The organism is Burkholderiaceae bacterium (assembly GCA_024235995.1).
In the GTDB taxonomy this organism is placed as follows: Bacteria; Pseudomonadota; Gammaproteobacteria; order Burkholderiales; family Burkholderiaceae_C; genus Ottowia.
In genome coordinates this window covers 2807601-2920183 of the sequence record JACKLI010000001.1, presented here as the reverse complement: position 1 = coordinate 2920183, position 112583 = coordinate 2807601, and the positions used below count along the sequence as shown (strand labels likewise).

The following is a 112583-nucleotide window of genomic DNA, read 5'->3' as shown; positions in this document are numbered from 1 at the left end:
AACCCAACTCGGGACGCCATCACCCAAGATGTCGCTCGTGGGAGACGAGGCGGGGTCTCTATGATTTCGCGGCCCGGCGTTGGCGCGGCGCCGGGCCTGGGCTGGGTAGCTATCAAAAGAAGAGCTGGACGCGTTTGGCTAAAGGGCGATGGAGCTCGATTGGGCCTGGATGATGCTCGGCATGCCCGGTCCGCGCCGCCCGGCGGATCAGCGCCGGGTGGCGGCCCGCGCCTGCTGGTGCCATTCGGTGGGCGCCAGGCCGAAGCGCGCGCGAAACAGCTTGCTGAAGCCCGAGGGGTCGGCAAAGCCGCAGCGCCAGGACAGGGCGCCGACGTTCAGGCGGCTGCTTTGCTCGATGAGGGCGCGGGCGCGCTGCAGCCGGAGCTCGCGCAGGGTGCCCATCACCGTCTCGCCGCGCGCGGCGAAGGCTTCGTACAGCCGGGTGCGCGAGCAGCCGGCGCCGTGGGCGATGGTGTCGGCGTGCAGGTCGTGCCGGTGGGCGTGCTGCTGCATGAAGCGCAGCGCGGCCGCGTGGCGGCCCCGATGCTGGGGGTCGGCGGCGTCGTCGGGCCGATCCACGTTTTGCCCCTGGCGGCCCAGGTTGCGCAGCGTCAGCAGGGTCAGGGCGCGCGTGGCGTCCAGCAGGCCGGCGTATTCGTACTCGTCCAGTCGGTCGGGCTGGCGCGCCAGCAGCGCCAGGTGGCTGAGCTGGCTGGCCAGCAGCGGCGCCAGCGCGCATTGCGCCAGGGCGATGGCCATGTTGGTCGGCTCGCGCCCCAGGGCGGCGGCCACCTCGCGGCGCGTGAGGGCGACGTAGGTCTGGCGCGCGCCGGGGCCCCAGCGGTAGCAGGCGTCCTGGTAGGGCACGTACAGGCCCAGCGTGCCGGCGGTGGCGTGCTGGTGCTCGCCGGGCGCGGCGTTCAGGCGCATCTCGCCCGACTGCAGCAGCGAGATCACCACCATGTCCTCGCCCGGCGGCACGTGGCGTGCGGCGGTGCGCATCTCGTAGGCGCTGGACTGCTTGGTGCCGAAGAAGCAGTCGGCGCCGCGCAGCAGCGACCACGAGGCCTGTAGCGACTCGCCTGGCGACAGGGGCTGCACGTCGACCCAGTTGTGCGCCACGTCGTGCCAATACGCCAGCCGCTCGGCGGGAGCGAGTTCGCTGGAGTCCCAGTGCTCCAGGGCACAGGCGGGCGGCGGTGGAGGCGACATGGCCTCCGATTTTAGATACAACTCGATACTTTCGTATTGGACTGCGCGGCCCGGGGCCGAGCCGGGCCGGCCGGGCGACCGATCAGGCGGGCGCGTGGCCGGGCTGGCTGGCCCGGCCCTGCAGCCAGGCGGCCAGCGGCGCGGCCCAGGCCTGGGCCTGGGCCGGGTGCGCGTCGTCGGTGGGCAGCACGCGCCGCCCGGGCAGGCTGCGCAGCCAGGTCAGCTGCCGCTTGGCGAGCTGGCGCGTGGCGATGATGCCGCGCTCGCGCAGGGTGGCGATCGGCCAGCCTTCGTCCAGCGCCTGCCAGGCCTGGCGGTAGCCCACGCAGCGCAGGGCGGGCAGATCGGGCGTCAGGTTGCTGCGCGCGCGCAAGGCCTCGACCTCCTCCAGCAAGCCGGCCGCCAGCATGGCGTCGAAGCGTTGGGCGATGCGCTGCTGCAGCGCGGCGCGATCGGTGGGCTCCAAGGAAAAAAGAGGCATGGCGCCCGTCTGATCAGCGCCGGCAGCTCTTGTTTTTGTAGTGTGAAAGCTGGACAGCGGTCGACCCGTGAGCTGCCACACCTCCAGCGCGCGCTGGATGCGCTGGCTGTCGGTGGCGGGCAGGCGGGCGGCCGCCTGCGGGTCCACGCGCGCCAGTTCGGCGTGCAGCGCGGGCCAGCCGTGCTGGCGGGCGCGTTCGTCCAGTCGCCGGCGCACGGCCGCGTCGGCGGGCGGCAGCTCGTCCAGGCCTTCCAGCAAGGCCTTGAAGTACAGCAGGGTGCCGCCCACCAGCAGCGGCAGGCGCCCGCGCGCCCGGATCTCGGTCACCAGGCGCGTGGCGTCGCGCGCGAAATCGGCGGCGCTGTAGGTTTCGGTCGGCTCACGGATGTCGATCAGGTGGTGCGGCACGGCCGCGCGCTCGGCCGGCGTGGGCTTGGCGGTGCCGATGTCCAGGCCGCGATAGACCAGGGCCGAGTCGACGCTGATGATTTCCACCGGCACCCGCTCGGCCAGCGCCAGCGCCAGCGCGCTCTTGCCGCTGGCCGTGGGGCCGGCCAGGCACAGCGCCTGGATCGTGGGCGGGGCGATGTCAGCGGCCACGCAGGAACAGTCCATCCAGCTCGCGCAGGCTGAGCTGGCGCCACGTGGGGCGGCCGTGGTTGCACTGGTCGCTGCGCTCGGTGGCCTCCATCTGGCGCAGCAGGGCGTTCATCTCGTCCAGCGTCAGGCGGCGGTTGGCGCGCACCGCGCCGTGGCAGGCCATGGTGGCCAGCAGCTCGTGTTGGGCGCGCTGCACCACGGTGGCGGCCTCGTGCTGGCTCAGCTCGGCCAGCACGCTGCGCGCCAGCTCCACCGCGTCGCCCGCGGCCAGGCTGGTGGGCACGGCGCGCACGGCCAGGGTCTTGGGCGAGAAGGGCGTGATCTCCAGTCCGAGCTGCCGCAGCGCGGCGGCCGCGCCCTCGGCCGTGGCCACCTCGGTGGGCGTGGCGGCGAAGGTGGCCGGGATCAGCAGCGGCTGGCTGGCGATGCGGGCGCTGTCGAGCTGCTGCTTGAGCCGCTCGTAGACGATGCGCTCGTGCGCGGCGTGCATGTCCACCACGATCAGGCCGGCGCGGTTTTCGGCCAGGATGTAGATGCCGTGCAGCTGCGCCACGGCGCGGCCCAGGGGCCAGTCGGGCGCGGCCTCGGCCTCGGTCGCTGCAGGGGCTGGGGCGGAGCCGCTTGCCGAGCCAGGCTGCCACAGGGCCTGCAGCTCCCGCACCACGTGGTCCGGAAGCGCTTCGAAATGAATAGCTGATTGGGCTTGTTGCACGGGGGCTGGAGACCCAAAAGGCTTGAAATTGAAAGCCTCGGACGGCGCCGTCGCCGTGGCCAGCGCGGACTCGGCCAGCCGCGCGGCGCGCGGCGCGGCCAGGGCGTTTTCGATGGCGTGGCGCACGGCCTGGTGCACCTCGCGCCCGTCGCGAAAGCGCACCTCGATCTTGGTCGGGTGCACGTTGACGTCCACGCGCGCCGGGTCGATGGCGATGTGCAGCACGTACACCGGCTGGCGCTGGCCGTGCAGCACGTCCTCGTAGGCGGCGCGGGCGGCGTGGACGATGACCTTGTCGCGCACGAAGCGGCCGTTGACGTAGGCGAACTGCTGGTCGGCGCGCGAGCGCGCGATGTCGGGCACGCCGGCGCGGCCGGTGACGCGCACGGGGCCCAGCCGGTGGTCGATGGCCACCGAGTCGGCCAGGAAATCCTCGCCCAGCACGTCGGCCACGCGGCGCTCCAGCGCATCGTCGCCGGCCTGCACGCGCCACTGCTCGATCAGCTTGCCTTCGTGCCAGACGGCGAAGCCCACCGCGGGGCGCGCCAGCGCGTGGCGGCGCACGGCCTCGACGCAGTGCGCCAGCTCGGTGGCGTCGCTCTTCAGGAACTTGCGCCGCGCCGGCACGCTGAAGAACAGCTCCTTGACCTCGACCGTGGTGCCCCGGCTGCGGGCGGCGGGGGTGATTTCGCCGGTGCGCGCATCCAGCAGCTGCGCCTGGGCCTGCCCGGCGGTGCGGGTGAGCAGGGTGGTTTCGGCAATCGAGCCGATGGCCGCCAGCGCCTCGCCGCGAAAGCCCATGGTGCCCACCGATTCGAGCTCGGCCAGGCTGCCGATCTTGCTGGTGGCGTGGCGCTTGAGGGCCAGCGGCAGGTCGGCGGGCGCGATGCCCTGGCCGTCGTCCTCCACCGCGATCAGGCGCACGCCGCCGGCCGACAGGCGCAGGGTGATCTGCGTGGCGCCCGCGTCCAGCGCATTGTCCAGCAGCTCGCGCACGACCGAGGCGGGGCGCTCCACCACCTCGCCGGCGGCGATCTGGCTGATCAGCTCGTCGGGCAGGGGGCGGATGGGGCGGGGGAGGGGGGCGGAAAGCATCCCGGCATTCTAGAAAGCCTTGCCGGGCGGGGCGTGCCGTTTTCGGGTTCAATCGTACCCCAGTTGGCGCCGTGGCAAATCGCCCTGGACGACCGTCCAGGCGTCCTCGACCCAGTCGCACAATACGCGCCGCGTCTCGCGTGGATCGATGACATCGAGCACGCCAAATCTTTCCGCCGTGCGAAACGGTGAGGTGACGCGCAAGTAGTGCGCCTCCAGCTCGACGCGCTTGGCGGCGGGGTCGATCGCCGTTTCAATTTCCGCCCTGTGGGCAGCCATCACGCCGCCCTCTATCGGGATGGAGCCCCAGCGTGCCGATGGCCAGGCGAAGCGATGGTTGAGGCGATCGCCCCCCTTGGGCCCGTGCAGCGCTCCGGCCATGCCGAAGCAGCGTCGGATCAAGATGGACACCCAGGGTGATCGACAGGCCGCCAGCGCCTCGCCTACGCGTACGGCGCCCAGCAAGGTGCCACTCAGCTCGGCCTCCAGCCCCGTCGCGTTGCCGGGCTGGTCGACAAAGTTGACCACTGGCAGGCCGAACTGGCTGCACAGACGGGTGTGGCGCTCCATCTTCCAGGCGGCGGCCAGCGTCATGGCTCCGCCCTGGACCTTGGGGTCATTGGCCAGGATTCCGATCGGCACGCCGTTCAGGCGCCCCAGCAACGTCAGGATGGAGCCGCCTTGCCAGCGTCCGATTTCAAACAGGCTGTCGCGATCGAAGACGCCCGCCAGTAGCTTGCGTGGGTCGTAGATTTTGCGGCGATCGCGCGGGATCGCGTCCTTGAGCCAATCGTCCGCACGATTCGGGTCGTCGTCACAGGCCATGACCGGCGCCAGCTCGTGCACGCTGCGCGGCAGGTAGGAAAGAAAGCGCCGAACCTGGGCCAGCGCATCGGCCTCGTCTTCAGCCTCGTTGTGCACGAGCGCACTCTTGCGCTGGGCCTGCCAACCTCCCAGCGCGTTCTTGTCCACCTCCACGCCATAGGCTTGACGCACCACGTGCGGCCCGGCTGCCATCACCTGCGCCTGCTCGCGCACCAACACGGAAAAATGCGAGGACAAAACCTTGATGGCTCCTTGTCCAACGCAGGCCCCCAAGGCCACACCGACGACCGGCACGGTCTGCAACAGCTCCTGCGTGGGCCAGGTCGTGTATTCGGGGATCTTGGTGCCGCCGATCTGCATCAACAGCTTCACGCTGCCACCGGCCGAGTCGACCAGACGCACCAATGGCATGCGCAACTGGTAGGCCAGGCGCTCGATGTAGATCCATTTGTCGGCGATGGTGCCTTCGGAACTGCCGGCCTTGATGGTGAAATCGTCGACGTGCAGCGCCACCTTGCGTCCGTCGACGCGCGCGGTGCCGATGATGGCGTTGGTGGGGTCGGTGCGCAGATAGCGGCCGTCGGGGTCGTACTGGCCCTTGCCGGCCAGCATTCCCATCTCTTGAAAGCTGCCCGCGTCGGCGAGAGTGGCGATGCGCTCGCGTGCGTTCATGCGGCCAGTGGCCTTGAAGCGCTCCAATGCGTCGGGCCCACCCATGGCCAGTGCGCTGGCGCGGCGCTGCTGCAGTTCGGTCAACTCGCTGGCCCATTCACCGTCAGGCGCCAGGGGGCAGTCATGGCGCACGGTCATCGCGCGCCTTTCAGGCCCAGGCTGGTGGCCAGTTCGGTGGCGGACTGCCACTCGGACATCAGGTAGCGGTGCGATTCGACGTAGCCGCGAAAGATCGGCTTGTTGCCCGACTGTTCGACCATGGTTTGCCAGTTCTTGTCCTGCGAGACACGGCGTAGCGCTTCTTCCCAATAACGGATCTGTTCGGCATTCACGCCGGGCGGCAGCATTACGCCGTTGTAGCTGACGTAGTCGGCGGGCACGCCCTGCTCGCGCCAGGTCTTGATGCCGGCGAGGGCGCCGGTTCCCGGCTCGGCGGCAGCGCTGGCCAGCACCCGCAGCTTGCCCGCCACCACCTGTGGAAGGATGACCGGTGCGGTGGCCGACACCACGTCCACATGCCCGCCAATCAGCGCCGTCACGGATTCACCGGACGAGCGAAAGGGTGCGATGGTGAGCTTGTCGACGGCGACGCCCGCAACCTTCAACGGCTTGGCGACGGCCATGTGGGTGTTCTGGCCCAGGGCCGGCGCCACGGCGATGCGGATTTGGGTGGGGTCAGCCTTGAGTGCAGCGACCAGGTCGGCGCCACTCTTGATGGCTGAATCGGCGCGTACGGCCACCAAAGAGGTCTCTTCTACCATCATGGCCACGGGGGTGAAGTCGCGCGGATCGGCCTTGATCAGACCCGTGACGGCGCCCGCGATGGCGCCGGTGTGGAACGTGCCCAGATCATGCGCGTTGCCGGCGTTGCTTTTTAGCTGCTGCAAGGCCAGCGCGCCGCCAGCGCCTACCTTGTTTTCGACCACGATCACCTGGTTGTGGGTCAGCTTGAGCTGCTCCAGCGTGTTCTTGATGCCGCGGGCATACAGATCAACCGTGCCTCCGGGCGCGACGCCGACGATGTAGGTGATGCGTTCGGTGGGAGCCCACGGGGTCTGCGCCATTGCCGTGTCGGCACTCCAGAACGCCAGAGCCGTGACGGCCAGAGCGGAAAGTCTCATGGGGTCTCCTTTCGAGGGTGGGGTGCGTGGCGCAGGCGTCGGCGAACAAGATCGACGCAGCGCCCCTGGTTTTGAATATCAGATTGAATCAGGTAAAAATGATATTGTCAACAATCATAATGTCGATTAAAATTGGACAAATTGAATGAATCAAGGAGTTCACATGGCGCAAACCCTGCAATCCGAAGTCACGGGCACGGTCTGGAAACTGGAGGTCATCGAAGGCCAAGAGGTGACGGCCGAGCAAACTCTGCTCGTCATGGAAAGCATGAAGATGGAAATCCCCATGACCGCTCCCAGAGCCGGGCGGGTGTTGCGGCTGTTGGTGGGCGAAGGCGAAGTTGTGGCCGAAGGCCAGGGTGTGGTGGTGCTGGGGTGATTGCCGGGCAACTGATCTCCTGGGCGGCGCATCAGCATGGCGAGCGCCCATCTCTTGTGTTTCAAGACCGCAGCTACAGCCACATTGAGATGGAGCAGCGCAGCAACCGCTTGGCCCACGCATTGCTTGCCCTGGGACTCAAGCCAGGCGAGCGCGTGGCGGTACTGCTGGAGAACTCGGTCGAAAGTTTGGACAGCCTGTTTGGTGTCGAGAAGGCTGCGTTGACCTATGTGGCGCTGAACGCTCGCCACACGCTGGCGGAACACAGGGACATCTTGGCCGATGCCCAGGCCAGCGCGGTGATCGTGGGGCCGCAGTTTGCCGAATTGACGGCCGCTTTTGCAGCTGAGGCTGAATCGGGACTGGGAGAGCTGCGGCGCGTTCTGGGCTTCGGCGTTTCAGGCAATGGCGTGCTTGATCTGGCGCAGGCCTGTGCGCAGGCGTCCCCGATGCCGCCCTGTCTGGAAGTTCGGCCCGAACACTATGTGCGCATTGCCTATACCAGTGGCACCACCGGCCGGCCCAAGGGGGTGGCCTACTCGCACCAGCGCGTGCATGAACGCCTGGTCAATCATTTTCTGGCTATGGAGTACGGCCTGTCGGTGGACGACGCCATGCTGCATGTGGGCCCGCTCACGCATGCGGCAGGGGTGTATCTGTTCCCGTGCTTTTTGCGCGGTGCGCGCAACGTGATCCTTGAGCGCTTCGATCCGCTGTCGTTGTTGGCTGCCATAGAGCGCGAGCGCGTTACACACCTGATGCTGGTGCCCACCATGATGAGCCGCTTGGTGGAAGCCGTGGAAGGTGGCGCGCGCGCCGACTGCTCCTCGCTCAAGCGCATCCACTATGGGACGGCGCCCACGCCGGTCGCACTGATTCGGCGCGCGCAAGCCGTGTTTGGGCCGATCCTGCGTCAGCAATACGGCATGACGGAGGCGGTGCAACCCTTGACGGTGCTTTATCCGCACGAGCATGTTGGCGATAGCGTCGATGGTGACGATGATTCAATTGGCTCCTGCGGGCGGCCCACGGTCAACGTGCGCATCGTGTTGCGCGATGTCCAGGGCCAGGAGGTTGCGCATGGCGAGGTGGGTGAAGTAACCATCGCCCACGAGGGGGTGGGCAAGGTCGAGTTCTGGCGTCGACCGGACTTGCTGGCGGCCAGTGTTCGCGACGGGTGGTATTACAGCGGTGACCTGGGACGGTTCGATCGGAACGGATATCTGCACATCGTCGGACGCAACAAGGACATGATCATCAGCGGGGGTTTCAACGTATACGCCCGCGAGGTGGAGGACGCATTGCTGACGCACCCGTCCGTGTCGGAGGCTGCGGTGATCGGTTTGCCCGATCCGCAATGGGGCGAGGTGGTGGCGGCGGTGGTGGTGCCGCTCGAAGGTATGGTTGTTGATGCGTCGCAACTGCAAGCGCATTGCGCCGAGCGCATCGCGGGTTACAAGAAGCCGCGACGGCTGATCTTTTCCAAGGCCTTGCCGCGCAACCTGGCTGGCAAGGTGGTCAAGGTGAAGCTGGCGGCCTTGTTTGCCGACGGTGCGGACTGAACTTCACGCACTCTTGCTCAGCAGCCGCGCCGCCTCCTCGGCCGACTCTTCACTGCGTTGACGCGCCAGTTGCATCATGGCCTCGGTATCCCAGTGCTCCATGGCCTTGGTCGCCTGCTTCCATAGTTGCAGCGAGCGTCGTCGTCGCTCCAATGACGCCAATCCGAGTTTGCTGTAGCGCAGGCTTTGCAGCGAAAGTGCTGCGATCATGCGGCTGAGGCGCTCGTTGCCGGAAAAACGTGTGCAAATCAGAATCAGCCGGTAGGTGACTTCGGCATACGCATCGCCGCCTGACGGGTCATCGACCAGAGTTTGCAGGCGCTGCAGCCCGGCGCGCATCACGGCCAACAACTCAGGCGGACGTTCCTGCGTGACTTTGCGCACGGCGATGTCAAACAGCCCCGAACGAATTTCGAACACCTCGCGCAACTCGGTGGGCGAGAGTTGTGTGACGATGGCACCGCGCCGCGGCAACACTTGAACCAGACCCTCCCGCTCCAGAATTCGGATTGCTTCGCGCACCGGACCACGGCTGAGTTTAAATTCATCGGCCAACTCTTGCTCACCGATGCGCGAACCCGGCGCCAGCGTTCCAGCCACGATGCGGTTGCCCACTTTGGCCGCCACCTGCTCGGGAACCGACAGCGTGGGGCCCGCTGAGTCGGCGAACAGCCGCAACTCGATCGCGTTCTCCCAGCGCGCAAAGATGGCTTGGTCCGATGCGATGACTTTGGACACAGTACGTTGATGTGAAGATTGTTGACAAATAGTGTTCAGTATAGTGCTGATGCTGTACGACGGGATAGGGGCGCCTGATGACCGGCATCGATAATGACGCCCCATGGAATACGTCATGCACCTGGTCGACTTCATCCTGCACGTCGATCGCTACCTCGGCGCCTTCGTGGCGCACTATGGCGCGTGGGTCTACGCGCTGCTGTTTCTCATCGTGTTCGTCGAGACGGGCGTGGTGGTGATGCCCTTCCTGCCGGGCGACTCGCTGCTGTTCGTGGCCGGCGCGCTGGCCGGCGCGGGCCTGATGAGCGGGCCGCTGGCCTGCGCGGTGCTGCTGGCGGCGGCCATCCTGGGCGATCAGTGCAATTACAGCATCGGGCGGCGCCTGGGGCCCAAGGTGTTTCAGTGGGAGGACTCGCGCTGGTTCAACCGCCGGGCGTTCGACAAGGCGCACGCGTTCTACGAGCGCTACGGCGGCATCACGGTGATCCTGGCGCGCTTCATGCCCTTCATCCGCACCTTCGTGCCCTTCGTGGCGGGCGTGGCGGCCATGGGCCGCGCGCGCTTCACGCTGTTCAACGTGGCGGGCGGGGCCATCTGGGTGCTGGGGCTGGTGACGGCGGGCTACCTGTTCGGCAACCTGCCCTGGGTGCAGGCCAACCTCAGCAAGATCATCTGGGCGCTGATTCTGGTGCCGGGGCTGATCGCCCTGTTTGGCGCCTGGAAGGCCGGGCGGGCGGGCCACGCCGCGGTGTGAATCGGGTGACGCTCAAGCCAGGCAGATCGTCACCAGCGCCGAGGCGTCCTCCACCCCGGTCAGCTGGTGCGCCACGCCGCCGGCCAGGTGCAGGAAGTCGCCCTGGCGCATGCGCTGGCTTTGGCCCGCGATCTCGAAGTCGATCACGCCTTCCAGGCATTGCACGGTGATTTCGCCGGCGACCTGGTGGCCGGGCATGGTCCTGCCCGCCGGCAGCACCACGCGGATGACTTCGAGCTGCGGCGCCTTCAGCAGGGCGTAGGACGGGGTCTGGGCCAGCCTGCTGCCCAGGGGCGACACGCTGCCGATTTGGCCGGGGGCCAGGTGGGGTTGGGCCATGACGAACTCCTGTCGAATGGATGGCGCGCTGGCGGCACGCAACCCCTAGCCTACACCCCGCGCTACACCGCCCGGTTGCGCGCCAGCGGCGGGTTGGCGGCAAAGTATTTCTGGATGCCGCTGGCCAGCGCGTCGGCCAGCTGGTCCTGGTAGGCGGGGCTGCGCAGGCGGCGCTCCTCGTCGGGGTTGCTGATGAAGGCGGTCTCGACCAGCACGCTGGGCACGTCGGGGTTGCGCAGCACGGCGAAGTTGGCGCGCTCCACGCTATCCTTGTGCAGGCGCCCGACGGTGCCGATGCGGCGCAGCACGGCGTCGGCCAGCTTCAGGCTGTCGCGGATCTGCACGGTGGTGCTCATGTCCAGCAGCGTGCGCTGCACGTGCCAGTCCTTGTCGTCCACGTTGACGCCGCCGATGCGGTCGGCCTCGTTCTCCTTGTTGGCCAGCCAGCGCGCGGCGGTGCTGGAGGCGCCGCGCTCGGACAGCGCGAACACGCTGGCGCCGTTGGCGTCGGGGCGCATGAAGGCGTCGGCGTGGATGCTGACGAACAGGTCGGCGCGCACGCGCCGCGCCTTGCTCACGCGGGTGGCCAGCGGCACGAAGAAGTCGGCGTCGCGCGTGAGGTAGGCGCGCATGGGGTTGCCGCCCACGCTGGCGCGGTTGATGCGCTCGCGCAGCCTGAGCGCGATCTGCAGCACCACGTCCTTCTCGTGCGTGCCATTGGGGCCGGTGGCGCCGGGGTCCTCGCCGCCGTGGCCGGGGTCGATGGCGACGATGATCAGGCGCTCGGCCGGCGGCTCGGGGCCGCGCGCGGTGGCGCGCTCGGGCGCGCGCGGGCCGGTGCGCACGGCCTGGTTGGCGCGTTCGATCTGGCGCGCGATCAGCTCGCCCAGGGTGTCGGGCGCGGGCTCGGCCGCCGGGGCGGCGCTGCCCGGGCCGGGTGCGGCGGGCGTGGGGCCGCTCAGGCGCTGGGCAATCAGTTGCTCCAGCGGGTCGGGTGGGTTGGCGGGGTACAGGTCGAACACCAGGCGGTTGCGGTAGGCGGCCACCGGCGCCAGCGTGAAGACCTCGGGCCGGATGTCGTGCTTGAGGTCGATCACCAGGCGCACCACGCTGGGCGTGAACTGGCCGACGCGGATGCCGGCGATGTTGGGGTCGTCGGCGCGCACCTTGGCCACCAGCTCGCGCAGCGTGGCGTCCAGCTGCAGGCCCTCGATGTCGACCGCCAGGCGCGGCGGCGACACCACCAGGGTGTGCGTGGTCTGCAGCGGGCGGTCGGACTCGATGGTGACGCGCGAATAGTCCTCGGCCGGCCAGATGCGCACGGCCACGATGCCGGCGCCGTGGGCAATTTGGTGGGCGCCGATCAGCAGCACCAGCGAGCCGGTCTTGAGCAGGCGGCGGCGTTCGGGCGACGAGGGAGCGGGAGGCAGCGGTGAGGTCATGCACGCAATTCCTGCAGCAGTTGCTCTCCAACGCGCGTGCCGGCGACCAGGTGCACGCGGCGGCGCTCGTCGGCGTCCACGTCCAGCCGCAGCGTCAGGTCGGCCGTGGGCAGCAGCGGGGCGGCGTGCTCGGGCCATTCGGCCAGCTTCAGGCCGGGCGCGGCAAACAGGTCGCGCAGGCCGGCGTCTTCCCACTCGCGCGGGTCGGCAAAGCGGTAGAAGTCGAAGTGCGAGATGGCCAGGCCGTCCGGCGCCTGGTGCGGCTCGACCACGGCGTAGGTGGGGCTCTTGATGGGCCCCGTCACGCCCAGCGCGCGCAGCAGGTGGCGCACGAAGCTGGTCTTGCCCGCGCCCAGCTCGCCGTGCAGGGCGATGAAGGCGTTGCGCAGCAGCGGCCGCGCGGCCAGGCGGGCAGCGAAGGCGGCGGTGTCGTCCTCGGTGTGCCAGGTCAGCGCGAGGGTGGGTGGGCTTTCTACAATCGGAGCGTGATGGGACATGGGGTTCGAATCGATTCCGAGGCCTTGCTGGCCAGCATCCGCCAGTGGGCGCGCGAGCTGGGTTTTGCGCACGTGGGCGTGGCGGGCGTGGACCTGGCCAGCGCCGAAGCCGGTCTGATGCAATGGCTGGCCGCCGGGTTCCACGGCAGCATGGATTACATGGCCGCGCATGGCCTCAAGCGGGCGCGGCCGGCCGAACTGGTGCCGGGCACCGTGAGCGTGATCACGGCGCGCATGAATTATTTGCCACGAAGCGAGGCGCCCGACTGGCCGCAGCGCGAGCGCGAGCGCCTGGCGCGGCCCGCCGAGGGCGTGGTCTCGCTCTACGCCCGGGGGCGGGACTACCACAAGGTGGTGCGCGCGCGGCTGCAGAAGCTGCAGGATCGCATTGCCGCGCAGCTCGGCCCCTTCGGCCACCGCGTGTTCAGCGACTCGGCCCCGGTGCTGGAGGGCGAGCTGGCCGCGCGCAGCGGCCTGGGCTGGCGCGGCAAGCACACCCTGGTGCTGACGCGCGAGGCGGGCTCGATGTTCTTTCTGGGCGAGCTGTTCGTCGACCTGGCCCTGCCGCCCACGCCGGCGGTGGAGCCGCACTGCGGCAGCTGCACCGCCTGCATCGACGCCTGCCCCACCGGCGCCATCGTGGCGCCGGGCCGGGTGGACGCGCGCCGCTGCATCTCGTACCTGACGATCGAGCACGACGGCGCCATCGACGAGGCCCTGCGCCCGCTGATGGGCAACCATGTGTACGGATGCGACGACTGCCAGACCGTGTGCCCCTGGAACAAGTACGCCCAGCGCAGCGAGCTGCCCGACTTCGACGCCCGCGACGGCCTGCGCAGCGCGGCGCTCATCGAGCTGCTGGCCTGGACCGAGGAGGAGTTCCTGCGTCGCACCGAGGGCGGGCCGATCCGCCGCATCGGCCACGAGCGCTGGCTGCGCAACGTGGCCACCGCCATGGGCAATGCCATCGCCGCGCTGCCCGCGGACGACCCGCGGGTGGGCGCCCTGCGCGCGGCCCTGCAGGCGCGCGCCGGGCACCCCAGCGCCATGGTGCGCGAGCACGTGCGCTGGGCCCTGCAGCGGTGAGAGCCCGCGGGTTGCAAGCGTTTTGAGGCTGTTGCCGGCGTCCGGATTGCGCAACATGCTGCTGTTTTTATAGCGTTTACCGCGTCCTGTCAAGCGCGCTTCAGCGCGCGCCGGCCAGCTGAAGCGCGCCGCCCAGGCTGGCCAGGCCCAGCACCGTCGACAGTGTGACCAGCCCCGCCACGAAGGCGCCGTTGTAGCCCATGCGCGCGGCCAGCACGTAGCAGCTCGACGAGGTGGGCAGGGCCGAGAAGATCAGCAGGGCCGTGGTCTCGGCCGCGCCCAGCCCGAAGGCGCGCGCCAGCACCCAGGCCGCCAGCGGCTGCAGCGCGTGGCGGATGGCCAGCACCCCGGCGCCCAGCGCCTTGCCGCGCGCCAGGCTGGCCAGCTGCATGCCGGCGCCGGCCGTCAGCAGGCCCAGCGCGATCGACGAGCCGCCGATGCGCGCCAGCGTGGTCTGCAGCCAGCCGGGCGGCGCCAGCCCGGCCAGGTTGGCCGCCAGGCCGGCGGCGGTGGCGATGATGAGCGGGTTGCGCACCAGTTCGGCCGCGAACGAGCGCCCGCCGTGGCGCGCCATCGGCCACACCGCCGCCACGTTGGCCAGCGGCACGCTCACGCCCACCAGCACCGCCACCAGCTGCTGGCCCTGCGGGCCCAGCACGCGCTCGGCCATGGCCAGGCCGATGAAGGAGTTGAAGCGAAACGCGATCTGCGCGCTGGCAGCGTGGTCGCGCACGTCGATCACGCGCCGCAGCCCCGGCAGCCAGGGCAGGGACCAGGCCAGCGCGATGCCGCAGGCCATCAGCGCCAGGCCGGCGCCGATCAGCGTGGAGGCGGCGTGCAGGTCCAGCGGCGTGCGCACGATGGACTGCAGCAGGAACACCGGAAACAGGAAGAAGTACACCAGCCGCTCCACCGCCTGCCACACCGGCCGGTCCAGCGCCGTGAAGCGGCACAGCAGGTAGCCGACCAGGATCAGGGAGAAGTCGGGCAGCAGCAGCTGGGCGTCACGCATCGCGCGAGGATAGACGAAGGCCGGGGCTGGCCGACAATGCGCGCATGACCGAGAGCGACCCGAGCATCGACCGCTTCACCGATGCGCTGTGGCTGGAAGACGGCCTGTCGGCCAACACCCTGGCGGCCTACCGGCGCGACCTGGCGCTGTACGACCGCTGGCTGCGCGGCACGCACGGCCTGGCGCTGCCGCAGTCGCAGGAGCAGCACCTGCTGGCCTACTTCGCCGCCCGCGCCGACACCCGCGCCACCTCGGCCAACCGGCGGCTGACGGTGTTCAAGCGCTACTTTCGCTGGGCCTTGCGCGAGCATGGGGTCAGCGCCGACCCCACGCTCAAGCTGCGGCCCGCCAAGCAGCCCCCGCGCATGCCCAAGACCCTGAGCGAGGCGCAGGTCGAGGCCCTGCTGGCCGCGCCCGACACCGACACCGCCCTGGGCCTGCGCGACCGCACCATGCTGGAGCTGATGTACGCCAGCGGCCTGCGCGTGAGCGAGCTGGTCGGCCTCAAGGTCATCCACGTGGGCCTGAACGAAGGCGTGCTGCGCGTGCTGGGCAAGGGCAGCAAGGAGCGCCTGGTGCCCTTCGGCGAGCTGGCGCGCGACTGGCTGGAGCGCTGGCTGCGCCAGGGCCGCCCCGAGCTGCTGGGCGCGCGCCAGACCGAGGCGCTGTTCGTCACCAGCGCCGGGCGCACGCCGGGCACCGCCATGTCGCGCGTGATGTTCTGGAACCTGGTCAAGCGCTACGCGCGCCAGGCCGGCATCACCACGCCGCTGTCGCCGCACACGCTGCGCCACGCCTTCGCCACGCACCTGCTCAACCACGGCGCCGATTTGCGCGCGGTGCAGATGCTGCTGGGCCACGCCGACATCTCCACCACCACCATCTACACCCACATCGCACGCCAGCGGCTGAAGGATTTGCACGCGCAGCACCATCCAAGGGGGTGACATGCGGCCGCGGGTATTTACGCTTGGTATGACCTTCGATTTTGGCTAATTTTTGCCCCGCACACATGGGTTGGGCATGGGCTCAGCTCGCCAAGGAACGGAGATAAGCATGTACCTGAGCGGATCGGATCAGCAGGCGCTGCGCGGCGTGCTGGGCTTGCTGGCGCGTGATGACTGTGGCGAGCGTGAAATCCGCGAGCGCTTGGGGCATTCCTTGCTGAGTCTGCTGCGAGCCGACCAGTTCGCCTCCTTCGTGTGGAATGCCGAGCGAGGCTGCTTTGGCTCGCGGGTGGCGATCAATATGGAGCCAGCCAACCTGGACACCTATGACCAGTGGCACCAACACCACGATCCGATCACCTTTGTCTTGCAGTCGCGCCGCCGCGCCACCCGCGTGAGCGAGGTGATGTCCCAGCGCGCCTTGGTGCGCACGCCTTTTTTCAACGATTTTCTGGCGCGCGACGGCTTGTACTGGGGTTTGAATCTGCACAGTTTCGACGATGACCACGCGCTGGGCGATTTGCGCATCTGGCGCTGTCGGGCGCGGGGCGATTTTGGGCAGCGCGAAACACTGATGCTGAACCTGATCGAGCCGGCTTTTGTGGGTGCCATGCAGCGGGCGCAGCGGCGCGCCATGCCGGCTTCGTCATGGACCAGCCTCAGCGCGCGCGAGCAGCAGGTGGCGCGCGCCGTGCGCGAAGGCCTGACCGACAAGGGCATTGCTCGCCGCATGAGGGTGAGCGTGCCCACGGTGCGCACCTATCTGCGGCGCATTTTCGACAAGCTCGGCATCGAGCGCCGCTCCGCGCTCGCGCAAGCCTTGCCGATGGAGCCGCACTGACAAGGCGAGGTGTTTACTTGGCCGCAGGCAGTCGTCCCAACACCGGCTCGATGGCCAAGCCCAGCGCCAGCAGATGGCGGTCGCTGCCAGCGGGGCCATCCAGTTCCAGCCCGATGGGCAGGCCGCTGTCACGCCCCAGGCCCGAAGGCAGTTGCAGGCCCGGAATGCCGGCGTTGCTGCCCGGATCGGTGTTCTGGATCAGCGCGCCAAAGTTCTGGACGCTGCTGGCCTCGGGCGTGGCCAGCAGGGCCACTTGCGGCACGGTTGGGAACACCAGCGCATCGATCCGGTATTTCTTGAACGTGTCCCGGTACAGTTTTTGCAGCGCCGGGCGCGCCACGCGCATGGCGTGCTCATAGGCGGGTCTTGCATCGACGACCCCTTGGGCTGCTGGCAGTTTGCGCGGCAGCACCAGGCCGTCGAACGTGGCTTTCACATCGGGGCTGGCGATGCCCGCAGCCAGTTGTTGCAGGTCGATGCCGGTGTGGTATTTCGCCAGGTAGGCCGCCATGTCGTCGTGGGCTTCGTAGAGTGCGACCGGAAAACCCACGGCGCCATTGAGTTCCATGAGCCTGGGCATCTGAACGTCGACCAGCGTCACGCCGGCGGCGCGCAGCCTGGCCAGCGCGGCGTCGGTGGCTGCGCGGGTGTCGGCATCCTGATGGGCGAAAAAGGGTGCGGCCATGCCCAGTCGCACGCGCTTGAGTGGGACCGGTTTGACGGCGCCGCCGCCGGTGATGGCGCGGTCGAGCAGCACCAGGTCGGCCACCGACAGCGCCATGGGGCCGGCGGTGTCGCGGGTGTGCGAGATCGGCGCGATGCCTTGCTGCGGATAGCGTCCTACGGAAGGGCGCAGCGCGGTGCAACCATTGAAGGCGCAGGGGATGCGCACCGAGCCGCCCGTGTCGGTGCCCAGCGCGGCGGCCACCATGCGCGCGCCCAGGGCCGCGCCGTTGCCCGAGGACGAGCCGCCTGCGATACGGTGCTGATCGTAGGCATTGCGCACGCCAATGTTGGCACCTGAATGGAAGGCCGGGTTGTAGCCGGTAACGCCGAAGGCCAGTTCGTGCATATTGGTTTTACCCAGCACAATGGCGCCAGCGGCCCGCAGCCTGGCGACCACCGGCGCATCGGTAGCGGGCACGAAATTTTTCAGCGCCGGCGTGCCTGCGGTGGCAGGCAGGCCACGCACCTGGATGTTGTCCTTGATCGCGATGGGCAGGCCGTCCAGCGGCTTGCAGGCGGTGCCAGCAGGGCGCTTGGCTCGGGCGGCATCGGCGGCGCGGGCAGCGGCCAGCGCGCCAGTCTCGTCGAGCGTGATGAAGGCGTTGAGATCTGGCTTGGCCTTGGCCTGCGCGATGTAGGCACTGACCAACTGCTCGCTGCTCAAACGCCCGGCGCACAGCGCACGTGCGGCTTGGCTGGCGCTCAGCGTGGGGATGTCCAGATCGGCGGAAGGTTTTTGTGCTTGGGCGCTGAGCGCAAACCCGGCCAAGGCCAAGGCAGCAAATCGGGTGGGCGATGCGATGTTCATCGAAGGGCTCCTTGAGTGGGTGGAAAACCCATCCATCGTGCCCCGCGGCATGCCCCTTGTCTGTCGTCAAAATCGATGACAGAGCAAGGCTTTCCTGTCCATGTCATCGACCCAGCGCCTTCATCGAGTCGCTGGGCGCGCGCCAGACCGAGGCGCTGTTCGTCACCAGCGCCGGGCGCACGCCGGGCACGGCCATGTCGCGCGTGATGTTCTGGAACCTGGTCAAGCGCTATCGCGCCAGGCCGGCATCGGCACGCCGCTGTCGCCGCACACGCTGCGCCACGCCTTCGCCACCCACCTGCTCAACCACGGCGCCGATTTGCGCGCGGTGCAGATGCTGCTGGGGCATGCCGACATCTCCACCACCACCATCTACACCCACATCGCGCGCCAGCGGCTGAAGGATTTGCACGCGCAGCATCATCCGCGGGGGTGAGGCCCCGATAATCCGCCGATGCCCAGTTCACTTCGTGTTGCCGTTGTGACGCCGTATTACAAGGAGGCTGCGGCGGTACTGCGGCGGTGCCTGCAAAGCGTGCGTACCCAGACCCACCCGGATACCGTGCACTACCTGGTGGCCGATGGTTTTCCCCAGCCCGAGGTGCTGGCCGACTGGCCCGACGTGCGCCACGTCGTGCTGCCCAACGCGCACGCCAACTTCGGCTGCACGCCGCGCGGCATCGGCGCGCAGTGCGCGCTGGCCGACGGCATGGACGTGGTGTGCTTTCTCGACGCCGACAACTACCTGGAGCCCGCGCACGCGGCCTCGCTGGTGCAGCTGTACGAGCGCGCGCGTGCCGCGGGCACGCCGCTGGATGCCGTGTTTGCCTCGCGCACCCTGTTCGTGCCCGGGCACGAATACCTGCGCCTGGCGGCCGCGGGCGAGCCGGTGGGCGGCACCTTCGTCGACACCAGCTGCATCAGCCTGGCCCGCTCGGCCGGCTTTCTGTGGGGCGCGTGGTGCCAGATTCCCCGTTCCATCGCGCCCATCTGCGACCGGGTCATGTGCTGGCTGATGCAGCACCACCGCCTGAAGGTCGCCTGGACCGGGCAGCCCACGGTGCGCTACGAGTCCAACTGGGCGTTCAGCTATCGCCAGGCGGGCCTGCCGGTGCCCGCCGGCGGCCTGCATGACGACACCTTGCAGCACGTGGGGCGGGACCTTTCGCCCGAGGAGCTCTGGGCCCTGCTGCGCGTGCGCTGGGCGTTTGGCCAGCCCGGCGCGCCGGCCCCTCAACCATGAGCTCCCGCCCGGCCGCTCCCGGCAAGCGAAGCGCAGCCTGCGGCAGCGCGGGGGCTCGCACCGCAGTGCGAAGCACGGAGGTGACCCCATGACACGCACCGTGGTTGCCGGCGGCGCCGGCTTCGTGGGCAGCCACCTGTGCGAGGCGCTGCTGGCGCGCGGCGAAGCGGTGCTGTGCCTGGACGATCTGTCCACCGGCCGGCTGGACAACCTGGCGCATCTGCGCGCGCACCCGCGCTTTGCCCTGGTGCGCGGCGACGTGGCCGACGCCCAGCTCTGGCAGGCGCTGCCGGCGGCCCGGCGCGTGTACCAGCTGGCCAGCCCGGCCAGCCCGCCCGACTACCAGCGCATGCCGGTACAGACCCTCCGCGCCAACGTGGTGGGCACGCTCAACGCCCTGGACTTTGCCCAGGCGCACGGTGCGCGCGTGCTGCTCGCCTCGACCAGCGAGGTCTATGGCGACCCGCAGGTGCACCCGCAGCCCGAGGGCTATTGGGGCCACGTCAACCCCATCGGGCCGCGCAGCTGCTACGACGAGGGCAAGCGCTGCGCCGAGGCGCTGATGGTGGCCCACGCCCGGCAGCACGGCACGGCTGTGCGCGTGGCGCGCCTGTTCAACACCTACGGCCCGCGCCTGCGGCCCAGCGATGGCCGGGTGGTCAGCAGCTTCATCGCCCATGCGCTGCGCGGCGAGCCGCTGCCCCTGCATGGTGGCGGCGCGCAGACGCGCTCGTTCTGCCACGTCAGCGACACCGTGCGCGGCCTGCTGGCCCTGATGGAGCACGGCCAGGATCTGGGGCCCATCAACCTGGGCAACCCGCACGAGGTGAGCATGGCCGAGTTGGCGCGCGAGGTGCTGCGGCTGACGGGCAGTTCGGCCGGCGTGCGGGACGTGCCGGGACGCGAGGACGACCCGCGCTGCCGCCAGCCCGACATCACGCGGGCGCGGCAGTCGCTCGGCTGGCAGCCCACGGTCAGCCTGCAGGACGGCCTGGCCGACACCATCGCGTGGTTTCGCACGCAGGGCTGCGAGGCCTGAAGGCGCCTGGACCGGGGCCTTCACCCGTCCTGTGTGTCGGCTGGGTCGTCCCAGGCCGCCATTTCCTCGGCCGTGAAGCCGGCCTGCCGGCGTGCCGATGGGTTGAACGGGCCTTTCAGCCGCGGCGCCTGGTGGGTCGCCGTCAGTTGCGCGTAGTGCGCCAGCGGCTCCAGGTCCTGCTGCTCGCACAGCCAGCGGTACCAGTGGTTGCCGATGGCCACGTGGCCGATCTCGTCGCGCAGGATGATGTCCAGGATGGCACAGGCCGCCAGCGCATCGGGCGTGCCCACGGCGCGCAGCTTTTGCTGGATCGGCGGCGTGGCGTCCAGCCCGCGCGCCTCCAGCGTGCGCGGCACCAGGGCCATGCGGGCGGTGACGTCGCCCTGGGTGCGCTCGCACATGCTCCACAGGCCGTCGTGCGCGGCAAAGTCGCCGTAGCGGTGGCCCAGCGTTTGCAGGTGCGCGTGCAGCAGGCCGAAGTGCCGGGCTTCCTCGACGGCCACGCGCAGCCAGTCGCGGTAGTAGGCCTCGGGCAGGCCGGCAAAACGCCAGATGGCATCCAGCGCCAGGTTGATGGCGTTGAACTCGATGTGGCAGATGGCGTGCACCAGCGCCGCGCGGCCTTCGAGGGTGTGCACCGAGCGCCGGGGCACTTGCGTGTGGGCGATCAGCACCGGCCTGGCGGGCCTGCCGGGCAAGTGGGTGGGGGCGGCGAGCGTGCCATCGATTACTATCTTTATGGTAGCTTCTTGCGCAGACAGGGCGCCGACCAGGGCCAGTTTTTTCTCAAGATCGTCGGCCGCGAGGGCCTGCAGGGCGAGGGCGCGCAACTCCATCCCTACAATTATCGTTTTTCAGCCTGAAGGAGCTCTGCGATGGCCGTGTATGAACTCGATGGCACGGCGCCGCGCGTGCACCCCAGCGCCTGGGTCGCCGACTCGGCCGAGGTGATCGGCAACGTGACGCTGGCCGCCGACGCCAGCGTGTGGTTCGGCTGCGTGCTGCGTGGCGACACCGAGCACATGACGGTGGGCGAGGGCAGCAACATCCAGGACCTGAGCGTGCTGCACGCCGACGTGGGCCAGCCGCTGACCATCGGCCGGCACGTGACCGTGGGCCACAAGGTCATGCTGCACGGCTGCACCATCGGCGACGAGTCGCTGATCGGCATCGGCGCCGTGGTGCTCAACGGCGCGCGCATCGGCAAGAACTGCCTGGTGGGCGCTGGCGCGCTGGTGACCGAGGGCAAGGCGTTTGCCGACGGCAGCATGATCGTGGGCGCTCCCGCGCGCGTGGTGCGCCAGCTCACGCCCGAGCAGATCGAGGGCCTGCGCCGCAGCGCACAGCACTACATCGACAATGCGCGGCGCTTCAAGTCCGGCTTGAAGAAACTCGGCTGAGCCGCATCTGTGCCGGATGTCCGAGCTGCACAAATTCATCTTCGAAGGCCTGCCGGTGCGTGGCGCGCTGGTGGTGCTGACCGACGCCTGGCAGGAGGTGCTGCGCCGGCGCGCGGCCAACAGCCAGACCGGCGCCTACCCGCCGCCGGTGGCCGAGCTGCTGGGCGAAATGGCCGCCGCCGCGGTGCTGATGCAGTCCGGCATCAAGTTCGACGGCGCGCTGGTGATGCAGGTCTTTGGCGACGGCCCGGTGAAGCTGGCCGTGGCCGAGGTGCAGTCCGACCTGCGCCTGCGCGCCACCGCCTCGGTGACCGGCGCCGTGCCGCCTGGCGCCATGCTGGCCGAGCTGGTCAATGCCCATGGCCAGGGCCGCTGCGCCATCACGCTCGACCCGCGGCTGCGCCTGCCCGGCCAGCAGCCCTATCAGGGCGTGGTGCCGCTGGCGGGCCCGGGCGGCGTGGCGCTGCGGGGCGTGGCCGAGGTGATCGAGCAGTACATGCGCCAGTCGGAGCAACTGGACACCACCCTGGTGCTGGCCGCCGATGGCATGCGCGCCGCCGGCCTGCTGCTGCAGCGCCTGCCGGTGCAGGGCCAGCACAACCTGGCGCAAAGCCACGTGGCGCGCGAGGAGGGCGAGGGCGCGGATGACGACGATGCCTTTGGGCGCCTGAGCCTGCTGGCGCGCAGCCTCAAGCGCGAGGAGCTGCTGGAGCTGGACGCCGACACCGTGCTGCGCCGCCTGTTCTGGCAGGAGCCCCTGCAGCGCTTCGAGCCCCGCCAGGGCGCCAGTGGCCCGCGCTTTGCCTGCTCGTGCAGCCGTGAGCGCGTGGGCGCCATGCTCAAGGGCTTGGGCCGCGATGAGGCCGAGTCCATCCTGCGCGAGCAGGGCCAGGTGGAGGTGAGCTGCGATTTCTGCGGCCAGCAGGAGCGCTTCGACGCCGTCGACGTGGGCCGCCTGTTCACCCCCGCCGCGCAGCAGCCGCCCCAGCCCGGCTCGGTGCAGTAGCGCCAGGCAGCTTGCGCATGCGCTTCGACGTCATCACCCTGTTTCCGGAGCTGTTTGCTCCGTTTGTCGAAGCGGGCATCACGCGCCGCGCCTACGCCAGCGGCCAGATCGAGCTGAAGCTGTGGAACCCGCGCGACTGGGCCGAGGGCAACTACCGCCGCGTGGACGACCGGCCCTTCGGCGGTGGCCCCGGCATGGTGATGCTGGCTGAGCCGCTGGCGCGCTGCCTGCAGGCCGTGCGCGCCGACCGCGCCGAGGCGCCCGAGCTGCAGGCGCCGGCCGTGCTGTTCTCGCCGGTGGGCGAGCCGCTGCGGCACGCGGGCGTGCAGGCCTGGGCGCAAAGCCGGGGCGCCGTCCTGATCTGCGGGCGCTACGAAGGCATCGACCAGCGCTTCATCGACAGCTGCGTGGACGCGCAGATCAGCCTGGGCGACTTCGTGCTGTCGGGCGGCGAGATCGCGGCGCTGGCGCTGCTGGACGCCGTGGCGCGCCTGCAGCCGGGCGTGCTGGGCGACGAGGGCAGCCACCAGCAGGACAGCTTCAACCCGGCCATCGACGGCCTGCTGGACTGCCCGCACTACACCCGGCCCGAGCGATGGCGCGGCCAGGACGTGCCGGCCGAGCTGCTGAGCGGCCACCACGCGCAGATCGAGCGCTGGCGGCGCGCGCAGCGCCTGGTGCTGACCGCGCGCGAGCGCCCGGCGCTGATCGCCGCCGCGCGCGCCGCCGGGCAGCTGAGCCGCCAGGACGAGCAGGTTCTGAAAGACGCCGCGCCCGAGCTATAATCAAAAGCTTTTCGATCCTCTGCCCGCCGCGGCCACGGCCAACCCGCCAAGCCGCCCCCAGCGTAGCGTGAGCACGATCGAGACGGGAAACGTGATGAACCTGATCCAAACCCTCGAGCAAGAGGAAATCGCCCGCCTGGGCAAGAACATCCCCGACTTCGCCCCCGGCGACACGGTGATCGTCAGCGTCAACGTCGTCGAAGGCAGCCGCAAGCGCGTGCAGGCCTACGAGGGCGTGGTGATCGCCAAGCGCAACCGCGGCCTGAACAGCGGCTTCACCGTGCGCAAGATCTCCAGCGGCGAAGGCGTGGAGCGCACCTTCCAGACCTACTCGCCCCTGATCGCCAAGATCGAGGTCAAGCGCCGCGGCGACGTGCGCCGCGCCAAGCTGTACTACCTGCGCGGCCTGAGCGGCAAGAAGGCGCGCATCAAGGAAAAGCTGCCCGGCCGCGCCACGGCCCAGGCCGACAACGCGTGATGACCGGGCGCCGCCCTCGCGGGCGTCGTCTCCATCCGCCGCGAGCCGCCTGCCGCCTTGTGCGTGCAGGCGGTTTTTGCATGGGCGCCGCCGCTCGACCATGACCGCCATCCCTTCGCTGCTGCCCGCGTTCGATCCGCGCCAGGTGCCCGTCACCGGCGTGGACGCCGATCTGCCCGCGGTGCCGCCCGAGCGCCTCACCCCCCAGGCCCTGCGCCAGCGCTTTCGGGCGCCGCCGCGCTGGCAGCCCGAGGTGCGCCAGGAGCCGCGCTTCGTCGACCGCGCGCCGGTGGAGGCCGCCGTGCTGGTGCCGCTGGTGGCGCGCGCGGCGGGCCTGTCGGTGCTGCTGACCGAGCGGGCCATGGGCCTGCCCTCGCACGCGGGGCAGGTGGCGTTTCCGGGCGGCAAGGTCGAGGCGGGCGACGGCGACGTGGTGCACGCGGCCCTGCGCGAGACGCGCGAGGAAGTGGGCCTGGCGCCCGGCTTCATCGACGTGCTGGGCCAGTTGCCGGTGTATGCGACCGGCTCGCAGTTTCTGGTGACGCCGGTGGTGGCGCTGGTGCGCGAGGGCTTCGTGCTGCAGCCCAACGCGGACGAGGTGGCGCATGCCTTCGAGGTGCCGCTGGCCTTCCTGATGAACCCCGCGCACCACCGGCGCCACCGCTTCGAGTGGGCGGGCGGGGTGCGCGAGTGGTTTTCCATGCCCTATCGCGAGCCGGCGCAGGCGGCCGCGCGCAGCGATGCATCGGCAGCGCCCGTCGAGCACTACATCTGGGGCGCCACGGCGGGCATGTTGCGAAATTTCTACAGATTCCTGCTGGCCTGAACCGCCCGGGCGGGCCCGGCGCGGTGCAGCGGGGCGGCGCCTCACTATCATCACGGCATGATCCTGCTGGCCATCGTGACCACCCTGCTGCTGGAGCAGGTGTGGCCGCTGGCGCCGCGCAACCCGGTGCTGGAGGCCCTGCGGCGCTGGGCGCGGGGCGTGGCGCGCAACGTGGATGCCGGCGCCCCCCAGCATGCCTGGCTGGCCTGGACGCTGGCCGCGCTCGGGCCGACCCTGGGCGTGGCGCTGGTGCACGCCGCCCTGCTGTGGCTGGGCGGCTGGCCGCTGGCGCTGCTGTGGACCATCGCGGTGCTGTACGGCTGCCTGGGGTTTCGCCAGTTCAGCCATCATTTCGTCGCCATTCGCGACGCCCTGGAGCTGGGCGACGAGGAGCGCGCGCGGCAGCTGCTGGCACGCTGGCAGCAGGTGGACGAGTCCGCCATCCCGCGCAGCGAGCTGGTGCGCCTGGTGCTGGAGCACTCGGTGCTGGCCGCGCATCGCCACGTGTTCGGCGTCATGCTGTGGTTCTGCCTGCTGGAGGTGGTGGGCCTGGGTCCGGCGGGGGCGGTGCTGTACCGCCAGGCGGGCGCCCTGGCGCATGACTGGCGCGCCGCCGGGCCGACGCCCGACGCATCGGTCAGCACCGCGCTGGCCGGCGCCACCCAGGCAGCCTGGGCCTGGATCGACTGGCTGCCGGCCCGCTGCACGGCGCTGGCGCTGGCCATCGTCGGCAGTTTCGAGGACGCCATCGACGCCTGGCGGCGCCATGCCGACCGCTTTGGCAACGCCAACGACGGCGTGATCCTGGCGGCGGCCGCCGGCGCCGTGGGCGTGCGCCTGGGCAACATGCCGGTCCGCGCGGCGCCGGGGCAGCCGCCGGGCGACGTCGCGCTGGGCGGTGGTCCGAACGGCGAGTTGCCCGGCGAGGCGCCCAGCGTGACGCACTTTGCCCGCGTGGTGGGCCTGGTCTGGCGCATGGTGGCGCTGTGGCTGCTGCTGCTGGCCTTGCTGACGGTGGCCCACGTGCTGGGCTGACCTGGCTAAATTGACTTAGGGAAATTCCCAGCCTCGCGGCAAGGCTTGGCGCGGGGTGGGCCGATACAATCATTAACCGACCGCGCGGTCACCTTATGGTGTGGGTCGGCTTTCCGACCGGCGCCGCGCGGCTTTTTCTTATTCCGATGGAGCCAAACCCATGAAGATCAAACACATCGCCCTGGCGTGCCTTGCGGCAACCGGCTTTTCCCTGTCCGCCTGGGCCGACATCAACGTGGGCGTCACGCTCTCGGCCACCGGGCCGGCGGCGTCGCTGGGCATTCCCGAGAAAAACACCGTGGCCCTGCTGCCCAAGACCATGGGCGGGCAAAAGGTCAACTACATCGTGCTGGACGACGCGTCCGACACGACCGGCGCCGTCACCAACGCGCGCAAGCTGATGTCCGAGAAGGTGGACATCATCTTCGGCTCGTCCACCACGCCGGCCTCGCTGGCCATGATCGACGCCGTGGCCGAGGGCAAGACGCCGATGATCTCGCTGGGCGCCTCGGCGGCCATCATCGAGCCGCAGGACGCCAAGAAGCGCTGGGTGTTCAAGACGCCGCAAAACGACATCATGATGGCGCTGGCCATCGCCGGCCACATGGCCGACCACGGCATCAAGACGGTGGGCTTCATCGGCTTTTCCGACGCCTACGGCGAGGGCTGGTACAAGGAGACCGTCAAGGCGCTGGACCTCAAGAAGATCAAGCTGGTGGCCAACGAGCGCTACGGCCGCACCGACACCGCGGTGACCGGCCAGGTGCTCAAGCTGATGGCCGCCAAGCCGGACGCGATCCTCATCGCCGGCTCGGGCACGCCGGCGGCGCTGCCCGAGAAGACGCTCAAGGAGCGTGGCTACACCGGCAAGATCTACCAGACCCACGGCGTGGCCAACAACGACTTCCTGCGCGTCGGTGGCAAGGACGTGGACGGCACGCTGCTGCCCGCCGGCCCGGTGCTGGTGGCCGAGCAGCTGCCGGCCAGCAACCCCGTGCGCAAGTCGTCGCTCGAATACATCCACACCTACGAGGGCGCCTACGGCAAGGGCAGCGTGTCCACCTTCGGCGGCCACGTGTGGGACGCTGGCAAGGTGCTGGCCGCGGCCGTGCCGGCGGCGCTCAAGGGCGGCGCGCAGCCGGGCACCGAGGCCTTCCGCTCGGCCCTGCGCGACGCCCTGGAGCAGGTCAAGGACGTGGCTGGCGCGCACGGCATCTTCAACATGTCGGCGCAAGACCACCTGGGGCTGGACCAGCGCGGCGTGGTGATGGTCAAGATCGAGAACGGCAAGTGGGTCTATCAGCCGAGCAAGTGATCGGCCGCCGGCGACCGTAAGGGCTTGCCGGCGGATTCAGGAACAGGGCGACGTGCCGGCGGCGGTCGCCCTGTTCGCGCAAATGGGCCCGGTGCGTGGTGGTGACACGGGCTGGCACTCATGGTTTTCCATGATTAATCATGAATTTTGTTGACGCTTAAATGATTGCCGTTTAAATTTCATGCCGGCCGTGCAAGACCTCGGGGGGAAAATCCGGCGCTGGCATGTTGCGGCACCGTTGCGCCATCCCCGGTCCGCATCCGTTCGGCGACCCAAGCAGGGCCGAAGAGTCCGGGGGGGTTCTCTGTCAAGCTCTGCCATGAACAGGTTTTTTGATCTATGGACGCACAAATCGCCCTGATGCTCGCGCAAGACGGCTTCGTCACCGGCGCCATCTACGCGCTGATGGCGCTGGCGCTGGTGCTGGTGTTTTCCGTCACGCGCGTCATCTTCATTCCGCAGGGCGAGTTCGTCACCTATGCGGCGCTGTCGATGGCGGCCATCCAGGCCGGCGGCGTGCCTTCGGCCATCTGGTTGCTGCTGGGCCTGGCCGTGATCACGCTGCTGGTCGAGGGCTGGCGCCACTGGCGCGGCATGCATGTGGACTGGCGCTCCACGGCGGTGTGGGCCATTGTGCTGCCGGCCGTGGCCGCGGTGCTGGCGCTGGCGGTCAAGCCGGCCGCGGTCTGGGCGCAGACCGTGCTGGCGCTGCTGCTGATCGTGCCCATGGGGCCCTTGCTGTATCGGCTGGTGTTCCGCCCGCTGGCGCACGCCAGCGTGCTGATGCTGCTGATCGTGTCGGTGGCGCTGCACTGGGTCATGGTGGGCCTGGGGCTGTACTTCTTCGGCGCCGAGGGCGCGCGCACAAGCTCGATGTGGGACGCGCGCTGGGACGTGGGCGGCCTGCCGGTCAGCGGCCAGTCGTTGGTGGTGATCGGCGCGGCGGTGGTGCTGCTGGCGGCCATGTACGTGTTCTTCGAACGCTCCATCATCGGCAAGGCCCTGCGCGCCACCGCCATCAACCGGGTGGGCGCGCGCCTGATGGGCATCCCGACCGACCTCTCGGGCGACATCTGCTTTGCGCTGGCCGCCCTCATCGGCGCCGTCTGCGGGCTGCTGATCGCGCCGATCACGACCATCTATTACGACACCGGGTTCCTGATCGGCCTGAAGGGCTTCGTCGCCGCCATCGTCGGCGGGCTGCTCAGCTATCCAATGTCGGTGGTGGGCGCGTTGCTGGTGGGCCAGCTTGAATCCTTTTCCTCGTTCTGGGCCAGCGCCTTCAAGGAAGTCATTGTGTTCACCCTCATCATCCCGGTGCTCTGGTGGCGCTCCCTCAACACCCGCCACGTGGAGGACGAGGAATGACCCGCCGCCATCTCACCTGGCTGGCCATTGCCCTGTTGGCGCTGTCCTGGCCGCTGTTCGGGGCCTTCACCATCACGCTGGTGAACTACATCGGCCTGTATTCGCTGGTGGCCGTGGGGCTGGTCATGCTCACCGGCGTGGGCGGCATCACCTCGTTCGGGCAGGCGGCCTTCGTCGGCCTGGGCGCCTACGCCACGGCCTGGATCTGCACTTCGCCCACCGCCACGCACGCGCTGTCGGCGCTGCCAGCCGGCGCCTTGCCCTGGCTGGGCCTGCTGCTGGGCCTGGCGGTCACGGCGCTGATCGCCTGGTTCCTGGGCGCCGTCACGCTGCCACTGGCGGGGCACTTCCTGCCGCTGGGCACGCTGGCCTGGGGCCTGAGCCTGTATTACATCTTCGGCAACCTCGAGGGCCTGGGCGGCTTCACCGGCATCACCGGCGTGCCGCCGCTGTCCATCGCCGGCTACGAGCTGAGCTCGCCGCGCGTGCTGGGCGTGCTGATCTGGGCGGTGCTGCTGCTGGCCATCTGGGGCCTGCACAACCTGCTGGACTCACGCGAGGGCCGCGCCATCCGGGCGCTCAAGAGCGGGCGGGTGATGGCCGAGTCGATGGGCGTGGACACCGCCCGCCAGCGCATGAAGCTGTTCGTGCTGGCGGCGCTGCTGTCGGCCGTCTCGGGCTGGCTGTACGCGCACCTGCAGCGCTTCGTCAACCCCACGCCGTTCGACCTGAACATCGGCATCGAATACCTGTTCATGGCCGTGGTGGGGGGCTCGGGCTACCTGTGGGGCGCGGTGCTGGGCGCCACCCTGATCACCCTGCTCAAGGAGCAGTTGCAGGACTGGCTGCCGCGCCTGCTGGGCGCCAGCGGCAACTTCGAGGTCATCGTGTTCGGCCTGCTGATGCTGCTGGTGCTGCAGCGCGCCGCCGACGGCCTGTGGCCGCTAATCGCGGCCTGGGTGAACAGGTTTCTGAAGCCGGCCAAGCCGCGCGCGCAGGCCGTGGCCGCGGTCCCGCTGGCGCGCCACACCCTGCCGCCGGCTGGTCAGGTGGTGCTGCAGGCCAAGGACGTCACCAAGCGTTTCAGCGGCCTGGTGGCCAACAACGCCGTCAACCTGGACGTCAGGTCTGGCGAAGTGCATGCCCTGATCGGCCCCAACGGCGCCGGCAAGAGCACCTTCTTCAACATGATCTCGGGCGTGGACGACCCGACCTCGGGCACCGTCACCCTGCTGGGCCAGGCCATGGCCGGCAAGCCCTCGCGCGCCTTTGCCGCGCTGGGGCTGGGACGCACCTTCCAGCACGTGCGGTTGCTGGGCCAGCGCAGCGTGCTCGAGAACGTGGCCGTGGGCGCGCACCTGCGGGCGCGGCGTGGCTGGCTGGCGGCCATGCTGCGCGCCGATCGCGGCGAGGAGGCAGCCCTGCTGGCCGAGGCCCGCCGCCAGATCGAGCGCTGCGGCCTGGCCCAGTACATCGACACCCCCGCGGCCTCGCTGCCCCTGGGCCAGCAGCGCATCGTCGAGATCGCGCGGGCGCTGGCGGGCCAGCCCTCCATCCTGCTGCTGGACGAGCCGGCCGCCGGCCTGCGCCACCTCGAGAAGCAGGCCCTGGCCCAATTGCTGACCCAGCTGCGGGCCGAAGGCCTGGCCGTGCTGGTGGTGGAACACGACATGGAATTCGTCATGAACCTGGCCGATCGCATCACGGTGCTCGAGTTCGGCACCGTCATCGCCCTGGGCACGCCGGCCCAGGTGCAGGCCAATCCCCGCGTCATGGAAGCCTACCTGGGCAGCGACTTTGCCGGAGCCACTTCATGAACGCCCCGCTGCTCAACATCCAGGACTTCAGCGTCTGCTACGGCCCGGTGGAGGCGCTGCATCAGGTGGCGCTGACGGTGGGCGAGGGCGAGATCGTCACCGTCATCGGCCCCAACGGCGCTGGCAAGAGCACGCTGCTGAACGCGGTGATGGGGCTGCTGCCGTCGACCGGCGGCGTGCAACTGGCCGGCGACAAGATCGCCCGCCCCACGGTGGAGGCCATGGTGGCGCGCGGCGTGGGTCTGGTGCCCGAAAAGCGCGAGCTGTTCGGCGAGATGTCGGTCGAGGACAACCTGCTGCTGGGCGGCTTTGCCCGCTGGCGGCGCGGCCAGCGCGACCAGGCCGAGCGCATGGGCGAGGTGTTCGCGTTGTTTCCGCGTCTGCAGGAGCGCCGCGCGCAGCTGGCGGCCACGCTGTCGGGCGGCGAGCGGCAGATGCTGGCCATCGGCCGCGCGCTGATGGCGCGCCCCAAGCTGCTGATGCTGGACGAGCCCTCGCTGGGCCTGGCGCCGCTGATCGTGCGCGAGGTGCTGCACATCGTGGCCTCGCTGCGCGATCTGGGCGTGTCGGTGCTGCTGATCGAGCAGAACGCGCGCGCCGCGCTGCAGGTGGCCGACCGCGGCTACGTGCTGGAGATGGGCGCCGTGGCCCTCAGCGGCGAGGCCAGTGCGCTGCTGACCGACCGGCGCGTGATCGAGACCTATCTGGGGGTGGGTGGCAAGAAGGCCGAATGAGGGCAGGGCGCCGCGCCCGATCGTCCGTACACTCGGCGGCAGTTCAACCACCATCCGGTGGGCGATCCGAAGACCGCTCGCCGCCAACCTCGTGAGTCACGACAAGTTCGACGTTGCGCGCTACCTGGGCACGCTGCCGCTGTTTTCCAGCATCACCGGGCCCGAGCGCGAGCGGCTGGCGCAGGACTGCCACCTGCGCCGCCTGGAGCGCGGGCGCACCATCTTTCGCGTGGGCGATGCCTGCCGCGAGTTCCACGTGGTGGTGATGGGCCAGGTCAAGCTGTTCGCCATGTCGCCCACGGGGGTGGAGAAGGTGATTCACCTGTGCGGGCCGGGGCGCAGCTTCGGCGAGGCGGTGATGTTCATGGAGTCGCCCTACCTGGTCACCGCGCAGACGCTGACCGACACCCTGCTGCTGACGATCGAGCGCGCCACGGTGCTGCGCGAGATCGAGCGCAGCCCGGCCTTTTCGCTGCGCATGCTGGCCGGCCTGTCGCGGCGCCTGCAGGGCCTGGTGCAGGACGTGGAGGCGGTGTCGCTGCACAGCGGCACGCAGCGCGTGATCGGCTACCTGCTGGGCGGGCGCTCCATCCCGGAGCCGGGCAGCGCGTCGATGACGGTGACGCTGCCGGTCAGCAAGGCGGCGATCGCCTCGCGCCTGTCGATCACGCCCGAGTATTTTTCGCGCGTGCTCAGCGAGCTGGCCTCGCAGGGCCTGATCGAGGTGGACAAGCGCGAGATCCACATCCCGGACGTCGCGCGGCTGGCCAATTACCCGGGCCGCTGACCGGGGGCGGCCTGCGGGTGGCGCGGGTTGCCGATCTCGGGCCAGCGCTGGTGCAGCCACAGCCACGATAACAGGCCCACGAACAGGAACGCGGCCGACATGATGGCCATGCCGAGGGCCGAGTGCATGACCAGGGGCGCCACCGCGCCGGCCACGATGCCGTTGGCCACCGAGCCGACCACCGACTGCAGCGACGAGGCCATGCCGCGCCGGTCGGGGTGCAGGTCCAGCACCAGCAGCGTGACCACCGGCACCATCAGCGCCCAGCCGAAGGCGAACAGCGCGATCGGCCACAGCGACCACCAGACCTCGGCCTCGAACAGTGCGTTGGCGATGATGTTGACGATCGAGACCGCCACCATGATGCGAAAGCCCTGCATGATCTGATTCTTGGGCGCCACCCGGCCCGCCATGCGCCCGGACAGCCACGAGCCGATCATGATGCCGCCGATGTTGAGGGCGAAGAACCAGAAGAACTGCGTGGGCTTGAGGTGCAGCACCTCGCCCAGGTAGGCGGGCGCGCCCAGGATGTACAGGAACAGACCGTTGAAGGGCACGCCCGAGGCCAGCGCCAGCAGGAAAAAGCGCGGGTCCGACAGCAGCACCGCATAGCCCTTGAGCAGGTGGCCGAACTGGAAGGGCTGGCGGTCCTTGACGTGCAGGCTCTCGGGCAGCAGGCGCAGGTTGGCGACGATCAGCACCACGCCGACTGCCACCAGAAACCAGAAGATCGCGTGCCAGCCCAGGTATTCGGACAGCACGCCGCCCATCATCGGCGCGATGGCCGGGGCCACGCCGAAGAAGATGGTGACCTGGCTCATCACGCGCTGGGCCTCGGACGGTGGAAACATGTCGCGGATGACCGCGCGCGAGACCACCACGCCGGCACCGGTGGACAGGCCTTGCAGGGCGCGAAAGAAGATCAGGTGCCCCACGGTCTGCGACAGCGCGCAGCCGAGGGACGCCAGCGTGAACACCACCAGCCCGCCCAGGATGACCGGCCGGCGCCCGAAGCTGTCGGACAGCGCGCCGTGAAACAGGTTCATGAAGGCAAAGCCGAACAGATAGGCCGACAGCGTCTGCTGCATCTCGACCGGGGTGGCCTGCAGCGAGCCGGCAATGGCCGCGAACGCCGGCAGGTAGGTGTCGATGGAGAACGGCCCCAGCATGCCGAGCATGGCCAGCAGGATGGCCAGGGCCCAGCGCGGGGCCTGCCAGATTTTGGCGGCGTCGGGATTCATGAAGAATTGGGAATGCTATAAACAAAATAGCGTCTGGCGCACATTGGATGCGCGCCAGACGCCAATTTGAATTGAAAACGATCAGGTGTTGTCGGTGAAGCTGCGCAGCTTGTCCGAGCGCGAGGGGTGCTTGAGCTTGCGCAGCGCCTTGGCCTCGATCTGGCGGATGCGCTCGCGCGTGACGTCGAACTGCTTGCCCACTTCCTCCAGCGTGTGGTCGTTGTCCATCTCGATGCCGAAGCGCATGCGCAGCACCTTGGCCTCGCGCGGGGTCAGGCTGTCGAGGATGTCCTTGACCACGTCGCGCAGGCCGGCCTGCATGGCGGCCTCCACCGGGGCGGTGTTGTTGCTGTCCTCGATGAAGTCGCCCAGGTGGCTGTCGTCGTCGTCGCCGATGGGCGTTTCCATCGAGATCGGCTCCTTGGCGATCTTCATGATCTTGCGGATCTTGTCCTCCGGGATCTCCATCTTCTCGGCCAGCAGGGCGGCGTCGGGCTCGAAGCCGAACTCCTGCAGGTGCTGGCGCGAGATGCGGTTCATCTTGTTGATGGTCTCGATCATGTGCACCGGAATGCGGATGGTGCGCGCCTGATCGGCGATGGAGCGCGTGATGGCCTGGCGGATCCACCAGGTGGCGTAGGTCGAGAACTTGTAGCCGCGGCGGTATTCGAACTTGTCCACCGCCTTCATCAGGCCGATGTTGCCCTCTTGAATGAGGTCCAGGAACTGCAGGCCGCGGTTGGTGTACTTCTTGGCGATGCTGATGACCAGGCGCAGGTTGGCCTCGATCATCTCCTTCTTGGCGTCGCGGCTGGCGGCCTCGCCCTCGTTCATGCGCTTGTTGATGGCTTTCAGCTCGTCGAGCGGCACCACCACCTGCGCCTGCAGGTCGGTCAGCTTTTGCTGCAGGTCCTGGATGGGCGGAATGTTGCGCCCCATGATCGCGCTCCAGGGCTTGTCCGCATGGGCCTGCCGCTCGACCCACTTGAGGTCCAGCAGGTGCGAGCGCACCCGATTGCCGCTCTTGTCGCGGCCCGAGAAGTCGGCGATGAAATGGTCCTGCGGGTAGCCGCAGCGGTCGACGATGATGCGGCGCAGCTCGCGCTCGTACTTGCGCACGTCGTCCACCTGGCCGCGCAGCAGGTCGCACAGCTTTTCGATCGTCTTGGCGGTGAAGCGGATCGACATCAGCCGCTGCGACAGCGCGTGCTGCGCCTTCACGTAGGTGGGCGAGCCCCAGCCTTCCTTGTCGTAGGCGCGGCGCACCTTGTCGAACAGCGCGGCCACGTCGTCGAAGCGCTCCAGCGCCTCGGCCTTGAGCTTTTCCAGCAGGCGGGTCATGGACTTGGAGCCGCCCTTGCCGTCGTCGTCGTCCTCTTCGTCGTACTCGTCGAAGTCTTCCTCGGCCACGTAGTCGTCGTTCTCGTCGGCGTCGGCAAAGCCGTCGACGATGGTGTTGATGACCACCTTGCCCTCGCGGATCTCGCCGGCCATCCTCAGGATTTCGGCGATCGTGGTGGGGCTGGCGCTGATGGCGTCCATCATCTCCATCAGGCCGCCCTCGATGCGCTTGGCGATCTCGATCTCGCCCTCGCGCGTCAGCAGCTCCACCGTGCCCATCTCGCGCATGTACATGCGCACCGGGTCGGTGGTGCGGCCGAACTCGCTGTCCACGGTGGACAGGGCGGCCTCGGCTTCTTCCTCGGCCTCTTCCTCGGTGGCGGTGCTGGTGCCGGTGTTGGTCAGCAGCAGGGTCTCGGCGTCGGGCGTCTGCTCGTACACGGCCACGCCCAGGTCGTTGAGCATGGAGACCACGGCCTCCAGCGTCTCGGCGTCCACCAGCTTGTCGGGCAGGTGGTCGTTGATCTCGCCGTGCGTCAGGTAGCCGCGCGTCTTGCCCAGCTTGAGCAGGGTCTTCAGGTTGGCGCGGCGGGTGTTCATCTCCTCTTCGGAGAGCACGCTCTCGTCCAGGCCGAACTCCTTCATCAAGGCACGTTCCTTGGCCTTGCTGATCTTCATGCGCAGCGGCTTGACCTTCTCGACCACCTCGGGCGTGGCCGCCTCGGGCTCACCCTCCAGCTCGGCCTCGATGTCGGACAGGTCGGTGTCGTCCCCCTCGCGGGCAGCGGCCTTGCCAGCCTTGCCGCGCTTGGGCGGGGCGGACTTTTCGGCGGCGGCCTTGGCGGGGCCGGTGGACTTGCGGGCGGCCTTCTTGGCCGGCGCGGCCTTGGGCTCGAGCTCGTCGGCCGCTGCGGGCTTGGCCTTGGAAGCGGCCTTGGCCTTGGGGGTGGGCTTGGCGGTTTTGGCGCTGGTGGGCATGGTTCGACCTCGGTACGGATCGGAGTCGCCCAGTGGCTGCGTGGCCGGCCGGGCAGGCTCCCATCGGACTCAATTCAAAAAGAATGGCATCGCGGCGGCTTCCCTTCGGCCGACAGGCGGCCAATGCGGGCATTCCACCGTCATGGGCAAGATGGTCGGGCGAACATTTGGGATGCAGTCCTTGCGGTGATGTGGCCACCCCATGCATGGGGCGCGTGCGATGACGACGCGAGGGCCGATCCGGAGGTGCTGCTGTCGCTCTTGCCGGTGACAAGCTCTACATTATAACAATTCGCCGGATTTCAAGAGGCGCCAGCAGGCGTCCATGAGCCGGCCGGGCCCTCAATACCCGCCTGCTTCGCGCTCGCCGGTCTTGGCCCTGGCCAGCTCGGGCAGCAGGCTCTGGTACAGCGCCACGTCGCCGGCGGCCAGCGCCGCGTCCATGCGCTGCTTCAGGTGCACGGGGCGCTCCTGGCGCAGGATGTCCTGCAGCTCCCCGGGGTCGGAGTCGATCTCGTCGTGCAGTCCCTCGATGGCCCGCACGGCGGCGTCCTCCAGCGGGTGGCCTCGGAGCGCCTCGCGCAGCGCGCTCCAGGGCTGGGGGCCGTGCTCCAGCACCTGGCCGTCCAGCCAGGCAAACAGCGGGCCGTAGGGCGCCGCCTGCTCGCACAGCAGCTGGTGGTCGCTGCCGCTCAGGGCCTGCCAGCTGCCGGGCGCCGTCAGCACGATCTGCAGCGCCCGGTGCGCGCGGCTGCTGGGGGCGGCGCGCGGCGCGACGGCACGCGGCGACGGGCGGTGGGACACCGCAGGGCCGCGGGCGGCGCCGCGATCGGCGGCGGGCGCGCCATGGCCCCGGGCCCGTGCTGGCTGCGCCGCGCCGCGCAGGCCCCACAGCTGCTGCAGCTCGTGCACGCCGATGCGCACCTGCGCCGCGATGTCGCCCAGCAGCTGGGCGGCCAGGGCGCCGGCGGGCAGCAGCTGCCACAGGGGCCGGGCGTTGGCGGCAAAGTGCGAGCGTCCCTCGGCCGTGTCCATGTCGCAGTCCTCGGCGGCGGCGTCGAGCACGAAGCGCGACAGCGGCACGGCGGCCTGCACCGCCTGCTGGAAGGCCTCGGCGCCCTCGGCGCGGATGAAGCTGTCGGGGTCGTGCTCGGGCGGCAAAAACAAAAATTTGATGCTGCGCACGTCGCTGGCCAGGGGCAGGGCGGCCTGCAGCGCCTTGTGCGCGGCGCGCCGGCCGGCGCTGTCGCCGTCGAAGCTGAACACCACGCTGTCGGTGAAGCGAAACAGCTTGTGCACGTGCTCGGGCGTGCAGGCCGTGCCCAGGGTGGCCACGGCGTTGGCAAAGCCCAGCTGGGCCAGGGCCACCACGTCCATGTAGCCTTCGGTGACCAGGGCGTAGCCGTGCTCGCGCAAGGCGCCGCGGGCCTCGAACAGGCCGTACAGCTCGCGCCCCTTGTGGAACACCGGGGTTTCGGGCGAGTTGAGGTATTTGGGCTTTTCATCGCCCAGCACGCGCCCGCCAAACCCGATGACCAGGCCCTTGACGTCGCGGATGGGGAACATGATGCGGTCGCGAAAGCGGTCGTAGCGCTTGCCTTCGTCGTCCTCGCCGACGATGACCAGGCCGCTGTCGTGCAGCTGCGCGTCGGCGTAGTCCGGGAACACGCCGGCGAGCGTGCGCCAGCCCTCGGGCGCGTAGCCGAGGCCGAAGTCGCGCGCCACCGCGCCCGAGACGCCGCGGCGCTTGAGGTAGTCGATGGCGCGTGGCGAGGTTTTCAGGTGCTGGCGGTAGGCGTCGGCCGCGCGCGCCAGCACGTCGGTCAGGCTGGCGCGCTGCTCGCTCTCCTGCGCGGCGCGCGCGCGCTCGGCGGGGCTGCGCTCGTCCTCGGGCACCTGCAGGCCGTATTGCTGCGCCAGGTCGTGCACCACCTCGACGAAGCCGGCGCCGGTGAACTCCATCAGAAAGCCGATCGCGTTGCCGTTCTTGCCGCAGCCGAAGCAGTGGAAGAACTGCTTGGATGGGCTGACGGTGAAGGAGGGCGTCTTCTCGCCATGGAACGGGCACAGGCCCGAGAAGTTGGCCCCGGTTTTCTTCAGCTGCACGTAGCGGCCGACGATCTCGACCACGTCGGCGCGCGCCAGAAGCTCCTGGATGAAATGCTGGGGAATGGCCACCGGGCGATTGTCGCGCAAGGGCCGCGCCGGGCCACTTGTCTATCATGGGCGGATCGTCCTGCCGGAGCCCGCGATGCCCTCGATCTTCGATACCGACCTGCCCCGCACCGAAGCCAACTTCGCGCCCCTGACGCCGCTGGCCTTCATCCAGCGCGCGGCTGAGGTCTACCCCGAGCGCCTGGCGGTGGTGCACGGTGCGCTGCGCCAGACCTGGCAGCAAACCTACCGGCGCTGCCGCCAGCTGGCCAGCGCGCTGCAGCAGGCCGGCGTGGGCAAAAACGACACCGTCGCCGTGATGCTGCCCAACACCCCGCCGATGGTGGAGGCGCATTTCGGCGTGCCCATGGCCGGCGCCGTGCTGAACGCGCTGAACACCCGGCTGGACCCGGAGGCCGTGGCCTTCATGCTCGACCACGGCGAGGCCAAGGTGCTCATCGTCGATCCGGAGTTCGCCCCGGTGATGAAGAAGGCGCTGGCCCTGCGGCAGTCGAAGGCGCCGCTGCGGGTGATCGACGTCGAGGACGCGCTGTACGGCGCTGGCCAGCCCATCGGCAGCACCACCTATGAGGCCTTCCTGGCCCAGGGCGACGCCGATTTCGAGTGGCGCTACCCGGCGGACGAATGGGACGCCATCGCGCTGAACTACACCAGCGGCACCACCGGCAACCCCAAGGGCGTGGTCTACCACCACCGCGGCGCGGCCACCAACGCCATCAGCAACATCCTGGAATGGGACCTGCCCAAGCACGCGGTCTACCTGTGGACGCTGCCCATGTTCCACTGCAACGGCTGGTGCTTTCCGTGGACGGTGGCGGCGCGCGCCGGCGTCAACGTGTGCCTGCGCCGCGTGGAGGCCAAGGCCATCTTCGACGCCATCCGCGAGCACGGCGTGACGCACTACTGCGGCGCGCCCATCGTGCACGGCCTGCTGGTCAACGCGCCCGACGAGCTGAAGACGGGCGTGCCCGCCGGCGTGAAGTGCATGGTGGCCGGCGCGGCGCCGCCGGCGGCAATGATCGAGGGCATGGAGAAGATGGGGTTCGACCTGACCCACGTCTACGGCCTGACCGAGGTCTACGGCCCGGCCACGGTGTGCGCCAAGCAGGTTGGCTGGGCCGGGCTGCCGATCGGCGAGCGCGCCGCCCTGAACGCCCGCCAGGGCGTGCGCTACCACCTGCAGCGCGACGCGCGCGTGCTCGACCCCGAGACCATGCAGCCGGTGCCGATGGACGGCGAGACCATGGGCGAGATCATGTTCCGCGGCAACATCGCCATGAAGGGCTACCTGAAGAACCCGCAGGCCACGGCCGAGGCCTTTGCCGGCGGCTGGTTCCACTCGGGCGACCTGGCGGTGCAGTACCCCGACGGCTACATCAAGATCAAGGACCGCAGCAAGGACATCATCATCTCGGGCGGCGAGAACATCTCCTCCATCGAGGTCGAGGACGCGCTGTACCGCCACCCCGCCGTGCTGGCCGCGGCCGTGGTCGCCAAGCCCGACCCCAGGTGGGGCGAGACGCCCTGCGCCTTCGTCGAGCTGAAGGCCGGCGCGCAGGTCAGCGAGGCCGACATCGTGGCCCACTGCAAGCAGCATCTGGCCGGCTTCAAGGTGCCGCGCGCCGTGGTGTTCGGCGAGCTGCCCAAGACCAGCACCGGCAAGATCCAGAAGTTCGAGCTGCGCAAGCAGGCCGGGTCGGCGGCGGCCATCGACGTGTGAGCGGGCTGCGGCCTGGCCGCGCGCCGATTTTCAAGTCAAATCGAGCTCTGGCCCGCGCCGATCAAGCGCGAGCAGCTATCGAATCGGGAGTTATGGCCAGCGCGTGGCGTGGCGCGCCCTACAGCCGTGCCAGCCGCGCCAGCGCGGCGCGCAGGGTGTCGTCCTGCTTGGCGAAGCAAAAGCGGATGGTCCGTTGCTCGAAGCCGTCGCCGTAGAAGGCCGCCAGCGGAATGGCGGCCACGCCGTGCTCGCGCGTGAGCCACTGGCAGAAGTCGGCTTCGCCCAAGTCGCGCTCGGGGCCGGGCAGCTCGGCGTAGCTGGCGGTCTGGAAGTAGGTGCCTTCGCAGGGCAGCAGGCGAAAGCGCGTTTGCGCCAGGCCGGCGCGAAACAGGTCGCGCTTGGCGGCGTAGAAGGCGGGCAGCTGCAGGTAGGGCGCCGGGTCCTGCATGTAGGCGGCCAGGCCGTGCTGCATGGGGGTGTTGACGGTGAACACGTTGAACTGGTGCACCTTGCGGAACTCGGCCGTGAGCGGCGCCGGCGCGGCCACGTAGCCCACCTTCCAGCCGGTGACGTGGTAGGTCTTGCCGAAGCTGCTGACGATGAAGGCGCGCGCGGCCAGACCCGGGTAACGCGCCACGCTCTCGTGGCGCAGCGGGGCGTAGACCATGTGCTCGTACACCTCGTCGCTGATGAGCAGCACGTCGGTGGGCGCCAGCAGCTCGTCCAGCTTGTGCATGTCGGCGGCCGACCACACGGTGCCGCTGGGGTTGTGCGGGCTGTTGACGACGATGGCGCGCGTGCGCGGCGTGAGGGCGGCGGCGATCTTGTCGAAGTCGGGGCGAAACGTGCCGGGGGTGAGCGGCACGCGCACCGCGGTGGCACCGGCCAGCTCGATGTTGGGCACGTAGCTGTCGTAGCTGGGCTCCAGCACGATCACCTCGTCGCCCGGGCCGGCGCAGCACAGGATGGCCGTCAGGATGGCCTGGGTGGCGCCGGCGGTGACGGTGATTTCGCTGTTGGGGTCGTAATGGCGCCCGTACAGCGCTTCGATTTTTGCAGCAATGGCCTCGCGCAGCGGCGCCGCGCCGGGCATGGGCGGGTACTGGTTGTGGCCGGCGCGCATGGCGGCATCGACGGCGTCGATCAGCTTGGGGTCGCAGCCGAAGTCGGGAAAGCCCTGGCCCAGGTTGACCGCCTGGTGCTGCGCGGCCAGCGCCGACATGACGGTGAAGATGGTGGTGCCCACGGCGGGCAGGCGGGAGGGAAAGGCGGGCGTGCGTTCAGAGCTCATAGGTGGATGCCTCGCCGCTCATGGCCTTGAGGATCAGCGCCTTGTCCAGGCGGTCGGACAGCAGGCTGGCGAAGTGGTAGACGAAGTCGCGCAGGTAGGCGCCGCGCTTGAGGGCCACGCGCGCCACGTTGTGGCCCAGCAGCTGGCCCAGCGGGCGCAGGGCGAGGTCGGTGTCGGCCTCGCCCTGCACGGCCATCTCGGCGACGATGCCCAGGCCCAGGCCCAGGCGCACGTAGGTCTTGATGACGTCGGAGTCGATGGCCTCCAGCACGATGCGCGGCGCGAGGTGCCGCTGGGCGAAGGCGTGGTCGATGCGCGCGCGGCCGGTGAAGGAGGGGTGGTAGGTCACCAGCGGCTCGGCGGCGATGTCCTCCAGCGTCACGCGCTCGCGCCGGGCCAGCGGGTGCTGCGCGGGCAGCACCAGCACGTGCTGCCATTCGTAGCAGGGCAGGGTGACCAGCTCGGGGTAGTCGGTCAGCGACTCGGTGGCGATGCCGATGTCGGCCACCTCGTCCAGCACCATGCGCGCCACCTGGTCGGGCGCGCCCTGGTGCAGGCTGATGTTGACCTTGGGGTAGCGCTCGCGCAGCTTGGTGACGGGCGCGGGCAGCACGTAGCGTGCCTGCGAGTGGGTGGTGGCGATCGACAGCGTGCCGCTGTCCTGCGCGCTGTACTGCTCGCCGATGCGCTTCAAGTTGCCGACCTCGCGCAGGATGATGGCGATGGCCTGCAGCACGTGCTGGCCGGGCTCGGTGACGCGCTTGAGGCGCTTGCCGTGGCGCGCGAAGATCTCCACGCCCAGCTCTTCCTCCAGCTCGATGATGGCCTTGGACACCCCCGGCTGCGAGGTGTGCAGCGCCTTGGCCGCCTCGGTCAGGTTCAGGTTGCGGCGCACGGCCTCCTGCACGAAGCGGAATTGATGGAGATTCATGGTTTGGGTATATTGAAGCCCGTCATTATCGTGGTTTTGGTCTAAAAACGGGTTCACGATCTCCCGATCACCATCGGTGCGCCGATGATCAGGAACGCGCTGCCTGCGTCCTCCCCCTGGACGCAGCCAGCGCTTCTGCTGTCGCGCAGGCTCAGGCCTCAAGTCGCGCCGTGGCGCGGGAGATCAGCGAAAGCTCTGGTACGGCCAAAGGCAGCAATGGCGCGAACGCAACGTTGCGGGCTTCCTGCTCGTCGTATCCGAGTGCGCGCAGCAGTGTCGATACCACCTGTTCTGGATAGTCGTCGCTGGCATCGCCGCTCGTCAAGCGGACGATGGCTGCCAACGCGAAGCCGCTGACCAGATCGAGGGCCACCTCGACCGGAATCCTCGCGAAACGGCCGGAGGCGAAGCCAGCTTCAAGGTGCGGAGGCAGGTACTCGTAGATGAGACTGTTCGGGCTCGCCAAGTGGAAAGCGGCGCTCATGACGAAACGCGCGAACAAGGGAAATTCCCTTGCGCGGTAGAGGTAGAGCCGCACGCCATGGGCGATGCGGGCGGCGGGGTCCTCGTAGCGGCTCACCGCGCCCTCGATGCCTTCCAGCAGTTCGTTGCTCAATTCCTGTGCGACGGCGGCCAGCAGTTCCTCATTGGTCCTGAAGTAGTTGTAGAAGGTTCCTTGTGAAACTTCCGCGGTGGCGATGACGTCTTGGATGACGCTTGCGCCAACGCCTTTTTCGGCAAACACGGCCAGGGCGCATTCGACGAGCCGCGCCCGCATCCGTTCCCGCCGCTCTGCGGCAACCCGGGTTCGATGGTCGGCGTTCGGCATCTTGGACATACGCAGGGATGAAAGGCTCAAGAGAAAGAAAAGCAGGAGTCTAGGTGAAAACGAGAATATCGTCATAATGAGATTTATCTCATTATGACGATATTCAGACATCACCAACCTCCCATGAACGCCAGCCCTCCCTCAACCGACCTCAAGACCCAGACCGTTCGCGTCGCGGGCAAGGACATCCACTTCGCCGAAGCCGGCGCGGGCAAGCCCTTGGTGCTGCTGCACGGCGGCGGCCCGGGCGCCTCGGGTGCACCCAATTACGAGCGCAACATCGCCGAGCTGGCGCGCCACTTCCGCGTCATCGTGCCGGACATGCCGGGCTACGGCGGCTCGACGAAAGGGCTGGACCGGGCCGATCCTTTCGGCGACTGCGCCACGGCGATGCTGGCCTTGCTGGACCACCTGGAGATCGGGCGTGTCTGCGTGGTGGGCAATTCCCTGGGCGGCGCGTGCGCGCTGCGCATGGCGCTGGATCGCCCCGAGCGCATCGCCGGTCTGGTGTTGATGGGCCCCGGCGGCGTGGACACCACGCGCAGCCTGCCGACCCAGGGCCTCAGGCACCTGCTCGATTACTACGCGGGCGAAGGCCCCACCCAGGAGAAGCTGCGCGTCTTCATCCGCAACTACCTGACCCATGATGGCAGCCAGATTCCGGACAGCCTCATCGAAGCGCGCTTCCAGGCCAGCATCGATCCGGCCGTCGTGGCCCAACCGCCGCTGGTGCGACCCAAGGGCCTGCCCAAATTCAGGCTGATCGATTTCACGCGCGATCCCCGGCTTTCTTCGCTGCAGACGCCCACCCTGGTGCTGTGGGGCACCGAGGATCTGGTCAACCGGCCCAGCGGCGCGCGGTCGCTGCAGCGCCGCATGCCGAATTGCGACGTCTATCTCTTCAGCCGCACCGGCCATTGGGTGCAATGGGAGCGGGCGGCTGAATTCAACGCGGCCGTCATCGCCTTCGCCCGCAAACACCTCGATGTGGGAGAGCAAGCATGAATGCATCGCTGCTGGTGGCCGGAGCGGGCCCGGTCGGCATGTGCGCCGCCATCGCGGCGGCGAGCCGCGGTATCGACGTCGTAGTCGTGGAGGCGAACTCCGCCGGCCGGTCGGCCGACGCCAAGTGCAACACGGTGGCCTCGCGCACGATGGAAACGCTGCGCGGCTTCGGCATCGCGGAGCAGGTGCGGAATGCCGGGCTGCCCGACGATTTTCCGACCGACGTGGTCTACGCCTCCAGCGTGGCCGGCCCGGAGTTCACGCGCATCGGCCTGCCGTCGCGCGCCGAGCGCAGGCCCGATCCCTTCCCGAAGGGCTTTCCGGACACGGGCTGGAGAACCCCCGAGCCGTTCGTGCGCGTAAGCCAGCTCTACCTCAACCCGATCCTTGCCCGCCGCATGCATGCCACGCCGGGCATTACCGTCCTGCATGACACGCAGGTGCTGGGCTACGAGCAGGACGCCGAACAGGTCCGCGTGCAGGTGAAGGACGGCACGGGCGCGACCCGGTCGCTGACCGCCCGGTATCTGATCGGTGCCGATGGCGGACGCAGCGCGATCCGGCACGCAATGGGCGTGCGGCTTCAGGGCGATGCGGAACTGGCCCGCATGCGCTCGACCCTCGTGCGTGCCCCAGGCCTCAAGGCCTTGTTCGATGGCCGCAGGCCGGCCTGGATGACCTGGATCGCCAACCACAAGGTGCGCGGCGTCGCCGTCGCCATCGACGGTGCCGACACCTGGCTGCTGCACCGCCAGGTGCCCTCGGACACAAGCGACTTCGACGCGCTCGACCTGCACGGCTCGATCCGCGACCTGCTGGGCGTGCCGGAGGATTTCCGCTACGAAGTCCTGAGCCACGAGGACTGGATCGGCCGCCGGATGGTGGCCTCACGCCTGCGGGACGGCCGCGTCTTCCTGGCCGGCGATGCAGCGCACCTGTGGGTGCCCTTTGCAGGCTACGGCATGAACGCCGGCATCGCGGACGGCATGAACATCGCCTGGCTGGTGGCGAACGTGCTCGAAGGCTGGGCCGATCCGGCCATGCTCGATGCCTACGAGACCGAACGGCATCCCATCACCGAGCAGGTCTCGCGGCTGGCCATGCAGAGCATGCTGGACACGATCGACGCGATGGGAGAGAACACCGTGCCGCCGAGCCTGGCGTCGCGCTTCAACCCGGCAGCCATTGCGATGCGCAAGGTGCTCGGCGCCAAGCTGCACAAGCTCAACGTACCCCAGTTCGCGCCCGAAGGGCTGAACTTCGGCTACTACTACGAAGGCTCGCCCATCATCGCCGACGACGGCGAGAAGGCGCCGCCGTACACCATGGGCAGCGTGACGCCATCGACCGTTCCGGGCTGCCGGATGCCGCATTTCTGGCTGGCGCCGAACGACTCGGTGTACGACCACCTGGGGCCGGCCTACACGCTGCTGCGCTTCGATCCGGCCGTGCCGGTCGAACCCTTGCTGGCGGCGGCGCGTCGCGCACGCATGCCGATGGCGCTGCTGGACGCGCCGGCGCGCCGTGACGACCCGGCTTTCCGGCATGCTCTGCTCATCGTCCGACGCGACCAGCACGTCGCCTGGCGCGGCAACACCGTCCCGGCCCGTCCCTCGGACCTGGTTGCCAAGCTCTGCGGGCGTGAGAAGGGCGCGGCATGACCGACAGTCTTTTCGGCCGCATGCGGCTCGGCTACGTGCTCATCGAGTCATGCCGGCAAGACGCCTGGCAGCGCTTCGCCAAGGAAGGCCTGGGGCTTCACGTGGAAGCCGCGCGCGATGGCGTCTTGGCTGTGCGCGTCGATGACCGCCAGCGCCGCATCGTCGTGCGCCCCGGCCCGGCCGAGGATGTGGTGGCGACGGGCTGGCAGGTGGACGATGGTGATGCGCTCGGTCTGGCGCTCGCCCGCCTGCGCGCCCTGGGCCTAGGCCCGGAGCGGCTGCCCGGCCCCGAGGCCGCGCTGCGGGGCATCGACGAAGGCTGGCGCTGCCGGGGACCCAAGGGCACGTTCATCGAACTGTTCACCGATGCGAGCGCGCAGCGAACCGATGCGCCGCTGCGCATGCGCGCCAGTGGCTTCGTCACCGGCGCGTCCGGGCTCGGCCACATGGCCATCACCAGCCGCGAGCCCGAGGCCATGGAGCGCTTCTGGGTCGAAGCCTTCGATGCGCGCCTGTCCGACCGCATCGAAGACCGGCTGAGCGGCGTAACCATGGATTTCGCTTTCCTGCGGCTGAACGAACGCCACCATTCGATCGCGATCGCCTCGACGCGCGGCCTGCGCTTCGATCCGATGCGCACCAGCATCCACCATCTCAACCTGCAGGCTGCCTCGTTCGACGACGTGGTGCAGGGATACCGCCAGTGCCGGGCGCTGGGCTACCCGATCGCCAGCGCCATCGGCCAGCATCCCAACGACAAGGAACTGTCCTTTTACGTGCAGTCGCCATCGGATTTCGAGATGGAGCTGGGCTGGAACCCGCTCACCCTGAGCGCGGAAGACGAAAAAACCTGGCAGCCTGGCGCCTACCGGGGCATCAGCCTGTGGGGCCACTTCCCGGAAAACCTGACTCTGGGCCTGAAAGCCCGGCAGTTCGGCCGTGGCTTGCTTTCGCTCACCCGGCGCGCCGAGAGCCCGGGCCAGACGGCGCCAGGCCCCAGGAGATAACGATCATGAAATGGCTGCGTTCCGCCCTTGCCGTCTCGATGCTGGAGGCGCGCCTCTTTCGAAACTATCCGAAGCTGCGCCTCTCGGTCCTCGGCATCGTGCTGATCCCGGCGCTGTATGCGTTCATTTACCTCGAGTCGGTCTGGGACCCGGCGACGCACACGGCCAACCTGCCGGCGGCCATCGTCAATCTCGACCAAGGTACGCAGGCGGGCGGAACGCCGACGAACCTCGGCGCCGAGCTCGCCAGATCGCTCGGGGAAAAGCGGCCATTCGCGTTCTACGAAACCAGCGACGCGGAGGCAGCGCGGCGCGACGTACGCGAGGGCAAGAGCCTGTTCACCCTGATCATCCCGCCCGATTTCAGCGCCGCTGCGCTGGGGGCCGCATCCGCCGGCGCGGGCAAGATCACCGTTTACGCATCCGAGGGGAACAACTATGCCGGCGCGGGCTTTGCCCAGCGATTCGCCGACCAGCTCGGACATCAGTTGAACGAGACCCTCAACGAAAAGCGCTGGGCCATGGTGCTCGGCGCCACGTCGTCGTCGGCGGACAGCCTTGAGCGCCTGCGGGGCGGCGTGGCGCAACTGCGCGAAGGCGCAGCGGCGCTTGACGCCGGGCTGGGCAAGGCGCAAGCCGGCTCGGCCCGGCTCGCCGGCGGTTCGGGTGAACTCTCCGGCGGCGTCGCGCAACTGACAGACGGCATCAAGAAGCTGGGCGCGGGGGCTCGCACACTCGATGCGAAGAAGCCGGCCACCGGGGATCTGGGCCAGTTGAAAGCAGGCGCGGCGCAGCTCGCCAACGGCAACGCGCAACTGAAACAGGGCCTTCCATCGCTGGAGGACGGTGCGCGCAAGCTGGCGGAAGGCGCCGGACAGTTGCAGCAGGAGTCCAGCAAGCTGCCGCTGATGGGTGGCAAGCTGTCGGCGGCGGCGGGCCAGTTGGCGGACGGCGCGGGACATCTGCGCGCGGGCATCGCGCAGGCCGGCGAGGCGCAGGCAAAGCTCTCGGCGGGCTCGCGTGACTTGTCCGAAGCGGTTGCGCGGACGGCGGATGGCTTCGCGGCCTACGCCGGTGGCGTCTCCACGCTCGCCGCGAATTTCCCGGCAGACGACCAGCTCGACCAACTCGCCACCGGCGCCAATGCACTGGCCGGGGCCACGGGAGAGTTGCGCCATGCCATGGCGCAGATCAAGACCGGATCGAGCCAGCTCGTCGCCGGCTTGCAGGCCCTGGACAGCGCCCTGCCGGCCGAACCCCCGCGCCTGCCGGGCACGCCGGGCGGCCTTGCCCACTCGGTCAGGCTCCAGCTCGACATCGACGCGCCCGTGAAGAACAATGGCATGGGGCTGGCGCCCAACTTCATCCCCGTGGCGCTCTGGCTCGGCGCGGTGATGACCGCGTTCATTTTCCACTTGCGCCAGCTGCCCGAAGAAGCCGCCGGCAACAGCCGTTCGGCACTCCTGCTCGGAAAACTCGGCGTGCTCTGGAGCATCAACCTCGCTCAGGCCGCGTGCGTGCTGCTGATGGCGTGGCTCATGCTGGGCCTCGAGCCCGTCAATTCGCTCGGGCTCGCGCTAACGATGGGACTGAGCGCGCTCACGTTCATGCTCGTGATCCTGGCGCTGGTCCGCGCGTTTGGGGATGCCGGGAAAGCGATCGCGCTGATCCTGCTGGTGCTGCAGCTCTCGGCCGCCGGTGGCGTGATACCCGTGGAGTTGACGAACGGGTTCTACCGGGCGATCAGTCCGTGGCTGCCATTCACCTGGTCCATCAAGGCTGTGCGCGCCAGTGCGTTTGGCGCGCTGGGAGGCGACTGGGTGGCCGCACTGGGCATGTTGGCCATGTTCGCCGTCGCCGCTTTCATCTTCTGCCTGTGGATCGGGCGCTGGAAATTCGTCCCCTCCCAGGGACATCGGCCTGCGATGGACATATGAAAGCGTGCCGGTTTCGGGCGATTGCGTTGAAAAACCCCGAAGCGTCCGGGCGCTCGACGCTGGCTATTGCCGCAACACCAGCCAGCCGAAGGTGGCCAGCGCCAGGATGGAGTACAGGATGCCCGGCACGGCCGCCGCCACCCAGGGCACCCAGTTGCGCAGGTTGCCGATGAAGCCGAACACGTTGTTCAGCAGGAAGAAGCTGATGCCCACCAGCACACCCAGGAACACGAAGCCGGCGATGTTGCCCGAGCGGAAGTGCAGGTAGGCAAAGGGCAGGGCCAGCACCATCATCACCAGGCAGCTGAGGGGGTAGAACACCTTGCGCCAGAACTCGATCTCGTAGCGCTGGGCGCTCTGGCCGTTGTCCTGCAGGTGCTGGATGTAGCGGTACAGGTCCACCGTCTGCATGCGGTCGGGGCTGAGCAGGGCGGCGCCCACCATGTCGATCGAGATGGCGGTGGGCCAGAACCAGGTGCCCAGCTGCCGCACCGTCACGCTGGGCTCGGCCGCGTCCACGTTCTCGAAGCTGCGCCGCTGCACGTCGTGCAGCGTCCAGCCGTGCTCGGCAAACGCGCCGCGCGCGGCCTTGACGGTGGCCAGCAGGCGCGCCGTGCGGCTGTCGAACTCGAAGATGCGCACCTGGTTCAGGGTGCCGTCCGGGCTGACGGCGCCCACGTTGACCGAGTAGCTGCGCTCGCCCTGGCGGTCCTTCATCCAGGCGCCGGTGCGGCCCACGGTGATGTCGCCCATGAAGCGCGCCTGCATGGCGGTGGCCGCGCGGTTGGCCGCGGGCGTCACGTAGTCGCCGATGGCGAAGGTGAGCACCACGAAGCCCAGGCCCAGCAGCAGCAGCGTGCCCAGGGCCCGCAGCGGGCCCAGCCCGCTGGTGCGCAGGATGGTGTACTGCGAGCTCTCGGCCAGCCGCGCCATGACGAAGATGGTGCCGATCAGCACCGCGATGGGCAGCAGGTCGTACAGGTGGCCCGGCATCTGCAGCGCCACGTACAGCAGCGCGTAGGCCAGCGAATAGCCGCGCGTGGCCAGATCGCGCAGGTCGCCCAGCTGGTCGACCAGGTCGAAGAACGAGAACAGCAGCAGGAAGGCCAGCGCGATGAAGCCCACCGACAGCAGCACGTCGTTGTAGATCAGGCGGCGGATGGTCCTCATGCCCGTACCCCATCGCCGGCCGCGCCCACGCGCCAGTTGCGCTGGCGCCAGGCCATCCAGGCCAGGGCCGCCAGGGCGATGCCGCCGTGCAGGCCCAGCATGAAGGCGGCCGCGCCCACGCGGCCCTGCTCGATCCAGCTCTGGCCCAGTCCGATCAGGTTGTAGTAGGTGGCGAACGCGAACAACGAGAACACCAGGCCGGCGCTGCGCCCCACGCGCGGGTTGACGCGCGTGACGGCCAGCGCGATCAGCACGCAGTTGACGGCCGCCAGCAGCAGCCCCAGGCGCCACGACAGCTCGGCCAGGGAGGGCGGCGAGGCGGTGCGCAGCAGGGCCAGGCTGGACTGCAGGCGCGGCGCGTCGTCGCGCATGGCCGGGATGATCTGCGCGCTGATGCGGTTGCTGTATTCGGCGAACTCGCTCACGCGCATGGCGCCGGTCTGCTCGTTGGTCTGCAGGCGAAAGCCCTGGTCCAGCTGCAGCGCGCGCCCCTCGCCCTGCGCGACCAGGCGCCCGCGCTCGGCCGAGATCACGGCCTCGCTGCCGCGCTCGCTGGCGGCGATGAAGATGTTGGTGCCCGAATCGGCCTCGGCCGTGTCCTTGTCGATGAAGAACACGCGCTGGCCGCCCGCCGACTCGATGAAGCGCCCCGGCGCCACGCGTTCGATGTCGCCGCGCCCCTGGTAGCGCTCGCGCAAGTCCTGGATCTGCTGGTTGGACCAGGGCCACGCCAGCAGCGCCAGCGCCGCCACCGCCAGCAGCACCGGCCAGGCAAAGCGCAGCAGCGGGCGCACAAAGGCGTTCAGCCCCTGGCCGCAGGCGAACCAGATCACCATCTCGCTGCTGGCGTACATGCGGGTGAGCACCAGGGTGATGGTGACGAACAGGCTCAGCGTGAGGATGGTGGGCAGGTGGCCCAGCACCGTCAGGCCCATGATGAGCAGCACCTCGGACGGGTTGACCCGGCCCACCGAGGCCTGGCCCAGGGTGCGGATCAGCATCACCGTCATCACCACGGTGACCAGCACCACCAGGGTGGCGCCGAAGCTGCGGCCCAGCTCCTTGCGGAAGGAGGAATCGAATAACATTGTTTGAAAGGAGTTGCCTGTGATTATCGACGTTGAACTCGCCCGCCTGGACCTGCCCGCCGCGGCCACGCGCCGCACCCCCGCGCTGCTGGTGCTGGTGGCCGACGGCTTTGCCGCGGCCGACGACGCGCTGTCGGCCTGGATCGCCAAGGCGCGCGCCAGCGGCGACTTCAAGACCGGAGCGGGCCAGCTGCTCCACTCCTACGGCGCCGCCGGCCTGGCCGCCGAGCGCCTGCTGCTGGCGGGCGTGGGCGATGGCGGCGCGGCGGCCGTGCGCAAGGCGGTGGCCGCTGCCGTGGCCGCGCTGCGCGGCGGCGGCGCCTCGGCGCTGACCCTGTGCTTTGCCCAGGCGCCCGGCCCGCGCGCCGTGCAGGCCGCCACCCAGGCGCTGCAGGACGCCAGCTACCGCTACCAGGCCACCCGGGGCAAGGCCGAGCCGCCGGCCAAACTGCGGCGCGCCACGGTGGGCGTGCCCGACGTGGCGGCGGCGCGCGCCGAGTTCGAGCGTGCCCGTGGCACCGCGCAGGGCGTGACGCTGGCGCGCGAATGGGCCAACCGCCCGGCCAACCACGCCACGCCCCGGCTGCTGGCCGGCGCGGCGCGCGCGCTGGCCAAGCACAAGGGCATCGACTGCCAGGTGCTGGGGCCCAAGGAGGTTGCCAAGCTGGGCATGGGCGCGTTCCAGGCGGTGGCGCAGGGCTCGGGCGAGGAGCTGCGCTTCATCGTGCTGCGCTACGGCGGCGGCGCCAAGGGCGCGGCGCCGGTGGTGCTGGTGGGCAAGGGCATCACCTTCGACACCGGGGGCATCTCCATCAAGCCCGCCGCCGCCATGGACGAGATGAAGTTCGACATGAGCGGCGCCGCCAGCGTGCTGGGCGTGTTCCGCGCGCTGGCCGAGCTGAGGCCGGCGATCAACGTGGTGGGCCTGGTGCCCGCCTGCGAGAACATGCCCGACGGGCGCGCCATCAAGCCGGGCGACGTGGTCACCAGCCTGAGCGGGCAGACCATCGAGATCCTCAACACCGACGCCGAGGGCCGCCTGGTGCTGTGCGACGCGCTGACCTACGCCGAGCGCTTCAAGCCGCGCGCCGTGATCGACATCGCCACGCTCACCGGCGCCTGCATGATCGCGCTGGGCGGGGTGCGCAGCGGCCTGTTCGCCAGCAGCGACGCGCTGGCCGACGCGCTGCAGGCGGCGGGCGAGCGCGCGCTCGACCCGTGCTGGCGCCTGCCGCTGGACGACGAGTACGCCGAGGGCCTGAAGACCCACTTCGCCGACGTGGCCAACGTGGGCGGCCGCCCGGCCGGCGCCGTGACGGCGGCCAAGTTCCTGCAGCGCTTTGCCGGCGCCTTCGACTGGGCGCACCTGGACATCGCGGGCACGGCCTGGAAGGGCGGCACCAGCAAGGGCGCCACCGGCCGGCCGGTGGGCCTGCTGGTGGAATACCTGCTGGCGCTGGCCGAGGCGCCCGCGCCGGCCGCGGCCCGCGCGCCGCGGAAATCGGCCAGGCCCCGGGGCAAGGCCGGCGCCAAGGCCTGAGCACCATGGGCGGAAGCTGGCTTCGCATTGGGCGGCGGGCATGACCGAGGTCACGTTTCACTTCAACGTGCCCGACAAGGTGCACTACGCCTGCCGGCTGCTGCGCAAGGCCCAGGCGGGCGGCGCGCGCGTCGCGGTGCGGGCCGACGCCGACACGCTGCGCGCGCTGGACGTGGCGCTGTGGACCTTCTCGGCGCCCGACTTCGTCGCCCACTGCGGCGCCGACGCGCCGGCGGCCATGCGCGCGGCCTCGCCCATCGTGCTGGCGCCGGACGGCCAGGCGCTGGACGACGAGCGGCCCGTGCTGGTGCACCTGGGCCAGGCCTTGCCCAGCGGCTTCGAGCGCGCCGAGCGGCTGATCGAGCTGGTCGGCGCCGACCCCGCCGACCGCGCCCAGGCGCGCCTGCGCTGGCGCCACTACCAGGCGCGCGGCTACCCCATCCAGACCCACGACGCGGCCCCCCATGACCCACGATGAGTTCACGCCCCAGCCGGCGCCCGCGCGCTACGTGCCCACCCTGACCGAGGTGGTGGTCGACACCGGGCAGCCGGCCGCCGCCGGCGGCGCACCCGCCGCGCAGGCGGTGTCGGCCGGCGTCACGGCCGAGCAGGTGCTGGCGCTGCTGGGCCCCGAGCTGGACCGGCGCATCAGCGAGGCCATCGCCCAGGCCCTGCACGAGCAGATGCTGGGCCTGCACGCCCGGGTGCGCCGCGCCGTGGCCGACGTGGTGCAGGACGCGGTGGCGGGCGCGCTGCGCGAGCAGGTGCGCGGCCCGATGTCGGGATAAACCCCTGCCTCGGGGCCGTTTCGGATTAGCGTGTTCCCTATATGTTTCGGCCTTGAAGTGCGCTATCGTTCGCGCCCGTTGACGCGCTGTTGCGTCACCCAACTTCAGGAGACTTTGTATGCAGCTTCAACTGAAACTGACCATGGCCGCGGCCCTGATGGCCGCCTTCGGCATGGCCAGCGCGCAGGAGCAGGTCGTCAAGATCGCCAGCGTGGCGCCCATGTCCGGCGGCCAGGCGCATTACGGCAAGGACAACGCCAACGGCGTGCTCATGGCGATCGATGACCTGAACAAGCAGGGCATCACCATCGGCGGCAAGAAGATCAAGTGGGAAGCCGACATCGAGGATGACGCGGCCGATCCCAAGCAGGGCACGGCGGTGGCGCAGAAGCTGTGCGACATGAAGGTCAACGGCGTGGTCGGCCACCTGAACTCGGGCACCACCATTCCGGCCTCCAAGATCTACCACGACTGCGGCCTGCCCATGGTGACCGGCGCGGCCACCAACCCCGACCTGATGAAGCCGGGCTACAAGGAAATCTACCGCATCATCGCCAACGACAGCGCGCTGGGCGCCGGCATGGCCCACTACGCCAAGGACGTGCTCAAGCTCAAGACGGTGGCCGTCATCGACGACCGCACCGCCTATGGCCAGGGCCTGGCCGACATCTTCGCCAACACCGCCAAGAAGCTCGGCTTGAACGTGGTCGACCGCCAGTTCACCACCGACAAGGCCACCGACTTCATGGCCATCTTGACCGCCATCAAGGGCAAGAAGCCGGACGGCATCTTCTACGGCGGCATGGACCCGCAGGCCGGCCCCATGCTGCGCCAGATGGACCAGCTGGGCATGAGCAACGTGAAGTTCATGGGTGGCGACGGCGTGTGCACCGTCAAGCTGGCCGAGCTGTCGGGCGGCGCCAAGTCGCTGGCCAACGCGGCCTGCGCCGAAGGCGGCACCTCGCTGCAAAAGATGCCTGGCGGCGTGGAATGGAAGAAGCGCTACGACGCGGCCTACCCCAACCAGTACCAGGTCTACAGCCCCTACACCTACGACGCCACCATGCTGCTGGCCGACGCCATGAAGCGCGCCGACTCGGTCGACCCCAAGGTCTACAACGCCAAGCTGGAGCAGGCCAACTACAAGGGCATCACCTCCACCATCGCGTTCGAGCCCAACCACGAAGTCAAGAACGCGTCCATCACGATCTCGACCTACCCCGGCGGCAAGAAGACCCCGCTGGACTGATCGGCGCATCGCCCTCGTGCCAAGCCACCCTGCGGGGTGGCTTTTTTGTGTGTTCCCGCTAGCCAGGGGCCAGCAGCGCGGGGGTGGCGTCGGCCAGCGTGCGGCAGCCGGTCAGGGCCATCGCGGCCTCCAGCTCGTCGCGCAGCAGGCGCAGCATCCGGGCCACGCCGGGCGCGCCGTCGGCGGCCAGCGCGTGCAGCATGGGGCGGCCCACCAGCACGGCGCGGGCGCCCAGGGCGATGGCCTTGAGCACGTCGGTGCCACGGCGGATGCCGCCGTCGACGATCAGTGGCAGCGCATCGTCCACCGCGTCGCGCACCAGGGGCAGCGCCTGGGCGGTGGGCGGCAGGGTGTCGAGCGTGCGCCCGCCGTGGTTGCTGACGATCAGGCCGGCCACGCCCAGGCCCAGCGCCTGGCGCGCGTCCTGCGGGTGCAGCACGCCCTTGAGCCACACCGGCAGGCGGGTCTGCTGCCGCAGCCAGGCCACGTCGTCCCAGGTGGGCGCGTGCGCGGGCAGGCCGGCGCAGTAGGTGCTGGCCACCGCGGGCGCTACCGGCGCGTCCTGCAGGTGCACGGCGCGCACGCCGGGCGGGGGCGCGAAGCCGGCGCGGCGCTCGCCGTCGCGCACGCCCTGCACCGGCGCGTCGACCGTGAGCACGATGGCCTCGAAGCCGGCCGCCTCGGCGCGCTGCGCCAGCGCGCGGTTGAAGCCGCGATCGGCCTGCCAGTAGAGCTGAAACCACAGCGGCCCGCGCCCGGCGTCGCCCAGCACGGCTTGCGCCACACGCTCCAGCGGCACGCTGGACTGCGTGCCGAGGATGAAACCCGCGCCCTGCGCCGCCGCCGCCAGGGCGCTGGCCCACTCGCCGTCTGGGTGCGCCAGGCGCTGCAGCGCCACCGGCGCCAGCCCGATGGGGTGGGGCCATTCGCGCCCCGCCAGGCGGATGCGGGTGTGGCCGCCAGCCAGCGGGCGCAGCACGCGCGGCCACAGCCCGATCTGCTGCCAGGCGGCCTGGTTGGCCCGCAGCGTCAGCTCGTCGCCCGCGCCACCCTGCAGCCAGGCCCAGGTGGCGGCGTCCAGCCGCTGCCGGGCCGCGGCGGCCTGGTCGGCGAGGGTGACGGGTGGAAGCGGTGTTTGCTTCATGTTCGATAGCTGCTTGCGCTTGGCGGATAGGGGCTGGAGCCTGATTGGGCTTGATTTCTTCCCGTCGTCTTCGTTTCACGTGCTGGCCCACATGCGCAGCAGGTTGTGGTAGGTGCCGGTCAGCCGGGTGGTTTCCGGGCTTTCGCCGTGGCGCTGGCGCAGCTGGAGCAGGGCCATGTCCAGCTCGAACAGCAGGCGGCGCTGCTCGCTGGAGCGCACCATGCTCTCGACCCAGAAGAAGCTGGCCAGGCGGGTGCCGCGCGTGACGGGGCGCACCTCGTGGACGGCGGTGGAGGGGTAGAGCACGGCGTCGCCCGCGGGCAGCTTGACGGCCTGCGGGCCCCAGGTGCCGTGCACCACCAGCTCGCCGCCCTCGTAGTCCTCGGGCGCGGCCAGGAACAGCGTGCACGAGAGGTCGGCGCGCACCTGCTGCTCGGGCTCGCGCGCGTGCAGCACGGCGTTGTCCACGTGTGCGCCGTAGTGGTTGGCGGCGCCCTCGTAGCGGTTGAACAGCGGGTTGAAGATCCTGCGCGGCAGCGCGGCCGAGAGAAACAGCGCGTCGCGCTGCAGCGCCGCCCGCACGAGGGCGCGCAGCGTGCCGGCGCCGGGCCAGTCCTGCGCCAGCTGCCGGTTGTTCTTGACCTGCGCCGCCTGCGCGCCGGCGCTGCGGCGGCCGTCGATCCAGGGGGCGCCTTCGGCCGTGAGCAGGGCGCGCGCTTGCGCCAGCTCCTCGGGCGTCAGCAGGTTCTTCAGGTGGATCGGCATCAGAACAGGACCTTCAGCGTCAGGTCCACGCGGCGCGGCGCGCCGGGCTGGTAGAAGCCCCGGTACAGCGTGTCGGCATACCGCGTGTTGCCGAGGTTGGTGACGTTCAGCTTGAGCGTGACGGTTTCGCTCAGGCTGTATTCGGCCATGGCGTCGAAGCTGACGAAGCCGCGAGCCGTGTAGCTGCGCTGGCCCTCGGGGTTTTGGCGGCCGCGGTAGTTGGCGCCCACGCCCAGGCGCCATGGCGGGGCGATGCGGTAGGTCGTCCACACGCTGCCGCTGTGGCGCGGTGTCAGGCCCGGGCGGTCGCCTTCGGCCTGCGCGCCGGTGCCGGCGGCGTTCAGGCTGACGTTGCTGCGGTCGATGCGGGCGCTGGGAATCCAGGTGTGGTTCCAGAACAGCTCCCACGCGGGCGTGATGCGCCCGGCCAGGTTGAACTCCATGCCCGCGGCGTGGCGGCGGCCCGACAGCAGCTCCTGCTGGGCGGCGGTGTCGGGGTCGGTGTTGCGCTCGTTGAATTTCTGGCTGTAGAACAGGGCCGCGCCGGCCAGCACGCGGCGCTCGAGCAGCTCCCACTTGCCGCCGATCTCGAGGTTGCGGCTTTTCTCGGGCGGTGTGTTGGCCGAGCGGCCGGTGCCGGCGTTGACCTGCACGCCGTACTGGTAGGCGTCGCCCGAGGTGTTGAACGAGGTGCCGTACGAGATGTAGTAGGAGCTCAGCGGGTCGGGCTGCCAGATCAGGCCCAGGCGCGGGCTCCACAGGTTGTCGCTGCGCGTGTGGCTCAAGGACCCGTCGGCGTTGCGGTAGCTGCCCGTGAAGTGGTCGAAGCGCAGGCCGCCCACCAGCTTGAGGGTGTCGGCGAGCGAGACCGTGTCCTGCGCGTACACGCCGATGCTGCGCGAGCCGAAGCGGTTGAGCGGTGTCGGATGGGCACGCGCGTCGGGCACCCAGGCACCGTCGTCGGGCGTGCCGACAAGGGTGCCCGGCGACGGCGCCGGGTTGGCGTACGCGTTGTTGCGCCGGGCGCGCTCGTCGAACACGTCGGCGCCGGCCAGCAGCTCGTGCTTGCGGCCGCCCCATTGGTAGCGGCCGCTGTAGTCGCTTTGCAGCATCACGATGTCGCTGCGGCCGACGCGGCCCTTGGAGCTGCGCGTGAGCTGGGTGGCGTCGGTGATGTCGGCGAGCGCGCCCGGCCTGGGGTCGGCGAACCGGATCGGGCTGCCCAGCAGGTCGCGCGTGTAGCGGCCGGCGCGCAGGCGGGTCTTGAGCTCGCCGCCGCCGTCGAAGCGGTGCACGTGGCCCAGCGTGGCGTAGGTGGCCGAGGTGTCCAGGTGGTCGCTTGCCAGGCCGTAGAAGTTACGGGCCGGCAGGGTGGGGCGGATGCTGCCGTCCGCGTCGATGACCCATGGGTGCGCGTAGTTGGGGCGCCCGCGCACGTCCAGCGCGTACAGCCCCGCCGAGAACTCGTCGCGCGTGCCGATGCCCCAGCGGACGGTGGGCGCGATGCCCCACTTCTTCTGCAGCGCGCCCCAGTTGTCCGCGTCGTGCCCCAGCACGTTCAGGCGCACCGCCGCGTCGGGGCCGGTCTGCCAGTTGAAGTCGCCCGTCACGCGCTTTTCGTTGCCGGAGCCGAGCGTGGCGCTGGCCTCGTGCTGCGTCATCAGGAAGGGCTGCTTGCTGACCTGGTTGACCACGCCGCCGGTGGAGCCCTTGCCGAACAGCATCGAGGCCGAGCCCTTGATGACCTCGACGCGGTCGTCGTCGAAGGTGTCGCGCTCGTACAGCGGCGCGTCGCGCATGCCGTCGCGGTAGATGTCGCCCGCCTGGCCGAGCGAGAAGCCGCGCAGGCGCACGTCCTCCTCGCCGGTCTCGCCGGCCTGGAAGCTCACGCCGGCGGTGGCGCGCAGCACCTCGCGCAGGTCGTCCAGCTTGCGGTCCTGCATCAGCTTCTCGGTCATCACCGTCACGCTTTGCGGGATGTCCAGCAGCTTCTGCTCGCCCTTGCCGATTTCGGTGCGGCTGGCGCGCAAGAGGGTTTTGCTGGTGGTGGCGCCGTCGTCGATGGCCGTGTCGCGCACGGTGACGGCGTCCAGGGTGCCGGCCGTGGCCGGCGCGGCGGCCGGCGGCGTCTGGGCCACGGCGGCCGTGCCCAGCGTGCCGGCGAGCAGCAGCGCGCCCAGGGGCAGCAGCGGGGTGTTGTTTGCTCCTGTTTCAGTAGCTGTCTGCGCTTGATGGACAGGGGCTGGAGGTCGATTGGGTCTGGATTTTTGGGCAATTGGCATGGTCGCGTCGGCAAGCGGGTGGAGAAAGACGCTGGCTGACGGAATGCATGCGGGTGCCGATGGCACGCCCGCCGCCGCTGGCTGGCTGGGATGGAAGGCGTGATTCTACATAAATGAGAATCATTCTTGTTTGATCCGATGCGCCAGCAAGACAGACGGACATGAAAAAGGGACCGCGAGGTCCCCAGGGCGTCGGTGCGGTGCGAACGGTGGATCAGCTGGCCTCGCCCATCTGGCTTTGCAGGTAGTTCTGCAGCCCCACCTTGGCCAGCAGCTCGATCTGCGTCTCCAGCCAGTCGATGTGTTCCTCGGTGTCGTCCAGGATGTCCTGCAGCAGGTCGCGCGAGACGTAGTCGCGCGCCGTCTCGCAGTGCGCGATGCCGTCCTTGATGGTGGCCTGCGCGGCCTGCTCCAGCTTCAGGTCGCAGGCCAGCATCTCGGGCACGTCCTCGCCCACCATCAGCTTGCCCAGGTCCTGCAGGTTGGGCAGGCCGTCGAGCATCAGGATACGCTCCATCAGGCGGTCGGCGTGCTTCATCTCGCCGATCGATTCCTCGTGCTCCTTCTTGGCCAGCCGGTCCAGGCCCCAGTGCCGCTGGATGCGTGCGTGCAGGAAGTACTGGTTGATGGCCGTCAGCTCGTTCTTGAGCTGGGCCTGCAGATGCTTGATGACGGTGGCGTCGCCTTTCATGGGGTTCTCCTGCGCGGTGATTTCGAACCGGTCATCATAGGTCGATCGCCTTTTCGCAGCGCGCGCCGGGGACGCTGGCGCTTCGATCGTCAGCCGAGCCGGCGTTCAAGTCCGGCGCTCCATCTCCCGGATCAGCGCCTGCGCTTCGGCCCCCTCCGGAATCGGCCTGCCGCTGTCGCGCCACTGCACCGCGGCCTTGAAGCCGTTTTCCTGCGCATGGCGGCGAAACCACAGGCCCTCGGGGCTGTGGCGCGTGATGCCGTCGAACACCGTGGCCATGGTCTGCGACTGCTCCAGGCCCATGGCCAGCATGACCTGGTTGGCGATCAGCTTGTGCATCTGCAGCTGGCCGATGGGCACGCCGGCGATGCGCTCGGCCAGGCGCAGGGTGGCGGCCTCCAGCTCGGCGGCGGGCACGGCCTGGTTGGCCAGGCCCCAGTCGGCGGCCGTGCGGCCGTCGATCACGTCGCCGGTGAACATGAGCTGCTTGGCGCGCGTGGGCCCGAGGCGGTAGGTCCACATCGCCGTGGTGGGGCAGCCCCACACGCGGGTGGGCATGTAGCCGATGCGCGCGTCCTCGGCCATCACCAGCAGGTCGCAGCTGAGGGCGATGTCGCTGCCGCCGGCCACGGCCGCGCCGTGCACCTTGGCGATGGTGGGCTTGGGGCAGCGCCACAGGCTCATGAAGTCCTCGGTGTAGCGCTTCATGGCGCGGTAGTCGCGCATCGGGTCCCAGGGCATGGTCTCCTGCTGGCAGGGGTGCTCGATGTGCTGCTCGGCGGTGGCCGCCAGGTCGTAGCCGCCGCAAAAGCCCTTGCCCGCGCCCTCGACGATGATGACGTGCACCTCGTCGTCGTTGCTGGCCCACTCCACGGCGGCGCGGATCTCGGCCGGCATGTCGTCGCTGATGGCGTTCAGCCGCTCGGGGCGGTTGAGCAGCAGGCGCGCGATGCGCGGCTGGCGGGGGTCCTTGTCGATGCGCAGGGTGTTGAAGGCGGGCATGGGGGTCTCCAGGTGAATCGGTCATCGTAGCCGCGTGCGTTGCCCATATCGGCTATCGTCCGAAGGATGCGGAACGCGTGGTTTTCCCTTGGCTGGCGCAACCTGTGGCGCGACGTGCGGGCGGGCGAGTTGCGCCTGCTGGCGCTGGCGGCGGTGCTGGCGGTGGCGGCGCTGACCAGCGTGGGCTTTTTCTCCGACCGCCTGCAGGGCGGGCTGCAGCGCGACGCGCGCCAGCTGCTGGGCGGCGACGTGGTGCTGGTCAGCGACCAGCCGCCGGCCGCGGCCTGGCTGGAGCATGCGCGCGCCGACGGCCTGCAGGGCGTGCTGACGCTGAGCTTTCCGACCATGGGGCGCGCCAGCGACGCGCAGGGCGGCGCCACGCGCCTGGTGGCGCTGAAGGCGGTGGCCGATGGCTATCCGCTGCGCGGCCAGATGCGCCTGACGCAGCAGCCGGGCGACGTCACCGGCACGCCCACGCGCGCCATCCCGGCGCGCGGCCAGGCCTGGGTGGACCCGGCGTTGCTGGAGGCCCTGGGCCTGCACGTGGGCGACAGCGTGCTGCTGGGCGACAGCGCGCTGCGCATCGCCGCGCTGATCGCGCAGGAGCCCGACCGCGGCGCCGGCTTCATGAGCTTTGCCCCGCGCGTGATGATCAACGCGGCCGACCTGCCGGCCACCGCGCTGGTGCAGCCGGCCAGCCGCGTGACGTATCGGCTGGCGCTGGCCGGGCCCGAGCCGGCGGTGCGGCGCTTCACCGCCTGGGCCGAGGCCGAACTGAAGCAGCCCGGCGTGCGTGGCGTGCGCCTGGAGTCGCTGGCCAATGGCCGCCCCGAGATGCAGCAGACCCTGGGGCGGGCCGAGAAATTCCTCAACCTGGTGGTGCTGCTGGCGGCGCTGTTGTCGGCCGTGGCCGTGGCGCTGGCGGCGCGCGCGTTTGCCGCCCGCCAGCTCGACGCCGCCGCCATGCTGCGCGTGCTGGGCCTGCCGCAGCGCACCATGGCGGGTGCGTATGCGCTCGAGTTTCTGCTGGCGGGGCTGGCGGCCAGCGGGGTCGGCATCGGCCTGGGCTGGGGGCTGCACCACGTGTTCGTCGGCCTGATGGCGGGGCTGCTGGATGCCAGCCTGCCCGCGCCCAGCGCCTGGCCCGCCCTGGCCGGCCTGGGCCTGGGCCTGACGCTGCTGGTGGCCTTCGGCCTGCCGCCCGTGCTGCAGCTGGCGCAGGTGCCGCCGCTGCGCGTGCTGCGGCGCGACGTGGGGGCGCTCAAGGCGGCGTCGCTGGCGGTGCTGGCCCTGGGCGCGCTGGGCTTTGCCGCGCTGCTGCTGGCGCTGAGCCGGGACCGCGCGCTGGGCCTGATCGCGGTCGGCGGCTTTGCCGGCGCGGCCGCGCTGTTCGCCGCGCTGGCCTGGGGCGCGGTGGCGCTGCTGCGGCGCCTGGTGCACGAGCAGACGGCGCCGCGCTGGCTGGTACTGGCCACGCGCCAGCTGGCCGCGCGCCCGGTCTACGCCGTGGTGCAGGTCAGCAGCCTGGCGGTGGGCCTGCTGGCCCTGGTGCTGCTGGTGCTGCTGCGCACCGACCTGATCGACAGCTGGCGCCAGGCCACGCCGCCCGACGCGCCCAACCGCTTCGTCATCAACATCATACCGGACCAGGCCGAGGCCTTCCGTCACACCGTGCAGCAGGCGGGCGCGGGCAGGATGGACTGGTACCCCATGTTCCGCGGCCGGCTGGTGGCCGTCAACGGCCAGGCCGTCGACCCCGGGCGCTACGCCGACGAGCGCGCGCAGCGCCTGGTCGAGCGCGAGTTCAACCTGTCGAACGCCGCCGACCGGCCGCCGTACAACGCGATCGTCGCCGGCCGCTGGCAGCCGGACGAGGCGGATGCCATCAGCGTCGAGGAGGGCCTGGCGCAGACGCTGGGCCTGAAGCTGGGCGACACGCTGCGCTTCGACGTCGGCGGCATGCCCGTCGAGGCGCGCATCACCTCGCTGCGCAAGGTGGACTGGGCGTCGATGCGGGTCAACTTCTTCGTCATGTTCCCGCGCGCCGACATGCCCGAGCTGCCCGTCACCTACATCGCGGCCTACCGCGCGCCCGCGCGGGCCGGCTTCGACAACGCGCTGGTGCGGCAGTTTCCCAACATCACCAACGTCGACACGGCGCAGTCCATCGCCCAGGTGCAGCGCGTGCTGGACCAGGTGATCGGCGCGGTGCAGTTCCTGTTCGGCTTCACGCTGGCGGCCGGCCTGCTGGTGCTGCTGGCGGCGGTGGGCGCCACGCGCGAGGAGCGCGCGCGCGAGTTCGCCATCATGCGCGCCGTCGGCGCCAGCGGCCAGTTGCTGCGCCAGTTGCAGCGCGCCGAGCTGGCGGGCGTGGGCCTGCTGGCCGGCCTGCTGGCCAGCGTGGCCGCGATGGGCATGGGCTGGGCGCTGGCGCGGCAGGTGTTCGACTTCAGCTGGGCGCCGCCGCCCTGGGTGGCCCTGGTCAGCGCGCTGGCCGGCGCGCTGCTGGCGCTGGTGGCGGGCTGGTGGAGCCTGCGCGAGGTGCTGCGCCGCCCGGTGGTGCAGACGCTTCGTCAGGCCGCCGATTGAAGCCACCCGCTACACTGCCGCCAGTCGCGGCCCGCGCAGGCGAGCCGCCGGAGCCCCAACCGATGCCCGACCCCGATTTTTCGCCCCCACCGACGCTGCCGGACGCGGCGCCGCCGCGCCCGCGCCGCAAGGGCATCTACGTGCTGCCCAACATGATCACGCTGGCGGCGCTGTTCGGCGGCTTCTACGCCATCGTGATGGCCATGAACGGCCACTTCGGCCTGGCCACCGCGGGCATTTTCGCGGCCATGGTGCTCGACAGCCTGGATGGGCGCGTGGCGCGCATGACGCGCACGCAAAGCGCGTTCGGCGAGCAGATGGACTCGCTGTCGGATATGGTCAGCTTCGGCGCCGCGCCGGCGCTGGTGGCCTACGTGTGGGCGCTGCAGCCGCTGGGCAAGGCCGGCTGGTTCGCCGCCTTCGTCTACTGCGCCTGCGCGGCGCTGCGCCTGGCGCGCTTCAACGTCAACACGGCGGTGGTGGACAAGCGCTACTTCCAGGGGCTGCCCTCGCCGGCGGCGGCGGCGCTGGTGGCGGGCTTCATCTGGCTGACCAGCGCCATGCTGGAGGCGCAGCGCGACGTGCCGCTGTTCCGCGAGTTGCTCTCGATGCTGGGCGGGCGGCGCGTGGCGCGCGGCGACTTCGCCTGGCTGATGTTCGCCATCACGCTGTTCGCCGGCCTGACCATGGTCACCAACACGCCGTACTACAGCTTCAAGGACATGCGCAGCCCGCGCAGCGTGCCCTTCGTGGTGCTGGTGCTGGCGGCGCTGCTGATCGCGGTCATCAGCATCGAGCCGGCCACCATCCTGTTTCTGTTGTTCGTGGGCTACGCGCTGTCGGGCTACGTCATCTACGCCTGGCGCAAGGCCAAGGGCGAGCCGGTCAGCATCGTCAGCACCTCGACCGACGAACCCGACGAGCGCGGCCTGCACGGCGACTGACGCGCGCTCGATGCAGGCATGGCGCCGGCTGTGCTATATTTTGTGCCCATGAACCATTCGCTCGCCCTACGACTACTGGCCGTGCCAAACGGGCAGGTGCGATAGCGCGCGCGATTTTTCCAGCAAAGGCCCGTTTGCACCCGCAGCGGGCCTTTTTGTTTGGCGCAGACATTTTGCTCGCGGGTGCCCTCACCCTGACCCCTGACCCGGAGACCGCTTCATGACCGACCAACTCATCATCTTCGACACCACCTTGCGCGACGGCGAGCAGTCGCCCGGCGCGTCCATGACCAAGGACGAGAAGCTGCGCATCGCGCGCCAGCTCGAGCGCCTGAAGGTGGACGTGATCGAGGCCGGCTTCGCCGCCAGCAGCAACGGCGATTTCGAATGCGTGCAGGCGATCGCGCGTGTCGTCAAGGACTCCACCGTGTGCTCGCTGGCGCGCGCCAACGACCGCGACATCGCGCGCGCCGCCGAGGCGCTGAAGGGCAGCGACAACGCGCGCATCCATCTCTTCATCGCCACCAGCCCGCTGCACATGGAGAAGAAGCTGCGCATGACGCCCGAGGAGGTGTTCGAGCAGGCCAGGCTGGCGGTGCGCTTTGCGCGCAACCAGCGCGACAACATCGAGTTCAGCGCCGAGGACGGCTACCGCAGCGACATGGACTTTCTGGCCCGCGTGTGCGAGGCGGCGATCCGCGAGGGCGCCACCACCATCAACATTCCCGACACCGTGGGCTACGCCATTCCCGAGCTGTACGGCAACTTCCTCAAGACGCTGCGCGAGAAGGTGCCCAACAGCGACCAGGCCATCTGGTCCGTGCACTGCCACAACGACCTGGGCATGGCGGTGGCCAACAGCCTGGCGGGTGTCAAGATCGGCGGCGCGCGCCAGATTGAATGCACCATCAACGGCCTGGGCGAGCGCGCGGGTAACTGCTCGCTCGAGGAGGTGGTGATGGCCGTCAAGACCCGCAAAGACTACTTCGACCTGCAGGTCGGCATCGACACCACGCAGATCCTGGCCGCCAGCAAAATGGTGAGCTCCACCACGGGCTTCGTGGTGCAGCCCAACAAGGCCGTCGTCGGCGCCAACGCCTTCGCGCATGCCAGCGGCATCCACCAGGACGGCGTGCTCAAGGCGCGCGACACCTACGAGATCATGCGCGCGGAGGACGTGGGCTGGAGCACCAACAAGATCGTGCTGGGCAAGCTCAGCGGCCGCAACGCCTTCAAGCAGCGCCTGCAGGAGCTGGGCGTGGAGCTGGAGTCCGAGGGCGAGGTGATGGCCGCGTTTGCCAAGTTCAAGGAGCTGGCCGACCGCAAGAGCGAGATCTTCGACGAGGACATCCTGGCGCTGGTGAGCGACGAGAGCGTGACGGCCGAGAAGGAGCACTACGGCTTCATCTCGCTGGCGCAGCGCAGCGAAACCGGCGAGCAGCCGCATGCCGAGATCGTCTTCACCGCCGCCGGCAAGGAGGTGCGCAGCCACGCCGACGGCAACGGCCCGGTGGACGCGTCGCTGAAAGCGATCGAGGCGCATGTCAAGAGCGGCGCCGAGATGGTGCTGTATTCGGTCAACGCCATCAGCGGCTCGACCGACGCACAGGGCGAGGTCACCGTGCGGCTGCAGAACGCCGGACGCGTGGTCAACGGCGTGGGGGCCGACCCCGACATCATCGTCGCGTCGGCGAAGGCATATCTGAGTGCACTCAACAAGTTACATAGCAAATCGGATCGGATTGCGGCGCAAGGCTAGGGTAGTCCCGATCCTTCAATGGCTGCTTCAATAAAGATGCGCAACTGATTGTTGTTGCGCATCTTTTTTTGTTTTTGTACACTGGCGCCCGGCTTTTGTTCTGGCTCGGGGTTCTATGATGCGTGAATGGGTGGCAACAGGCAGGTGGGCGGCAGGCCTGCGCGGATGGACCGGTGCGGTGATGCTGGCCTTGCTGGCGCTGCTGCCGTTTTCGCCCGCCCAGGCGGCCGGCAAGAAGCACACCTCCACCGCCACCAGCCATCGCACCGCGGCCAAGGCCCATTCGGCCAAGGCGACCGCCCCACGCAAGAGCGAATCCAAGGCCAGCAGCAGCCGCAGCCCGCGTGTCTCGGCCAAGCTGGACGGGCGGCGCCATGGCAAGGCCCGCGTGGCCTCCAAGACCCATCGCCTGTCGCTGCGCCCCGCGGTCGTGCGCGAGGAGCCGCCGGCGCGCCTGTCCTTCGGCCAGATGGCGGGCCTGCACGAGGTCACCGGCCCGCTGGGCCTGAAGTCCAGCGTGGCCCTGGTGGTGGACCAGGACACGCACCAGGTGCTGCTGGGCAAGAACGAGCACGCGGTGCTGCCCATCGCCTCGCTGACCAAGCTGATGACCGGCATGGTCGTTTCGGAGGCCCGCCTGCCGATGGACCAGGTCATCACCATCACGGACGAGGACGTCGACACCGAGAAGAACAGCCGCTCGCGCCTGACCGTAGGCACCGAGCTGTCGCGCGGCGAGCTGCTGCACCTGGCGCTGATGTCCAGCGAGAACCGCGCCGCCCACGCGCTGGGGCGCACCTTTCCGGGCGGGCTGAACCACTTCGTGTCGCTGATGAACGCGCGCGCCCAGCAGTTGGGCATGACGGACACGCGCTACGTCGAGCCGACGGGCCTGTCCAGTGCCAACCAGTCCAGCGCGCGGGACTTGGCGGTGCTGGTGAACGCGGCCTACCAGAACCCGCAGCTGCGCGAGCTGACCACTTCGCCCAGCCACGAGGTGGCGGTCGGCCACCGCCTGCTGCAGTTCAACAACACCAACGGCCTGGTCAAGAGCCCCGAGTGGGACATCGGCCTGCAGAAGACCGGCTTCATCAACGAGGCGGGCCGCTGCCTGGTCATGCAGACGCGCATCGCGGGGCGCAAGCTGATCATGGTGTTCCTGGACTCGGCCGGCAAGTACACCCGCTTCGCCGACGCCGAGCGCGTGCGCCGCTGGGTCGAGATGCTGCCGCATTCGAGCACAGTGGCGAGCCACGGTTTTGCCGGCTGAAACTATCGATTCAATAGCTGATTGGGCTTGATCGGCGCGGGCTGGATGCCGATCTGATTGCGTGCCCGAGAACGCGGCCAAGGCCGGGCACTTCGCGGCCGACAAGCTCAATCAACGGGTGGGCAAGTAGGGCGCCTCACGGCTTGATGGCGATTTTCAGCACCCCGTCGCGCTGGTGCGAGAACAGGTCGTAGGCCTGCACGATGTCGTCCAGCCGGCGCTGGTGCGTGACCAGCGCGCCCAAGTCCAGACGGTTCGAGGCGATGACGTTCATCAGGCGGCGCATGCGCTCCTTGCCGCCGGGGCACAGCGCGGTGCGGATGGTGTGGTCGCCCAGGCCGGCGGCGAACTGCGCGATGGGGATGGACAGGTCCTCCGAATACACCCCCAGGCTGGACAGCGTGCCGCCGGGCCGCAGCACCTTCATGGCCTGCGCGAACGTGGCCTGGGTGCCCAGCGCCTCGATGGAGCTGTCCGCGCCCTTGCCGCCGGTGAGCTTCATCACCTCCTGCACCACGTCCACGTTGCGGAAGTTCAGCGTCACGTCGGCGCCCAGCTTCCTGGCAATGCCCAGGCGGTGATCGTTGCCGTCCACGGCGATGATGGTGGTGGCCCCCAGCAGGCGCGCGCCGGCCGTGGCGCACAGGCCGATGGGCCCCTGCGCGAACACCACCACGGTGTCGCCAATCTTGATGTTGGCGTTCTCCGCGCCCTTGAAGCCGGTGGACATGATGTCCGGGCACATCAGCACCTGCTCGTCGCTCAATCCGTCGGGAACCGGCGCCAGGTTGGCCTGCGCGTCCGGCACCAGCACGTATTCGGCCTGCGTGCCGTCGATCAGGTTGCCGAAGCGCCAGCCCGCCGTGGCCTTGTAGCCGTGGCAGCCGCACAGGCCGCGCGGCACCAGGTAGCTGCCGTCCTGCGAGGGCGCGCCGTCCTGCGCGGCATAGCTGTTGAAGTTGGGGCAGATGGCGCCGGCGATGACGCGCTGGCCTTCCTGGTAGCCCTGCACGGCGCTACCCAGCTTCTCGATCACGCCCACGGGCTCGTGGCCCACCGTCAGGCCCTTGGCCACGGGGTACTCGCCCTTGAGGATGTGCACGTCCGTGCCGCAGATGGTGGTGGTGGTGATGCGCACCAGCGCATCGTTGGGGCCCACGTCGGGAATCGGCTTGTCGGCCAGCTCGATGCGGCCCTTGTCGACGAAAACGGCGGCTTTCATCATGGCGGTCATGGGGGAGCTTTCCTTTCACGGCAAAGCTCCACCATACGCCTTAGGGGGCCACGGTGGGACCATGTCCGAGCGGCCTGCACAGGAATGCGGTCGAAGCGCCGCGCCCCCATCGAAATCAATGTGCCGCCCGGGTTTTCATGCACGCGGGCCGAGGCATGGCCGCTGGCGGCAGGCCGGCGATCGATGGCCAAAGTTATTTAGATGTAAAAAATTCAAACCTATAGGGGTTTGACCTGATGGCGGTCAATTTCGCCAAGGCAATAATCGAATTTCAAATTGATTTTTTATTTGAAATCTTTCCTTGCCCATGCCTCTGAGCCTCTTTTTTGGGTGTCGCGGTCAAGCTTCTGCGGTGGTAGGTCGCCACCTCGCGGCTGACCGACTCGTACAGGCGCTCCAGTTCCTCGAGCTGGCCGTGCATCTGCCGGGTTTGGGCGAGGAATTGCGGCATCGCCTCGGCGCCGCGCAGCAGCACTTTTTCCCGCAGGCGCGCATAGGCCTCGCACACTTCGATGCCCTGGGGCGTGCCGGCATAGAAAACCCCTTTGCGCGCGCTGCCGCTCTTGGTCACGAACCCGAGCTGCATCAGCTTGCGCAGCCCGTACTGCACGTTGGGCAGGTCGCTGCGGTTGATCATGTGCATCAACTCGCGCACCGTCTTGGGCTGGGCGTGCATGCAGATCACGTGCAGCATGGCGTTTTCGGCGCCCGACAGCTGCGCGCCCGTCACCGCGGCCAGGCACTCGCTTTGCCAGCGGGCAAACGATTCGGCCGTGCGCATCAGCGCGAACTCGAAGTCCGTCATTGCCACGCCGGTGCGGCTGCGCGCCAGATGCCAGAAATGGTCTTCGTCGGTGCGGGTGGGCTGCTCGGGTTCGGTGGTCGGCGTGGTCATGGCAAGTGCGCGCCGCAAATCAAGCCACGCGCGTGGCACCGAGCATAACAAGCCGTCATTTCATTCACCCCCCGCGGACAGAGCGCCGCTTTTCAATCAGGAGACCATCCCATGTCACAACCCGCATCGCAGCATCCGTTCTTGACTCATGACAAGTTCCTGCTGGCCACGTTCTCGTCCAACTGCTCGGGCGGGATGACGGTGTCCAAGCTGCCGGACCGCTGGCAGGCCACGATGGAAAACAACATCAAGCTGGCCAAGCTGCTGGACGACGCCGGCATCGACTTCATGCTGCCGATCGCCCGCTGGATCGGCTACGGCGGCGAGACCGACTTTCACGGCACGGTGCTGGAGACCATGACCTGGGCCGCCACCATCCTGGCGCACACCAAGCGCATCACGGCCTTCGCCACCATGCACACCGTGGCCAACCACCCGCTGGTGCTGGCCAAGCAGATTGCCACGCTGTCGCAGGCCAGCGGCGGGCGCATCGGCCTGAACATCGTTGCCGGCTGGAACAAGCCCGAGTACGAGGCGCTGGGCCTGACCCTGCCCGACGACCACGAGACCCGCTACGGCTACGCGCAGGAGTGGTTCGACTTCGTGCGCAAGCTCTGGAGCGCCGAGAAGCCCTTCGACTGGAGCGGCAAGTACTGGCAGACCAAGGGCAGCTACGGCTGGCCGCACCCGGTGGTGGCGCCGCCCATCGTCAACGCCGCCGGCTCGGGCCAGGGGCGGGACTTCGCCACCAGCAACGTCAACTTCCTGTTCACGCCCGCCATCGACCTGGCACGCTCCAAGGACGAAATCGTCCAGCTCAAGGAGCAGGCCAGCAGCAAGGGCCGCAAGGTCGGCGTGCTGACCTTCTCGCACGTGGTGTGCCGCCCGACCGAGGCCGAGGCCAAGGCCGAACTCAAGCGCCAGCTCGACAACGCCGACTGGGGCGCGGTGGACAACCTGGTGCGGCTGCAGTTTGCCCACGCGCAGAGTTTTCCGCACGACTTGCTGGCGCTCATCCGCGAGCGCATGGCCACGGGCCACGGCGGCTTTCCGCTGGTGGGCACGCCCGAGCAGGTGGCCGACGGCATCACGCAGCTGCACGAGGCGGGCTTTCGCGGCACCACGCTGTCGTTCCTCGACTACGTCAAGGAGTTTCCGTACTTCCGCGACACCGTGCTGCCGATCTTGTCGGCCCGCGGCATCCGCTGAGAGCGTTCGCCATGCTGCAACGCGCCATTCACCTTGTGGACAACAGCCCGCCCATGGCCAGCGCCGAAAGCTTTCGCACCGCCATGCGCGCGTTTGCCGGTTCGGTCTGCGTGCTGACGGCCGAAGGCCCCGATGGTCCGACTGGCTGCGTGGCCAGCTCGGTCAGCTCCTTCAGCGTGGCGCCGCCGGTGCTGATGCTGAGCCTGGCCGAAAGCAGCTCCACGGCGCGGGCCCTGCGCGTGGGCGGCTCTTTGGGCATCAGCCTGCTGGCGCCCGGGCAGGAGGCCGTGGCGCGGCGCTTTGCCGGTTTTTCCGGCATTCGCGGCGCGGCGCGCTACGAGGGGGCGCCGTGGGAATGGATGGCGCCGGGCGCCCAGGTGCTGGCCGGCGCCGTGGCCGGCTTCGGCTGCGCGGTCGAGGAAATCACGGCGCGCCACGGGCACCTGCTGGTGCTGGCCGCCGTGCGCTCGATGGCGCATCTTCATCCGGGCCGCGCGCCGCTGCTGTACTGGGACGGCGCCTATCGGGGCTGGCACCTGGATGACGGGCAGGCCACGGCAACTTGACCCAACACCATGCCGTCCATGACCGAGCAATTGTTCACCGAGGCCCGAACGGCCAATGCCTTTGTCGACCGGCCGCTGCCGCCGGACCTGGTGCAGCGGCTTTACGAGCTGATGAAATGGGGGCCCACGTCGGGCAACTGCTGCCCGGCGCGCCTGCTGTTCGTGCAAAGCCCCGAGGCCAAGGCGCGGCTGCTGCCCTGCATGTCCAAGGGCAACCAGGAAAAAACCCGGCAAGCCCCGGTAACGGTGCTGGTGGGCATGGACCTGGCTTTTCACGAGCGGCTGCCCGAGCTGTTTCCCCACGCCGATGCCCGCGCCTGGTTCACGGGCAACGACGCGCTGATCCGCGAGACCGCGCTGCGCAATTCGTCCTTGCAGGGGGCGTACCTGATATTGGCCGCCCGCGCGCTGGGCCTGGACTGCGGCCCGATGAGCGGCTTCGACCGCACCCGGCTGGACGCGGAATTCTGGGCCGGCACCCAGGTCACGACCAACTTCGTCTGCAACCTGGGCCATGCCGACCCCTCGGCCACGCAAAAGCGCCTGCCTCGGCTGGCGTTCGACGAGGCCTGCCGGGTGGTTTGAACGTCAGGACTGAGGCCGCTGAGCGCTCTTGGGCCGGAACGCCTTGCACACGGTCTCGTGCGTTTGCAGATACGGCCCGCCAATCAGGTCGATGCAGTAGGGCACGGCGGCGAAGATGCCGTGCACCTTGGGCTGGCCGCTGGCGTCCTTCAGGCCCTCCAGCGTCTCGGCAATGGCCTTGGGCTGGCCGGGCAGGTTGATGATCAGGCTTTGCTTGCGGATCACCGCCACCTGGCGGCTCAGGATGGCCGTGGGTACGAAGGCCAGGCTGATCTGGCGCATCTGCTCGCCAAAGCCGGGCATTTCTTTATCCGCAACGGCCAGCGTGGCCTCGGGCGTCACGTCGCGCGGCGCGGGGCCGGTGCCGCCGGTGGTCAGCACCAGCGCGCAGCCGGCGTCCACCAGCTCGATCAGGGTGCGGCTGATGGTCGCCTGCTCGTCGGGGATCAGGCGCGGCTCGAAGCGGGTCGGGTTTTGCAGCGCGCGGGTCAGCCAGTCCTGCAGCGCGGGCAGGCCCTTGTCCTCGTACACGCCGCTGGAGGCGCGGTCGCTGATGGAGACGATGCCGATGGTGATGGGGGCGAGGGCGGTCATTCGTTTGCCGTGGGCGTCTGTTCGTCGTCCGCCTGCTCGAGCGTGGCGCGAATCCATTGAAAAAGCTCGCGGTAGGCGCGGCCTTGCCTTGGGGCCTGGCCGGCGGGTGCGGGGGTGGCAGCGTCCTTGCGCGCCTGGCGCACCAGGGTGCGCAGTTGCTGCAGGTCGGTAGCGGCAAACTGCTGGGCCCAGTCGGTCAGCGCCGTGTCGCCCTCCAGCAGGCGATCGCGCCAGCGCTCGGCAGTGTGCAGGCGCAGCGTGTCGGCGGCCGAGCCGCGGCGCTGGGTGTCCAGCGCCTGGCGAATGGCCGCCACCTGCGCCTCGTCCAGTTGGCGCATCAGCTTGCCGACGAACTGGGCCTGGCGGCGCCGGCCTTCGAAGTCCTTGATGCGCGCCAGCTCGCCCAGGCCCTCGATCAGGCGCGCGGGCAAATCCAGCGGATCGCGCAGGTCGGCGCGCAGCTCCAGCAGTTGCTCGCCCAGCGCCTGTAGCTCGGCGCTTTGCGCCTTCAGCTCGGTCTTGCTGGGCGTATCGCCGCGCTGTTCGCGCTGCAGTTGCTCGTCGAGTTCGCTGCCTTCGGCGACGAACTGGCCGCGCACGAAGTAGCCTTTTTGGGGTTTGCGGGACATGCGTGAGTGAATCAAAAACAGCCCAGTATGATAGCCAGCACTATGGACGAATCTTCCAAGCCCCTGGCGGGCTTTTCTTATTCGCGGGCCCATTTCGAAGCGCTGGTGGACGCCGCCATCGCCCATGCCAAGAAGCTGGGCGCCACCGATGCCGGCGCAGAAGCCTCCGAGGGGCTGGGCCTGTCGGTGAGCGTGCGGCGCGGCGAGCTGGAGACGGTGGAGCAAAGCCGCGACAAGTCGCTGGGCGTGACGGTCTACCTGGGCCAGCGCCGCGGCAACGCCAGCACCTCCGACTTTTCGCGTGCCGCGCTGGAAAGCACGGTGCAGGCGGCCTACGACATCGCCCGCTTCACCGCCGAGGACCCGGCCGCCGGCCTGCCCGACGCGGGCGACATCGCCACCGAGCAGCGCGAGCTCGACCTGTTCCATCCCTGGGCCGTCGGCAGCGAGCAGGCGGCCGCCATGGCCCTGGCCTGCGAGCGCGCGGCCTTTGCGGTGGACCGCCGTATCACCAACAGCGAAGGCGCGGGCGTGTCCGCCGCGCAAAGCCACTTCTTCGCCGCGCACACGCACGGCTTTCGCGGCGGCTACGCCAGCTCGCGCCACAGCCTGTCGGTGGCGCCCATCGCCGGCAAGGGCGGTGACATGCAGCGCGACTACTGGTACAGCTCGATGCGCGACGCGCGCGCGTTGGCCGCCCCCGAGGCCGTGGGCCGCTACGCCGCCGAGCGCGCGCTCAGCCGGCTCAAGAGCCGGCGCCTGTCCACGCGCGAATGCCCGGTGCTGTTCGAGTCGCCGCTGGCCGCCGGCCTGCTGGGCCATTTCGTGCAGGCCATCAGCGGCGGCGCCCTGTACCGGCGCACCAGTTTCCTGCTCGATTCGCTGGGCCAGCCGGTGTTTCCCGAGCACATCGACGTCGTCGAGGACCCTTTCGTGCGCAGCGGCAAGGGCTCGTCGCCGTTCGACGACGAGGGCGTGCGCGTGCAGGCGCGCCAGGTGGTCGACGGCGGACGCGTGCAGGGCTATTTTCTGGGCACCTACTCGGCGCGCAAGCTGGGCATGAAGACCACAGGCAACGCCGGCGGCTCGCACAACCTGACGCTGCGCTCGCGCCGCACGCGCGCGGGCGACGACCTGGACGCCATGCTGCGCCAGCTGGGCACGGGCCTGTTCGTCACCGAGCTGATGGGGCAGGGCGTGAACTACGTCACCGGCGACTATTCGCGCGGGGCCAGCGGCTTCTGGGTGGAGCGCGGGCGAATCGCCTATCCGGTGCACGAGATCACCATCGCCGGCAACCTGCGCGACATGTTCCAGGACATCCAGGCCGTGGGCGCCGACGCCTACACCTTGGGCGCCAAGACCGTGGGCTCGGTGCTGATCGGACGCATGAAGCTGGCCGGCAGCTGACGCCCACCCGAGGGGCCGTCAGCGATCGCTGTTGCTGAGTCTGGAGCGTGGGTCCTGCGGCGGCGCGGGGTGGCGCTCGTGCTCGCGGCCACGCTCGACCGGGGGCGTGGGGCGCTCGGGCCGGGTGACTTCACGCGCAGGGCGCGGCGGTGGGGTCCATTCGGGGGGACGATGATGCTCTACCGGACGCTCGACCGGGGCCGGCCGTGGCGGTTGCCATGCGGGCGGCGCGGGCCGTGCCTGTGGGGCTGGTGGCGTCCACTCGGGCTGGCGTGGCGGCGGGCGCCGCTGGTCGATCGACGGGGTGTTGATCAGGCGATCGGCAGCGGCCGGGGGACGGTGCCCGGGGCGCGGGCCCTGAGCCGGCGACGGCTCGTAGGAGCCCAGGTTGTTGTGCACCGGCGGGCGAGGCGCCGTGAAGCCTGCCTGAGGCACCGGCGGCTGTGATGGAGCCGGCCGCTCGGCGTGGGCCGGTACGCGCGGCGGGCGCTCCGGCGGCGCCGCGGGGCGGCTGCCCTGCATCCAGCCCGGCGGCAGGTGGCTGCCGTCGCCGTAGCGTGGGTGGCGGCCGCCGCGCCAGTCGTCGCGGTCGAAGCCGCCCTGGGGCGCCACGCTGATGGCGCCGGGGCGGTGCTGAAAGAAGAAGCCGCCGCCTGGCGCCGGATCGGGCCCGCGCCCGTGCCCCCAGTCGTTGAGGCGATCGCGGTAGCGCTCGCTGGCGTGGTAGGGCGGGTGCCAGCGCTCGCCCGGCGCCAGCGGAAACCAGGCCATGCCCGGCCCGCCGGCACTCAGGCTCCAGCCGCTGCCGGCGCCGACGAACTGTACCAGCGCCGGCGCGTACACCGGACGGCGCACCACCGGCCCGGGCACCCAGGCCCAGCGCGGGCCGATCTGCGTCCAGCGGCCGTAGTGGAAGGGCGCGAAGCCCCAGGGCGCGTCGTCCACCCAGGTCCAGCCCCAGGGGTTGACCCAGACCCAGCGTCCGTCGCGGTAGGGCGCCCAGTCGGCCGCCGTGACGGCGGGGTACCAGACCGGGCCGTAGGTGGCGTCGTCGCTCCACTGCCCGTAGGCGTCGAGCTGGGCGTAGCCCGGCAGGTCGGGCGACACGTAGGCCATGGCCGGTGACTGGGCACGCTGCCGCTCGCGCGCGGCCACCCACTGGCCGAAGGCGTCGCGCGGCGGCGCGCTGGCGCTGCTCAGCACCGTCAGGTCGCGCCCGGCCAGCACGATCTGCTGGCCTGCGGCCACGGGCATGGACTGGCCGGCCTGGCCGTACAGCGTGGCGCCGCCGCTGCGCACGGTGACGCGGGTGATGTCGGTGGCGGCGTCGACGTCCAGCCGGTACTCGCCGGCCTGGGTGGTGACCAGGGCCAGTTGCGGCGTGTCCAGCTCCACCCGTTCGCCGGCGGGCGGCTGGCGTACGCGCAGCGAAGCCGAGCCGGCCGTCAGCGCCCACTGGGTGCGGGCGTCGTCGAGGGCGCTGGTGCCCAGGGCACCCGGGCCCTGCAGGCGCAATGCCAGCCAGCCGCCGTCCAGCTCGGCGCGGGCACCGGGGTCGAGCTGCAGCTGCGTGCCGGTGGTGACGGGCCAGTTGAGGCTGGCCGGGGCCCAGTCGGTGGGCGCGTCGGTGCCGATGCGCACCGCGCCCTCCAGCGCGCTGACGTAGGCCACGCGCGAGGGGGGGATCGGCCTGAGCCCAGGCCAGGGCGCTGGCGGCCAGCAGCAGCGTGGCGGTGAGTGCGCGGCCCCAGCACGGGCCGAAAGCGAAGCGATGCAGGATCATGGTGGCACGTCGGCAACGCAAAGCACGGGCTTTGCTGGTGTTGTCTTAACGTGCCAGCTGCGCTCTTGGTTTGCCCGGCACGGCAAAGATACGGGCCGAGCTGCTACCAGATGCAAGCAGGGGCAAGCGGGCGCGCTTACCTGGCCAGGGCCGCCTTGACCGCGCCGCTGACCGCGCCCATGTCGGCCTTGCCGGCCAGGCGGGCCTTGACGGCGGCCATCACCTTGCCCATGTCGCCCGGGCCGCTGGCGCCCAGCTCGGCCACGATGGCCGCGACCTCGCGGGTGATCTCGTCCGCCGACAGACGCGCCGGCAGGTAGGCCTGCAGCACGGTGATCTCGGCGCTTTCCTTGTCGGCCAGGTCCTGGCGGCCGGCCTGGGTGAAGGCGGCCACGCTGTCCTTGCGTTGCTTGATCAGCTTGTCGACGATGGCGATGACGGCCGTGTCATCCAGCACCACGCGCTCGTCCACTTCTTTTTGCTTGAGCGCGGCCTGCAGCAGGCGGATGGTGCCCAGGCGCTCGCTGTCGCGGGCGCGCATGGCGGTTTTCATGTCTTCGGTGATCTGGTCTTTCAGGCTCATGGTGAAAACTCCTTGCAGAAACGACAAAGGCTCGCCAAGCGTCCCCGGCGAGCCCTTGCATGGCGCCAAAAGCGCCGGCGAATCAGTACAGCTTCTTGGGTAGCTGCATGCTGCGCACGCGCTTGTGGTGGCGCTTGACGGCGGCGGCCTTCTTGCGCTTGCGCTCGGCGGTGGGCTTTTCGTAGAACTCGCGGGCGCGCAGGTCGGTCAGCAGGCCCAGCTTCTCGATGGTGCGCTTGAAGCGGCGCAGGGCGACGTCAAACGGCTCGTTTTCTTTTACGCGGATGGTGGTCATTCGAAGACAGTGTTTTCCGATGTGCGGCCAGAGGGTTCCAGGGAAGATCGGGCCCTGGCGCCATGCGCCGCGATGCGCCCCGCCTGTAACTAGTATTGGCCGGCAGGGCATTGCCAGCAAAGCCAAGCATTTTATTCGATTTTTTCAGGCGATGCCAGGGGTTCTGCCGGCCGGTGTTGGCGGGCGGCCAGCGCGTCGGCGCAGGCCGCCGCGCTGGCCCAGGCCCACTGGAAGTTGTAGCCGCCCAGCCAGCCGGTCACGTCCACCACCTCGCCGATGAAGTACAGGCCCGGCTGGCGCAGCGCCTCCAGGGTCTGCGAGGACAGCTCGCGCGTGTCCACCCCGCCCACGGTGACCTCGGCCTTGCGGTAGCCCTCGGTGCCGCTGGGCGTGATGGACCAGTGCTGCAGCGACTGGGCCAGTTGCGCCAGCGCCTTGTCCGAGGCTTCGTTGACGGGACGCTGCCAGGCGGCGTCGCGCAGCACCCAGGCTTCGGCCAGGCGCGCGGGCAGCCAAGTGGCGAGCTCGCGCGCGATCAGCCGGCGCGACCGGGCCTTGGCCGCGTGCAGCTCGGCGGACAGGTCGATGCCGGGCGCCAGGTCGATCTCGATGGGCGTGCCCGGCTGCCAGTAGCTGGAGATCTGCAGCACCGCCGGGCCCGACAGGCCGCGGTGGGTGAACAGCAGGTCCTCGTGAAAGCGCATGCGCTGGCGCCCGGCGCCGGTGGCGATCTCCACCGGCAGCGCCAGGCCGGCCAACGCCGCCCAGTCGCCGCCGTCGAAGGCGAGGCCGACCAGGCCGGGGCGAGTGTCGACGCACTTCAGCCCGAACTGCCGCGCCAGTCGCAGGCCGAAGTCGGTGGCGCCGATCCTGGGCACCGACAGGCCGCCGGTGGCGACGACCAGGGCGGGCGTCTCGATGACGCCTCGATCACTATGAATAACGTAGCTTATTGGGCATGATTCATGCGGGCCAGAGCCCGATTTTCCTTGAAATTCGACCCGCTCGACGGCGCACGGCTGCCAGCGCTCCACCTGTCCGCCGAATGCGGGCGCCGCCTCGCATTCGGCCAGCAGCAGCTCGATCAGGTCCTGCGCCGAGCGGTCGCAGAACATCTGGCCCTTGTGCTTTTCGTGAAAGCCGATGCCGTGGCGCGTCAGCAGCGCCATGAAGTCCTGCGGCGTGAAGCGCGCCAGCGCCGAGCGGCAGAAGTGCGGGTTGCGGCTGATGAAGTGGCGCTGCGGCGCGGCCGGGTCGAGCGCGCGGTTGGTGAAGTTGGCGCGCCCGCCGCCCGAGATGCGCACCTTCTCGGCCACGCGCGCGGCGTGGTCGATCAGCAGCACGCGCAGGCCGCGCTGGCCGGCGCGGGCGGCGCAAAACAGCCCGGCGGCGCCGGCGCCGATGATCACGGCGTCAGGGCGCTGCATGCGTTGCGCTGGGGGATTTCATGCGCCGATGATCGCATGCGGACGGCCAATGAAAAACGGCCGCCGGGGTGAGCCGGCGGCCGTTGGGAGAAGGGCCCAGGGTTGCGCGGGGGCGCAGCCCTGGCCTCCTGGCGTCAATAGACGTCGTGCTGGGTGTTGTAGACGTTGAACTTGCCGGTCGGGGTGACCAGCTTCGCGTCCTTGATCGTCGCCTTGCAGGTGCGGGTCTTGTCGTCGACCACCACGATGGCGGACTCCTTGTCCTTGGCGCTCCACACCGAGAACCAGACCTCGTCGCCCTTCTGGTTGTACTCGGGCTGCACCACGCGCTTGGCGCCGTCGTCCTTCAGGCCCGCGCAGGCAGCCACGTCGACGATCTGCGGCGGCTTGGACAGGTCCTTGATGTCGAACACGGCCACGCTCTGGCTGATCTTGGCGTCGGGGTTGAGCGTGGTGTCCACCCACAGGTTGCTGGACTTGGGGTGCGTCTTGATGAACAGCGAACCGCCGCCCTGGCCCTTGAGCGACTCGACCACCTTCCAGGCATTGGCCTTGTGGCCCTTGGGGTCGGTGCCGATGACGGCGATGCTCTCGTCACCCAGGCCCGAGGTGGCCCACACCGGACCGAACTTGGGATGGATGAAGTTGGCGCCGCGGCCCGGGTGCGGGATCTTGCCGACTTCGATCAGCGCGGCCATCTTGTCTTCCTTGGTGTCCACCACCGCGATCTTGTTGGACGAGTTGGCGGCGGTGAGGAAGTAGCGGCGCGTGCTGTCGAAACCGCCGTCGTGCAGGAACTTGGCGGCGTCCAGCTGCTTGAGCTTCAGGTTGGTCAGGTCGGTGTAGTCCACCATCCAGATCTTGCCCGTCTCCTTGGCGTTGACCAGGAACTCGGGCTTCTGGTGGCTGGCCACGATGGCGGCCACGCGCGGCTCGGGGTGGTACTCGTTGTCCACCGTCATGCCGCGGGTCGCCACGATCTTGCGCGGCTTGAGCGTGTCGCCGTCCATCAGCACGAACTGGGGCGGCCAGTAGGTGCCGGCAATGGCGATCTTGTCTTCCCAGCCCTTGAACTTGCTGGTCTCGACCGAGCGCGCCTCCAGGCCGACCTTCATCTCGGCCACGTTGTCGGGCTTTTCCATCCACAGGTCGATCAGGTTCAGGCGCGCGTCGCGGCCGATCACGTACAGGTAGCGCCCCGAGGCCGACAGGCGCGAGATGTGCACCGCGTAGCCGGTCTTGATGATGTTGATGATCTTCTTGGTGTCGCCGTCGATCAACGCCACCTCGCCCGCGTCACGCAGGGTGACGGAGAAGAGGTTGTTGAGGTTGTAGTTGTTCATCTTCTTGGTCGGGCGCTTGGCGACCGGGATGTACTCCTTGCGCGACTTCTCCATGTCCGCCAGCGAGAACTCGGGCGGCGTGGGAGGGTCTTGCTGCACGTAGCGCGCCATCAGGTCGACCGTTTTCTCGTCGAACTCGCCCGAGGTCAGCCAGTTGGGCATGCCGGCGGGCGAGCCGTAGCCGATGAAGACCTTGAGGTATTCGGTGCCCTTTTCGACCGTGATGTCGGGCGTCAGCGGCTTGCCGGTGGCACCCTTGCGCAGCACGCCGTGGCAGCCGGCGCAGCGCTCGAAGTAGATCTGGCGCGCGCGGTCGAACTCCTCCTGCGTCATCTTGGGCGCCTTGGGGTTGGAGGTCTGGTGCAGCTCCGCCCCGGCCGCGTAGGGCGCGGACTCGTACTGAGCCTGCGGGCTCTTGGTCGAGGTGGTGGGGCTGTCGGGCTTGGCGGGCTCGCCCGCTTGTTGGGCCATGGCGCCGAGCGCCAGGGAAGACACGGCCAGGGCCACGAGGCTCGCCAGCTTGCGGGTTCTCATGAATCAACTCCTTGATGTCGCCGCCGCCCATGGTCCAAACCCTGTTGGAAGGTTGCCCGTCGAGGGCGGTGGCGATGGGTTGCGACGGGCTTTTCCACATTATTCGGACGCTCGGCAGGGGCAAAGTTGATGTAAAGCAATGCGGCATCGGATTGGGGTTTTTACCGACGCATTCGACTGAATAATCGGCTAGCCAGCCACAGAGCGCGGCGGGCATTCCCATCCTTTTGCTGTTTCGATCCATGCGTTGCGACCCTCGCTTTCCCCATCATTTCCCGGCGTCCATCTGGGCGCGTCCCGTTCTGGGCGCCTGCGTGGCCCTGGCCTGCGCGTCCATGGCCACGGCCCAGGTGCCAGGCACCGACCGCCCAGCCGCCGCGCCGAGCCTGGGCGAGGTGGTGGTCAGGCAGGTGCGTGACGAGGGCGACTACGCCACGCGCGACGTGCTGCCGCTGTCGCACGACGTGATCGACACCGACGCCAAGGGCGGCGAGCAGGGCCGCACCCTGGGCGAGGCGCTGCAGGATTTGCCCAACGTCTCGGTGCGCGACGCGCCGGCGCGGCTGGCGGTGGGCGCGGCCTCGTCGTCCTTCGCGCGCGACGGCAACACCGGCATCAACATCCGCGGCCTGGGCGGCAACCGGGTGCTGATGACGGTGGACGGCGTGCGCCTGCCGCGCAGCTACGTGTCGCGCTCGGCCATCTTCGATCGCGAATACCTGTCGCTGGAGCAGTTCAAGCGCATCGAGGTGATCCGCGGCCCGGCCTCGGCCCTGTACGGCTCCGACGGCATGGCCGGCGTGGTCAACTTCGTCACCTACGACCCGCTGGATTTCCTGCTGGACGAAAGCGGCAAGCCCACCAAGGCGGTGGGCGGGCGCGTCGCGACGGGCTGGAGCGAGGACGACAACGGCTACTCGCTGGCCGGCACCGTGGCCGGCCGGGCCAGCGACAGCGTGCAGTGGCTGCTGAGCGCCAACCGGCGCACCTCGCACGAGTTGCAGACCATGGGCCGCAACGACCAGCCCAACGCCAACCGCACCACGGCCAACCCCCAGCACGACGGCGACACCGCCGTGCTGGGCAAGCTGGTGGTGCAGCCGAACAGCGCGCAGCGCCACGTCCTCACGCTCGAGCGCACCGAGCGCAACTCGACGGTGGACCTGCTGTCCAGCCGCGCGGTGCAGCCGTCCAAGCCGGGCGACGTGCTGAACGAGGACAGCCGCTACCAGGGCACGCGCGATCGCCTGAGCTGGGACGCGCGCTACGAGCTGGGCACGGCCTGGGCCGACCAGCTGCGCACCATCGTCGGCGTGCAGCGCACCGACTCGCGCCGCGTGGGCGAGAGCGACCTGTTCAGCGGCACGCACCGCGTGCGCGACAACTTCTACGGCGAGCGCGCCTGGCAGGCGGGCGCACGGGCCGAGAAGCTGCTGCGCCACGGCGACTGGACGCACCGCCTGACCTATGGCGCCGACTACGTGCGCAGCAACATCCGCAATTTGTACGACGGCGTGGCGCCGCTGCCGCCCGAGACGTTTCCGTTCAAGCGCTTTCCGGACACGCGCGAGACCTCGGCGGCGCTGTACCTGCAGGACGAATCGGTGGTCGGCGACTGGTCGCTCACGCCCGGGCTGCGGCTGGACCGCTTTGCCGTCGACGTGACCAGCCAGGAGGGCTACTTCCCGCCGTCCAAGGTGCCGGGCAAGTCGCTGTCGGGCTCGGCGGCGTCGCCCAAGCTGGGGGTGCTCTACCGCGCCACGCCGGCCTGGAGCGTGTACGGCCAGTACGCCGCGGGCTTTCGTCCGCCCGAGGCCGGCCAGCTCAACGACCAGTTCGAGTACCTGGCACCGCCCAACACGCGCGTGGTGATCCAGCCCAACCCCAACCTCAAGCCCGAGAAGAGCCGTGGCTTCGAGGTGGGCGTGCGCGGCCGGATGGAGAACCTGAGCCTGGACGTGGCGGCCTTCACCAACCGCTATTCCAACCTGATCGTGGACGCCGAGTTCGTGCGCGAAGTCGGCAACGAGCGGCAGTTCCAGTCCGTCAACATCCCGCGCGCGCGCATCCACGGCTTCGAGGTCAAGGGCCGCTACGACTGGGGCCGGGTGGCCGGCGGGCGCCTGCTCAACACCTTTGCCTTCGGCATGGCGCGTGGCACCAACAGCGACAGCGGCAAGCCCATCAACTCGATCGCCCCGGCGCTGCTGGCGCTGGGCCTGCGGTACGACACCGCCCAGTGGGGCTTTTCGGCCGACCTGCGCCACCACGCCGCCAAGAAGGCCAGGGACATCGACAGCGAGGCCATCATGGCGGCGCGCGCCGGCACCCAGTTCGCCACGCCGGCGGCCACCACGCTGGACGTGGGCGTGCAGTGGCGCCCGCGCAAGGACGTGCGCCTGAACGTGGGCGTGCGCAACCTGACCGACCGCAAGTACTGGCTGTGGCCCAGCGTCTACGGCGTGGCCGGCAGCTCGCCGGTCCGCGACGCCTACACCCAGCCGGGGCGCAGTGCCTACGTGTCGCTGGTGATGGATTTCTGAACCCGCCAAAGACACTGGCATCGCGGCGCGGCTTCTGGCACGATGGCGAGCGAAGTGCGTCTTTTCCCGGAGGTGACCGCCATGACCCCCATCGTCCACGTTCTGAAGTCCAAGAAGCAGGCCCCACTGGCCTCGCTGCCACCCACCGCCACGGTGCTGGACGCGCTCAAGCTGCTGGCCGAGCGCGAGATCGGCGCCGTGCTGATCATGCAGGGCGAGGCCCTGCTGGGCATCTTCACCGAGCGCGACTACGCGCGCAAGATCGCGCTCAAGGGCCAATCCTCGGCCGACACCCTGCTGGCCGACGTGATGACCTCGCGCCTGTACACCGTCGGCCCGCGCCAGACGGTGCAGGAATGCATGGGCATCATGACCAAGGCGCGCGTGCGCCACCTGCCCGTGGTCGACGCCGGCGGCGTGGTCGGCCTGGTGTCCATCGGCGACCTGGTCAACGCCCAGCTCGAGGAGCAGCGCTTCCACATCGCCCAGTTGGAGAGCTACATCGCCGGCAACATGAGCTGACCTGGCGTCAGACTTGGCGCCAGGCGGGGATAATCGCCCGCATGTCTTGGCTGGTCTTGGGGTTCGAGTCGTCCTGCGACGAAACGGGTGTGGCGCTGGTGCAGACGCGGGAGGGCGGCGCGCCGCCGCGCCTGCTGGCCCAGGCCCTGCATTCCCAGGTGGCGATGCATGCCGATTACGGCGGCGTGGTGCCCGAGCTGGCCAGCCGCGACCACATCCGCCGGGTGCTGCCGCTGACCCACGAGGTGCTGGCGCAGTCGGGCCGCGGTTTGGCCGAGGTGGACGTGGTGGCCTTCACGCGCGGGCCGGGACTGGCCGGCGCATTGCTGGTGGGCGCGGGCGTGGCCTGCGCGCTGGCGGCGGCGCTCGATCGCCCGGTGCTGGGCGTGCACCACCTGGAGGGGCATTTGCTGTCGCCCTTTCTCGGCGCCGATCCGCCCGAGTTTCCCTTTGTCGCCCTGCTGGTCAGTGGCGGCCACACGCAGCTGATGCGCGTGGATGGCGTGGGGCGCTACCGGTTGCTCGGCGAAACCATCGACGACGCCGCCGGCGAGGCCTTCGACAAGTCGGCCAAGCTGCTGGGCCTGGGCTACCCGGGCGGGCCGGCGCTGGCGCGGCTGGCCGACTTTGGCGACGCCACGGCCTACGCGCTGCCACGCCCGCTGCTGCACAGCGGCGATCTGAATTTCTCGTTTGCCGGCCTCAAGACGGCGGTGCTCACGCAGGCGCGCAAGCTGGAGGGCCTGCCCTGCGAGCAGCCGCGTGCCGACCTGGCGGCCAGCACGCAGGCGGCCATCGTCGAGGTGCTGGTCAAGAAGTCGCTCAAGGCGCTGGACGCGACCGGCCTGGATCGCCTGGTGGTGGCGGGCGGCGTGGGCGCCAACCAGCAGCTGCGCGCCGACCTGAACCGCGCCTGCGCCCGGCGGGGCGTGCGCGTGCATTACCCCGAGCTGGCCCTGTGCACCGACAACGGCGCCATGATCGCCCTGGCCGCCGCCATGCGCCTGCAGGCCGGCGCCGCGCAGCCCAGCCGCGACTACGCCTTCGACGTGCGGCCGCGCTGGCCGCTGGATGAATTGAACCCAATCTGAACCCAACCGGGTGACCGGACAGAGTAGGATGGGCGGTTTTTTCGCTCTTGCCCTGCCGCCATGGTGTTGTTGCAAACCATTCGTCGCCTAGCCCTCGTGGGCGCGGTGCTGGCGCTCGGCGCCTGCTCCACGCTGAACACCCCGCCGGCGCCGCTGATCGGCTACCAGCCCGAGGCGTTTAATTCCACCACCCACTCGCGCCACTTCGCCGCTCCGGCCGAGCGCACCTGCGAGGCCGCGCGCCGCGCGCTGCTGAGCCAGGGCTACGTGGTGACGGCCGCATCGGGCCAGGAGGTGACGGCGCGCAAATACTTCCAACCCGACGTCGAGCACCATGTGCAGCTGGAGTTTCGCGTCGTCTGCGCGCCCGAGGGGCTGGGCCAGCTGGCCAGCGTGGCCTTTGCCAGCGCGCTCAAGGACCAGTACGTGGTGCGCAAGGTCAAGGAGTCGGCCTCGCTGGGCGTGGGCGGCATCGGCTCGCTGTCGCTGCCGCTGGAAGGCAGCATGGATTCCATGGTCAAGATCGCCAGCGAGACGGTGTCGACGGCCGAGGTGTACGAGCGCCTGTTCAACCTGATGGGCGAATACCTGGGCGGCATGAGCCTGGCCGCGCCGCCGCGCGCGGTGCGGCCCAGCTGACGTTTCACTTTCCCAGGATTTGACATGATTGAACGCTTTTCACGGCGTACCCTGCTGGGCGCCACCCTTGCAGGCCTGGCGGCGCCCGCTGCCTGGGCCCAGGCCGGCGCCGCCGGCGAGCCCATCCGCCTGGCGCTGATCGAATCGCTCAGCGGCAACTTCGCCAACACCGGCGAGGCCGTGGCGCGCAACCTGGCCTGGGCCATCGAGCGCGTGAACGCGCGCGGCGGCGTCAAGACCGCCGCAGGCCCGCGGCTGCTGGCGCTGGAGCGCTTTGACAACAAGGGCCAGACCGAGGAGTCGCTGGCCATGCTGCGCGCGGCCATCGACAAGGGCTGCCGTATCGTCCTGCAGGGCAATTCGTCGGCCGTGGCGGCCGTGCTGATCGACGCCATCAACAAGCACAACCAGCGCGAGCCCGGGCGGCGCGTGGTGTTTCTCAACTACTCGGCGGTCGATCCCATACTGACCAACGAGCTGTGCAGCTTCTGGCACTTTCGCTTCGACGCCCATGCCGACATGCGCATGGCCGCGCTGATGAGCGTGATCCGCGAGGACCAGGCCTTGAAGAGCATCTACCTGATCGGGCAGGACTACAGCTTCGGCCAGGCCGTGCTGCGCGAGGCCCGGCGCCAGCTGGGCCAGCAGCGCCCGGACGTGGCCATCGTCGGCGATGAGTTGCACCCCGTGGGCCGCGTGAAGGACTTTTTGCCCTACGCCGCCAAGATCAAGGCCAGCGGCGCGCAGGCCGTGCTGACGGGCAACTGGGGGAACGACCTGACCCTGCTGGTCAAGGCCGCACGCGAGGTGGGCTTTGACGGGCGCTTCTACACCTTCTACGGCAACGCGCTGGGCGCGCCGGCCGCCATCGGCGAAGCCGGCGTGGGCAAGGTGGTGGCCGTGGCCGACTGGCTGCCCAACGTGCCCACGCCCGAGAGCGCGGCCTTCTACCAGGCCTTTCGCCAGCGCTTTCCCGACCCGCGCGACGACTACGTGCACCTGCGCATGCAGCTCATGATCGAGGCGCTGGCGCAGGCCATCGGGCGCGCCGGCAGTGCCGACGCGCTGGCCGTGGCGCGCCAGCTGGAGCACGCCGACGTCAGCCTGGCCGGGCGGCGTGGCCGCATGCGCGCCGAGGACCACCAGTTCCAGCAGCCGCTGGTGGTGGGCGTGATGGAGCGCCAGGGCGCGCCCGGCGTGCCCTTCGACGTGGAGGGCTCGGGCTACGGCTTTCGCGTGGTGCGCGAGATCGGTGCGGCACAGGCGGCGATGCCGAGCACCTGCAAGATGCTCAGGCCGTAGTCTCGCCCTCGATCAGCAGGCGCACGCGCCGCTGGCCCTGCCACTCGTCCAGCTCCAGCCGAAACGCCAGGTGCGCGCGGGCCGGCAGCGGCTCGGTGCGGCCGAACCACATACCGTCCACCGGCTCGCCCTGGTGGCGCAGCTTGAGCGCCAGGTGCCTGTCGGCCACAAGGCGCTGGCTCACCACCACCAATTCCTCGCTGAACACCGGCGCGGCAAAGCCCTGGCCCCACACAGCCTGCTGCAACTCCTCCGCCACGTCGGCGCGGCGGGCCTCGCGCGGCAGCGCGCCGTCGGTGGGCAGGCGCTGGGTCAGCGTGGCGGCGTCCAGCCACTCGGCCGCTACCTGCTGCAGGGCCTGCTCGAAGGTGTCGAACTGGTCCTGCTCGATGGTGCAGCCCGCCGCCATGGCGTGGCCGCCGAAGCGCAGCAGCACGCCGGGGTGGCGCTTGGCCACCAAATCCAGCGCGTCGCGCAGGTGAAAGCCGGCGATGGAGCGGCCCGAGCCTTTCAGCTCGTGCTCCTTGCCGGGCGCGCCGCTGGCGGCAAAGACGAAGGTGGGGCGGTGCCAGCGGTCCTTCAGGCGCGCGGCGACGATGCCGACCACGCCTTCGTGGAAGTCGGGGTCGAACACGGCCAGCGCTGGCGGGGGCTCGGCCTCGGGGTCGAGCAGCCCTTCGGCGATCTGCATGGCCTGCTCGCGCATGCCGCCTTCGATCTCGCGGCGCTCGCGGTTGATGGCGTCCAGCTGGCGCGCCAGTTCGTCGGCGCGCGCGGCGTCGTCGGTGGCCAGCAGCTCGATGCCCAGCGTCATGTCGGCCAGGCGGCCGGCGGCGTTGATGCGCGGGCCCAGCGCAAAGCCGAAGTCGAAGGTGCTGGCCTTGCGCGCGTCGCGTCCGGCCGCCGCGATGAGGGCCTGCACGCCCGCGGGCATCTGCCCGGCGCGGATGCGCTGCAGGCCCTGCGCCACCAGGCGGCGGTTGTTGGCGTCCAGCGGCACCACGTCGGCCACGGTGCCCAGGGCGACCAGGGGGAGCAGGGCATCGAGCTTGGGTTGTGTGGCCGCCGTGAAGACCCCGCGTGTGCGCAGCTCGGCGCGCAGCGCGAGCAGCACGTAGAACATGGCGCCCACGCCGGCCAGCGCCTTGCTCTCGAACGCGCAGCCGGGCTGGTTGGGGTTGACGATGACGTCCGCCTGCGGCAGCTCGGCACCAGGCAGGTGGTGGTCGGTCACCAGCACCTTCAGGCCCAGCGCGCGGGCGCGGGCCACGCCCTCGACGCTGGCGATGCCGTTGTCCACCGTGATGAGCACCTGCGCGCCGGTGGCGGCCACGCGTTCGGCGATGGGCGGCGTCAGGCCGTAGCCGTCGACCACGCGGTTGGGCACCAGGTAGCCCACGTGCGCGGCGCCCAGCGCGCGCAGTCCGCGCAGGGCGACGGCGCAGGCGGTGGCGCCGTCGCAGTCGTAGTCGGCCACGATGCACAGCTGCTGGCCGGCGGCGATGGCGTCGGCCAGCAGCGTGGCGGCCTGGGCTGTGCCCTTCAGGCCGGCGGGGGGCAGCAGGCGCGCCAGGGCCGGGTCCAGTTCGTCGGCCGCTTGCACGCCGCGGGCCGCGTACAGGCGCGCCAGCAGCGGGTGGATGCCGGCCTGCTCCAGCGCCCAGGCGCTGCGCGGGGGAACGTCGCGTACTTCAAATTTCATAGCTGGTTGCGCAGATGGGACGCGCGCAAGGGGTGCATTTTGTTCAAAAAGCTCGGTATCAGACCGTGCACGCTGGCCAGCGTGAGCGCGCGGCGCGCGCCGCACAGCGTCAGCGCTACCTTTGCGCCGGCGCGCTGCGCGGCCCGCAGCGGCGCCAGCGCCTCGCCGTCGAGGGCCTGCCAGGCGCGGACGTAGTCGGCGGTGCTGGCCGGCGGCGCCTGCAGGCGGGTGTCGGTGCGCACGCCGGGCCTGGGTGGCACGGGGGCGTCCAGCACGCCGGCGCCTTCGATCCACACGGCGTTGACCGGGTAGCGCCGCGCCGCCTCGCGGGCGTCGTTGACGGGCTGCTGGTACAGCAGCATCTCCAGCTCGCCCTGCAGGCGGCGCAGGCGCGTGCCCTGCGCGGCGTCGGGCGCGGCCGTCAGCAGCTCGGGCGTCAGCGGCTGCTGCAGCGCGCGCGCCATCGACGCCGTGCTCAGTCCGCGCAGCAGCTCGCCCTGGGCCAGCCAGCGGTCGGGCGCGACGTAGCGCAGCGTGAGGCCTTCGTCCTGCAGCAGCGGCTGCAGCGCGGCCAGCAGGGCGCGCGACTCGGCCTCGCCCAGCGCCAGCTCGCCGGGCTCCAGCAGGCTGACCTGGTCCATGCCCACCTGCCAGTGGCAGGGCCGCAGCCAGGCGCAGGGCGCGCCCACGGTGCCGGTGTCGAACGCCGCCCAGGCGACGCGGCCGGGCTCGCCGGGCAGGCCGTGGGCGCGCGCCAGCGCCTGCTCGAAGGGGGTGGCCGGGCTGTCCTCGTCCACCTCGAGCGTGGCCTGCAGGCGCATGCGGGCCAGCAGGGCCTGCAGATGGGGCAGCGGGGGCAGTTCGGGCAGCGACCCGGCGGGGGCGCCTGGGGGCAGGGCGGTGTCGGCGATCAGCAGGTGCAGCGGCTCGGCGGTGGCAGGCATGCCCCGATTGTCCGGGATGCCACAATGCCGGGCCGCCGCTCGCGGCGGATTCACCACCTTGCCCGATGTCTCTTGCCGATCGCCTGTCGTTTGAAACCCTGCTGGGCTGGCGCTACACCCGCGCCGGGCGTGCGGCGCGGCGCAACGGCTTCATCTCCTTCATCTCGGGCGCGTCGATGCTGGGCATTGCCCTGGGCGTGGCGGCGCTGATCGTGGTGCTGTCGGTGATGAACGGCTTTCGCAAGGACGTGACCGACCGCATGCTCAGCATCATCTCCGACGTGGAGGTGTTCGCCCCCGACGGCGGCGCGCTGCTGGAGCCGGCGCTGACCCTGGCCGAGGTGCGCAAGAACCCGCAGGTGGTCGGCGCCGCGCCCTACGTGGGTGCGCAGGGCCTGCTGGCACGCGGCGAGGCCATGCAGGGCGTGATGGTGCGCGGCATCGACCCCGCGCTGGAGCCGCAGGTGACCGAGGTGGCGGCGCAGATCAAGGACACGCTGCTGCCCCGGCTCACGCCAGGCAGCTTCGGCATCCTGCTGGGCAACGACCTGGCGCGCAAGCTGGGCGTGATGACGGGCGACACGGTGACGCTGATCGCGCCCAGCGGCCAGGTCACGCCCGCGGGCGTGGTGCCGCGCCTGAAGCAGATGACGGTGCTGGGCACCTTCAGCAGCGGCCACTACGAGTACGACTCGGCGCTGGCCATGCTCAACATCGAGGACGCCGAGCGCATCTTCCGCCTGGAAGGCCCCACCGGCGTGCGCCTGAAGCTGCGCGACAAGGACCAGGCGCGCGCCGTGGCCGACCAGCTGGCGGCCAGCCTGAGCGGCAACCTGCTGATCCTGGACTGGACGCGCCAGAACCGCACCTGGTTCTCGGCCGTGCAGCTGGAAAAACGCATGATGTTCATCATCCTCACGCTGATCGTGGCGGTGGCCGCCTTCAACCTGGTCAGCACCCTGGTGATGACGGTGCAGGACAAGCGCGCCGACATCGCCATCCTGCGCACGCTGGGCGCCAGTCCGGCCAGCATCATGAAAATTTTTATCGTGCAGGGCGCGCTGGTGGGTGTGATCGGCACGCTGGCCGGCCTGGCTCTGGGGCTGCTGATCGCCTTCAACATCGACGTCATCGTGCCCTTTCTGGAGCGGCTGTTTCACGCCAGCTTTCTGCCCAAGGACGTGTACCTGATCAGCAAGATGCCCAGCGATCCGCAGGCCGGCGACATCGTGCCGATCGCGCTGATCTCGCTGCTGCTGTCCTTCGTGGCGACGATCTATCCGAGCTGGCGCGCCAGCCGCGTCAATCCGGCTGAGGCGCTTCGCTATGAATAAAATAGCTGATGGCGCTCATCCAGAGGGCGCGGGGGCCGTGCTGGAGGCCGAAAACCTGAGCAAGCGCTTTCACGAGGGCCCGCTGGACGTCACCGTGCTGCAGGGGGTGGATTTGCGCGTGCGCGCCGGCGAGACGCTGGCCATCGTCGGCCAGTCGGGCTCGGGCAAGAGCACGCTGCTGCACCTGCTGGGCGGGCTGGACGCGCCCACCGGCGGGCGCGTGCGGCTGGCAGGGCAGGACCTGGCCGGCCTGTCGCCTGCGGCGCAGGGCGCGCTGCGCAACCGGCACCTGGGCTTCGTCTACCAGTTTCACCACCTGCTGCCCGAGTTCACAGCGCTCGAGAACGTGGCCATGCCGCTGTGGATCCGCCGCCTGGATCGCCGGCAGGCCGCGCAGCAGGCCGCGCGGATCCTGGCGCAGGTGGGTCTGGCCGAGCGCGCCCAGCACCGCCCGTCCGAGCTGTCGGGCGGCGAGCGCCAGCGCGTGGCCATCGCGCGCGCCCTGGTCACGCAGCCGGCCTGCGTGCTGGCCGACGAGCCCACCGGCAACCTGGACCGCGCCACGGCCGACGCGGTGTTCGCGCTGATGCTGCAACTAGCCGCCCAGCACGGCACGGCCTTCGTGCTGGTGACGCACGACGAGCAGCTGGCGGCGCGCTGCGGGCGCGCGCTGCGGCTGGCGCAGGGGCGGCTGGGGTGAGAGGCGGCCGGCGTTGGTTGTGCCGCTGTTGTTTGATGCGTTGTTTGGCTTTGGATGCTTCAGCTGGCCGGGATATGCGCCCGGCGGCGCACCTACTTTCTTTTGCGTCGCCAAAAGAAAGTAGGCAAAGGTCGGTATCGGGGTTCGCTCACTTCGCGCAGCGAAGTTACGCGAACACAAAAGGCGACCCCAAGTCTGCGACCCCTGCGCTTCGCTCCGGGGCAAACCTGCGTCACAGCGTTTGCGGGGTGCGCGGTGGAACTCGCTACGCGCCAAGGTGCTTCGCTCAGACAACCCCCGCGAGTCAGAGCACGAACGCGTGCATCCTGCGGTGCACGCGCCACCCCGCAAACGCTGCGCCGCAGGCGCAGCCACAGGGGGTTGAAAACCACACGGGCCATCGCTGCGCTCGACCCCGGTTTCGCTGTTTGTCGAGGCCGAGCGCAGCGATGGCCCGAATGGGGTTCTCCCACCCCTCTGGCCGTGCCGAGAAGCGCAGGGCGTGGGGCGGGCATGGGCAGCGCAGCATGCCCATGCTTCGTGCTCTGACTTGCTGCGGTTGTCTGAGCGAAGTGCGCCAGCGCGCAGCGAGTTCCGCAGCACCGCCCCGCGCCCGAGCATCGCAGGTTGCCCGCAGCGAAGCGAAGGGACACGGCCAGTGGGGTCGCCTTTTGTGTTCGCGTAACTTCGCTGCGCGAAGTGAGCGAACCCCGATACCGACCTTTGCTTACTTTCTTTTGGCGACGCAAAAGAAAGTAAGTGCGCTGCCGGGCGCACATCCCGGCCAGCAGGCGCCTGAAGCGCCAGCGGCGAGCGCATGAAATGATCCGCGCCTGGCTCCTGCTGCTGCTTGCGGCGCTGCTGTACCCGCTGGGCGCGCTGGCGCAGCCGGCATCGCTCGTCGACGGGCGGGACATGTTCCTCCTGGTCGAGGCCGGCGGCCACCGGCTGAGCCTGTTCGACGCCGAGCGCCGCGCGGTGACGGAGCGCATCGACAGCGACCACGCGCTGCAGGGCGCGCCGCAGTTTGCGCCGGACGGCCGCCATGCCTTTTTTGCCACGGCGGACGGCTGGGTCGTCAAGCTCGGGCTGTGGCCGCTGCGCGTGGCGGCCCAGGCGCGCGTGGGTATCGACTTGCGGGCCATCGTGCTCAGCGGCGACGGCCGCTGGCTGCTGGCGGGCAACGCGGCGCCCCGCACGGCGGTGCTGCTGGATGCCGAGCTGCAGCCCGTCAAGACCCTGGCCGCGCAGACGCTGGACGGCCAGCGCGACTCGCGCGTGGCCGGCGTGCTGGACGTGGCGGCGCGCCGCAGCTTCGTCGTCGCGCTGCAGGACATTGCCGAGCTGTGGGAGATCAGCTACGACCCCCAGGCGCCGCCGATCTACGACGGCCTGGTGCACGACTACCAGATGGGCGAGGCGATCGCCCGGCCGGGCTACCACAACGTGCGCCGCACGCCGCTGGACGCGCCGCTGGGCGCTCTGGCCAGCGGCCCCAACGCCGCCTATGTGGTCGGCGCGACGGCGCCCGACGCGAATGACGCGGACGGCGCGGCGCGCGCGGTGGTGGTCAACCTGGACGTGCGGCGTGCCATCGCCCGCCTGCCGATCGCTGGCGCGCCCAACCCGGCCGGCGGCCTGGTCTTCGAGCGGCAGGGCGCGCCGGTGCTGGCCATGCCCAATGGCCGGCAGGGCCTGGTCAGCGTGATCGACGCCAAGACCTGGCGGCCGCTGGCCAGCCTGGCCACGCCCGGGCCCGGCCAAGCGGTGCGCAGCCAGCCGGGCTCGCCCTACGTCTGGGTCGATGCCGGCGATGCGCTCGCCGTGTTCGATCAGCACACGCTGGCGGCCGTGGCCCAGGTGCGCGGGCCGGCCCATGCGCGGCTGGGGCCGGTGCAGTTCACGCACGACGGGCGCTGGGCGCTGACGATCGCGCAGGCGGATGAAGGGGCCTTGCTGGTGTATGACGCGGCCACGTTCAGCCCGGTCGCGCGCATTGCGCTGGAGCGCCCGGTGGGTCTCTACGCGGTGCCGGCCCCGGCCGCGCGCGCGGCCCAGCGGCGGTAGAACCGGCGCTTGAACGCCTCCACCAGGGCCAGGTAGGCGGCCACCAGCGCCAGCAGCAGCGCAAAGAACCCGGCCGGCAGCGGCGTGAAGCCCAGCAGCGGGGCCAGCGGCGTGAAGGGCAGCGCCACCGCCACGGCCACCACACCCAGCGAGGTCAGCGCCAGCCAGCGGTTGGGGCGGCTGCGCAGCGGGTTGCCGCGCGTGCGGATGACGAAGATCACCAGCACCTGCGTGGCCAGCGACTCGACGAACCAGCCGGTGTGGAACTCGGGCGCGCCGGCGTGCAGCACGCCCAGCAGGATGAAGAAGGTCAGCAGGTCGAACACCGAGCTGATGGGGCCGATGCGCAGCATGAAGTCGCGGATGAAGCCCATGTCCCAGCGCTGCGGGCGCGCCAGGTCGGCCTCGTCCACGTTGTCCAGCGGCAGCGCCAGCTCCGACACGTCGTACAGGAAGTTGTTGAGCAAAATCTGCAGCGGCAGCATGGGCAGAAAGGGCAGCAGCAGCGTTGCCAGCGCCATGCTGAACATGTTGCCGAAGTTCGAGCTGGTGGCCATCATGATGTACTTCATGACGTTGCCGAAGGTGCGCCGGCCCTCGCGAATGCCGGTGTGCAGCACGCCCAGGTCGTTTTGCAGCAGGATCAGCGCGGCGGCCTGCTTGGCCACGTCCACCGCGCCCTGCACCGAGATGCCGACGTCGGCGGTGTGCAGCGAGGGCGCGTCGTTGATGCCGTCGCCCAGGTAGCCCACCACGTGGCCGCGCGCCTTCAGCGCCAGCAGCACGCGGTTCTTCTGCTGCGGGTTGACGCGGCAAAACAGGTTGGCCTGCTCCACCCGCGCGCGCAGCGCGTCGTCGTTCATGGCGGCGATCTCGGCGCCGGTGAGCATGCCGGTGACGGCGATGCCCAGCTCGGCGCAGACGTGGCGCGTGACCAGCGGGTTGTCGCCGGTGACGATCTTGACCGCCACCCCGCTGGCGGCCAGCGCCTGCAGCGCCGCCCGCGCGCTGGCCTTGGGCGGATCGAGGAAGGCGGCAAACCCGGCAAACACCAGCCCGCATTCGTCGCCCACCACCGCGTCCGTCAGGCTGGCCGGCACGCGCTTGCTGGCGATGGCCAGCACGCGAAAGCCGTCCTGGCCCAGGCTGTCGAACAATGCGTGCACCTGCGTGCGGGCCGCTTCGTCGAATAATTTCGGGCTCTCGCCCGCATGCGCACTGTCTTGATCGCTATCACCCTGATAGTGCGTGCACAGGTCCAGCATGTCCTCCGGCGCGCCCTTGACGACCAGCAGGCGCTCGCCGGCGCACTCGACCAGCACCGACACGCGGCGCCGCTCGAAGTCGAACGGCACTTCGTCGATCTTGCTCCATGCGCTCAAATCCAGCCGCTCGTGCGCCAGGATGGCGTCGTCCATCGGGCTCTTCAGCCCGCTCTCGAAAAAGCTGTTGATGCCGGCCAGCTCCAGCACGCACGCGCTGTCGCGGCCCTGCGCGTCCACGTGGCGCTCCAGCCGGATGCGCGCCTCGGTCAGGGTGCCGGTCTTGTCGGTGCACAGCACGTCCATCGCGCCCATGTCCTGGATGGCCGACAGGCGCTTGACGATGACCTTGGCTCGGGCCATGCGCAGCGCGCCGCGCGCCAGCGTGACGGACACCACCATCGGCAGCAGCTCGGGCGTCAGCCCCACGGCCAGGGCCACGGCAAACAGAAAGGATTCGAGCAGCGGGCGCTGGAACGCCGCGTTGACCAGCAGCGTGAACAGCACCAGCAGCAGCGTCAGGCGCATGATCAGCAGGCCGAACTGGCGCGTGCCCTGCTCGAAGGCGGTGGGCGGCGCGGGCTGCTGCAGGCTGGCGGCGATCCGGCCGATGGCGGTGTGCCGGCCGGTGCGCCGGATCAGGGCGCGCGCCGACCCGCTGACCACCGTGCTGCCCATGAACAGGGCGCCCGCCGCGTCCGCGTCCCAGTCGCCGTGCTCGGGCAGCGGCTGCGCGGCGGCGTGGCGCTCGACGGGGTAGGGCTCGCCCGTCAGCAGCGCCTGGTTGACGAAGAAGTCCTGCGCCTGCAGCAACTGCGCGTCGGCCGGGATCAGGCTGCCGGCCGACAGCAGCACCACGTCGCCGGGCACCAGCTCGGCGGCCGGCCTTTGCACCGGCTGGCCGTCGCGCAGCACGAGCGCCGTCAGGGCGACCTGCTGCGCCAGCTTTTGCGCAGCCTGGCCGGCGCGGTATTCCTGCGCGAAGTCGAGCAGCACCGAGAGCGCGACGATCACGCCGATGATCGATGCGCTGGCCGTGTCCCCCGTCAGGGCCGAGACGGCGCTGGCCGCCAGCAGGATCAGCACCAGCGGGTTGAGAAAGCGCGCCAGCAACTGCCCCAGCATGGCCTGGGGCCGGGACTTGAGCTGGTTGGGGCCGTAGCGCGCCAGCCGTGTGGCCGCTTCGCCGTGGCTCAGGCCTGAATGGACGGTGAGCTCGTCCATGGGCGTGGTTATTCGATCCGCGCCAGCGTGGCTCCGGCGGCCTGAAAGCCGCCCGCAGGCGTGTGCTGCCGGATGTGGCCCGCGCGGTGCGCGTGCACCTGCATTTCCATCTTCATCGCCTCCATCACCGCCACCAGATCGCCGGCCTGCACGGCGGCGCCGTCGGCCACTTTCCAGGACAGCAGGGTGCCGGCGGCGGGGGCGGTGACGGCGTGCTCGTCGGCGGCGGGTGTGGCATCGGCGGGCGCCGCGGCCCCGCCCGGCTGCGCCGCCGCCAGGCCCGCCAGCAGATGCGCGGGCAGGCCCAGCAGCACGCGCCGGCCGTCGATCTCGATGGCGGTGCGCATCAATCCATCGGTGGCGGGCGGCTCGGGCCGGGCAGCGGGCTCGGCCTGCCACTGGCGCGCCAGATCGGTTTCGATCCAGCGGGTGTGCACGGCCAGTTTGTCATCGCTGGTGAAGTCGGCGTGCTGCATCACCGCGCGGTGAAAGGGCAACACGGTGGGCACGCCTTCGATGGTGAATTCGGCCAGGGCGCGGCGCGCGCGCTCGATGGCGGCCTGGCGCGTGGGGCCCCACACGATCAGCTTGGCCAGCAGGGAGTCGAATTGGCCGGCCACCAAAGAGCCGGCGGCCACGCCGCTGTCCACGCGCACGCCCGGGCCGCCGGGCGTGTCGAAGCGGGTGATGCGCCCGGGCGCGGGCAGAAAGCCGCGGCCCACGTCCTCGGCGTTGATGCGGAACTCGAAGGCGTGGCCGTGCGGGGCGGGCACGTCGCCGGCATCGAGCCGCGCGCCCTCGGCCACACGGAACTGCTCGCGCACCAGGTCGAAGCCGGTGGTTTCCTCGGTCACCGGGTGCTCGACCTGCAGGCGGGTGTTGACCTCCAGGAAGGAGATCGCGCCGCTCTGGCTGAGCAGAAACTCGACCGTGCCGGCGCTGACGTAGCCGGCGGCGCGGCAGATGTCGACGGCGGCCTGGTGGATGCGTGCGCGCTGCGCGTCGCTGAGGAAGGGCGCGGGGGCTTCCTCCACCAGCTTCTGGTTGCGCCGCTGCAGCGTGCAGTCGCGCGTGCCCAGCACGCGCACGTTGCCGTGGGCGTCGGCCAGCACCTGCGCCTCGATGTGGCGCGGCTGGTCCAGAAACTGCTCGACGAAGCATTCGCCGCGGCCGAACGCGGCCTGGGCCTCGCGCACGGCGGAGGCAAACAGCTCGTCGATCTCGTCCAGCTGCCACACCACCTTCAGCCCGCGCCCGCCGCCGCCATACGCGGCCTTGATGGCCATCGGCAGGCCGTGCTGGCGGGCAAAAGCGTGGATCTCGGCCACGTCGCGTACCGGCTCGGTGGTGCCCGCGGCCAGTGGCGCGCCCACGCGCAGGGCCAGCGCGCGCGCGCTCAGCTTGTCGCCCAGCAAGGCCATGGCGGCGGGCGGCGGGCCGATCCAGGTCAGGCCTGCGTCGATCACGGCCTGGGCGAAGGCGGCGTTTTCGGACAGAAAGCCGTAGCCGGGGTGCACGGCGTCGGCGCCGCTCGTTTGTGCGACGGCGATCAGCTTGCCGATGTCGAGGTAGGTGTCGGCCGGGCGCTGGCCGTGCAGGGCGTGGGCTTCGTCGGCCATGCGCACGTGCAGGGCGTCCAGGTCGTCGTCGGCATACACGGCCACGCTGCGCAGGCCGTGGTCGCGGCAGGCGCGGACGATGCGCACGGCGATTTCGCCCCGGTTGGCGATCAGCACTTTCTTCATTCTGGGGTTCCTTGGATTTCGGCAAACGGCGCCAGCGGTTTGAATTGAATCCATGCGCCGGGCGGGATTTGCGCCGCCAGATCGAGGTGCCAGGGCGCCACGCAGCCGATGACGGGGTAGCCGCCGGTCAGCGGATGGTCGGCCAGGAACAGCACCGGCTGGCCGTTGGCGGGCACCTGGATGGCGCCGGTCACCGTGCCTTCGCTGGGCAGCTCCTGCGTCTGCGCGCGCGTGAGGGGCACCTCGCCCTGCAGGCGCAGGCCCACGCGGTCGGCCTGCTGGGTGAGCTGCCAGCGCTGCGCCGCCAGCAGGGTCACGGCTTCGGGCGTGAACCAGTCGGTGCGCGGGCCGAGGGTGACGTCCAGCGTGACGGTGTCGCCCGCCTTGGGCAGGGGTGGCGGCGCCAGGTCGGGCGTGGCCACGGCGCTGCAGGCGCGCGTGTCGCCCACCGGCAGATGTTGGCCGGCGGTGAGCGCGGGCGGGCCGATCTTGGCCAGGGTGTCGCGGCTGGCGCTGCCCAGCACGGGCGCGATGACGAAGCCGCCGCGCACCGCCACGTAGCTGCGCAGGCCGGTGGCGGGTTGGCCCAGCATCAAGGTGTCGCCAGCGGCCAGGGCCAGGGCCTGGTTGCGCTCGACCGGCCAGGTGCGGCCGTCAGCGCGGCTGAGCATGAGCGCGCCCGTGGCGCCGGTGACGGCCAGCACCGTGTCGCCCTGGCTCGTCAGTTGCAGGCCGCCGGCCAGCGCTTCGAGCACAGGCTGGTTGGATGCGTTGCCCACCAGCCGGTTGGCGCGGCGCATGGCGCCCGCATCCAGCGCGCCGGCGGCCGACACGCCCTGCGCCGCCAAGCCGGGGCGGCCGGCGTCCTGCACCAGCGTTTGCAGGCCGCTGGCTTGCACGATGAGGGCCGGGCGCCCGTCGTCTGGCGGGGTGGCGCCGGATGTGGATTTCAAGGTTTTTTGGCCGCTGGCCCTCGTGGGGTATGCGCCATCAGCTATTGATTTTGTAGTTTCATCGACAAAGTGCACACGCATGCCCGGCTGCAGCAGCGCGGGTGGGTCGCGCGCCAGGTCCCACATCTTCAAATCGGTGGTGCCCAGCAACTGCCAGCCGCCGGGCGTGGCATCCGGGTACACGGCGGCAAAGGTGCCGGCCAGCGCCACCGAGCCGGCGGGCACGCGGGTGCGCGGCGTGGCGCGGCGCGGCACGTTCAGGCTGGGGTGGCCGCCGCTCAGGTACGCAAAGCCGGGCGCAAAGCCGCAGAAGGCCACGGTGTAGTCCTGCCCGGTGTGGCGCGCGATCAGCTCGGTCGGGGTGATGCCCAGCAGCGCGGCGACTTCGGCCAGGTCTTCGCCGTCGTAGCGCACCGGGATTTCGATGCGCGGGCCATCCTGCTCGACCGGGCCGGAAATGTCGCGCTGCGCCAGCGCGTGCGCGAGCGCGGCGACATCCGGTTCGCCGGGCTGCAGATGAAGCAGCAGCGTGCGCGCGGCCGGCACGATTTCGTCGATGCCGGCGATGGGTGCGCGCTGCAGCGAGGCGAGCAGGGCCAGCGTCTGCTCCAGGTCGTCCAGTTCGACCAGCAGCGCGCGGGGGTTGACGGGCAAAAAGCGCACGATGCTCCTCGGTCAGACGTGATAGCGGCTGTCGGGCACGTCGGTGATGAACATGTGGCCCGGCGCGTGCGTGACGGCAAAGGGCACGCCCGAGGCCATCACGGCGGCCTGCGGCGTGACGCCGCAGGCCCAGAACACCGGCACCTCGCCGGGGTCGATGCGCACCGCATCGCCAAAGTCGGGCCGGCCCAGGTCGGCGATGCCCAGCGCCGCCGGGTCACCCACGTGCACGGGCGCGCCGTGCACGGCCGGAAAGCGCCCCGAGATCGACACCGCGTCGGCCACGCGCTGCGCGGCGATCGGGCGCATCGACACCACCAGCTCGCCGTGCAGGCGCCCCGCCGGGCGGCAGGGGCGGTTGGTGCGGTACATGGGCACGTTGCGGCCCTGGCTGATGTGGCGCACCTCGATGCCCGCTTCTTGCAGAGGGGCCTCGAAGGTGAAGCTGCAACCGATCAGGAAGGTGACCAGGTCGGGGTGCTCCTGCCATAGCGGCGTGGCGTCGCTCACTTCGCCGGCCAGCTGGCCGGCGCGCCAGACGCGGTACAGCGGGATATCGCGGCGCACATCGGCGCCTTCGGCCAGCACCGTCTGGTGCGCGCCGGCCTCGATCACGTCGAGCACCGGGCAGGGCTTGGGGTTGCGCTGGGCGTACAGCAAAAAGTCCCAGGCCCAGTCGCGCGGCAGCGCGATCATGTTGGCCTGCGTCATGCCGGGCGCCACGCCGGCCGTGGGCTCGACCTTGCCGGCGCGGTAGGCGGCGCGCGCCTGGCGCGCGGCATCGACCGCCGCGTTCATTGGACTACCCTCCGTGCTGCGCACTGCGGGATTCGCGCTTGGGAGCGGCCCGGCGCGCTCATGCCGCCTCCCGGGTGGCGAAGGGAGCGAGCGCCACGCCGGCCTGCTGCAGCGTGCGGCGCAGTTGGGCGGCCATCGCCACGGCGCCGGGGCTGTCGCCGTGCACGCAGATGGAGTCGGCGCGCACCGGCGCCAGGCTGCCGTCCACGGCCTCGACCACGCCCTCGCGCACCAGCCGCAGCATGCGCGCGGCTACCACGGCGGGGTCGTGCAGCACGGCCCCGGCTTCGCGCCGCGACACCAGCGTGCCCTGCGGCGTGTAGGCGCGGTCGGCAAAGGCTTCGGCGACCACGCGCAGGCCGGTGTCCTCGGCCCAGCGCACCAGGGGCGAGCCGGCCAGCGCGACCAGCGCCAGGCCGGCGTCGATGGCGCGGATGGCGGCGATCACGTCGCGCGCCTGGCGCTCGTCGTGCGCGATGGTGTTGTACAGCGCGCCGTGCGGCTTGACGTAGCGCACCTGCGTGCCGGCTGCGGCGGCCAGGCCTTGCAGCGCGCCGATCTGGTAGATCACGCTGGCCACCAGGTCGCTGCTGGCCACGTCCATGTTGCGCCGCCCGAAGCCGAGCAGGTCGGGGTAGGCCACGTGCGCGCCCACCACCACGCCGCGCGCCTGCGCGGCGCGCAGCGTGGCCAGGATGCCGGCCGGATCGCCCGCGTGAAAGCCGCAGGCCACATTGGCGCTGGTGACGATGTCGAGCATGGCGGCATCGTCGCCCATGATCCAGGCGCCCAGGCTTTCGCCGAGGTCGCTGTTCAGGTCGATCTGCATCGGGGTCACCTCGCTTGTGCAATGCTTGTCGGGCGGCCCGTCGCTTCAGGCGGCGACCGTGGCGTCGGTCAACTCGCGGCCGCGCGTTTCGGGCAGCAGCAGGCTGGCGACGATCACCAGCAGGTAGGCGCCGGCCGCCATGTAGCCGATGGCCACGCCCAGCGACATCGAACTGCCCATGATGCCGACCACGGCCGGGAAGATGGAGCCGACGGCGCGGCCGAAGTTGTAGCAAAAGCCCTGGCCCGAGCCCCGGATGTCGCTGGGATAGAGCTCCGACAGAAAGGCGCCCATGCCCGAGAAGATACCCGACAGGAAGAAGCCGAGCGGAAAGCCCAGCACCATCATGGCGGCGTCGGTGATGGGCAGCTGGGTGTAGCAGATGACCAGCACGCCGGCGCACAGCGCGAACAGCATGAAGCCGTTGCGGCGGCCCAGCCGGTCGCTCAGCCAGGCGCTGGTGAGGTAGCCCGCGAACGAGCCGGCGATCAGCACGATCAGGTAGCCGCTGGTGTTGAGCACCGACAGATTGCGCTCCATCTTCAGGTAGGTCGGCAGCCAGGTGGTGACGGCATAGTACGCGCCCTGCATGCCGGTGGCCAGCAGGCTCGCCAGCACCGTGGTGCGCAGGATGCCGGGCTTGAAGATGAGCAGGAAGTTGCTGCGCTGGCCGCTGGCCGCCAGCCTGGCCTGCGTGTCCTTGAACACCTGCGGGTCGCTGATGTTGCGCCGGATGTAGAGGATCAGCAGGGCCGGCAACACGCCGAGCCAGAACAGCACGCGCCAGGCCAGGGCCGGCTCGGCCAGCGCGTACACGGCCCAGAAGGCCAGCGCCGAGATGCCCCAGCCGATGGCCCAGGCGCTTTGCACCAGGCCGACGGCCTTGCCGCGGTGGCGCGCGCTGATCATCTCGGCGATCAGCACCGAGCCCACCGACCATTCACCGCCAAAGCCCAGCCCCTGCAGCGCCCGCGTGACGAACAGCTGCTCGGGTGAGTGCGTGAAGCCGCTCAGGAAGGTGAAGGCGCTGAACCACAGCACCGTGACCTGCAGCATGCGCACCCGCCCGTACCGGGGTCGGCCAGGATGCCGGCCAGCCAGCCGCCGATGGCCGAGGTGATCAGCGCGCCGGTGGCGATGTAGCCTGCCTGCGCCTTGGTCATGCCCCACAGCGCGATCAGCGTGGGGATCATGAAGGTGTAGATCATGTAGTCGAACGCATCGACCCCATAACCGAGGAAGGCGGCCAAGAGCGTCTTGCGCTCTTCCTGATTGGTTTCCTTGAGCCACATGGTGTGCCTTTCGTGTGTCGGGAAGGGGCTGGTGCTGCGCCCGTACTTTCTATTGATCAACCAAACATATAAATTGTTGAACAAAAATGAAGATTTCAAAATAGGGATTACCCTGATCCGACGGTCATGGGCGCGCACCCGGCTGGCTACACTCGGGCCATCTCGTGCCACGGCGCCGCGCGCCAGCCTGCAACCGGAGTTCGCCCTTGAACGCCTCGCCTGACCTGCCGCCCATGGTGATCGATCGCGCGGCCGAGCGCCTGCGCAGCCAGCTCGTCAGCGGCGCGCTGCTGCCGGGCCAGCGCCTGTCGGAGGTGGCGCTCAGCGCCAGCCTGGGCATTTCGCGCAATAGCCTGCGCGAGGTCTTCCGGCTGCTCACCAAGGAAGGCCTGCTGCGCCACCTGCCCAACCGCGGCGTGTTCGTGGCCATTCCCAGCATGGCCTCGATCATCGACATCTACCGCGTGCGCCGCATGGTCGAGTGCCAGGCGCTGGCGCAGGCCATCGCGCAGCATCCGGCGCGCCGTGCCATGCGCGAGGCCGTGGCCGAGCAGCGCCGGCTGGCCCAGGCCGGCCGCTGGCAGGACGTGGGCTCGGCCAACATGCGCTTTCACCAGGGCGTGGTCGCCCTGGCCGACAGCGAGCGCCTGGACGCGCTGTTCGCCCACCTGCTGGTGGAGCTGCGGCTGGCCTTCGGCATGCTGCGCGACGCCGAGTTTCTGCACGCGCCCTACGTCGAGATGAACGCCGCGATCCTCGAGCGCTTCGAGGCCGGCGACATGGCGCGCGCCGCCGAACTGATGCGCGAGTACCTGACGCACTCCGAGCGCGCCGTGCTTAGTGCCCATGCACGGCACGTGGGCGACGCCGGGGCCACGCCGGCGGCAGCACCCAAGGGGCGTCGAAAGCTATCGGAAAAGTAGCATTCCGGGATTGACAGACGCCGGCTATCGGGCGTTTGGGCTTGAAATTTCTACAACAGCCGCCCGAACCACCACACCGACAGCCCGCCCGCCAGCAGCACCAGGGCCGCGCCGGCCAGGGCGAACAGGGAGGTGACCTCGGTCTCCTTCTTCTCCAGCGTCAGGCGGCTGGACAGGCTCTGGTAGACCTTCTTGAGGTCGTGCGCGGTGCCGGCGTAGAAGTAGTCGGCGGCGGTCTTCTGCGCGATGGCCTTGAGCGTGGCCTCGTCCAGGCGCACGCGCATGGACCAGCCCTCGAAGCCGATGATCTCGCCGTCCACCGTGCCGATGCCCACGGTGTAGACCTTGACGCCGCGGTCGGCGGCCATCTGGGCGGCGTCCAGCGGGTCGACGCCGGTGGTGCGCTGGCCGTCGGTCAGCATGATGATGGCGGCCGAGCGGTAGGAGCCGGGCGGCACGGGCACGAACTCGTCCTGTTTGGGCGGCGACAGGTCCAGCGAGCGGCCCAGGCCGTCGCCGCGCATGCGGTCGGGGCTGAGCTGCTGCAGCTCGATGCCGGCCTTGGGAAACAGCGTGGCCAGCGAGATCACGATGGCGTTGCCGGTGGCGGTGGCGCGCTGCAGCTGAAAGCGGTCGATGGCGGCGATCAGGTCCTGGCGGTTGAGCGTGGGCCCCTGCGCCACCTGGGCCGAGCCGGCAAAGGCGACGACGCCGACCTTGATGTCGCGCGGCAGCTCGGCCAGGAAGGTCTTGGCCGCCTCCTGCGCGGCGATCAGGCGGTTGGGCTCGACGTCGGTGGCGCGCATGCTGGCCGACACGTCCATCGCCAGGATGATGGTCTGCTGGTTGGACGGCAACGTGACCAGCGCCACCGGCCGCGCGCTGGCCAGCACCAGCGTGGCCAGCGCCAGCAGCATCAGCAGCGGCGGCAGGTGGCGGCGCCAGCCGGGGCCACGCCCCAGGGCCTCGCGCACCAGGGCCAGGCTGGCGTAGCGCACGGCGGCCCTGCGCCGGCGGCGCAGCAGCCACAGGTACAGCAGCACCAGCAGCGGCAGCGCCAGCAGCAGCCACAGGAACTGCGGCCACAGAAAGCCCGGCTGCGGGATCGCCGCGGGCCATTTCAGGGAGCGGAGCCAGTCGAGGTTCATGGACGCATCGGGTACGAAACCATTGTGGCCCGATCAGGCGCTGTTGCGAAGGTGCGCGGGCAGGCCCCCGCCGCTGGCCGCCCGCACGCGCTGGCGGCGCAGCTCGATGAAGCGCACCAGGGCGTCCAGCAGCGCGCCGTCGGTGGCCAGCTCCAGCGTGTCCACCCCGGCGTTGGTCAACGCGGCGCGCAGTTGCTGCTCGCGCTGCGCCGCGCGCTGCGCGAAGCGGCGGCGAAAGCCGGCGTCGTGCGTGTCCACCAGCAGCTGCTCGCCGCTCTCGGCATCAAGCAGGGTCAGCAGGCCCAGGTCGGGCAGGGCGCGCTCCAGCGGGTCGAGCAGGCGCACGGCCAGCACCTCGTGGCGCACGGCCAGCTGCGCCAGCGGCCGCTCCCAGCCGGGCTCGCTGATGAAGTCCGACACCACGAACACGCTGGAGCGCCGGTGGATGAGGTGGCCCGCTGCCTGCAGCAGCTCGGCCAGGCGCGTGCTGGCCGGCGCCTGGGCGGCGGCGCGCGCGGGCCGGTGCATGACGGCGTGCAGCAGCTGCAGCACGTGGGCGCGGCTGGCACGCGCCGCAATCACCTGCTCCACCCCCGCGCCGTACAGCAGCGCGCCCACGCGGTTGCCGTGGCGCGTGAGCAGCCGCGCCAGCACGGCCACGAACTCGGCCAGCAGCTGGCGCTTGCTTTGCGCGCCCGAGCCGAAGTCGACCGAGCCGCTTAGGTCCAGCAGCAGCCAGGCGCTCATCTCGCGGTCTTCGGTGAACACGCGCACGTGCGGCGTGTCCAGCCGTGCGGTGACGTTCCAGTCGATGTGGCGCACGTCGTCGTGCAGCTGGTATTCGCGCAGGTCGGCCAGGTCCAGGCCGGTGCCCCGCATCAGCGTGCGGTGGTGGCCCTGCAGCAGGCCGTCCAGGCGCTTGATCACGGTCCACTCCAGCCGGCGCAGCAGCTGCTCGGCGTCGGGCGGCTGCTGCACGCCGGCGGCCGGCGCGCGCGCGTTGGGCACGGCGTGCGGCCGGGGCGGGCGGGGGCGCAGCCAGCCTCTCATGGCTTTCAGGCTACGCGCCGCTCGTGCTGCAGCGGCTTGGCCGGCGGCGGCACGTGGTCCATCACGCGGTGCACCAGCTCGTCGGCCGACAGGTTGTCGGACAGGGCCTGGTACGACAGCACCACGCGGTGGCGCAGCACGTCGGGCGCCAGGTCGCTCATGTCCTCGGGCAGGGCGTAGCCGCGCCCGCGCATCAGCGCCAGCGCGCGCGCGCCCTCGATCAGGCCGATGGTGGCGCGCGGGCTGGCGCCGTAGGTGATCAGCGGCGCCAGCTCGGCCAGGCCGGCCGCGGCCGGCGCGCGCGTGGCCGACACCAGGCGCACCGCGTACTGCACCAGCGAGGGGTCGACGTAGACCTCGCGGCATTCGCGCTGCAGCTGCACCAACTGTTCCATGCTGGCCACCGGCTGCACCTCGATGCGCGGGCCGGTGACGCGCTGGGCAATGACGAACTCCTCCTCGTCGCTGGGGTAGTCCACCAGCACCTTCATCAAAAAGCGGTCCACCTGCGCCTCGGGCAGGGGGTAGGTGCCCTCGGTCTCGATCGGGTTCTGCGTGGCCATGACCAGGAAGGGCTCGGGCACGAAGTGAGTCTGCCCGGCGATGGTGACCTGGCGCTCCTGCATCACCTCCAGCAGGGCGCTCTGCACCTTGGCCGGCGCGCGGTTGATCTCGTCGGCCAGCAGCAGGTGGGTGAACACCGGGCCCAGCGCGGTGCTGAACTCGCCGCTCTTCTGGTTGTAGATGCGCGTGCCGATCAGGTCGGCCGGCACCAGGTCGGGCGTGAACTGGATGCGCTTGAACTGCCCGTGCAGCACCCCGGCCAGGGTCTTGATGGTGAGCGTCTTGGCCAGGCCCGGCACGCCCTCCACCAGCAGGTGGCCGCCGGCCAGCAGGGCCACCATCACGCGCTCCAGAAAGCGGTCCTGGCCCACCACCACGCGCTTGACCTCGTACAGGATCTTCTGCATGCGCTCGGCGGTTTCGGTCTTGGGCGAAAAGCGCTGGTCGTCGGCTTGGGTCATGCGTGGCGTGCTCCTGAAATAATAGTCAAAACGGAATCTGCCCGGCGCCGGCGGCGGCGTTCTCGATCGGCACCGCGAAGCCGATGCCGATGAAGGTGCGCGCCGACGTCGGGTTGAGGATGGCGGTGACGATGCCCACCACCTGGCCGTCCATGGTGATGAGCGGCCCGCCCGAGTTGCCGGGGTTGGCGGCGGCGTCGAACTGGATCAGGTTGCGCATGATCTGCCCGCCCTCGGGCGAGCGGAACGCCCGCCCCAGGCCCGACACCACGCCGCTGGACACCGAGGGCCCGATGCCGAACGGAAAGCCGATGGCCACCACCTCCTCGCCCGGCTGCAGGTCGCCCGTGGTGCGCAGGGTGGCGGCCTGCAGGTCGTCGGGCAGCTTGCTGGCGCGCAGCACCGCCATGTCGTTGTCGGGCTGCACGTTGACGATGCCGGCCGGGCTCTCGGTGCCGTCGGCAAAGGTCACGGTGATCTTCTCGGCCTCCTGCACCACGTGCAGGTTGGTCAGGATGGTGCCGTTGTCGCGGATCACCACCCCGGTGCCGATGCCGCGGCCCAGCTCCACCTGGCCCTTCTTGCCCTTCTTGCCTTCGATGACGCCTTCCACCCGCACCACCGACGGCGCCACCGTGGCGGCCGCGCGTGCCGCCTGCGAGGGCAGCACCTTGGTGGCGGCCGTGTGCAGCACGGCGGCGTCGATGTCCTTTTGCGTCAGCGCGCGCGGCGCCGGCACACGCCAGGGGCCCAGCGCCAGCGCCCCGCCCAGCGCCAGCGCGCCGATGGCGGACCACAGCGCGGCTGGGTGGCGCCAGCCGGCGGCCCAGCGGCGGCGCCAGACGCCCGCCTGGCGCACCGGCGGCGTGGTCGGCGGCATGACCAGCGGCTTGGTTGGGTTCGGCTCGGGCGCCGCGGCAGCCGCCGGCGCGGCCGATGAGGGCGATTGGCTGTAGAGCGCGGTGCGGCGCATGGTCTCACCCCGGACATCGAAAGGGCAATGGGATGCACGGTAGCATGGTTTGCCCCCTGTGTGGGTATGAAAAGGTCATTGACATGCACGACGAGACGGGCAGCGCCGGCGGCACACCCTGGCGCCTGGACTGGGCGCAGGCGCCGCAGGGCTGGAACTGGGCCGCGCAGGACGGCGACGGCCGCTGGTACTGGTACCGCACGCGGCCGCAGCCGGGCTTTGCCGGCCGCGTGTGGCGCGCCAACTCGCGCAGCCAGCAGCTGGCGGGGCAGGGCGCGCCCAACGAGGACTGGCACCTGACGCTGTGCGAGCGCGGCGGCTGATACGCTTGCCCCCATGGCTCGCTGGATCGACACCCACTGCCACCTGGATGCACCGGAGTTTGCGCCCGACGCCCGCGCGGTGCGTGCCCGGGCGGCTCATCAAAATGTAGCGCTGTGCGTGATCCCGGCGGTCGAGGCGCCGGCCTTCGAGGGCGCGCGCGCGCTGGCGCACCAGCTGGGCGACGCCTACGCGCTGGGCATCCACCCGATGTGCGTGGCGCGCGCGGCCGACGACGCGCTGGCGCAGCTGGACGCGGCGCTGACGCGCCACGCCGCCGACCCGCGCCTGGTGGCCGTGGGCGAGATCGGGCTGGACTACTTCGTGCCCGAGCTGGCCGCGCCCGGCCCGCTGCGCGCGCGGCAGGAGCACTTCTATCGCGAGCAGCTGAAGCTGGCGCGCCGCCATGGGCTGCCGGTGATCCTGCACGTGCGCCGCTCGGTGGACGCCATCCTCCAGGGCCTGCGCGAGATCGAGGTGGCGGGCGGCATCGCCCACGCCTTCGGCGGCAGCCGCCAGCAGGCCGACCAGTTCCTGCAGCTGAGCTTCAAGCTGGGCTTTGGCGGCGCCCTGACCTACGAGCGCGCCACGCGCCTGCGCGCGCTGGCCACGGCGCTGCCGGCGCACGCCATCGTGGTGGAGACCGACGCCCCCGACATCCCGCCGCAATGGCTGTACGCCAGCGCCGCCCAGCGTGCCGCGGGCGCCGCCACCGGCCGCAACGAGCCAGGCGAGCTGCCGCGCATCGCCGCCGTGCTGGCCGGCTTGCGCGCGGTGCCGGTCGAGGCCTGGGCGGCGCAGACCACCGCCAACGCCTGCTCGGCGCTGCCGCGGCTGGCGGCGCTGGTGGATGACGAATGATCAGTCGTCATGCCCGGGCCCTTGCGGTACCCCCGCCGGCAGATCGGCATCGGTGGCCCACCAGCCCTGCGCCAGCGCGCCCAGCGCGATGCCGGCCACGGCCCACAGCAGCGTGACGTTGCCTGCGCCCAGGCCGGCGATGGCCGGGCCCGGGCACACGCCCGTCAGGCCCCAGCCCACGCCGAACAGGGCCGCGCCGGTCAGCATGCGGCCGTCCCAGCGGCTCTCATGCACGCCAAAGCGCCCGCCCAGCAGGGGCGCCTTCAGCCAGTGCGCCAGCCCCTTGTAGGCCAGCAGCGCGCCGCCGGCGCCGCCGGCCATCACCAGCATCAGGCCCCAGTCGCGCCACTGCAGAAAGCTCAGCACCACCTCGGGCCGGATCATGCCGGCCAGCGCCAGCCCAAAGCCGAACAGCGCCCCCGCGGCCAGCGTGGCCAGTGCCTTGCCAATGTTCATACGATCCACCGCGTGACCAGGTTGGCCGTCAGCATGGCGGTGGCCAGAAAGGTGAGCACCGCCAGCGCCGAGGGCCATTGCAGCGAGCCCAGCCCGCAGATGCCGTGGCCCGAGGTGCAGCCGCGCCCGCGCCGCGCCCCGTAGCCGGTGACGAAGCCGCCTGCCAGCAGCAGCCACCAGGGCACGGCGGTGGTTTCGGCCACGCCCTGGCCCTGCCACAGCCACCAGGCCAGCGCGCCCAGCACCAGGCCCAGCGCGTACAGCAGGCGCCAGCCGCGCGAGTCCAGCCACGGAGCCTGCTGAAAGAACGGCCGCCGCAGCGCGTAGGACCAGGTGGTGGTGAACACCGAGCTCATGCCGCCGACGCGGCCCGTCAGCACGAACAGCAGCGCCACGCCGGCGCCCACGCACAGGCCGCCCAGCAGGTAGTTCAGCCAGCCGGTGGGGAAAAGGGTTTGCCAGATCGTCATGCGCCGATGGTAGCCGGCAGCCGACGCCGCTGCCCGGGGGGCTCAGATCCAGCCGCCCGGCCCGGGGCTGGTGTGGATGGTGAACTCGGGCGTGCCGCCGAGCACGAAGGCGCCCAGCACCAGGCTCAGCAGCGACATGAAGATGCTGGCCCAGAACGCCGTCCAGAAGCCGCCGACGTGAAAGCCGCGCACCAGCGCGCCCACCAGCATCAGCACCAGCGCGTTGATGACCAGCAGGAACAGCCCGAAGGTGACCAGCGTCAGCGGCAGCGTCAGCACCACCAGCAGCGGCCGCACCACCGCGTTGGCCAGCCCCAGCAGCAGGGCGGCCACGATGAGCGCGCCGGCGCCATCGAAGCGCAGGCCCTTGAACACGTGGCTGGCCACCCACAGGCCGAACGCCGTGATGGCCCAGTGCAGCAGGAAGGGGGTGAGGTTGGCGAGCATGGGTCGGAGGCGGTGGTGCAGAAAACGAAGCTTGCATTCTGCACCGCCGCCGCCCGCGACAATCGGCGGCATGACCCCCGTTGCCCCGCACGCACCCCTGCAGGTGCACGCCCTCGCGCTCGATTCCCCCGGCGGTGCCCGCATCACCGGCTGGAGCGCCGCCTTTGCCTCCGGCCTGTCGCTCGTCGTCGACGAAGAGGGCGAGCACAAGACTGCGTTGCTGCGCCTGCTGGCCGGCGAGGCGGCGCCGGCCGCGGGCTCGGTGCGCTGGGGCGGCGCCGACGTCGCGGCGCTGGACGCGGCCGAGCGCGCGGCACGCATCTTCTGGCGCGACCCGCGCGAGCCCTGGCCCGAGCTGTCGCCCGAGCAATGGGCGCGGCAGCAGGCCGGGTGCCACCCCGGCTGGCGCGCGGCCGACTGGCAGGCGCTGGTGCAGGGGCTGGGCCTGGACGAACACCGGCACAAGGAGATGTTTCGCCTGTCCACCGGCGGCAAGCGCAAGGTGCTGCTGGCCGCGGCGCTGGCCAGCGGCGCGCCGCTCACGCTCATCGACGAGCCCGAGGCCGCGCTCGATGGGCCTTCGATCCGCCACCTGCGCCAGGCGCTGGCGGCCGAGGCGCGGCGCTGCCGGGAGAGCGGGCGGGTGATCGTGGTGGCGAACTACGAGGCCGTGCCCGACGTGCCCTGGGGGCAGGTGCTGCGCCTGGCGTGACGGGGCCAGGCCGCACGGCATGCCGCGACGAAGCGGCTTGAAGAGATGATTCGGCCCGCAGCCAGCGTGCATCATGCGCCAACAGCTATCGAAAACAAAGCATACGCGGCTTTGCGGCAGGCGTCGCCGGTGCGCTTGGCCGTAGGCCACAATGGCGGCCGTCCATCTTCAGGCCCGCCCATGTCCCGCACCCACCACCACGACCCGCACCGCGAATCCCACAACGCCCACAACGCCGGCTGGCTGCGCGCCGCCGTGCTGGGCGCCAACGACGGGCTGCTGTCGACCAGCGGCCTGGTGGTCGGCATGGCGGCGGCCGGCACCGACCTGCGCGTGCTGCTGCTGACGGCGGCGGCGGGGCTGACGGCCGGCGCGTTCTCGATGGCCGCGGGCGAATACGTCTCCGTCAGCTCGCAGGCCGACGTCGAGCAGGCCGACCGCGCCACCGAGGCGCGCGAGCTGGTCGACCAGCCCGAGCAGGAGCTGCGCGAGCTCACCGGCATCTACCGCCGGCGCGGCCTGTCGCCCGAGCTGGCGGCCCAGGTGGCGCACGAGCTGACGGCGCACAACGCGCTGGACGCCCACCTGCGCGACGAGCTGGGCATCACCGCGCACAACGAGGCGCGCCCGCTGCAGGCCGCGCTGGCCTCGGCCGGGTCCTTCGTGGCCGGCGCGCTGCCGCCCATCCTGATCGTGCTGCTGTACCAGGGCGCCGGCCTGACCTCGCTGCTGATCGGCGCCACGCTGGCGCTGCTGGCCGCGCTGGGCGCCATGGCCGCCAGGCTGGGTGGCGCGCCCATGGGCAAGGGCGCCGCGCGCGTGCTGTTCTGGGGCGCGCTGGCGATGGGCGCCTCGGCGCTGATCGGGCAGCTGTTCGGGACCGGGTCGGCGGGGTGAGGGTGCTGCCCGGCCTATGAGTCAAATCAGGCTCTGGCGCGCATCCAGAAAGCGCGAGAAGCTATCGAAACGAGAGAAATGGGCGGAAGCTGGCGTCAGGCTGTCAAGCCGTTGGCTGCGGCCTTGGTCATGGGCAGCGTGGTCTTGCAGCGCGGGTAGTGGATGCAGCCCCAGAAGCGCTCGCCGGTCTTGCGCGAAGCACGGCCAGCCATTTTCACGCCGCAACTCGGGCACGTCGGGCGCCAGTATTCGCCGTCGAACGCCGTCGCCAGCAGTGCGGCCTGCTGCTCGGGCGTGCGCGCAGCGATCAGCGCCAGCAACCCATCGCCATCCTGCGCGTTGATGCCGTTGGCGCGGGCGAAGGTCAGTGCGTCGGCGGTAAAGCGCGAGGTGGTGGCGTAGGTGCCGCGCTTGAGGCCGTGCGAGGCCATCACGCCGAAGAACTCGGGCATGGCCGACACCGGCACCGCCTTGTCCTGCCAGTGCTTGCACTGCACCACGCCCACCGGTGCACCGCCCGCGTGGCGCGAATGCAGCCACACATCGACCCCGCCGTCGGCGCCATGCGACTGCGCCCGCGTCTCGAAACCCGCTTGGGCAAACAGCTGCTCCACCACCGCCTCGAAGCGGCGCCATTCGATGGCGGCGAATACCTCGGGGCTCCAATGCGTCAGGCGCTTGTGGGCAGGGGACGCGACAGGGGAGGGCGTCGCAGGCGGCTCAGGTGCGAGGCTGGGTTCCATGCGCTCGTCGCCAGTTGTCGAAACTGGATGCGCCGCGGACGGGCCGCTGGTGGTGGTTGGTTCAACTTGGGTCCGACTGCTTGACGTTGGACGCGCCGTGGCACCTTGCTTGGACGCACTCAATTTGAGAACCAGCATGTGGAAGGCGACGGCCATGGCACCCAATCCAAGCATGATCCATCCAGGGGTTTGCAGCCCCGTTTTGAACGCGCGTACGACGGGGCTTGACCCGAGCATGGTCGGCACCAACAGCATGCCGAGACCCATGGCGATCAGGGTTAAACCGATGGAGAGCGGTGATTCTTTCGTTCTGCGTCGTCGCATGAATGAAAAGAGAAATCGGGAAGGCTCGGCGTAGGAAAGGAGTCTGGCGCTCAGTGTTTGGGCTGACGTTCGGTCTTGTCGCACGGCGCGGCCTCACGCGCTTTTGGCACGGCCCTCCCAAATGCATCCGCAATCCGCTGGGCGCGCGCGGCCGACTGCCTGAGCGCGGCGTTGAGCTGGCGCGCGGGTGGGATCAATGGGGCGGGTTTGCGTTGAATCGTTGCCATGTCTCGGGTTCCTTGACGGCCAGCGTATCGCCCTGCTGAAGGTGAGTGGCCCCGCCTTGCCGCGCCATCGCTTGCTGCCCCATGCGCACGAAGCTGGAGCATTCCTCCACCCACTTCAGGCGCTCGTAGAGGGTGAGTTTGGCGAACGCCTGCAGGCGCTCGTCGCTGATGCGGTAGCGACGAGCGCTGCGGTCGGGCTGGGGCGGGAAGGGTGGCCAGGGATCGGCTTTCATGACTTGGCGGCCTTGATTTTTTGGAGATGGGCCACGTCATCGAGGTCCAGCGGGCGGCCGGCCTGTTGTTTGAGTGCGATCAGGTCGTCGATGGTGGCCACTCGCACCGGCGTGCTGCCGATCTCGAGCGTCAAGGCGCGCTCCTGCAGCACTTGCGAACAGGTCGAGGTAGAACACGTCACTTGCTCCACGAATCTTTCAGGCCCGCGATGCGGTTGAACACCAGCCTGCCGCCCGCCTGATGCTCGCGCCGGTCGGCGACGAAGAAGCCGTGGCGCTCGAACTGAAAGCGGTCCTCGGGCTGCGCGGCGGCCAGTGAGGGCTCGACCACGGCCTGCACGGTGTGCAGGCTGTGGGGGTTGAGCACGCCGAGGAAGTCGCGCCCGCCGGCGTCGGGCTGTTCCTCGGTGAACAGGCGGTCGTACAGGTTGACGGTGGCGGGCACGCCATCGGCCACGCCCACCCAGGTGATGACGCCCTTGACCTTGACGCTGTCGGCGCCGGGGGTGCCCGATTTGGTGTCTTTTATGAGGTTTGCCCGCACCACGTTTTCCTGGCCAGCTGCGTCTTTTGTAGCGCCCAGGCACTCGATGACGTAGCCGTATTTCAGCCGCACCTTGTTGCCGGGGAACAGCCGGAAGAAGCCTTTGGGCGGCGTCTCTTCGTAGTCGGTGCGCTCGATCCACACCTCCTTGCCGAGCATGAAGGCGCGCTGGCCCAGCTCGGGCTGGTGCGGGTGCACGGGGGCGTGGCAGGGCTCCAGGTGCGCGTCGCTGCCGAACACCTCGGCCCAGTTCTCGATGACCAGCTTGAGCGGCTCCAGCACGGCCATGGCGCGCGGGGCGTACGGGTCCAGCGTTTCGCGCAGGGCGGCGTCCAGGGCGGCGTAGTCGGTCCAGGCGTTGCTGGTCTTGGTGACGCCCGAGCGCTCGGCAAACAGGCGCAGGCTTTCGGGCGTGTAGCCGCGGCGGCGCAGGCCGGCCAGGGTGGGCATGCG

102 protein-coding genes and 1 pseudogene (1 of these 103 only partly in view) are annotated in these 112583 nt (G+C 70.0%); 50 read left to right on the top strand and 53 right to left on the bottom strand.

Annotated elements, in window-relative coordinates:
- Positions 1-207: 207 nt before the first annotated feature.
- The 5 genes from H6927_13970 to H6927_13950 all read right to left on the bottom strand — a co-directional run bounded on the left by H6927_13970 (position 208) and on the right by H6927_13950 (position 6661).
- On the bottom strand, positions 208-1212 hold the full coding sequence (locus H6927_13970; protein MCP5219205.1) for an AraC family transcriptional regulator: 1005 nt from the start codon (positions 1210-1212) through the stop codon (positions 208-210).
- 82 nt (positions 1213-1294) lie between these two features.
- Positions 1295-2308 carry a tRNA (adenosine(37)-N6)-dimethylallyltransferase MiaA gene (miaA, locus tag H6927_13965; protein MCP5219204.1) on the bottom strand — a complete coding sequence of 338 codons (1014 nt, stop codon included), beginning with the start codon at positions 2306-2308 and terminating at the stop codon, positions 1295-1297.
- Positions 2283-4100: a DNA mismatch repair endonuclease MutL gene (gene mutL / locus H6927_13960; protein MCP5219203.1), complete on the bottom strand. Its 1818-nt coding sequence runs from the start codon at positions 4098-4100 to the stop codon at positions 2283-2285. The genes miaA and mutL overlap by 26 nt, the downstream gene beginning before the upstream one ends.
- 48 nt (positions 4101-4148) lie before the next feature.
- On the bottom strand, positions 4149-5735 hold the full coding sequence (locus H6927_13955) for a propionyl-CoA carboxylase (GenBank protein ID MCP5219202.1): 1587 nt from the start codon (positions 5733-5735) through the stop codon (positions 4149-4151).
- A complete protein-coding gene (locus H6927_13950) occupies positions 5732-6661 on the bottom strand; it encodes a tripartite tricarboxylate transporter substrate binding protein (protein ID MCP5219201.1) in 930 nt (309 codons plus the stop codon). The genes H6927_13955 and H6927_13950 overlap by 4 nt, the downstream gene beginning before the upstream one ends.
- Before the next feature lie 220 nt (positions 6662-6881).
- On the opposite strand from H6927_13950, the gene H6927_13945 reads away from it, so the two are divergent.
- Both H6927_13945 and H6927_13940 read left to right on the top strand, forming a co-directional pair.
- The gene (locus H6927_13945) at positions 6882-7097 is read left to right on the top strand and encodes an acetyl-CoA carboxylase biotin carboxyl carrier protein subunit (GenBank protein MCP5219200.1); all 216 of its coding nucleotides are present in this window, start codon (positions 6882-6884) and stop codon (positions 7095-7097) included.
- Positions 7094-8659, top strand: a complete 1566-nt coding sequence (locus H6927_13940) for an AMP-binding protein (GenBank protein MCP5219199.1) — start codon at positions 7094-7096, stop codon at positions 8657-8659. Before H6927_13945 ends, H6927_13940 begins: the two co-directional genes overlap by 4 nt.
- Before the next feature lie 3 nt (positions 8660-8662).
- On the opposite strand, the gene H6927_13935 is transcribed toward H6927_13940, so the two are convergent.
- On the bottom strand, positions 8663-9397 hold the full coding sequence (locus H6927_13935) for a GntR family transcriptional regulator (protein MCP5219198.1): 735 nt from the start codon (positions 9395-9397) through the stop codon (positions 8663-8665).
- A 103-nt stretch (positions 9398-9500) separates the two neighbouring features.
- Between H6927_13935 and H6927_13930 the strand changes: the two genes are divergently transcribed.
- A complete protein-coding gene (locus H6927_13930; protein ID MCP5219197.1) occupies positions 9501-10151 on the top strand; it encodes a DedA family protein in 651 nt (216 codons plus the stop codon).
- Between the two features lie 12 nt (positions 10152-10163).
- On the opposite strand, the gene H6927_13925 is transcribed toward H6927_13930, so the two are convergent.
- From H6927_13925 to tsaE, 3 genes are all read right to left on the bottom strand, one after another.
- Complete coding sequence (locus tag H6927_13925; GenBank protein MCP5219196.1) at positions 10164-10490, bottom strand: cupin domain-containing protein; 327 nt, start codon at positions 10488-10490, stop codon at positions 10164-10166.
- A 62-nt stretch (positions 10491-10552) separates the two neighbouring features.
- Positions 10553-11932 (bottom strand): N-acetylmuramoyl-L-alanine amidase, encoded by a 1380-nt coding sequence (locus H6927_13920; protein ID MCP5219195.1) that lies wholly within the window; start codon positions 11930-11932, stop codon positions 10553-10555.
- Positions 11929-12429 carry a tRNA (adenosine(37)-N6)-threonylcarbamoyltransferase complex ATPase subunit type 1 TsaE gene (gene tsaE / locus H6927_13915; protein ID MCP5219194.1) on the bottom strand — a complete coding sequence of 167 codons (501 nt, stop codon included), beginning with the start codon at positions 12427-12429 and terminating at the stop codon, positions 11929-11931. The genes H6927_13920 and tsaE overlap by 4 nt, the downstream gene beginning before the upstream one ends.
- On the opposite strand from tsaE, the gene queG reads away from it, so the two are divergent.
- A complete protein-coding gene (queG, locus tag H6927_13910; GenBank protein MCP5219193.1) occupies positions 12421-13515 on the top strand; it encodes a tRNA epoxyqueuosine(34) reductase QueG in 1095 nt (364 codons plus the stop codon). The two genes, tsaE and queG, sit on opposite strands and share 9 nt — an antisense overlap.
- A 100-nt stretch (positions 13516-13615) precedes the next feature.
- Here queG and H6927_13905 read toward each other — a convergent pair whose 3' ends face one another.
- Positions 13616-14527, bottom strand: a complete 912-nt coding sequence (locus tag H6927_13905; GenBank protein MCP5219192.1) for an AEC family transporter — start codon at positions 14525-14527, stop codon at positions 13616-13618.
- Positions 14528-14571: 44 nt separating this feature from the next.
- Between H6927_13905 and xerD the strand changes: the two genes are divergently transcribed.
- Entirely contained in the window at positions 14572-15474 is a 903-nt protein-coding gene (gene xerD / locus H6927_13900) for a site-specific tyrosine recombinase XerD (protein ID MCP5219191.1), read from the top strand.
- Between the two features lie 109 nt (positions 15475-15583).
- The gene (locus H6927_13895) at positions 15584-16315 is read left to right on the top strand and encodes a response regulator transcription factor (GenBank protein MCP5219190.1); all 732 of its coding nucleotides are present in this window, start codon (positions 15584-15586) and stop codon (positions 16313-16315) included.
- Positions 16316-16328: 13 nt separating this feature from the next.
- On the opposite strand, the gene iaaH is transcribed toward H6927_13895, so the two are convergent.
- Positions 16329-17762: an indoleacetamide hydrolase gene (gene iaaH, locus H6927_13890; GenBank protein MCP5219189.1), complete on the bottom strand. Its 1434-nt coding sequence runs from the start codon at positions 17760-17762 to the stop codon at positions 16329-16331.
- A gap of 187 nt (positions 17763-17949) precedes the next feature.
- Between iaaH and H6927_13885 the strand changes: the two genes are divergently transcribed.
- The 3 genes from H6927_13885 (at position 17950) to H6927_13875 (ending at position 20131) form a co-directional block, all read left to right on the top strand.
- Complete coding sequence (locus H6927_13885; protein MCP5219188.1) at positions 17950-18285, top strand: tyrosine-type recombinase/integrase; 336 nt, start codon at positions 17950-17952, stop codon at positions 18283-18285.
- An 18-nt stretch (positions 18286-18303) separates the two neighbouring features.
- On the top strand, positions 18304-19092 hold the full coding sequence (locus H6927_13880; GenBank protein MCP5219187.1) for a glycosyltransferase: 789 nt from the start codon (positions 18304-18306) through the stop codon (positions 19090-19092).
- Positions 19093-19180: 88 nt separating this feature from the next.
- Positions 19181-20131, top strand: a complete 951-nt coding sequence (locus H6927_13875) for an SDR family oxidoreductase (protein ID MCP5219186.1) — start codon at positions 19181-19183, stop codon at positions 20129-20131.
- Between the two features lie 20 nt (positions 20132-20151).
- Here the strand turns inward: H6927_13875 and H6927_13870 are convergent, their stop codons facing one another.
- Positions 20152-20967, bottom strand: a complete 816-nt coding sequence (locus H6927_13870) for a ferritin-like domain-containing protein (protein ID MCP5219185.1) — start codon at positions 20965-20967, stop codon at positions 20152-20154.
- A gap of 39 nt (positions 20968-21006) precedes the next feature.
- Between H6927_13870 and H6927_13865 the strand changes: the two genes are divergently transcribed.
- From H6927_13865 to H6927_13815, 11 genes are all read left to right on the top strand, one after another.
- Positions 21007-21531 carry a gamma carbonic anhydrase family protein gene (locus H6927_13865; protein MCP5219184.1) on the top strand — a complete coding sequence of 175 codons (525 nt, stop codon included), beginning with the start codon at positions 21007-21009 and terminating at the stop codon, positions 21529-21531.
- A gap of 16 nt (positions 21532-21547) precedes the next feature.
- Positions 21548-22537: an Hsp33 family molecular chaperone HslO gene (locus H6927_13860; GenBank protein MCP5219183.1), complete on the top strand. Its 990-nt coding sequence runs from the start codon at positions 21548-21550 to the stop codon at positions 22535-22537.
- A gap of 17 nt (positions 22538-22554) precedes the next feature.
- Positions 22555-23322: a tRNA (guanosine(37)-N1)-methyltransferase TrmD gene (trmD, locus tag H6927_13855; protein ID MCP5219182.1), complete on the top strand. Its 768-nt coding sequence runs from the start codon at positions 22555-22557 to the stop codon at positions 23320-23322.
- 94 nt (positions 23323-23416) lie between these two features.
- A complete protein-coding gene (gene rplS / locus H6927_13850; GenBank protein MCP5219181.1) occupies positions 23417-23800 on the top strand; it encodes a 50S ribosomal protein L19 in 384 nt (127 codons plus the stop codon).
- Positions 23801-23900: 100 nt separating this feature from the next.
- Positions 23901-24626 (top strand): CoA pyrophosphatase, encoded by a 726-nt coding sequence (locus H6927_13845; protein MCP5219180.1) that lies wholly within the window; start codon positions 23901-23903, stop codon positions 24624-24626.
- Positions 24627-24683: 57 nt separating this feature from the next.
- Entirely contained in the window at positions 24684-25661 is a 978-nt protein-coding gene (locus H6927_13840) for a CobD/CbiB family protein (protein MCP5219179.1), read from the top strand.
- A gap of 160 nt (positions 25662-25821) precedes the next feature.
- Positions 25822-26976 carry an ABC transporter substrate-binding protein gene (locus H6927_13835; protein MCP5219178.1) on the top strand — a complete coding sequence of 385 codons (1155 nt, stop codon included), beginning with the start codon at positions 25822-25824 and terminating at the stop codon, positions 26974-26976.
- 339 nt (positions 26977-27315) lie between these two features.
- Positions 27316-28344 (top strand): branched-chain amino acid ABC transporter permease, encoded by a 1029-nt coding sequence (locus H6927_13830; GenBank protein ID MCP5219177.1) that lies wholly within the window; start codon positions 27316-27318, stop codon positions 28342-28344.
- Positions 28341-30161 (top strand): branched-chain amino acid ABC transporter ATP-binding protein/permease, encoded by a 1821-nt coding sequence (locus H6927_13825; GenBank protein MCP5219176.1) that lies wholly within the window; start codon positions 28341-28343, stop codon positions 30159-30161. The genes H6927_13830 and H6927_13825 overlap by 4 nt, the downstream gene beginning before the upstream one ends.
- Positions 30158-30895, top strand: a complete 738-nt coding sequence (locus tag H6927_13820; protein ID MCP5219175.1) for an ABC transporter ATP-binding protein — start codon at positions 30158-30160, stop codon at positions 30893-30895. Before H6927_13825 ends, H6927_13820 begins: the two co-directional genes overlap by 4 nt.
- Positions 30896-30986: 91 nt before the next feature.
- Positions 30987-31682 carry a Crp/Fnr family transcriptional regulator gene (locus H6927_13815; protein ID MCP5219174.1) on the top strand — a complete coding sequence of 232 codons (696 nt, stop codon included), beginning with the start codon at positions 30987-30989 and terminating at the stop codon, positions 31680-31682.
- On the opposite strand, the gene H6927_13810 is transcribed toward H6927_13815, so the two are convergent.
- The 3 genes from H6927_13810 to H6927_13800 form a co-directional block, all read right to left on the bottom strand.
- A complete protein-coding gene (locus tag H6927_13810; GenBank protein MCP5219173.1) occupies positions 31667-32923 on the bottom strand; it encodes a multidrug effflux MFS transporter in 1257 nt (418 codons plus the stop codon). The two genes, H6927_13815 and H6927_13810, sit on opposite strands and share 16 nt — an antisense overlap.
- An 81-nt stretch (positions 32924-33004) precedes the next feature.
- Entirely contained in the window at positions 33005-35242 is a 2238-nt protein-coding gene (gene rpoD, locus H6927_13805; GenBank protein MCP5219172.1) for an RNA polymerase sigma factor RpoD, read from the bottom strand.
- Positions 35243-35584: 342 nt separating this feature from the next.
- Positions 35585-37420 (bottom strand): DNA primase, encoded by a 1836-nt coding sequence (locus H6927_13800; protein ID MCP5219171.1) that lies wholly within the window; start codon positions 37418-37420, stop codon positions 35585-35587.
- A 73-nt stretch (positions 37421-37493) separates the two neighbouring features.
- Between H6927_13800 and H6927_13795 the strand changes: the two genes are divergently transcribed.
- On the top strand, positions 37494-39137 hold the full coding sequence (locus H6927_13795) for an acyl-CoA synthetase (protein ID MCP5219170.1): 1644 nt from the start codon (positions 37494-37496) through the stop codon (positions 39135-39137).
- A gap of 118 nt (positions 39138-39255) precedes the next feature.
- On the opposite strand, the gene H6927_13790 is transcribed toward H6927_13795, so the two are convergent.
- The 3 genes from H6927_13790 to H6927_13780 all read right to left on the bottom strand — a co-directional run bounded on the left by H6927_13790 (position 39256) and on the right by H6927_13780 (position 42197).
- Positions 39256-40428 carry a pyridoxal phosphate-dependent aminotransferase gene (locus H6927_13790; GenBank protein ID MCP5219169.1) on the bottom strand — a complete coding sequence of 391 codons (1173 nt, stop codon included), beginning with the start codon at positions 40426-40428 and terminating at the stop codon, positions 39256-39258.
- The gene (locus H6927_13785; protein MCP5219168.1) at positions 40418-41359 is read right to left on the bottom strand and encodes a CysB family HTH-type transcriptional regulator; all 942 of its coding nucleotides are present in this window, start codon (positions 41357-41359) and stop codon (positions 40418-40420) included. Before H6927_13785 ends, H6927_13790 begins: the two co-directional genes overlap by 11 nt.
- Before the next feature lie 151 nt (positions 41360-41510).
- Entirely contained in the window at positions 41511-42197 is a 687-nt protein-coding gene (locus tag H6927_13780; GenBank protein ID MCP5219167.1) for a TetR/AcrR family transcriptional regulator, read from the bottom strand.
- 114 nt (positions 42198-42311) lie between these two features.
- Between H6927_13780 and H6927_13775 the strand changes: the two genes are divergently transcribed.
- From H6927_13775 to H6927_13760, 4 genes are read left to right on the top strand one after another with little or no spacing between them, the layout of a single operon-like run.
- Positions 42312-43193, top strand: a complete 882-nt coding sequence (locus tag H6927_13775; protein MCP5219166.1) for an alpha/beta fold hydrolase — start codon at positions 42312-42314, stop codon at positions 43191-43193.
- Complete coding sequence (locus tag H6927_13770; protein ID MCP5219165.1) at positions 43190-44854, top strand: FAD-dependent monooxygenase; 1665 nt, start codon at positions 43190-43192, stop codon at positions 44852-44854. The genes H6927_13775 and H6927_13770 overlap by 4 nt, the downstream gene beginning before the upstream one ends.
- A complete protein-coding gene (locus H6927_13765; GenBank protein MCP5219164.1) occupies positions 44851-45861 on the top strand; it encodes a VOC family protein in 1011 nt (336 codons plus the stop codon). The genes H6927_13770 and H6927_13765 overlap by 4 nt, the downstream gene beginning before the upstream one ends.
- Before the next feature lie 5 nt (positions 45862-45866).
- Positions 45867-47798, top strand: a complete 1932-nt coding sequence (locus H6927_13760; GenBank protein MCP5219163.1) for a YhgE/Pip domain-containing protein — start codon at positions 45867-45869, stop codon at positions 47796-47798.
- Positions 47799-47861: 63 nt separating this feature from the next.
- Here H6927_13760 and lptG read toward each other — a convergent pair whose 3' ends face one another.
- Both lptG and lptF read right to left on the bottom strand, forming a co-directional pair.
- Positions 47862-48968 (bottom strand): LPS export ABC transporter permease LptG, encoded by a 1107-nt coding sequence (gene lptG / locus H6927_13755; protein ID MCP5219162.1) that lies wholly within the window; start codon positions 48966-48968, stop codon positions 47862-47864.
- Positions 48965-50056 carry an LPS export ABC transporter permease LptF gene (lptF, locus tag H6927_13750; GenBank protein MCP5219161.1) on the bottom strand — a complete coding sequence of 364 codons (1092 nt, stop codon included), beginning with the start codon at positions 50054-50056 and terminating at the stop codon, positions 48965-48967. The genes lptG and lptF overlap by 4 nt, the downstream gene beginning before the upstream one ends.
- Positions 50057-50081: 25 nt before the next feature.
- On the opposite strand from lptF, the gene H6927_13745 reads away from it, so the two are divergent.
- The 4 genes from H6927_13745 to H6927_13730 all read left to right on the top strand — a co-directional run bounded on the left by H6927_13745 (position 50082) and on the right by H6927_13730 (position 53633).
- Positions 50082-51596 (top strand): leucyl aminopeptidase, encoded by a 1515-nt coding sequence (locus H6927_13745; protein ID MCP5219160.1) that lies wholly within the window; start codon positions 50082-50084, stop codon positions 51594-51596.
- A 40-nt stretch (positions 51597-51636) separates the two neighbouring features.
- On the top strand, positions 51637-52074 hold the full coding sequence (locus H6927_13740; protein ID MCP5219159.1) for a DNA polymerase III subunit chi: 438 nt from the start codon (positions 51637-51639) through the stop codon (positions 52072-52074).
- Positions 52061-52384 (top strand): hypothetical protein, encoded by a 324-nt coding sequence (locus tag H6927_13735; protein MCP5219158.1) that lies wholly within the window; start codon positions 52061-52063, stop codon positions 52382-52384. Before H6927_13740 ends, H6927_13735 begins: the two co-directional genes overlap by 14 nt.
- 118 nt (positions 52385-52502) lie before the next feature.
- Positions 52503-53633: a branched-chain amino acid ABC transporter substrate-binding protein gene (locus H6927_13730; protein MCP5219157.1), complete on the top strand. Its 1131-nt coding sequence runs from the start codon at positions 52503-52505 to the stop codon at positions 53631-53633.
- 58 nt (positions 53634-53691) lie between these two features.
- Here the strand turns inward: H6927_13730 and H6927_13725 are convergent, their stop codons facing one another.
- From H6927_13725 to H6927_13705, 5 genes are all read right to left on the bottom strand, one after another.
- Positions 53692-54777 carry an alpha-hydroxy-acid oxidizing protein gene (locus H6927_13725; GenBank protein ID MCP5219156.1) on the bottom strand — a complete coding sequence of 362 codons (1086 nt, stop codon included), beginning with the start codon at positions 54775-54777 and terminating at the stop codon, positions 53692-53694.
- A gap of 75 nt (positions 54778-54852) precedes the next feature.
- Positions 54853-55542 (bottom strand): Fe2+-dependent dioxygenase, encoded by a 690-nt coding sequence (locus H6927_13720; GenBank protein ID MCP5219155.1) that lies wholly within the window; start codon positions 55540-55542, stop codon positions 54853-54855.
- On the bottom strand, positions 55542-57824 hold the full coding sequence (locus H6927_13715) for a TonB-dependent siderophore receptor (GenBank protein MCP5219154.1): 2283 nt from the start codon (positions 57822-57824) through the stop codon (positions 55542-55544). The genes H6927_13720 and H6927_13715 overlap by 1 nt, the downstream gene beginning before the upstream one ends.
- Positions 57825-58038: 214 nt before the next feature.
- Positions 58039-58515: a bacterioferritin gene (gene bfr / locus H6927_13710; protein MCP5219153.1), complete on the bottom strand. Its 477-nt coding sequence runs from the start codon at positions 58513-58515 to the stop codon at positions 58039-58041.
- A gap of 105 nt (positions 58516-58620) precedes the next feature.
- Complete coding sequence (locus H6927_13705; GenBank protein ID MCP5219152.1) at positions 58621-59517, bottom strand: crotonase/enoyl-CoA hydratase family protein; 897 nt, start codon at positions 59515-59517, stop codon at positions 58621-58623.
- A gap of 66 nt (positions 59518-59583) precedes the next feature.
- On the opposite strand from H6927_13705, the gene H6927_13700 reads away from it, so the two are divergent.
- The 4 genes from H6927_13700 (at position 59584) to pbpG (ending at position 66079) form a co-directional block, all read left to right on the top strand.
- Complete coding sequence (locus tag H6927_13700; protein ID MCP5219151.1) at positions 59584-62106, top strand: ABC transporter permease; 2523 nt, start codon at positions 59584-59586, stop codon at positions 62104-62106.
- Positions 62107-62168: 62 nt separating this feature from the next.
- Entirely contained in the window at positions 62169-63050 is an 882-nt protein-coding gene (pssA, locus tag H6927_13695) for a CDP-diacylglycerol--serine O-phosphatidyltransferase (GenBank protein MCP5219150.1), read from the top strand.
- A gap of 220 nt (positions 63051-63270) precedes the next feature.
- On the top strand, positions 63271-64809 hold the full coding sequence (locus H6927_13690; GenBank protein ID MCP5219149.1) for a 2-isopropylmalate synthase: 1539 nt from the start codon (positions 63271-63273) through the stop codon (positions 64807-64809).
- Between the two features lie 181 nt (positions 64810-64990).
- Positions 64991-66079, top strand: a complete 1089-nt coding sequence (gene pbpG, locus H6927_13685; protein MCP5219148.1) for a D-alanyl-D-alanine endopeptidase — start codon at positions 64991-64993, stop codon at positions 66077-66079.
- Between the two features lie 136 nt (positions 66080-66215).
- On the opposite strand, the gene H6927_13680 is transcribed toward pbpG, so the two are convergent.
- Positions 66216-67313, bottom strand: coding sequence for an NAD(P)-dependent alcohol dehydrogenase (locus tag H6927_13680; GenBank protein ID MCP5219147.1), 1098 nt, complete (start codon positions 67311-67313; stop codon positions 66216-66218).
- A gap of 271 nt (positions 67314-67584) precedes the next feature.
- Complete coding sequence (locus H6927_13675; protein ID MCP5219146.1) at positions 67585-68208, bottom strand: winged helix DNA-binding protein; 624 nt, start codon at positions 68206-68208, stop codon at positions 67585-67587.
- A gap of 111 nt (positions 68209-68319) precedes the next feature.
- Here H6927_13675 and H6927_13670 point away from each other — a divergent pair, with 111 nt between their 5' ends.
- Genes H6927_13670 through H6927_13660 form a run of 3 tightly spaced genes read left to right on the top strand, consistent with a single transcriptional unit; the run spans position 68320 to position 70568 of the window.
- Positions 68320-69417, top strand: coding sequence for an LLM class flavin-dependent oxidoreductase (locus tag H6927_13670; protein MCP5219145.1), 1098 nt, complete (start codon positions 68320-68322; stop codon positions 69415-69417).
- A gap of 11 nt (positions 69418-69428) precedes the next feature.
- Entirely contained in the window at positions 69429-69983 is a 555-nt protein-coding gene (locus tag H6927_13665) for a flavin reductase (protein ID MCP5219144.1), read from the top strand.
- A 9-nt stretch (positions 69984-69992) separates the two neighbouring features.
- Positions 69993-70568 carry a malonic semialdehyde reductase gene (locus tag H6927_13660; GenBank protein ID MCP5219143.1) on the top strand — a complete coding sequence of 192 codons (576 nt, stop codon included), beginning with the start codon at positions 69993-69995 and terminating at the stop codon, positions 70566-70568.
- A gap of 3 nt (positions 70569-70571) precedes the next feature.
- On the opposite strand, the gene mog is transcribed toward H6927_13660, so the two are convergent.
- Together mog and H6927_13650 are read right to left on the bottom strand one after the other, a co-directional pair.
- Positions 70572-71162: a molybdopterin adenylyltransferase gene (gene mog, locus H6927_13655; GenBank protein ID MCP5219142.1), complete on the bottom strand. Its 591-nt coding sequence runs from the start codon at positions 71160-71162 to the stop codon at positions 70572-70574.
- On the bottom strand, positions 71159-71791 hold the full coding sequence (locus tag H6927_13650; protein ID MCP5219141.1) for a DUF615 domain-containing protein: 633 nt from the start codon (positions 71789-71791) through the stop codon (positions 71159-71161). Before H6927_13650 ends, mog begins: the two co-directional genes overlap by 4 nt.
- 42 nt (positions 71792-71833) lie before the next feature.
- Between H6927_13650 and pmbA the strand changes: the two genes are divergently transcribed.
- Entirely contained in the window at positions 71834-73201 is a 1368-nt protein-coding gene (gene pmbA / locus H6927_13645) for a metalloprotease PmbA (protein ID MCP5219140.1), read from the top strand.
- Between the two features lie 18 nt (positions 73202-73219).
- Here the strand turns inward: pmbA and H6927_13640 are convergent, their stop codons facing one another.
- From H6927_13640 to H6927_13620, 5 genes are all read right to left on the bottom strand, one after another.
- A complete protein-coding gene (locus H6927_13640) occupies positions 73220-74872 on the bottom strand; it encodes a hypothetical protein (GenBank protein MCP5219139.1) in 1653 nt (550 codons plus the stop codon).
- Positions 74873-75120: 248 nt separating this feature from the next.
- Positions 75121-75567, bottom strand: coding sequence for a GatB/YqeY domain-containing protein (locus H6927_13635; protein ID MCP5219138.1), 447 nt, complete (start codon positions 75565-75567; stop codon positions 75121-75123).
- A gap of 82 nt (positions 75568-75649) precedes the next feature.
- Positions 75650-75862, bottom strand: coding sequence for a 30S ribosomal protein S21 (locus H6927_13630; protein MCP5219137.1), 213 nt, complete (start codon positions 75860-75862; stop codon positions 75650-75652).
- A gap of 131 nt (positions 75863-75993) precedes the next feature.
- Positions 75994-77289, bottom strand: coding sequence for an NAD(P)/FAD-dependent oxidoreductase (locus H6927_13625; GenBank protein MCP5219136.1), 1296 nt, complete (start codon positions 77287-77289; stop codon positions 75994-75996).
- A 134-nt stretch (positions 77290-77423) separates the two neighbouring features.
- Entirely contained in the window at positions 77424-79166 is a 1743-nt protein-coding gene (locus H6927_13620) for a c-type cytochrome (protein ID MCP5219135.1), read from the bottom strand.
- Positions 79167-79408: 242 nt separating this feature from the next.
- On the opposite strand from H6927_13620, the gene H6927_13615 reads away from it, so the two are divergent.
- The 5 genes from H6927_13615 (at position 79409) to H6927_13595 (ending at position 85263) form a co-directional block, all read left to right on the top strand.
- Positions 79409-81709, top strand: a complete 2301-nt coding sequence (locus H6927_13615) for a TonB-dependent hemoglobin/transferrin/lactoferrin family receptor (protein MCP5219134.1) — start codon at positions 79409-79411, stop codon at positions 81707-81709.
- Positions 81710-81790: 81 nt separating this feature from the next.
- Positions 81791-82231, top strand: coding sequence for a CBS domain-containing protein (locus H6927_13610; protein ID MCP5219133.1), 441 nt, complete (start codon positions 81791-81793; stop codon positions 82229-82231).
- A 41-nt stretch (positions 82232-82272) separates the two neighbouring features.
- Positions 82273-83322, top strand: coding sequence for a tRNA (adenosine(37)-N6)-threonylcarbamoyltransferase complex transferase subunit TsaD (gene tsaD / locus H6927_13605; GenBank protein MCP5219132.1), 1050 nt, complete (start codon positions 82273-82275; stop codon positions 83320-83322).
- 60 nt (positions 83323-83382) lie between these two features.
- Positions 83383-83961 carry a DUF2242 domain-containing protein gene (locus tag H6927_13600; GenBank protein ID MCP5219131.1) on the top strand — a complete coding sequence of 193 codons (579 nt, stop codon included), beginning with the start codon at positions 83383-83385 and terminating at the stop codon, positions 83959-83961.
- 24 nt (positions 83962-83985) lie between these two features.
- A complete protein-coding gene (locus H6927_13595; protein ID MCP5219130.1) occupies positions 83986-85263 on the top strand; it encodes a branched-chain amino acid ABC transporter substrate-binding protein in 1278 nt (425 codons plus the stop codon).
- On the opposite strand, the gene recJ is transcribed toward H6927_13595, so the two are convergent.
- Together recJ and H6927_13585 are read right to left on the bottom strand one after the other, a co-directional pair.
- Positions 85253-86965: a single-stranded-DNA-specific exonuclease RecJ gene (gene recJ, locus H6927_13590; protein ID MCP5219129.1), complete on the bottom strand. Its 1713-nt coding sequence runs from the start codon at positions 86963-86965 to the stop codon at positions 85253-85255. The genes H6927_13595 and recJ overlap by 11 nt on opposite strands.
- Complete coding sequence (locus H6927_13585) at positions 86962-87909, bottom strand: phosphoglycerate mutase (GenBank protein MCP5219128.1); 948 nt, start codon at positions 87907-87909, stop codon at positions 86962-86964. Before H6927_13585 ends, recJ begins: the two co-directional genes overlap by 4 nt.
- Positions 87910-87974: 65 nt before the next feature.
- Between H6927_13585 and H6927_13580 the strand changes: the two genes are divergently transcribed.
- The 3 genes from H6927_13580 (at position 87975) to H6927_13570 (ending at position 92010) form a co-directional block, all read left to right on the top strand.
- Positions 87975-89243, top strand: a complete 1269-nt coding sequence (locus H6927_13580; protein ID MCP5219127.1) for a lipoprotein-releasing ABC transporter permease subunit — start codon at positions 87975-87977, stop codon at positions 89241-89243.
- Positions 89236-89943 carry a lipoprotein-releasing ABC transporter ATP-binding protein LolD gene (gene lolD / locus H6927_13575; GenBank protein ID MCP5219126.1) on the top strand — a complete coding sequence of 236 codons (708 nt, stop codon included), beginning with the start codon at positions 89236-89238 and terminating at the stop codon, positions 89941-89943. Before H6927_13580 ends, lolD begins: the two co-directional genes overlap by 8 nt.
- A gap of 822 nt (positions 89944-90765) precedes the next feature.
- Positions 90766-92010, top strand: coding sequence for a cytochrome C oxidase Cbb3 (locus tag H6927_13570; protein ID MCP5219125.1), 1245 nt, complete (start codon positions 90766-90768; stop codon positions 92008-92010).
- Here the strand turns inward: H6927_13570 and mgtA are convergent.
- From mgtA to H6927_13540, 6 genes and pseudogenes are all read right to left on the bottom strand, one after another.
- The gene (gene mgtA / locus H6927_13565; GenBank protein ID MCP5219124.1) at positions 91965-94496 is read right to left on the bottom strand and encodes a magnesium-translocating P-type ATPase; all 2532 of its coding nucleotides are present in this window, start codon (positions 94494-94496) and stop codon (positions 91965-91967) included. The genes H6927_13570 and mgtA overlap by 46 nt on opposite strands.
- Positions 94497-94504: 8 nt before the next feature.
- A complete protein-coding gene (locus H6927_13560; GenBank protein ID MCP5219123.1) occupies positions 94505-96241 on the bottom strand; it encodes an ATP-grasp domain-containing protein in 1737 nt (578 codons plus the stop codon).
- On the bottom strand, positions 96238-97857 hold the full coding sequence (locus H6927_13555; GenBank protein MCP5219122.1) for a 5-oxoprolinase/urea amidolyase family protein: 1620 nt from the start codon (positions 97855-97857) through the stop codon (positions 96238-96240). Before H6927_13555 ends, H6927_13560 begins: the two co-directional genes overlap by 4 nt.
- Before the next feature lie 12 nt (positions 97858-97869).
- Positions 97870-98655, bottom strand: a complete 786-nt coding sequence (locus H6927_13550; GenBank protein MCP5219121.1) for a putative hydro-lyase — start codon at positions 98653-98655, stop codon at positions 97870-97872.
- A 58-nt stretch (positions 98656-98713) separates the two neighbouring features.
- Positions 98714-99484: a LamB/YcsF family protein gene (locus H6927_13545; GenBank protein MCP5219120.1), complete on the bottom strand. Its 771-nt coding sequence runs from the start codon at positions 99482-99484 to the stop codon at positions 98714-98716.
- A 45-nt stretch (positions 99485-99529) separates the two neighbouring features.
- Positions 99530-100776 (bottom strand): annotated as a pseudogene (locus H6927_13540) (MFS transporter).
- Positions 100777-101009: 233 nt separating this feature from the next.
- Here H6927_13540 and H6927_13535 point away from each other — a divergent pair.
- Complete coding sequence (locus H6927_13535) at positions 101010-101699, top strand: GntR family transcriptional regulator (protein MCP5219119.1); 690 nt, start codon at positions 101010-101012, stop codon at positions 101697-101699.
- Between the two features lie 50 nt (positions 101700-101749).
- Here the strand turns inward: H6927_13535 and H6927_13530 are convergent, their stop codons facing one another.
- Genes H6927_13530 through H6927_13515 form a run of 4 tightly spaced genes read right to left on the bottom strand, consistent with a single transcriptional unit; the run spans position 101750 to position 105895 of the window.
- On the bottom strand, positions 101750-102847 hold the full coding sequence (locus tag H6927_13530; GenBank protein MCP5219118.1) for a VWA domain-containing protein: 1098 nt from the start codon (positions 102845-102847) through the stop codon (positions 101750-101752).
- A 33-nt stretch (positions 102848-102880) separates the two neighbouring features.
- Complete coding sequence (locus H6927_13525; protein MCP5219117.1) at positions 102881-103897, bottom strand: DUF58 domain-containing protein; 1017 nt, start codon at positions 103895-103897, stop codon at positions 102881-102883.
- A 5-nt stretch (positions 103898-103902) separates the two neighbouring features.
- Positions 103903-104922 (bottom strand): MoxR family ATPase, encoded by a 1020-nt coding sequence (locus tag H6927_13520; protein ID MCP5219116.1) that lies wholly within the window; start codon positions 104920-104922, stop codon positions 103903-103905.
- A 25-nt stretch (positions 104923-104947) separates the two neighbouring features.
- On the bottom strand, positions 104948-105895 hold the full coding sequence (locus tag H6927_13515) for a trypsin-like peptidase domain-containing protein (GenBank protein MCP5219115.1): 948 nt from the start codon (positions 105893-105895) through the stop codon (positions 104948-104950).
- A gap of 83 nt (positions 105896-105978) precedes the next feature.
- Between H6927_13515 and H6927_13510 the strand changes: the two genes are divergently transcribed.
- The gene (locus tag H6927_13510) at positions 105979-106218 is read left to right on the top strand and encodes a hypothetical protein (GenBank protein MCP5219114.1); all 240 of its coding nucleotides are present in this window, start codon (positions 105979-105981) and stop codon (positions 106216-106218) included.
- 13 nt (positions 106219-106231) lie between these two features.
- Positions 106232-107077 carry a TatD family hydrolase gene (locus H6927_13505; protein MCP5219113.1) on the top strand — a complete coding sequence of 282 codons (846 nt, stop codon included), beginning with the start codon at positions 106232-106234 and terminating at the stop codon, positions 107075-107077.
- Here H6927_13505 and H6927_13500 read toward each other — a convergent pair whose 3' ends face one another.
- The 3 genes from H6927_13500 to H6927_13490 are packed head-to-tail and all read right to left on the bottom strand — an operon-like array spanning position 107078 to position 108450.
- Positions 107078-107533, bottom strand: a complete 456-nt coding sequence (locus tag H6927_13500; protein MCP5219112.1) for a YeeE/YedE family protein — start codon at positions 107531-107533, stop codon at positions 107078-107080.
- Positions 107530-108003: a YeeE/YedE family protein gene (locus H6927_13495; GenBank protein ID MCP5219111.1), complete on the bottom strand. Its 474-nt coding sequence runs from the start codon at positions 108001-108003 to the stop codon at positions 107530-107532. The genes H6927_13500 and H6927_13495 overlap by 4 nt, the downstream gene beginning before the upstream one ends.
- A gap of 42 nt (positions 108004-108045) precedes the next feature.
- Entirely contained in the window at positions 108046-108450 is a 405-nt protein-coding gene (locus H6927_13490) for a phage holin family protein (GenBank protein ID MCP5219110.1), read from the bottom strand.
- 70 nt (positions 108451-108520) lie between these two features.
- Here H6927_13490 and H6927_13485 point away from each other — a divergent pair, with 70 nt between their 5' ends.
- Positions 108521-109162: an ATP-binding cassette domain-containing protein gene (locus H6927_13485; protein MCP5219109.1), complete on the top strand. Its 642-nt coding sequence runs from the start codon at positions 108521-108523 to the stop codon at positions 109160-109162.
- 180 nt (positions 109163-109342) lie between these two features.
- A complete protein-coding gene (locus H6927_13480) occupies positions 109343-110059 on the top strand; it encodes a VIT family protein (GenBank protein MCP5219108.1) in 717 nt (238 codons plus the stop codon).
- Between the two features lie 95 nt (positions 110060-110154).
- Here the strand turns inward: H6927_13480 and H6927_13475 are convergent, their stop codons facing one another.
- The 4 genes from H6927_13475 to H6927_13460 form a co-directional block, all read right to left on the bottom strand.
- Entirely contained in the window at positions 110155-111126 is a 972-nt protein-coding gene (locus H6927_13475; GenBank protein ID MCP5219107.1) for a restriction endonuclease, read from the bottom strand.
- A gap of 193 nt (positions 111127-111319) precedes the next feature.
- Positions 111320-111586, bottom strand: coding sequence for a hypothetical protein (locus H6927_13470; GenBank protein ID MCP5219106.1), 267 nt, complete (start codon positions 111584-111586; stop codon positions 111320-111322).
- Positions 111583-111720, bottom strand: coding sequence for a hypothetical protein (locus tag H6927_13465; GenBank protein ID MCP5219105.1), 138 nt, complete (start codon positions 111718-111720; stop codon positions 111583-111585). Before H6927_13465 ends, H6927_13470 begins: the two co-directional genes overlap by 4 nt.
- A gap of 44 nt (positions 111721-111764) precedes the next feature.
- Positions 111765-112583, bottom strand: the end of a protein-coding gene (locus tag H6927_13460) for a glutamine--tRNA ligase/YqeY domain fusion protein (protein ID MCP5219104.1). The gene runs 1005 nt beyond the window's last position; 819 of the gene's 1824 nt are visible here — the last part of the coding sequence; the start codon falls outside the window, past its right edge; it ends in the stop codon at positions 111765-111767.

Bases quoted from the DNA above. Each gene is read 5' to 3' on its own strand.
- H6927_13970 (MCP5219205.1), bottom strand. From the start codon at position 1,212: ATGTCGCCTCCACCGCCGCCCGCCTGTGCCCTGGAGCACTGGGACTCC.
- miaA (MCP5219204.1), bottom strand. From the start codon at position 2,308: ATGGACTGTTCCTGCGTGGCCGCTGACATCGCCCCGCCCACGATCCAG.
- mutL (MCP5219203.1), bottom strand. From the start codon at position 4,100: ATGCTTTCCGCCCCCCTCCCCCGCCCCATCCGCCCCCTGCCCGACGAG.
- H6927_13955 (MCP5219202.1), bottom strand. From the start codon at position 5,735: ATGACCGTGCGCCATGACTGCCCCCTGGCGCCTGACGGTGAATGGGCC.
- H6927_13950 (MCP5219201.1), bottom strand. From the start codon at position 6,661: ATGGCGCAGACCCCGTGGGCTCCCACCGAACGCATCACCTACATCGTC.
- H6927_13945 (MCP5219200.1), top strand. From the start codon at position 6,882: ATGGCGCAAACCCTGCAATCCGAAGTCACGGGCACGGTCTGGAAACTG.
- H6927_13930 (MCP5219197.1), top strand. From the start codon at position 9,501: ATGGAATACGTCATGCACCTGGTCGACTTCATCCTGCACGTCGATCGC.
- H6927_13925 (MCP5219196.1), bottom strand. From the start codon at position 10,490: ATGGCCCAACCCCACCTGGCCCCCGGCCAAATCGGCAGCGTGTCGCCC.
- H6927_13920 (MCP5219195.1), bottom strand. From the start codon at position 11,932: ATGACCTCACCGCTGCCTCCCGCTCCCTCGTCGCCCGAACGCCGCCGC.
- queG (MCP5219193.1), top strand. From the start codon at position 12,421: ATGGGACATGGGGTTCGAATCGATTCCGAGGCCTTGCTGGCCAGCATC.
- tsaE (MCP5219194.1), bottom strand. From the start codon at position 12,429: ATGTCCCATCACGCTCCGATTGTAGAAAGCCCACCCACCCTCGCGCTG.
- H6927_13905 (MCP5219192.1), bottom strand. From the start codon at position 14,527: ATGCGTGACGCCCAGCTGCTGCTGCCCGACTTCTCCCTGATCCTGGTC.
- xerD (MCP5219191.1), top strand. From the start codon at position 14,572: ATGACCGAGAGCGACCCGAGCATCGACCGCTTCACCGATGCGCTGTGG.
- H6927_13895 (MCP5219190.1), top strand. From the start codon at position 15,584: ATGTACCTGAGCGGATCGGATCAGCAGGCGCTGCGCGGCGTGCTGGGC.
- H6927_13885 (MCP5219188.1), top strand. From the start codon at position 17,950: ATGTCATCGACCCAGCGCCTTCATCGAGTCGCTGGGCGCGCGCCAGAC.
- H6927_13880 (MCP5219187.1), top strand. From the start codon at position 18,304: ATGCCCAGTTCACTTCGTGTTGCCGTTGTGACGCCGTATTACAAGGAG.
- H6927_13875 (MCP5219186.1), top strand. From the start codon at position 19,181: ATGACACGCACCGTGGTTGCCGGCGGCGCCGGCTTCGTGGGCAGCCAC.
- H6927_13870 (MCP5219185.1), bottom strand. From the start codon at position 20,967: ATGGAGTTGCGCGCCCTCGCCCTGCAGGCCCTCGCGGCCGACGATCTT.
- H6927_13865 (MCP5219184.1), top strand. From the start codon at position 21,007: ATGGCCGTGTATGAACTCGATGGCACGGCGCCGCGCGTGCACCCCAGC.
- H6927_13860 (MCP5219183.1), top strand. From the start codon at position 21,548: ATGTCCGAGCTGCACAAATTCATCTTCGAAGGCCTGCCGGTGCGTGGC.
- trmD (MCP5219182.1), top strand. From the start codon at position 22,555: ATGCGCTTCGACGTCATCACCCTGTTTCCGGAGCTGTTTGCTCCGTTT.
- rplS (MCP5219181.1), top strand. From the start codon at position 23,417: ATGAACCTGATCCAAACCCTCGAGCAAGAGGAAATCGCCCGCCTGGGC.
- H6927_13845 (MCP5219180.1), top strand. From the start codon at position 23,901: ATGACCGCCATCCCTTCGCTGCTGCCCGCGTTCGATCCGCGCCAGGTG.
- H6927_13840 (MCP5219179.1), top strand. From the start codon at position 24,684: ATGATCCTGCTGGCCATCGTGACCACCCTGCTGCTGGAGCAGGTGTGG.
- H6927_13835 (MCP5219178.1), top strand. From the start codon at position 25,822: ATGAAGATCAAACACATCGCCCTGGCGTGCCTTGCGGCAACCGGCTTT.
- H6927_13830 (MCP5219177.1), top strand. From the start codon at position 27,316: ATGGACGCACAAATCGCCCTGATGCTCGCGCAAGACGGCTTCGTCACC.
- H6927_13825 (MCP5219176.1), top strand. From the start codon at position 28,341: ATGACCCGCCGCCATCTCACCTGGCTGGCCATTGCCCTGTTGGCGCTG.
- H6927_13820 (MCP5219175.1), top strand. From the start codon at position 30,158: ATGAACGCCCCGCTGCTCAACATCCAGGACTTCAGCGTCTGCTACGGC.
- H6927_13810 (MCP5219173.1), bottom strand. From the start codon at position 32,923: ATGAATCCCGACGCCGCCAAAATCTGGCAGGCCCCGCGCTGGGCCCTG.
- rpoD (MCP5219172.1), bottom strand. From the start codon at position 35,242: ATGCCCACCAGCGCCAAAACCGCCAAGCCCACCCCCAAGGCCAAGGCC.
- H6927_13795 (MCP5219170.1), top strand. From the start codon at position 37,494: ATGCCCTCGATCTTCGATACCGACCTGCCCCGCACCGAAGCCAACTTC.
- H6927_13790 (MCP5219169.1), bottom strand. From the start codon at position 40,428: ATGAGCTCTGAACGCACGCCCGCCTTTCCCTCCCGCCTGCCCGCCGTG.
- H6927_13785 (MCP5219168.1), bottom strand. From the start codon at position 41,359: ATGAATCTCCATCAATTCCGCTTCGTGCAGGAGGCCGTGCGCCGCAAC.
- H6927_13780 (MCP5219167.1), bottom strand. From the start codon at position 42,197: ATGTCCAAGATGCCGAACGCCGACCATCGAACCCGGGTTGCCGCAGAG.
- H6927_13775 (MCP5219166.1), top strand. From the start codon at position 42,312: ATGAACGCCAGCCCTCCCTCAACCGACCTCAAGACCCAGACCGTTCGC.
- H6927_13770 (MCP5219165.1), top strand. From the start codon at position 43,190: ATGAATGCATCGCTGCTGGTGGCCGGAGCGGGCCCGGTCGGCATGTGC.
- H6927_13765 (MCP5219164.1), top strand. From the start codon at position 44,851: ATGACCGACAGTCTTTTCGGCCGCATGCGGCTCGGCTACGTGCTCATC.
- H6927_13760 (MCP5219163.1), top strand. From the start codon at position 45,867: ATGAAATGGCTGCGTTCCGCCCTTGCCGTCTCGATGCTGGAGGCGCGC.
- lptG (MCP5219162.1), bottom strand. From the start codon at position 48,968: ATGAGGACCATCCGCCGCCTGATCTACAACGACGTGCTGCTGTCGGTG.
- lptF (MCP5219161.1), bottom strand. From the start codon at position 50,056: ATGTTATTCGATTCCTCCTTCCGCAAGGAGCTGGGCCGCAGCTTCGGC.
- H6927_13740 (MCP5219159.1), top strand. From the start codon at position 51,637: ATGACCGAGGTCACGTTTCACTTCAACGTGCCCGACAAGGTGCACTAC.
- H6927_13735 (MCP5219158.1), top strand. From the start codon at position 52,061: ATGACCCACGATGAGTTCACGCCCCAGCCGGCGCCCGCGCGCTACGTG.
- H6927_13730 (MCP5219157.1), top strand. From the start codon at position 52,503: ATGCAGCTTCAACTGAAACTGACCATGGCCGCGGCCCTGATGGCCGCC.
- H6927_13725 (MCP5219156.1), bottom strand. From the start codon at position 54,777: ATGAAGCAAACACCGCTTCCACCCGTCACCCTCGCCGACCAGGCCGCC.
- H6927_13720 (MCP5219155.1), bottom strand. From the start codon at position 55,542: ATGCCGATCCACCTGAAGAACCTGCTGACGCCCGAGGAGCTGGCGCAA.
- H6927_13715 (MCP5219154.1), bottom strand. From the start codon at position 57,824: ATGCCAATTGCCCAAAAATCCAGACCCAATCGACCTCCAGCCCCTGTC.
- bfr (MCP5219153.1), bottom strand. From the start codon at position 58,515: ATGAAAGGCGACGCCACCGTCATCAAGCATCTGCAGGCCCAGCTCAAG.
- H6927_13705 (MCP5219152.1), bottom strand. From the start codon at position 59,517: ATGCCCGCCTTCAACACCCTGCGCATCGACAAGGACCCCCGCCAGCCG.
- H6927_13700 (MCP5219151.1), top strand. From the start codon at position 59,584: ATGCGGAACGCGTGGTTTTCCCTTGGCTGGCGCAACCTGTGGCGCGAC.
- pssA (MCP5219150.1), top strand. From the start codon at position 62,169: ATGCCCGACCCCGATTTTTCGCCCCCACCGACGCTGCCGGACGCGGCG.
- H6927_13690 (MCP5219149.1), top strand. From the start codon at position 63,271: ATGACCGACCAACTCATCATCTTCGACACCACCTTGCGCGACGGCGAG.
- pbpG (MCP5219148.1), top strand. From the start codon at position 64,991: ATGCTGGCCTTGCTGGCGCTGCTGCCGTTTTCGCCCGCCCAGGCGGCC.
- H6927_13680 (MCP5219147.1), bottom strand. From the start codon at position 67,313: ATGACCGCCATGATGAAAGCCGCCGTTTTCGTCGACAAGGGCCGCATC.
- H6927_13675 (MCP5219146.1), bottom strand. From the start codon at position 68,208: ATGACCACGCCGACCACCGAACCCGAGCAGCCCACCCGCACCGACGAA.
- H6927_13670 (MCP5219145.1), top strand. From the start codon at position 68,320: ATGTCACAACCCGCATCGCAGCATCCGTTCTTGACTCATGACAAGTTC.
- H6927_13665 (MCP5219144.1), top strand. From the start codon at position 69,429: ATGCTGCAACGCGCCATTCACCTTGTGGACAACAGCCCGCCCATGGCC.
- H6927_13660 (MCP5219143.1), top strand. From the start codon at position 69,993: ATGCCGTCCATGACCGAGCAATTGTTCACCGAGGCCCGAACGGCCAAT.
- mog (MCP5219142.1), bottom strand. From the start codon at position 71,162: ATGACCGCCCTCGCCCCCATCACCATCGGCATCGTCTCCATCAGCGAC.
- H6927_13650 (MCP5219141.1), bottom strand. From the start codon at position 71,791: ATGTCCCGCAAACCCCAAAAAGGCTACTTCGTGCGCGGCCAGTTCGTC.
- pmbA (MCP5219140.1), top strand. From the start codon at position 71,834: ATGGACGAATCTTCCAAGCCCCTGGCGGGCTTTTCTTATTCGCGGGCC.
- H6927_13635 (MCP5219138.1), bottom strand. From the start codon at position 75,567: ATGAGCCTGAAAGACCAGATCACCGAAGACATGAAAACCGCCATGCGC.
- H6927_13630 (MCP5219137.1), bottom strand. From the start codon at position 75,862: ATGACCACCATCCGCGTAAAAGAAAACGAGCCGTTTGACGTCGCCCTG.
- H6927_13625 (MCP5219136.1), bottom strand. From the start codon at position 77,289: ATGCAGCGCCCTGACGCCGTGATCATCGGCGCCGGCGCCGCCGGGCTG.
- H6927_13620 (MCP5219135.1), bottom strand. From the start codon at position 79,166: ATGAGAACCCGCAAGCTGGCGAGCCTCGTGGCCCTGGCCGTGTCTTCC.
- H6927_13615 (MCP5219134.1), top strand. From the start codon at position 79,409: ATGCGTTGCGACCCTCGCTTTCCCCATCATTTCCCGGCGTCCATCTGG.
- H6927_13610 (MCP5219133.1), top strand. From the start codon at position 81,791: ATGACCCCCATCGTCCACGTTCTGAAGTCCAAGAAGCAGGCCCCACTG.
- tsaD (MCP5219132.1), top strand. From the start codon at position 82,273: ATGTCTTGGCTGGTCTTGGGGTTCGAGTCGTCCTGCGACGAAACGGGT.
- H6927_13600 (MCP5219131.1), top strand. From the start codon at position 83,383: ATGGTGTTGTTGCAAACCATTCGTCGCCTAGCCCTCGTGGGCGCGGTG.
- H6927_13595 (MCP5219130.1), top strand. From the start codon at position 83,986: ATGATTGAACGCTTTTCACGGCGTACCCTGCTGGGCGCCACCCTTGCA.
- recJ (MCP5219129.1), bottom strand. From the start codon at position 86,965: ATGAAATTTGAAGTACGCGACGTTCCCCCGCGCAGCGCCTGGGCGCTG.
- H6927_13585 (MCP5219128.1), bottom strand. From the start codon at position 87,909: ATGCCTGCCACCGCCGAGCCGCTGCACCTGCTGATCGCCGACACCGCC.
- H6927_13580 (MCP5219127.1), top strand. From the start codon at position 87,975: ATGTCTCTTGCCGATCGCCTGTCGTTTGAAACCCTGCTGGGCTGGCGC.
- lolD (MCP5219126.1), top strand. From the start codon at position 89,236: ATGAATAAAATAGCTGATGGCGCTCATCCAGAGGGCGCGGGGGCCGTG.
- H6927_13570 (MCP5219125.1), top strand. From the start codon at position 90,766: ATGATCCGCGCCTGGCTCCTGCTGCTGCTTGCGGCGCTGCTGTACCCG.
- mgtA (MCP5219124.1), bottom strand. From the start codon at position 94,496: ATGGACGAGCTCACCGTCCATTCAGGCCTGAGCCACGGCGAAGCGGCC.
- H6927_13560 (MCP5219123.1), bottom strand. From the start codon at position 96,241: ATGAAGAAAGTGCTGATCGCCAACCGGGGCGAAATCGCCGTGCGCATC.
- H6927_13550 (MCP5219121.1), bottom strand. From the start codon at position 98,655: ATGAACGCGGCGGTCGATGCCGCGCGCCAGGCGCGCGCCGCCTACCGC.
- H6927_13545 (MCP5219120.1), bottom strand. From the start codon at position 99,484: ATGCAGATCGACCTGAACAGCGACCTCGGCGAAAGCCTGGGCGCCTGG.
- H6927_13535 (MCP5219119.1), top strand. From the start codon at position 101,010: ATGGTGATCGATCGCGCGGCCGAGCGCCTGCGCAGCCAGCTCGTCAGC.
- H6927_13530 (MCP5219118.1), bottom strand. From the start codon at position 102,847: ATGAACCTCGACTGGCTCCGCTCCCTGAAATGGCCCGCGGCGATCCCG.
- H6927_13525 (MCP5219117.1), bottom strand. From the start codon at position 103,897: ATGAGAGGCTGGCTGCGCCCCCGCCCGCCCCGGCCGCACGCCGTGCCC.
- H6927_13520 (MCP5219116.1), bottom strand. From the start codon at position 104,922: ATGACCCAAGCCGACGACCAGCGCTTTTCGCCCAAGACCGAAACCGCC.
- H6927_13515 (MCP5219115.1), bottom strand. From the start codon at position 105,895: ATGCGCCGCACCGCGCTCTACAGCCAATCGCCCTCATCGGCCGCGCCG.
- H6927_13510 (MCP5219114.1), top strand. From the start codon at position 105,979: ATGCACGACGAGACGGGCAGCGCCGGCGGCACACCCTGGCGCCTGGAC.
- H6927_13505 (MCP5219113.1), top strand. From the start codon at position 106,232: ATGGCTCGCTGGATCGACACCCACTGCCACCTGGATGCACCGGAGTTT.
- H6927_13500 (MCP5219112.1), bottom strand. From the start codon at position 107,533: ATGAACATTGGCAAGGCACTGGCCACGCTGGCCGCGGGGGCGCTGTTC.
- H6927_13495 (MCP5219111.1), bottom strand. From the start codon at position 108,003: ATGACGATCTGGCAAACCCTTTTCCCCACCGGCTGGCTGAACTACCTG.
- H6927_13490 (MCP5219110.1), bottom strand. From the start codon at position 108,450: ATGCTCGCCAACCTCACCCCCTTCCTGCTGCACTGGGCCATCACGGCG.
- H6927_13485 (MCP5219109.1), top strand. From the start codon at position 108,521: ATGACCCCCGTTGCCCCGCACGCACCCCTGCAGGTGCACGCCCTCGCG.
- H6927_13480 (MCP5219108.1), top strand. From the start codon at position 109,343: ATGTCCCGCACCCACCACCACGACCCGCACCGCGAATCCCACAACGCC.
- H6927_13475 (MCP5219107.1), bottom strand. From the start codon at position 111,126: ATGCGACGACGCAGAACGAAAGAATCACCGCTCTCCATCGGTTTAACC.
- H6927_13470 (MCP5219106.1), bottom strand. From the start codon at position 111,586: ATGAAAGCCGATCCCTGGCCACCCTTCCCGCCCCAGCCCGACCGCAGC.